This window comes from Thalassovita mangrovi (assembly GCF_009857745.1).
Classification (GTDB): Bacteria; Pseudomonadota; Alphaproteobacteria; order Rhodobacterales; family Rhodobacteraceae; genus Thalassobius; species Thalassobius mangrovi.
Window position 1 is genome coordinate 287,407 of record NZ_WWEN01000004.1, and the last position, 115,343, is coordinate 402,749.

At 64.9% G+C, this 115,343-nt stretch carries 105 protein-coding genes (2 of these 105 only partly in view); 55 read left to right on the plus strand and 50 right to left on the minus strand.

All coding sequences use genetic code 11. The annotated features are described in order from the left end of the window. Both GR167_RS11555 and GR167_RS11560 read left to right on the plus strand, forming a co-directional pair. A protein-coding gene (locus GR167_RS11555) for a glycoside hydrolase family 26 protein (protein ID WP_235915929.1) crosses the window boundary here: on the plus strand, positions 1-679 show its 3' portion. The gene continues 158 nt to the left of window position 1, outside the view; 679 of the gene's 837 nt are visible here — the last part of the coding sequence; the start codon falls outside the window, past its left edge; its stop codon occupies positions 677-679. A gap of 260 nt (positions 680-939) precedes the next feature. After that, positions 940-1,212, plus strand: a complete 273-nt coding sequence (locus GR167_RS11560; RefSeq protein WP_160973654.1) for a hypothetical protein — start codon at positions 940-942, stop codon at positions 1,210-1,212. A 55-nt stretch (positions 1,213-1,267) separates the two neighbouring features. Here the strand turns inward: GR167_RS11560 and GR167_RS11565 are convergent, their stop codons facing one another. From GR167_RS11565 to GR167_RS11580, 4 genes are all read right to left on the minus strand, one after another. Beyond that, a complete protein-coding gene (locus GR167_RS11565) occupies positions 1,268-2,134 on the minus strand; it encodes an isocitrate lyase/PEP mutase family protein (RefSeq protein ID WP_160973655.1) in 867 nt (288 codons plus the stop codon). Positions 2,135-2,143: 9 nt separating this feature from the next. After that, positions 2,144-3,418, minus strand: coding sequence for a TRAP transporter large permease (locus GR167_RS11570; RefSeq protein ID WP_160973656.1), 1,275 nt, complete (start codon positions 3,416-3,418; stop codon positions 2,144-2,146). Further along, the gene (locus tag GR167_RS11575; RefSeq protein ID WP_160973657.1) at positions 3,415-3,912 is read right to left on the minus strand and encodes a TRAP transporter small permease; all 498 of its coding nucleotides are present in this window, start codon (positions 3,910-3,912) and stop codon (positions 3,415-3,417) included. The genes GR167_RS11570 and GR167_RS11575 overlap by 4 nt, the downstream gene beginning before the upstream one ends. 66 nt (positions 3,913-3,978) lie before the next feature. Beyond that, positions 3,979-4,971, minus strand: coding sequence for a TRAP transporter substrate-binding protein (locus tag GR167_RS11580; protein ID WP_212769936.1), 993 nt, complete (start codon positions 4,969-4,971; stop codon positions 3,979-3,981). 429 nt (positions 4,972-5,400) lie between these two features. Here GR167_RS11580 and GR167_RS11585 point away from each other — a divergent pair, with 429 nt between their 5' ends. From GR167_RS11585 to GR167_RS11605, 5 genes are all read left to right on the plus strand, one after another. Then, on the plus strand, positions 5,401-7,440 hold the full coding sequence (locus GR167_RS11585; RefSeq protein WP_160973658.1) for a methyl-accepting chemotaxis protein: 2,040 nt from the start codon (positions 5,401-5,403) through the stop codon (positions 7,438-7,440). A gap of 288 nt (positions 7,441-7,728) precedes the next feature. Next, positions 7,729-9,768, plus strand: coding sequence for a methyl-accepting chemotaxis protein (locus GR167_RS11590; RefSeq protein ID WP_160973660.1), 2,040 nt, complete (start codon positions 7,729-7,731; stop codon positions 9,766-9,768). 150 nt (positions 9,769-9,918) lie between these two features. Then, a complete protein-coding gene (gspD, locus tag GR167_RS11595; RefSeq protein WP_235915930.1) occupies positions 9,919-11,892 on the plus strand; it encodes a type II secretion system secretin GspD in 1,974 nt (657 codons plus the stop codon). Then, positions 11,816-13,339 (plus strand): GspE/PulE family protein, encoded by a 1,524-nt coding sequence (locus tag GR167_RS11600; RefSeq protein WP_235915931.1) that lies wholly within the window; start codon positions 11,816-11,818, stop codon positions 13,337-13,339. Before gspD ends, GR167_RS11600 begins: the two co-directional genes overlap by 77 nt. Next, positions 13,336-14,547: a type II secretion system F family protein gene (locus GR167_RS11605; protein ID WP_370741299.1), complete on the plus strand. Its 1,212-nt coding sequence runs from the start codon at positions 13,336-13,338 to the stop codon at positions 14,545-14,547. The genes GR167_RS11600 and GR167_RS11605 overlap by 4 nt, the downstream gene beginning before the upstream one ends. A gap of 1 nt (position 14,548) precedes the next feature. On the opposite strand, the gene GR167_RS11610 is transcribed toward GR167_RS11605, so the two are convergent. Further along, positions 14,549-15,022, minus strand: a complete 474-nt coding sequence (locus GR167_RS11610; RefSeq protein ID WP_160973661.1) for a type II secretion system protein N — start codon at positions 15,020-15,022, stop codon at positions 14,549-14,551. Positions 15,023-15,119: 97 nt separating this feature from the next. Here GR167_RS11610 and GR167_RS11615 point away from each other — a divergent pair, with 97 nt between their 5' ends. Further along, positions 15,120-15,632, plus strand: coding sequence for an outer membrane protein assembly factor BamD (locus tag GR167_RS11615; protein WP_160973662.1), 513 nt, complete (start codon positions 15,120-15,122; stop codon positions 15,630-15,632). A gap of 48 nt (positions 15,633-15,680) precedes the next feature. On the opposite strand, the gene GR167_RS11620 is transcribed toward GR167_RS11615, so the two are convergent. The 7 genes from GR167_RS11620 to gspG form a co-directional block, all read right to left on the minus strand. After that, positions 15,681-16,175 (minus strand): type II secretion system protein M, encoded by a 495-nt coding sequence (locus tag GR167_RS11620; RefSeq protein ID WP_160973664.1) that lies wholly within the window; start codon positions 16,173-16,175, stop codon positions 15,681-15,683. Then, positions 16,172-17,344 (minus strand): type II secretion system protein GspL, encoded by a 1,173-nt coding sequence (gene gspL, locus GR167_RS11625; RefSeq protein WP_160973665.1) that lies wholly within the window; start codon positions 17,342-17,344, stop codon positions 16,172-16,174. Before gspL ends, GR167_RS11620 begins: the two co-directional genes overlap by 4 nt. Positions 17,345-17,408: 64 nt before the next feature. Next, the gene (gene gspK / locus GR167_RS11630) at positions 17,409-18,347 is read right to left on the minus strand and encodes a type II secretion system minor pseudopilin GspK (RefSeq protein WP_160973666.1); all 939 of its coding nucleotides are present in this window, start codon (positions 18,345-18,347) and stop codon (positions 17,409-17,411) included. Beyond that, positions 18,344-19,024, minus strand: a complete 681-nt coding sequence (locus tag GR167_RS11635) for a type II secretion system protein GspJ (RefSeq protein ID WP_160973853.1) — start codon at positions 19,022-19,024, stop codon at positions 18,344-18,346. The genes gspK and GR167_RS11635 overlap by 4 nt, the downstream gene beginning before the upstream one ends. Continuing rightward, positions 19,021-19,392 (minus strand): prepilin-type N-terminal cleavage/methylation domain-containing protein, encoded by a 372-nt coding sequence (locus GR167_RS11640; RefSeq protein WP_160973667.1) that lies wholly within the window; start codon positions 19,390-19,392, stop codon positions 19,021-19,023. The genes GR167_RS11635 and GR167_RS11640 overlap by 4 nt, the downstream gene beginning before the upstream one ends. Next, positions 19,377-19,835 carry a prepilin-type N-terminal cleavage/methylation domain-containing protein gene (locus GR167_RS11645; protein WP_160973668.1) on the minus strand — a complete coding sequence of 153 codons (459 nt, stop codon included), beginning with the start codon at positions 19,833-19,835 and terminating at the stop codon, positions 19,377-19,379. Before GR167_RS11645 ends, GR167_RS11640 begins: the two co-directional genes overlap by 16 nt. Then, positions 19,820-20,281 carry a type II secretion system major pseudopilin GspG gene (gspG, locus tag GR167_RS11650; protein WP_160973669.1) on the minus strand — a complete coding sequence of 154 codons (462 nt, stop codon included), beginning with the start codon at positions 20,279-20,281 and terminating at the stop codon, positions 19,820-19,822. Before gspG ends, GR167_RS11645 begins: the two co-directional genes overlap by 16 nt. A gap of 150 nt (positions 20,282-20,431) precedes the next feature. Here gspG and GR167_RS11655 point away from each other — a divergent pair, with 150 nt between their 5' ends. The 6 genes from GR167_RS11655 (at position 20,432) to GR167_RS11680 (ending at position 27,306) form a co-directional block, all read left to right on the plus strand. After that, on the plus strand, positions 20,432-21,193 hold the full coding sequence (locus GR167_RS11655) for a prepilin peptidase (protein WP_160973670.1): 762 nt from the start codon (positions 20,432-20,434) through the stop codon (positions 21,191-21,193). Positions 21,194-21,282: 89 nt separating this feature from the next. Further along, positions 21,283-22,866, plus strand: a complete 1,584-nt coding sequence (locus tag GR167_RS11660; protein ID WP_160973671.1) for an SEL1-like repeat protein — start codon at positions 21,283-21,285, stop codon at positions 22,864-22,866. Next, a complete protein-coding gene (locus tag GR167_RS11665) occupies positions 22,863-24,077 on the plus strand; it encodes a tetratricopeptide repeat protein (protein WP_160973672.1) in 1,215 nt (404 codons plus the stop codon). Before GR167_RS11660 ends, GR167_RS11665 begins: the two co-directional genes overlap by 4 nt. A 213-nt stretch (positions 24,078-24,290) precedes the next feature. Next, positions 24,291-24,701: a hypothetical protein gene (locus GR167_RS11670; protein WP_160973673.1), complete on the plus strand. Its 411-nt coding sequence runs from the start codon at positions 24,291-24,293 to the stop codon at positions 24,699-24,701. A gap of 49 nt (positions 24,702-24,750) precedes the next feature. Beyond that, positions 24,751-25,926, plus strand: a complete 1,176-nt coding sequence (locus tag GR167_RS11675) for a hypothetical protein (protein ID WP_160973674.1) — start codon at positions 24,751-24,753, stop codon at positions 25,924-25,926. Positions 25,927-26,052: 126 nt separating this feature from the next. Further along, on the plus strand, positions 26,053-27,306 hold the full coding sequence (locus GR167_RS11680) for a hypothetical protein (protein WP_160973676.1): 1,254 nt from the start codon (positions 26,053-26,055) through the stop codon (positions 27,304-27,306). Here GR167_RS11680 and GR167_RS11685 read toward each other — a convergent pair. Next, the gene (locus GR167_RS11685) at positions 27,303-28,799 is read right to left on the minus strand and encodes a hypothetical protein (RefSeq protein WP_160973678.1); all 1,497 of its coding nucleotides are present in this window, start codon (positions 28,797-28,799) and stop codon (positions 27,303-27,305) included. The genes GR167_RS11680 and GR167_RS11685 overlap by 4 nt on opposite strands. 168 nt (positions 28,800-28,967) lie before the next feature. Here GR167_RS11685 and GR167_RS11690 point away from each other — a divergent pair, with 168 nt between their 5' ends. The 3 genes from GR167_RS11690 (at position 28,968) to GR167_RS11700 (ending at position 39,230) form a co-directional block, all read left to right on the plus strand. Continuing rightward, complete coding sequence (locus GR167_RS11690; RefSeq protein WP_235915932.1) at positions 28,968-30,929, plus strand: CRTAC1 family protein; 1,962 nt, start codon at positions 28,968-28,970, stop codon at positions 30,927-30,929. 454 nt (positions 30,930-31,383) lie between these two features. After that, positions 31,384-38,685: an autotransporter outer membrane beta-barrel domain-containing protein gene (locus tag GR167_RS11695; protein ID WP_160973681.1), complete on the plus strand. Its 7,302-nt coding sequence runs from the start codon at positions 31,384-31,386 to the stop codon at positions 38,683-38,685. A 116-nt stretch (positions 38,686-38,801) separates the two neighbouring features. Beyond that, positions 38,802-39,230 carry a GtrA family protein gene (locus GR167_RS11700; protein WP_235915933.1) on the plus strand — a complete coding sequence of 143 codons (429 nt, stop codon included), beginning with the start codon at positions 38,802-38,804 and terminating at the stop codon, positions 39,228-39,230. A 4-nt stretch (positions 39,231-39,234) separates the two neighbouring features. Here the strand turns inward: GR167_RS11700 and GR167_RS11705 are convergent, their stop codons facing one another. Continuing rightward, the gene (locus tag GR167_RS11705; RefSeq protein ID WP_160973683.1) at positions 39,235-40,494 is read right to left on the minus strand and encodes a UbiA family prenyltransferase; all 1,260 of its coding nucleotides are present in this window, start codon (positions 40,492-40,494) and stop codon (positions 39,235-39,237) included. 133 nt (positions 40,495-40,627) lie between these two features. Here GR167_RS11705 and GR167_RS11710 point away from each other — a divergent pair, with 133 nt between their 5' ends. From GR167_RS11710 to GR167_RS11720, 3 genes are read left to right on the plus strand one after another with little or no spacing between them, the layout of a single operon-like run. Beyond that, the gene (locus GR167_RS11710) at positions 40,628-41,662 is read left to right on the plus strand and encodes an NAD-dependent epimerase/dehydratase family protein (protein ID WP_160973685.1); all 1,035 of its coding nucleotides are present in this window, start codon (positions 40,628-40,630) and stop codon (positions 41,660-41,662) included. Next, entirely contained in the window at positions 41,643-43,403 is a 1,761-nt protein-coding gene (locus tag GR167_RS11715) for a hypothetical protein (protein ID WP_160973686.1), read from the plus strand. The genes GR167_RS11710 and GR167_RS11715 overlap by 20 nt, the downstream gene beginning before the upstream one ends. Then, positions 43,400-44,383 (plus strand): SUMF1/EgtB/PvdO family nonheme iron enzyme, encoded by a 984-nt coding sequence (locus GR167_RS11720; RefSeq protein WP_160973688.1) that lies wholly within the window; start codon positions 43,400-43,402, stop codon positions 44,381-44,383. The genes GR167_RS11715 and GR167_RS11720 overlap by 4 nt, the downstream gene beginning before the upstream one ends. 286 nt (positions 44,384-44,669) lie before the next feature. Here the strand turns inward: GR167_RS11720 and GR167_RS11725 are convergent, their stop codons facing one another. Beyond that, complete coding sequence (locus GR167_RS11725; protein ID WP_160973690.1) at positions 44,670-45,560, minus strand: hypothetical protein; 891 nt, start codon at positions 45,558-45,560, stop codon at positions 44,670-44,672. A 230-nt stretch (positions 45,561-45,790) separates the two neighbouring features. Here GR167_RS11725 and GR167_RS11730 point away from each other — a divergent pair, with 230 nt between their 5' ends. Genes GR167_RS11730 through GR167_RS11740 form a run of 3 tightly spaced genes read left to right on the plus strand, consistent with a single transcriptional unit; the run spans position 45,791 to position 50,125 of the window. Then, positions 45,791-48,223, plus strand: coding sequence for a Lon protease family protein (locus GR167_RS11730; RefSeq protein WP_160973692.1), 2,433 nt, complete (start codon positions 45,791-45,793; stop codon positions 48,221-48,223). Continuing rightward, positions 48,220-48,903 (plus strand): hypothetical protein, encoded by a 684-nt coding sequence (locus GR167_RS11735; RefSeq protein ID WP_160973694.1) that lies wholly within the window; start codon positions 48,220-48,222, stop codon positions 48,901-48,903. The genes GR167_RS11730 and GR167_RS11735 overlap by 4 nt, the downstream gene beginning before the upstream one ends. Before the next feature lie 31 nt (positions 48,904-48,934). Next, a complete protein-coding gene (locus tag GR167_RS11740; protein WP_160973696.1) occupies positions 48,935-50,125 on the plus strand; it encodes a pyridoxal phosphate-dependent aminotransferase in 1,191 nt (396 codons plus the stop codon). A gap of 33 nt (positions 50,126-50,158) precedes the next feature. Here GR167_RS11740 and GR167_RS11745 read toward each other — a convergent pair whose 3' ends face one another. The 4 genes from GR167_RS11745 to GR167_RS11760 form a co-directional block, all read right to left on the minus strand. Beyond that, positions 50,159-51,001: a fumarylacetoacetate hydrolase family protein gene (locus GR167_RS11745; protein WP_160973698.1), complete on the minus strand. Its 843-nt coding sequence runs from the start codon at positions 50,999-51,001 to the stop codon at positions 50,159-50,161. 20 nt (positions 51,002-51,021) lie between these two features. Next, on the minus strand, positions 51,022-52,194 hold the full coding sequence (locus GR167_RS11750; protein WP_160973699.1) for a pyridoxal phosphate-dependent aminotransferase: 1,173 nt from the start codon (positions 52,192-52,194) through the stop codon (positions 51,022-51,024). Next, positions 52,191-52,982 (minus strand): hydroxypyruvate isomerase family protein, encoded by a 792-nt coding sequence (locus GR167_RS11755; protein WP_160973700.1) that lies wholly within the window; start codon positions 52,980-52,982, stop codon positions 52,191-52,193. Before GR167_RS11755 ends, GR167_RS11750 begins: the two co-directional genes overlap by 4 nt. Positions 52,983-53,055: 73 nt before the next feature. Continuing rightward, entirely contained in the window at positions 53,056-53,952 is an 897-nt protein-coding gene (locus GR167_RS11760; RefSeq protein WP_160973702.1) for a LysR family transcriptional regulator, read from the minus strand. Between the two features lie 119 nt (positions 53,953-54,071). Here GR167_RS11760 and GR167_RS11765 point away from each other — a divergent pair, with 119 nt between their 5' ends. From GR167_RS11765 to GR167_RS11790, 6 genes are all read left to right on the plus strand, one after another. Next, the gene (locus GR167_RS11765) at positions 54,072-56,213 is read left to right on the plus strand and encodes a thiamine pyrophosphate-dependent enzyme (RefSeq protein ID WP_160973703.1); all 2,142 of its coding nucleotides are present in this window, start codon (positions 54,072-54,074) and stop codon (positions 56,211-56,213) included. After that, positions 56,210-57,712 (plus strand): indolepyruvate oxidoreductase subunit beta family protein, encoded by a 1,503-nt coding sequence (locus GR167_RS11770; RefSeq protein WP_160973705.1) that lies wholly within the window; start codon positions 56,210-56,212, stop codon positions 57,710-57,712. Before GR167_RS11765 ends, GR167_RS11770 begins: the two co-directional genes overlap by 4 nt. Position 57,713: 1 nt before the next feature. Further along, the gene (locus GR167_RS11775; protein WP_160973707.1) at positions 57,714-58,139 is read left to right on the plus strand and encodes an acyl-CoA thioesterase; all 426 of its coding nucleotides are present in this window, start codon (positions 57,714-57,716) and stop codon (positions 58,137-58,139) included. 67 nt (positions 58,140-58,206) lie between these two features. Further along, positions 58,207-59,253, plus strand: a complete 1,047-nt coding sequence (locus GR167_RS11780) for a TRAP transporter substrate-binding protein (RefSeq protein ID WP_160973709.1) — start codon at positions 58,207-58,209, stop codon at positions 59,251-59,253. A 3-nt stretch (positions 59,254-59,256) separates the two neighbouring features. Continuing rightward, the gene (locus tag GR167_RS11785; RefSeq protein ID WP_160973710.1) at positions 59,257-59,763 is read left to right on the plus strand and encodes a TRAP transporter small permease; all 507 of its coding nucleotides are present in this window, start codon (positions 59,257-59,259) and stop codon (positions 59,761-59,763) included. Between the two features lie 16 nt (positions 59,764-59,779). Continuing rightward, entirely contained in the window at positions 59,780-61,135 is a 1,356-nt protein-coding gene (locus tag GR167_RS11790) for a TRAP transporter large permease (RefSeq protein ID WP_160973711.1), read from the plus strand. A 37-nt stretch (positions 61,136-61,172) separates the two neighbouring features. Here GR167_RS11790 and GR167_RS11795 read toward each other — a convergent pair whose 3' ends face one another. After that, positions 61,173-61,685, minus strand: a complete 513-nt coding sequence (locus GR167_RS11795; protein WP_160973712.1) for a DUF2478 domain-containing protein — start codon at positions 61,683-61,685, stop codon at positions 61,173-61,175. 86 nt (positions 61,686-61,771) lie between these two features. On the opposite strand from GR167_RS11795, the gene GR167_RS11800 reads away from it, so the two are divergent. Both GR167_RS11800 and mobA read left to right on the plus strand, forming a co-directional pair. Next, entirely contained in the window at positions 61,772-62,239 is a 468-nt protein-coding gene (locus GR167_RS11800) for a GNAT family acetyltransferase (RefSeq protein ID WP_160973713.1), read from the plus strand. After that, entirely contained in the window at positions 62,229-62,855 is a 627-nt protein-coding gene (gene mobA, locus GR167_RS11805) for a molybdenum cofactor guanylyltransferase MobA (protein ID WP_160973714.1), read from the plus strand. Before GR167_RS11800 ends, mobA begins: the two co-directional genes overlap by 11 nt. 56 nt (positions 62,856-62,911) lie before the next feature. Here mobA and GR167_RS11810 read toward each other — a convergent pair whose 3' ends face one another. Continuing rightward, entirely contained in the window at positions 62,912-63,139 is a 228-nt protein-coding gene (locus GR167_RS11810; protein ID WP_160973716.1) for a sulfurtransferase TusA family protein, read from the minus strand. A gap of 156 nt (positions 63,140-63,295) precedes the next feature. On the opposite strand from GR167_RS11810, the gene GR167_RS11815 reads away from it, so the two are divergent. The 11 genes from GR167_RS11815 to GR167_RS11865 all read left to right on the plus strand — a co-directional run bounded on the left by GR167_RS11815 (position 63,296) and on the right by GR167_RS11865 (position 75,227). Beyond that, on the plus strand, positions 63,296-64,423 hold the full coding sequence (locus tag GR167_RS11815) for an MHYT domain-containing protein (protein WP_160973718.1): 1,128 nt from the start codon (positions 63,296-63,298) through the stop codon (positions 64,421-64,423). A 134-nt stretch (positions 64,424-64,557) separates the two neighbouring features. After that, positions 64,558-65,412, plus strand: a complete 855-nt coding sequence (locus tag GR167_RS11820) for an FAD binding domain-containing protein (RefSeq protein ID WP_160973719.1) — start codon at positions 64,558-64,560, stop codon at positions 65,410-65,412. 14 nt (positions 65,413-65,426) lie between these two features. Next, positions 65,427-65,921 carry a (2Fe-2S)-binding protein gene (locus GR167_RS11825; RefSeq protein WP_160973720.1) on the plus strand — a complete coding sequence of 165 codons (495 nt, stop codon included), beginning with the start codon at positions 65,427-65,429 and terminating at the stop codon, positions 65,919-65,921. Continuing rightward, complete coding sequence (locus tag GR167_RS11830; RefSeq protein ID WP_160973721.1) at positions 65,918-68,335, plus strand: aerobic carbon-monoxide dehydrogenase large subunit; 2,418 nt, start codon at positions 65,918-65,920, stop codon at positions 68,333-68,335. Before GR167_RS11825 ends, GR167_RS11830 begins: the two co-directional genes overlap by 4 nt. 51 nt (positions 68,336-68,386) lie before the next feature. After that, the gene (locus tag GR167_RS11835; RefSeq protein WP_160973722.1) at positions 68,387-69,262 is read left to right on the plus strand and encodes an AAA family ATPase; all 876 of its coding nucleotides are present in this window, start codon (positions 68,387-68,389) and stop codon (positions 69,260-69,262) included. Further along, entirely contained in the window at positions 69,259-70,440 is a 1,182-nt protein-coding gene (locus GR167_RS11840; RefSeq protein ID WP_160973723.1) for a vWA domain-containing protein, read from the plus strand. The genes GR167_RS11835 and GR167_RS11840 overlap by 4 nt, the downstream gene beginning before the upstream one ends. After that, positions 70,437-71,240, plus strand: a complete 804-nt coding sequence (locus GR167_RS11845) for an XdhC family protein (RefSeq protein WP_160973724.1) — start codon at positions 70,437-70,439, stop codon at positions 71,238-71,240. The genes GR167_RS11840 and GR167_RS11845 overlap by 4 nt, the downstream gene beginning before the upstream one ends. Positions 71,241-71,386: 146 nt before the next feature. Continuing rightward, on the plus strand, positions 71,387-71,836 hold the full coding sequence (locus tag GR167_RS11850) for an SRPBCC family protein (RefSeq protein ID WP_160973725.1): 450 nt from the start codon (positions 71,387-71,389) through the stop codon (positions 71,834-71,836). Between the two features lie 181 nt (positions 71,837-72,017). After that, positions 72,018-72,767 carry a biotin--[acetyl-CoA-carboxylase] ligase gene (locus tag GR167_RS11855; protein ID WP_160973727.1) on the plus strand — a complete coding sequence of 250 codons (750 nt, stop codon included), beginning with the start codon at positions 72,018-72,020 and terminating at the stop codon, positions 72,765-72,767. Positions 72,768-72,780: 13 nt separating this feature from the next. Continuing rightward, positions 72,781-73,560, plus strand: coding sequence for a type III pantothenate kinase (locus GR167_RS11860; protein WP_160973729.1), 780 nt, complete (start codon positions 72,781-72,783; stop codon positions 73,558-73,560). Beyond that, complete coding sequence (locus GR167_RS11865) at positions 73,557-75,227, plus strand: ribonuclease J (RefSeq protein WP_160973730.1); 1,671 nt, start codon at positions 73,557-73,559, stop codon at positions 75,225-75,227. The genes GR167_RS11860 and GR167_RS11865 overlap by 4 nt, the downstream gene beginning before the upstream one ends. Positions 75,228-75,330: 103 nt before the next feature. Here GR167_RS11865 and GR167_RS11870 read toward each other — a convergent pair whose 3' ends face one another. The 7 genes from GR167_RS11870 to GR167_RS11900 all read right to left on the minus strand — a co-directional run bounded on the left by GR167_RS11870 (position 75,331) and on the right by GR167_RS11900 (position 81,324). Further along, the gene (locus tag GR167_RS11870) at positions 75,331-76,155 is read right to left on the minus strand and encodes an ATP-binding protein (RefSeq protein WP_160973731.1); all 825 of its coding nucleotides are present in this window, start codon (positions 76,153-76,155) and stop codon (positions 75,331-75,333) included. A gap of 8 nt (positions 76,156-76,163) precedes the next feature. Beyond that, the gene (tatC, locus tag GR167_RS11875; protein WP_160973733.1) at positions 76,164-77,072 is read right to left on the minus strand and encodes a twin-arginine translocase subunit TatC; all 909 of its coding nucleotides are present in this window, start codon (positions 77,070-77,072) and stop codon (positions 76,164-76,166) included. Next, positions 77,069-77,542 carry a Sec-independent protein translocase protein TatB gene (tatB, locus tag GR167_RS11880; RefSeq protein WP_160973734.1) on the minus strand — a complete coding sequence of 158 codons (474 nt, stop codon included), beginning with the start codon at positions 77,540-77,542 and terminating at the stop codon, positions 77,069-77,071. Before tatB ends, tatC begins: the two co-directional genes overlap by 4 nt. 4 nt (positions 77,543-77,546) lie before the next feature. Further along, a complete protein-coding gene (locus GR167_RS11885) occupies positions 77,547-77,765 on the minus strand; it encodes a twin-arginine translocase TatA/TatE family subunit (protein WP_160973735.1) in 219 nt (72 codons plus the stop codon). Between the two features lie 191 nt (positions 77,766-77,956). Then, positions 77,957-79,039: an ABC transporter ATP-binding protein gene (locus GR167_RS11890; protein WP_160973736.1), complete on the minus strand. Its 1,083-nt coding sequence runs from the start codon at positions 79,037-79,039 to the stop codon at positions 77,957-77,959. A gap of 304 nt (positions 79,040-79,343) precedes the next feature. After that, positions 79,344-80,384, minus strand: a complete 1,041-nt coding sequence (locus GR167_RS11895; RefSeq protein WP_160973737.1) for a methyltransferase domain-containing protein — start codon at positions 80,382-80,384, stop codon at positions 79,344-79,346. Between the two features lie 160 nt (positions 80,385-80,544). After that, positions 80,545-81,324: an SDR family oxidoreductase gene (locus GR167_RS11900; RefSeq protein ID WP_160973738.1), complete on the minus strand. Its 780-nt coding sequence runs from the start codon at positions 81,322-81,324 to the stop codon at positions 80,545-80,547. 182 nt (positions 81,325-81,506) lie between these two features. Here GR167_RS11900 and GR167_RS11905 point away from each other — a divergent pair, with 182 nt between their 5' ends. The 8 genes from GR167_RS11905 (at position 81,507) to GR167_RS11940 (ending at position 90,409) form a co-directional block, all read left to right on the plus strand. Beyond that, positions 81,507-82,520, plus strand: coding sequence for a Hint domain-containing protein (locus GR167_RS11905; RefSeq protein ID WP_160973739.1), 1,014 nt, complete (start codon positions 81,507-81,509; stop codon positions 82,518-82,520). A gap of 115 nt (positions 82,521-82,635) precedes the next feature. Continuing rightward, a complete protein-coding gene (locus tag GR167_RS11910; protein ID WP_160973740.1) occupies positions 82,636-83,163 on the plus strand; it encodes a hypothetical protein in 528 nt (175 codons plus the stop codon). Between the two features lie 69 nt (positions 83,164-83,232). Further along, positions 83,233-84,840 carry a peptide chain release factor 3 gene (locus tag GR167_RS11915; RefSeq protein WP_160973741.1) on the plus strand — a complete coding sequence of 536 codons (1,608 nt, stop codon included), beginning with the start codon at positions 83,233-83,235 and terminating at the stop codon, positions 84,838-84,840. Further along, positions 84,837-85,331, plus strand: a complete 495-nt coding sequence (locus GR167_RS11920) for a DUF6869 domain-containing protein (protein ID WP_160973742.1) — start codon at positions 84,837-84,839, stop codon at positions 85,329-85,331. Before GR167_RS11915 ends, GR167_RS11920 begins: the two co-directional genes overlap by 4 nt. Next, the gene (locus tag GR167_RS11925; RefSeq protein ID WP_370741301.1) at positions 85,318-86,001 is read left to right on the plus strand and encodes a hypothetical protein; all 684 of its coding nucleotides are present in this window, start codon (positions 85,318-85,320) and stop codon (positions 85,999-86,001) included. The genes GR167_RS11920 and GR167_RS11925 overlap by 14 nt, the downstream gene beginning before the upstream one ends. A 76-nt stretch (positions 86,002-86,077) precedes the next feature. After that, positions 86,078-87,826: a glycosyltransferase family 2 protein gene (locus GR167_RS11930; RefSeq protein ID WP_160973743.1), complete on the plus strand. Its 1,749-nt coding sequence runs from the start codon at positions 86,078-86,080 to the stop codon at positions 87,824-87,826. Between the two features lies 1 nt (position 87,827). Then, a complete protein-coding gene (locus GR167_RS11935; protein ID WP_160973744.1) occupies positions 87,828-88,775 on the plus strand; it encodes a glycosyltransferase family 2 protein in 948 nt (315 codons plus the stop codon). A 188-nt stretch (positions 88,776-88,963) separates the two neighbouring features. Beyond that, positions 88,964-90,409: a DEAD/DEAH box helicase gene (locus tag GR167_RS11940; RefSeq protein ID WP_160973745.1), complete on the plus strand. Its 1,446-nt coding sequence runs from the start codon at positions 88,964-88,966 to the stop codon at positions 90,407-90,409. A 73-nt stretch (positions 90,410-90,482) separates the two neighbouring features. On the opposite strand, the gene GR167_RS11945 is transcribed toward GR167_RS11940, so the two are convergent. The 5 genes from GR167_RS11945 to GR167_RS11965 all read right to left on the minus strand — a co-directional run bounded on the left by GR167_RS11945 (position 90,483) and on the right by GR167_RS11965 (position 95,030). Then, on the minus strand, positions 90,483-91,709 hold the full coding sequence (locus tag GR167_RS11945; protein WP_160973746.1) for a LysM peptidoglycan-binding domain-containing M23 family metallopeptidase: 1,227 nt from the start codon (positions 91,707-91,709) through the stop codon (positions 90,483-90,485). 82 nt (positions 91,710-91,791) lie between these two features. Beyond that, positions 91,792-92,439 (minus strand): protein-L-isoaspartate(D-aspartate) O-methyltransferase, encoded by a 648-nt coding sequence (locus GR167_RS11950; RefSeq protein ID WP_160973747.1) that lies wholly within the window; start codon positions 92,437-92,439, stop codon positions 91,792-91,794. After that, a complete protein-coding gene (gene surE, locus GR167_RS11955; protein ID WP_160973749.1) occupies positions 92,436-93,218 on the minus strand; it encodes a 5'/3'-nucleotidase SurE in 783 nt (260 codons plus the stop codon). Before surE ends, GR167_RS11950 begins: the two co-directional genes overlap by 4 nt. Before the next feature lie 131 nt (positions 93,219-93,349). After that, complete coding sequence (locus tag GR167_RS11960; RefSeq protein ID WP_160973751.1) at positions 93,350-93,988, minus strand: SDR family NAD(P)-dependent oxidoreductase; 639 nt, start codon at positions 93,986-93,988, stop codon at positions 93,350-93,352. A 148-nt stretch (positions 93,989-94,136) separates the two neighbouring features. Then, complete coding sequence (locus GR167_RS11965) at positions 94,137-95,030, minus strand: LysR family transcriptional regulator (protein ID WP_160973753.1); 894 nt, start codon at positions 95,028-95,030, stop codon at positions 94,137-94,139. A 104-nt stretch (positions 95,031-95,134) separates the two neighbouring features. On the opposite strand from GR167_RS11965, the gene GR167_RS11970 reads away from it, so the two are divergent. The 3 genes from GR167_RS11970 to GR167_RS11980 all read left to right on the plus strand — a co-directional run bounded on the left by GR167_RS11970 (position 95,135) and on the right by GR167_RS11980 (position 96,855). After that, the gene (locus GR167_RS11970) at positions 95,135-95,530 is read left to right on the plus strand and encodes a (R)-mandelonitrile lyase (RefSeq protein WP_160973755.1); all 396 of its coding nucleotides are present in this window, start codon (positions 95,135-95,137) and stop codon (positions 95,528-95,530) included. Further along, entirely contained in the window at positions 95,523-95,987 is a 465-nt protein-coding gene (locus tag GR167_RS11975) for a cyclophilin-like fold protein (protein WP_235915934.1), read from the plus strand. The genes GR167_RS11970 and GR167_RS11975 overlap by 8 nt, the downstream gene beginning before the upstream one ends. A 127-nt stretch (positions 95,988-96,114) precedes the next feature. Continuing rightward, the gene (locus GR167_RS11980) at positions 96,115-96,855 is read left to right on the plus strand and encodes an SDR family oxidoreductase (RefSeq protein WP_160973757.1); all 741 of its coding nucleotides are present in this window, start codon (positions 96,115-96,117) and stop codon (positions 96,853-96,855) included. A 52-nt stretch (positions 96,856-96,907) separates the two neighbouring features. Here GR167_RS11980 and GR167_RS11985 read toward each other — a convergent pair whose 3' ends face one another. From GR167_RS11985 to GR167_RS12000, 4 genes are all read right to left on the minus strand, one after another. Beyond that, a complete protein-coding gene (locus GR167_RS11985; RefSeq protein ID WP_160973759.1) occupies positions 96,908-97,480 on the minus strand; it encodes a DUF2199 domain-containing protein in 573 nt (190 codons plus the stop codon). A gap of 76 nt (positions 97,481-97,556) precedes the next feature. Then, positions 97,557-97,850, minus strand: coding sequence for a hypothetical protein (locus GR167_RS11990; RefSeq protein WP_160973761.1), 294 nt, complete (start codon positions 97,848-97,850; stop codon positions 97,557-97,559). Between the two features lie 88 nt (positions 97,851-97,938). Beyond that, entirely contained in the window at positions 97,939-99,393 is a 1,455-nt protein-coding gene (gene purF / locus GR167_RS11995; protein ID WP_160973763.1) for an amidophosphoribosyltransferase, read from the minus strand. A 153-nt stretch (positions 99,394-99,546) separates the two neighbouring features. Further along, on the minus strand, positions 99,547-100,659 hold the full coding sequence (locus GR167_RS12000) for an alpha/beta hydrolase (protein ID WP_160973765.1): 1,113 nt from the start codon (positions 100,657-100,659) through the stop codon (positions 99,547-99,549). A 12-nt stretch (positions 100,660-100,671) separates the two neighbouring features. On the opposite strand from GR167_RS12000, the gene GR167_RS12005 reads away from it, so the two are divergent. Beyond that, entirely contained in the window at positions 100,672-101,079 is a 408-nt protein-coding gene (locus GR167_RS12005) for a hypothetical protein (RefSeq protein ID WP_160973766.1), read from the plus strand. A 185-nt stretch (positions 101,080-101,264) separates the two neighbouring features. Next, positions 101,265-102,875, plus strand: coding sequence for a Na/Pi cotransporter family protein (locus GR167_RS12010; protein WP_160973768.1), 1,611 nt, complete (start codon positions 101,265-101,267; stop codon positions 102,873-102,875). Positions 102,876-102,975: 100 nt separating this feature from the next. Here the strand turns inward: GR167_RS12010 and GR167_RS12015 are convergent, their stop codons facing one another. From GR167_RS12015 to GR167_RS12075, 13 genes are all read right to left on the minus strand, one after another. Beyond that, positions 102,976-103,530: a CvpA family protein gene (locus GR167_RS12015; RefSeq protein ID WP_160973770.1), complete on the minus strand. Its 555-nt coding sequence runs from the start codon at positions 103,528-103,530 to the stop codon at positions 102,976-102,978. Positions 103,531-103,560: 30 nt separating this feature from the next. Then, positions 103,561-104,928: a DNA repair protein RadA gene (radA, locus tag GR167_RS12020; protein WP_160973772.1), complete on the minus strand. Its 1,368-nt coding sequence runs from the start codon at positions 104,926-104,928 to the stop codon at positions 103,561-103,563. Positions 104,929-105,030: 102 nt separating this feature from the next. Then, a complete protein-coding gene (locus GR167_RS12025; RefSeq protein WP_160973773.1) occupies positions 105,031-105,483 on the minus strand; it encodes a paraquat-inducible protein A in 453 nt (150 codons plus the stop codon). 59 nt (positions 105,484-105,542) lie between these two features. Then, a complete protein-coding gene (locus tag GR167_RS12030) occupies positions 105,543-105,929 on the minus strand; it encodes a hypothetical protein (protein ID WP_160973775.1) in 387 nt (128 codons plus the stop codon). A gap of 83 nt (positions 105,930-106,012) precedes the next feature. Then, positions 106,013-106,759: an ABC transporter ATP-binding protein gene (locus GR167_RS12035; RefSeq protein WP_160973777.1), complete on the minus strand. Its 747-nt coding sequence runs from the start codon at positions 106,757-106,759 to the stop codon at positions 106,013-106,015. Further along, positions 106,756-107,538, minus strand: coding sequence for an MlaE family ABC transporter permease (locus GR167_RS12040; RefSeq protein WP_160973779.1), 783 nt, complete (start codon positions 107,536-107,538; stop codon positions 106,756-106,758). Before GR167_RS12040 ends, GR167_RS12035 begins: the two co-directional genes overlap by 4 nt. Further along, positions 107,535-108,578 (minus strand): alanine racemase, encoded by a 1,044-nt coding sequence (alr, locus tag GR167_RS12045; RefSeq protein ID WP_160973781.1) that lies wholly within the window; start codon positions 108,576-108,578, stop codon positions 107,535-107,537. Before alr ends, GR167_RS12040 begins: the two co-directional genes overlap by 4 nt. Before the next feature lie 173 nt (positions 108,579-108,751). Beyond that, the gene (locus GR167_RS12050; RefSeq protein ID WP_160973782.1) at positions 108,752-110,242 is read right to left on the minus strand and encodes a replicative DNA helicase; all 1,491 of its coding nucleotides are present in this window, start codon (positions 110,240-110,242) and stop codon (positions 108,752-108,754) included. 211 nt (positions 110,243-110,453) lie between these two features. After that, on the minus strand, positions 110,454-111,134 hold the full coding sequence (locus GR167_RS12055; RefSeq protein ID WP_160973783.1) for an orotate phosphoribosyltransferase: 681 nt from the start codon (positions 111,132-111,134) through the stop codon (positions 110,454-110,456). Between the two features lie 40 nt (positions 111,135-111,174). Next, a complete protein-coding gene (gene pyrC / locus GR167_RS12060; protein ID WP_160973784.1) occupies positions 111,175-112,215 on the minus strand; it encodes a dihydroorotase in 1,041 nt (346 codons plus the stop codon). Positions 112,216-112,267: 52 nt separating this feature from the next. Further along, complete coding sequence (locus tag GR167_RS12065) at positions 112,268-113,227, minus strand: phosphoadenosine phosphosulfate reductase (protein ID WP_160973786.1); 960 nt, start codon at positions 113,225-113,227, stop codon at positions 112,268-112,270. A 251-nt stretch (positions 113,228-113,478) separates the two neighbouring features. Next, the gene (locus tag GR167_RS12070; protein WP_370741302.1) at positions 113,479-114,528 is read right to left on the minus strand and encodes a glycosyltransferase family 2 protein; all 1,050 of its coding nucleotides are present in this window, start codon (positions 114,526-114,528) and stop codon (positions 113,479-113,481) included. Positions 114,529-114,530: 2 nt separating this feature from the next. Beyond that, positions 114,531-115,343, minus strand: partial view of a glycosyltransferase family 2 protein gene (locus GR167_RS12075; RefSeq protein WP_160973787.1) — the 3' end only. 1,578 nt of this gene lie beyond the right edge of the window; 813 of the gene's 2,391 nt are visible here — the last part of the coding sequence; the start codon falls outside the window, past its right edge — the gene reads right to left on this strand; the stop codon is at positions 114,531-114,533.

The following is a 115,343-nucleotide window of genomic DNA, read 5'->3' on the forward strand; positions in this document are numbered from 1 at the left end:
ATATGCGCAGGAACGCAACCGGTCGCTGCTGGTGACGGTGGAACCCTGGACCTGGTCGCGCAGCGAACGCAACACCGCGCGCTATCTGCAGCAGGGCATCGAAAACGGCACCTACGATCCCAACATGAAGGCGATCTGCGATATCCTGGGCACGCTGAAAAGCCCGGTCACCCTTCGCTGGGCGCATGAGATGGAAGACAAGAGCGGTCAGTTCATCTGGGCCGACTGGAATCCGGAAACCTATATCTCGGCCTATCGCCACATGATCGACCTGTGCCGCGCCTCGGCGCCGAACATCAACGTCATGTGGTCGCCGCTGGGCTATGAAAACATGGACGACTATTACCCGGGCGACGATTACGCCGACCTGATCGGGTTGTCGGTGTTCGGGCTGCAGGCCTGGGACCAGTACAAGTTCGGCCATGACCAGACCTTCGACGAAATCTTCGCACCGCGCTATGAGCGCGCCGCCAAGTACGGCAAACCCGTCGTGGTCGCCGAACTGGGCTATGTCGGCAAGGAGCCCTACGTGAAGAACTGGGAAAACTCGGTCCGTCAGGTCAAGGAACAATATCCCAGCCTCGTCGGCGTCGTCTATTTCAACTACCCCGAGGTCTATCCGTGGCCCGAAGGGTTCGGTCTGCCGGACTGGCGGGTCAAGAACCAGATCCTGAAATAAGCTCTGGTTGCCCAGCTCGGCGGAAATATGCCGCCGGTTGAGTGCAGGGCTAGAGAATTGATAACGCTCGAGAGTTTTCCCGGGCGTTATTTTTTGCAGCGGCCAAATCGGGGGCAGGGTGCCGTTACGGCAAGACCCAGGTTGACCGTTAACCTGTTTAACAGCGATAAAACTAATCGTTCGTGCACCGATTTATATAACTATCGGGCATGTCGTTATGAGTGAATGAGTTCTTGAGGTCAGATCAAATGGGCAAGAAAATGACTATTCGTACTGTATCTTTCGCGGCGCTGGCCGCAGCTATCATCGGCCTGGCGCCGGCCGCGCAGGCCGAAATGGCCGTGTCTCCGAAACAACCCGCGTCGAAGATCGTCAAGACCCACGCGGGAAAAGGGGCGGCACGTTTCGACTGGATGGCAAAGCAGGGCCTGAACAAGCAGACGCGCATCCAGCGGGTCGTGCTGCACGGGCGCGGCAGCTGGATCTGTTCGCCCGCGGGCTTCGGCAAGAAGTCGAGCTGCTACAGCCGCTGAACGACCCTGACATGCGCCGGATGCCCCGGCGCATGAGGTTGGCTTGCGACGGCGCCTATTGGCGCCGGTCCGCGTAGCGCTTTTCTTCTTCGAAATAAGCGTCGAAGCCGATCCGGGTCTTCATGTCGTCAAACGACATCAGCATGTCCGGCGCGGGCGTGCCGGTCTTGAACGCCTCCAGCGCCTGGGTCATCGCCTGCATCGCGGCGGCCATCAGGGTCAGCGGATAGGCGGCGATCTTGAACCCGATCGCCTCCAGCTCCTGCGGCGGCAGGGCGGGGGTCAGCCCGCCTTCGACGATATTGGCCATCTTGGGCCCTTCCAGTTCATCGCAGACCCGGCGCATCTCGGCTTCATCCCGCGGCGCTTCCACGAACAGGATATCGGCGCCCAGCCGGCGGAATTCGCGGGCGCGTTCGATCGCTTCGTCCAGCCCGTGTTCATGGCGCGCATCGGTGCGGGCGAGGATCAGGATGTCATGGCCTTCGGCGCGCGCATCTGCCGCCGCCCTGATGCGTTCAAACGCCTCATCCCGGCTGACCACCGATTTGCCCGCCGTATGGCCGCAGCGTTTTGGCGCGACCTGATCCTCGATCATCACCGCTGCGAACCCGGCCTGGGCAAATCCCTTGACCGTGCGCTTGACGTTCAGCGCGTTGCCATAGCCGGTATCGCCGTCGCCGATCACGGGGATCGACACCGCGTTGCAGATGTTGCGGCCCTGATCCAGCACCTCGGCATAGGACATCAGCCCGGTGTCGGGCATCCCCAGCCGCGCGGCGGCGGTGGCGAACCCCGACATGAAGGTGAGCGGGAACCCCGCCTGTTCGATCAGTTTCGCCGAAAGCGGATCGAAACAGCAGGGCATGGTGATCAGGCCGGGTTCGGCCAGCAGGGTGCGGAGCTTGTCAGCTTGGGTCATGGTCATCGGTCACAGTTTGAAGGGAATGTAGAGGGCCAGGTCGGGCCAGAGATACAGCAGCGCCACCATCAGCAGCATCAGCGCCAGGAAGGGCAGGGTGCCGCGCGACACCTCGCCCAGCTTGGATTTGGTCACCGACTGGATGACGTAAAGGTTCAGCCCCACCGGCGGGGTGATCAGGGCGCATTCGACCAGGATCACCATGTAGATGCCGAACCAGATCGGATCGAAATGCATCGCCATCGCGGCGGGCAGCAGCACCGGCGTCATGATCAGCACCATCGACAGCGCCTCGAACACCAGCCCCATCGCCAGCAGCACCACCGACACGACCAGGATCAGCCCCAGCGGCGTCGATACCCAGTCGGACAGGAACATCGAGATTTCCTGCGGGATGCGATAAAGCGTGATCGCCTTGCCGAAAATCTTGGCCCCCGCGATGATCAGCAGGATCGCCACGGTCGTGGACATCGATTCCACCATCGCTTCCCACAGCTTGGCCCAGGTCAGGCTGCGCAGGATCACGCCGGTGATCACCAGCGCCACGGCAAAGCCGATGGCGGCGGCCTCGGTCGGGGTGAAGGCGCCGGAATAGATGCCGCCCAGGATCACCCCCGCCAGCAGGATCGAGGGCGCCGCGCGCAGGGTGGCGCGCCAGCGTTCGGTCCAACTGACCGCCGGGATGGGCGTGTAGCTTTGCAGGAAGCGGGCGGAAATCACCGAATAGACGATGAAAAGCGCGATCAGCCCCAGACCCGGCCCGATGCCCGCCATGAATAGCGCGATCACCGATTCCTCGGTCACGAACCCGTAGATGATCAGCGGGATCGAGGGCGGGATCAGGATGCCCAGCGTGCCACCCGCCGCCAGCAGCCCATAGACGAAGCGCTTGTCATAGCCGCGCGAAATCATTTCGGGGGCGGCGACGGTGCCGATGGTGGCCGCCGTGGCGACCGAGCTGCCGGAGATTGCCGCGAAGATGCCGCAGGACAGGATCGTCGCCACCGCCAGCCCGCCGGGCCAGTGCCCGACCCAGGCCTGCACGGCGGCGAACAGGTCGCGCCCGACGCCGCCCTTCAGCAGGATGTTGGACATCAGCAGGAACAGCGGCACCGCCAGCAGGATGAACCCGTCCAGCGTCGACAGCACCGCCTGCGGCGCCATCAGCGGGGAAAAACCCCCCAGGTAGAGCATCGCCAGCCCCAGCATCCCCAGCGAATAGGCCACGGGAACGCCGATCAGCAGCAGCGCGAACAGCGCGATCAGGATCAGGATTACGGTCATTCCATCATGCCTTCTTCTTCGGGGATATTGCCCTGCACCGCGCGCCACAGCCCGGTCAGGCAGGACAGGGTCAGCAGCGCGAACCCGGCCGGAACGGCGGCCTCGGGCATCCAGGCGGGCAGGTCCAGCATGGTGCCGGTAGTGCGGCCGCGCGCGAAACTGTCGTGGAAAATGTCATAGCCATAGATCGTCACCACGACCGAAAAGACCAGGATGACCAGCAGCGACAGGATCTCGGTCGCCTGCTTGCCGCGCGGCGGCAGCAGGTCGGTCACGGCGGTCACCCGGATATGGCGCCGATGGGTCAGCGCCCAGCCCATGGCGACCGGGCAGGCCCAGATCAGGCACATCTGGCTCAGTTCCGCCGCCCAGATCGTGGGGGCATTGAAGAAATAACGCGCGACCACCTCATAGGTCAGCATGACCCCGCTGGATGTCAGCAGGATCGCCGCCAGCCATGCGGTGGCGGTTTCGATTGCGGCAACCAAACGCATGCCGTCCCCCTGTCAGGAAAAGAAGCGCCCCCCGCGATGGCGGGGGGGCGGCAAGGTTCGGTCGGATCAGAAGCCCTTGGCGGCTTCGAGCATGGCGGCACCCGCATCGCCGGTCTTGGCAAGGAAGGCGTCATAGACCGGCTGCGACACGGCTTTCCACTTGGCCAGTTCCTCGGCGGTGGGGTTGTAGATGGCCATGCCGTTCTGCTTGGCGGCGTCATAGGCGCGCGCCTCGATCGCCGACATTTCATCGCGCACGGCGTTTTCGGCGTTCACCGCCGCTGCGGAAATGATCGCCTTATGTGCATCCGGCAGGCCGTTCCACCAATCGGTGTTGGTCACCACGATGAATTCGATATCGGCGTGGTTGCTGACGGTGATCGTATCCATCACTTCCCACAGCGAACGCGACTGCACGCCCGATACGCCGGTCATGCCGATATCGACGGTGCCGCGCTGATAGGCGAGGTACTGTTCCGACCCCGAAATGATGGTCGGCGCGCCGCCTGCGGCGGTGGTGAAATCGCCCAGCGTCTTGCTGAACACGCGGACCTTCTTGCCCGCCATGTCCGCAGGCGTTGCGACCGGGCCGCCGTTGGACAGCATGACGGCGCCGCCATAGGCCTGCCACCACAGAACGGTCGATCCGGTATCCTTGATCGCTTCGTCGATCGGGCCGCGCACCGGGCTGCCCGGGGCAACCGCCTTGCGCACCTTCGCTTCGGAATCGAACAGGAACGGCTGATAGAAGATATCGACCATCGGGATGTCGCCGACATAACGGGTCAGCGACGCCACGCCCGCCTCGATCGCGCCGGAACCGACGGCCTGCGGCACTTCCTTGTCCTTGTAAAGCTGGGCGCTGTCGTAGATCTCGACGGCGATATCGCCGTTCGACTTGGCCTCGACCTCTTCCTTGAACATCTTCAGGTTCTGGCCGAGGTGGCTTTTCAGCGGCAGCTGCAGCGAAATCCGCATCGTGGTTTCGGCGGCCTGCGCCCCCATGCAACCGGCCGCAACGAACGCGGCCGAGACGAGCCCGGTTACAAACTTATTCATGATTTCCTCCCTTTTATGCGGGAAGGATTGAGGAAAACATTTTCGGAAACAAGACCTTTGACCGCTGCGGGCAAAAATTTTGCACCGCGGAAAGTGGATATTCAATGCAAGGTTGCCACAACCTGACGGTACTCGTGATTTGAGAGTGTTCGGGCGGTTTCCCATAGCCACCGCCGGGTCCGTGGCGCCCAGGTCGATGCGGTCATATTGGGCGATATGCATATTATATGGACTTTTTTGAAACACTATAAAATCCGCTAAAGGTTTGAATTCGAAATACTTAAATTTGTTACGTTTGGCGACGTTGCGTCACTGTCCCCTAAAGCAGCTTTATTCAGGTCGTAGAGGGGGTTGCGAGGCGGGAGCGGCGATTGGCAAGGGGTCATTTGCGTTTTCGCCCGCCAGAAAAAAAGCAGTAAGGAAGACAATATGAAATTCCGATACAAGGTCATGGCAGCGCTGTTTGTCGTGGGATTGTTGCCGGCGGCGGTCATTACGGTTCTCAATGTGAACCGGGTCAACGGATTGACCGATCACGCTGCGCGCTCGGCGCTCGGATCGGCCTACGGGCTGAAGAAAACCGCAATCGAAGATTACCTGAAGAACCTTGAAAACGTGGCGCGGACCATGGCGGCGGATGCGACCGTGATCCGCGCGGTGAAGCAACTCGACAAGGCCAGCAAGGAATTGATGTCCTATGGCGGCGTCACGGTGGACGAGGCGGCCTTCGGCGAACGCTACGCATACCAGGTCGCGAACACGCCGGGCGCGGGCGATCGGGAAATGGCGCGCTGGCAGGACCTGGCCCCGGTCGCCAGGATGCTGCAGCACCTGTTCGTTTCGGGCAGCCCCGAAAAGATCGGCGAGAAACAGAAACTGATGAAGGCGGGCGATGGCGGCAGCTATTCGATGCTGCATTCGATGGTGCACCCGTTTTTCCTGACCGCGCAGCAGGAATTCGGGTTCTACGACATCTTCCTGCTCGATCCCGAGGAAGGGCGCGTGGTCTATTCGGTGTTCAAGGAGGTCGATTTCGGCACCTCGATGCTGACCGGTCCCTACAAGGATTCCAATTTCGGCCACGGCGTGCTGCAGATCATCGAGGGCGGCGCGCGCGATCTCGTCATCGTCGATTTCGAACCCTATGAGCCGTCCTATAATGCCCAGGCCTCCTTCATCTTGGTGCCGTTGCTCGAAGGGGAGGATCTGCGCGGCATCATCGCCTTCCAGATGCCGGTCGACCGGCTGAACGCCATCGTGAACGCGGAAATCAAGGGCTATGACACCGCCGATTCCTTCCTGCTGGGCACCGACAAGCGGCTGCGCTCGGCCCCGGTGCGGTTCGACGACCTGTCGATCGGGGCGCAGGTTTCGGGCAAACTGGTCGAAGAGGTGATCGCGAATGACAATGGTATCACCCAGGCGGCGAACCATCAGGGGGTCGATGTGATCGCCGCCTATGGTCATGTCGATGTTGCCGGTCTGGACTGGGTCATGCTGTCGAGCGTCGAAGCCTCCGAGGCGCTGGCCGAGGGCAAGGCAATCGCCCGCAACGCGATGATGACGCTGGGCGTCACCGGCGTGCTGTGTCTTCTGCTGGGGCTGGTGCTGAGCGCCTGGCTGCTGCGTCCGGTGCGCGCGCTGAGCCGCGAATTCCAGGACAGCGTGGTGAAATCGATGGTCACCCTGCGCGAGGCCGCGAACCGGTCCAAGGATGCGGCGGAATCGATGGCGGCGGTTGCCGAACAGACCAGCGTTCAGGGCGGCGTGGTGAAGGAAAACTCGGCCGCGGCGGCGACCAACGTGTCGGGAGCGGCTTCGACCGTCGAAGAACTGTCCGCCTCGATCCAGGAAATCGCCACGGGGGTGAAACGGACCTCCAGCCTGTCCAGCGATGCCGCGCAAAAGGCGCAACGGGCGACCGAGTCGCTGCTGGAACTGCAAAAGGCCACCGGCCGCATCAGCGACGTGGTAACCTTCATCAACGCCATTTCGAACCAGACCGACCTGCTGGCGCTGAACGCCGCCGTCGAAGCGGCCCGCGCCGGCGAGGCCGGGCGCGGTTTCGCCGTGGTGGCCGAAGAGGTGCGCAAGCTGGCCGAACAGACCTCGTCCTCGACCGCGGAAATCCGCCGCGAAATCGAAACGGTGATCGGCGGCGTGGATGACAACGTGAAGGCGATCCTCGACATTTCGGGATCGGTGGAAACGCTGCAGGATCAGGCGTCGAAAATCTCGGCCGCGGCGCAACAGCAGGGCGAAGCCACCGTCGAGATGAGCAACACGATGGCCGACATTTCCGCCCGCGTCGACACGGTCAGCGTCAACATCGCCGGGGTGGAGGAAGCGTCGTCCGAAGCGGCCCGCGCGGCGGCCGACGTGATGACCCAGATGCATGCGGTGGACAGCGCGTCGAATCTGACCGACGATTCCATCAAGGACTTCATGAACCGGATGGAAAAGATCTGACCTTTCGGATCGCTGCATGAACTGCGCCAGCGCCTTCCCCGGGGGCGCTGGCGTTTTCTTTTCTGGCCTTGCCTGCCGCGCTCGCATCACCCCGTTCCCCGGCGGTTGGCTTGACGTTGCGGAAGATTAAATTTGCTTACTTATAAGTCGTTTAGCTTCGAATCCTACAACCTATGGCTAAAAAACAATCGGTCGCGCGACGTTCTGCTGTGTACGGAGGTATGCCGAGAAGCGTCCCAAGGGCTGCGTTTCGGTTTGCGACAAGCACGACCGAGGAGGTGGGTTGCGATGAAATTCCGATACAAGGTCATGGCCGCGCTGTTCGTCGTTGGACTGCTGCCGGCGGCGGTTGTCACCATCCTCGACCTGGGGCGGGTCAATGCCCTGACCGAAGACGCGGCGCGGTCCGAACTTGGATCGGTGCACGGGCTGAAGAAGGCCGCGATCGAAGAATATGTCCTCAACCTCAGCAAGGTGGCGCGGACCCTTGCGGCGGACCCGACGGTGATCCGCGCGGCGCGGTTTTTCGACAAGGAAGCGCAGAAGCTGCTCGTCGATGCCGAGATCGTGGTGGACGATGCCGCCTTCGACGATTTTTATGCCCAGCAGGCCGAAAACACCCCCGGCGCCGGGGCCGAGGACCGGGCGCGCTGGCAGGACCTGCCGCCGGTCGCCCGGACGCTGCAGCATCTCTATCTCTCGGGCAATCCCGAAAAGATCGGCGAAAAGCACAAGCTGGCGGATGCGGGCGACGGTAGCGGTTATTCCCGCATGCACGCGCAGATGCATCCGTTCTTCCTGCAGGTTCAGCAGGAATTCGGATTTCGCGACATCTTCCTGCTCGACCCCAAGGAGGGCCGCGTCGTCTATTCGGTGGCCAAGGATGCCGATTTCGGCACCTCGATGCTTTCCGGTCCCTACAAGGCGTCCAATCTCGCCCGGGGCGCGCGCCGGATCATCGAGGACGAGGCGCGCGATCTGGTGATCGTCGATTTCGACCCCTACGAACCCTCGTTCAACGCCCAGACCTCCTTCATCCTGATGCCGCTGCAGGATCGCGGGCGGCTGTGGGGCATCCTGGCCTTTCAACTGCCCGCCGACCGGCTGAACGCCATCGTGAACGCCGACATCAAGGGCTATCAGACCGGGGATTCCTTCCTGCTGGGCCGCGACGGACGGCTGCGGTCTTCGCCCGTGCGCTTCGGCGACCTGTCGATCGGGGCGGAAATTTCGGGCGATGTGTTCGAACAGGCGCTGGCGGGCGAAAGCGGCATCATCTACGGACTGAACCACCAGGGGGGCGAGGTGATCGCCGCCTATGGCCATGTCGATATTCCCAAGCTCGACTGGGTGGTCCTGTCCAGCGTCGAAACCGACGAGGCGCTGGCCGAAGGCAGGGCGATTGCCCGCAGCGCGATGACGACGCTGGGGGTGACCGGGCTGTCCTGCCTGTTGTTTGGCCTGTTGCTGAGCGCCTGGCTGCTGCGCCCGGTGCGCGCGCTGAGCCGGGCGTTTCAGGACAGCGTGGTCAAGGCGATGCGCAGCCTGCGCGAAGCCGCAGACCGGTCCAAGGATGCGGCGGAATCGATGGCGGCGGTCGCCGAACAGACCAGCGCCCAGGGCGGCGTGGTAAAGGAAAACGCCATCGCGGCGGCCTCCAACGTATCCGGGGCCGCGACCACGGTGGAGGAAATCTCGGCTTCGATCCAGGAAATCGCCTCGGGGGTGCAGCGCACCTCGGGCCTGTCCAGCGATGCGGCGGACAAGGCGCAGACGGCGACCGCGTCGCTGCTGGAGCTGCAAAAGGCCACGGCCCGGATCAGCGACGTGGTGACCTTCATCAACGGCATTTCGGCGCAGACCGACCTTTTGGCGCTGAACGCCGCGGTTGAGGCGGCCCGCGCGGGCGAGGCCGGGCGCGGCTTCGCGGTGGTCGCCGAGGAGGTGCGCAAGCTGGCCGAGCAGACTTCGTCCTCGACCGAGGAAATCCGCCGCGAAATCGAGGCGGTGATCGGCGGGGTGGACGAGAACGTGAAGGCGATCCTCGACATTTCGGGCGCGGTGGAAACGCTGCAGGACCAGTCGTCGAAAATCTCCGCCGCCGCGCAACAGCAGGGCAAGGCCGCCGTCGCGCTGAGCAACAGCATGTCCGACATGTCCGAACGCGTCGAAACCGTCAGCACCAATATCACCGGGGTCGAAGCCGCGTCGTCCGAAGCGGCCCGCGCGGCGGCCGACGTGATGGCGCAGATGCAATCGGTCGACGACGCGTCGAGCCACACCGACACGGCGATTCAGGATTTCATGGGCCGGATGGATCGGCTCTGATCCGGCGGGTGTAGCCCGGGTGTCACAGCCCGGGGGCTGCCGCTCAGAAGCTGCTGCTTTTTCCCGGGCACTCGGCTAAGCTGCGCCAAACAGGGGACGGCAGGCAAATCCGCGACAAGGGAAATCTGCCCGGCATTAAGTGAGCAGATCATGAATTTATCGATGTCGATCCGGCCTTATCTGGTCGCGTTCGGGCTGGCCCTCGGGACCGGGGCGGCGCCCTTTGCGGTGGCCATGCTGGATGCGGGCCCGGCGTGGGCGCAGGAACAGGTGTCGCTGAACCTGCGCGATGCCGATATCCGCAGCTTCATCGAAATCGTGTCCGAAGCGACCGGACGGCGCTTCGTGCTGGACCCCGAAGTGCGCGGCACCGTCACCGTTCTGGCGCCCGATGAAATGAGCCCGGGTGATCTGTACGAGGTGTTCCTCAGCGTGCTGGAACTGAACGGGCTGACGCTTGTCGAAGGGGCGGGCGCCGACCGGATCGTGGCGATGCGCAACGCGCGCGGGCTGGCCTCGGGCGCGGATGTCGCGGGCAGCCAGGGCACCTTCGAAACCCGGGTGATCGAGGTCGAGAATGTGCCGCTGCAGGAAGTGGTCGAAGTGGTCCGGCCGCTGTTGCCCGCCGACGCGATCCTGACCGCCGTGCCGGGATCCCGGATGCTGATCCTGTCCGACCGGGGGCAGAATTTCCGCCGGATCGAGGCGCTGATCCGCCGGCTGGACCAGCCGCGCGACGAACCGATCCAGATGATCCGGCTGCGCAACGCCAACGCCGCCGAAGTGGCACAGGTGATCCAGGCGATGGAAATCCTGCCGCAGGGCGCGGCGCTGTCGGTCGACCGCCGTTCCAACGCGCTGGTGGTGTCGGGCCCGGCCGATCTGCGCGAGAAGATCAAGGTTCTGGCGGCGCGGCTGGACACCCAGCAGAACAACGTCACCAGCCATGCGGTGGGGCTGAACTACGCCGATGCCACAGCGCTGGCCGACGTGGTGCTGCGCGCCATCGCCAACGAACAGCAGGGCCCGAACGAAGCGCCGGTGCGCATCGTGCCGGAACCGCAGACCAACACGCTGCTGATCACCGCGCCGCAGGACCGGATCGACGATATCGTCGGCATGATCCATTACCTCGACCGCCGTCCGCGTCAGGTCCTGGTCGAGGCGGTGATCTTCGAGATGTCGGTCGACGGTTTCGCCGATCTGGCGGCGCAATGGGCCGGTATCCTGAACAACGCCGTGGTGGGCGGGGTGCAGTTCAGCCTCGAAGGGCGGCCCAGCCTGACCAACCTGGTGGCCTCGGTCCTCAACGGCACGACGATCGATGCCGGGACGGGGGGCATGATCGCCGGGGTGCCGAGCCAGGGCGACCGCGGCGTCGCCGGGTTCTTGTCCGCGGTTGCCTCGAAAACCTCGACCCGGCTGCTGTCGACGCCCTCGATCATGACGCTGAACAACAAGGAAGCCGAAATCGTCGTGGCGCAGAACGTGCCCTTCGTCACCGGGTCCTATTCCACCGTCAGCGACAGCGCAGTGGAAAATCCGTTCCAGACCATCGAGAGGCAGGATGTCGGCCTGACCCTGAACGTCACGCCGCAGATCAATGCCGACCGCACCGTGCGGATGGATATCAAGCAGGAAGTGTCGAACCTGACCTCGGCCCAGGCGTCCTCGGGCGGCGAGATTACCTCGAAACGGTCGCTGTCGACTTCCGTTTTGGTGCAGGACGGCAATGTGATCCTGCTCGGCGGTTTGTTGGAAAACGGATCGGGATCGGTGACCCAGCGGGTGCCGGGGATTTCCAAGCTGCCGCTGATCGGCGGGCTGTTTCGCGGCAAGAACGCCAGCAAGAACCAGCGGGTCCTGCTGGTGCTGCTGCGTCCGCAGGTGGTCAATTCCGAGGCCGAGGCGAAACAGCTGACCCGCAAGATCACCCGCGAGGCGCGCAAGGCAAGCCTTGCCATCGCCCCGCTGGATGACGGAAGCTATCCGCAATCGCCCTCGGCGGCGCTGCCGTTTGACGGCGTCGATCTGAACCAACCGTTTGATGCCGGATTTGTTGATGATGTCGCGCAACGCCGAAACTTCCCGCCGCTTCCCAGCCGGATCGAATTCGCCAACTAGGCTGCCCTTCGCCTTTGCCCGCGACCAGCAGGTTCTGCTGGACGGGGCGCGGGTGATCGCCGGGCCTGCAGTGACCCAGATGGGCCTGCGCGAGGCGCAGCGGCGGCTGGGGCTGCGGGCGGGTGTCGATCTGACCGAAACCGATCAGGCCGGGTTCGAAGCCGCCTTGGCGCGGGTCTATAACGACGGCGCGGACAGCGGGCAGGGGGCCGATCCCGAACTCCTGTTCGATCTCGAAGACATGAGCGCGAATGCCCGCCAGCGCGACCTGCTGGACGATCCCAGCGACGCGCCGGTGATCCAGCTGGTCAACCGGTTGCTGAAACGCGCGGTGCTGAGCGGTGCCTCGGACCTGCATGTGGAACCGCATGAAAACGGGCTCAGGGTGCGGATGCGGGTCGATGGGCTGTTGCAGGAAGTGATGGATCGCGCCGACGTGCCGGTGAAGCGGATCGTGTCGCGGCTGAAGGTGATGGCCGGGCTGGACATTGCCGAAACCCGGCTGCCGCAGGACGGGCGCATCGCGCTGTCGCTGGGCGGGCGGATGATCGACACGCGGGTGTCGTCGCTTCCGGGCCATTACGGCGAACGGATCGTTTTGAGGATCCTCGACCGCGCCGCCGGGCTGATGCCGCTGGCCGATCTGGGGCTGAGCAGCGATCAGCAGGCGCTGCTGCGCCGGTTGTCGTCGCTGCCCAACGGCATCATCCTGGCCACCGGGCCGACCGGCGCGGGCAAGACCACCACGCTTTATTCGCTGCTGCAGCTGGCCGACCGGGCCGAGCGCAACATCGTCACCGTCGAGGATCCGATCGAATACGATCTGCCCGGCATTTCGCAAAGCCAGATCAACGCCGATATCGGCATGACCTTCGCCGCCGGGCTGCGCGCCACGCTGCGGCAGGACCCCGACGTGATCCTGGTGGGTGAAATCCGCGATCCCGAAACGGCGAGCACCGCCGCGCAGGCCGCCCTGACCGGGCACCTGGTGTTTTCCTCGCTCCACGCTAACAGTTCCATCGGCGCCATCGTGCGGCTGCGCGATCTCGGCCTCGACGATTTCCTGATCGCCGCCACCCTGCGCGGGGTGATCGCGCAGCGGCTCCTGCGCAAGCTTTGCCCCGATTGCCGCCGGTCGCATACCCCCACGGATGACGAAGCCCAACTGTTCCGCCGTCACGGCCTCAACGTGCCCGAGGTCCTGTATGAACCCACCGGCTGCGACGCCTGCGGCGGGTCGGGCCATGCCGGGCGGATGGGGATTTTCGAAATGGTCGAACTGGGCGAAACCCTGCGCGGCGCCATCGACCGCGGCGCCAGCGAGACCGAGATGAAGGCGCTGGCGCTTGGCACAGGCGAAACGCTGGTCGGGCAGGGATTGGCGGCGGCGGCGGCCGGGCAGGTCAGCCTGACCGAAACCCTGCGCGTGGTGGGGGACGTGGCGTGAAGGCCTATGCCTACACCGCCTATACCAGCGCCGGGCGGCGCAAGACCGGCACCGTGGTGGCCGAAACCGAGGCCGACGCGGCGGCGCAGCTGGCCCGGCAGGAACTGTTCGTGGCCGAGGTCACGACGGCGCGCGACCGCGCGGCGGGGGCGTTTCGGGGCGGGTTCCGGGCGCGGCTGAATACCGATCTGCAGGCGGTGTTCACCCGCCAGATGGCGGTGATGCTGGCCGCCGAACTGCCCGCCGAGGCGGCGCTGGAGGCGGTCCGTTCCGGCGGTCACCCGGCGCTCGACGCGGTGGCGGCGCAGGCGCGGGCATCGCTGATGGACGGCGCGGCCCTGTCCGAGGCGCTGGCGGCGACCGGCGCGGGCTTCCCGCCCTATTACCTGGCCGCCCTTCGCGCGGCCGAGGGCGCGGGCGATCTGGCGGGGGTGTTCAATGAACTGGCCGATCACCTGGAACAGCTCGGTACCGACAAGGCGCAGATTTCCACCGCGCTGATCTATCCCGCCTTCGTGGCGGCGGTGTCGCTGCTGGTCTGCGGCATCCTGATGACCACCGTGGCGCCGGAAATCGTGGCGATGTTCGATCTGTCGGACCGCCCGCTGCCGCCGCTGACCGTCGCCGTTCTGGCGGTGTCCGACTGGGTGCAGGCGAATTGGGAGTTGCTGGCGGTGGCCTTTGTGGCGCTGATCGGGCTGGGGCTGGCGACGCCCCGGGTGCGGAGCTTGCGCAACCTGCGCGACCGTATCGTTTTGCGCCTGCCGGTGCTGGGGCGGCTGAAGCGGCTGGCCGAGGCGGTGCAGTACATGCGCACGCTGGCGCTGGTGCTGGGCGGGCGCCACGCGGTGCTGAGCGCCGCCGACAGCGCCCGCGAGGTGCTGACGGTGGAACGGTTCCGCGATGAGGCCGAACAGGTCGCCACCGGCGTGCGCCAGGGCGAAACCCTGTCGGCGGCGCTGGCGCGGCTGAGCTTCCTGCCGCCCGTCGCGCGGCAGCTGATCCATGCCGGCGAAACCTCGGTCCGGCTAGCGCGGATGACCGAACGGGCGGCGACGCTGGTCGAACACCGGCTGGTCACCGAACGCAAACGCATCGCCGCGCTGCTGGAACCGCTGTTGATGATGGTGGTGGGGGCGATGGTGCTGGTGATCGTGCTGGCGGTACTGCAGCCGATCTTCGACCTGCAGGCGGTGGTCGCGGGTTAGGTTATTCCGGGAACGCCAGAAGTTCCGCCGCGTCGCCGTCGCGCGACAGCCAGATCCCGGTCTCGTCGATCTTCGCCACCACGATGCCGCCATCCAGCGCCTCGCCCTTCCGCAGCAGGCGTTCGCCGGTGGGATGGGACAGCACCGCCCAGGTCTCAGCGCCCGCCCGCACCACACCCTTGAGCGTGTAGCCGAGGCTGCTCAGCGGCGGCTTTGGCTGTTTCGGCGGTTGCGGTTCTGCTGCGGCCTGTTTCGGCTGTTGCACCGGGGCGGGCGGCTGCGGTTCGCCGAAGACCGGCGGCCAGTGCCGCAGGGCGCGCGGCGGCGCGGGCGGCGCGGCGGAATCTGTCCCGGCCCGCATCGCGGCGGGCTGCGCATCGGCCGCAGGCGCATTGACCTCCTGCCACAGCGTCTGACCGGCGAAACCGGCGGCGGCGAGGGTCAAAAGCGTGCACAAGGCAGCGATCAGGCGCATGGGATCGTCCGGCGTCAAAGGGTCCGCGTCGCTGATGGACGCATTGGTTGAAACATGCTAGGCTTTTTAAAAGCAATAACACAATAACGAGCAGGCGATGCAGGTAAATTCCATTCTCAAGGCTGGTCTTGCCGGGACTGTGTTTCTGGTGCTGGGTAGCTGTTCGGACGATTTCGCCGGGCAGGGCGGTTTCTCCGCCCGCTACGCGGTGGCGCGCGACGCGCTGGAAAACGGCGATTACAAGCGCGCCAAGCGCAGCTATGCGCAGCTGATGCCCGATGCCGGGCCGCTGCGTCCGCGCCTGCAACTGGAATTCGCCCATAGCGAATTGCGCGACGGCAACTATTCCGAGGCCGCGAAACTGGCGGGCAGCCTGGCCGCGGTGCAGAAGGGCAGCGCGCGCAGCGCCGCCTTGGCGGTTCAGGGCACCGCGCAGCACGAATTGGGGCTGCAATTGCTGGCCGATGGCGAAACCGAGTCGGGCAAGCAGATGCTGATCGCGGCGCAAGCGGCGCTGGCCGAGGTGCTGCAGAACGATCCGCAACTCGATCCGCTGGGATCGATGGCGGGCCGCAAGGCCGGGATCGAAGCGCGGCTGTCGCGGCTGTAAGGATTTCTTGACAGAACGGCGGCCTGCGGCCTTGTTCCGGGCCGGGGCTCACCCCCGTCGCGGTTTCAGCACCAGACGGGCCGACACCTTGCCCGGCGCCTCGACCGCTTCGAAGCGGAAGCTTTCGATGTCATAGCCCCAGCCGGGATGCGCCGCCGACATCCAGTTGGCCAGCCGGATGAAATCCACCTCGTCGAAGCGCAGCTCCACCACGCCGCCCGCCTGCGCGCCCAGCTCGGTCACCGCGCGGCGCAGCTTGGCCGCGATCAGCCCCTGTTCGATGCCGCTCGACCCGATCGGCGTGGCCGGGGCAACGGCGGGGGCGGCGGCATATTGGGCCTGTTCGGCCACCCGGTCCTGCACCCAGACCTGCAGCGCCTGCGCCTCGGCCAGCTCGCGCTGCGCCGCTGCGCGGCTTTCACCAAGCGGCAACAGCAGCCCCAGCACCACCGCCAGGGGCAGCACGACCAGCACCGCCACGGCCAGCAGCCCACGTTCGCGCGGGCTGAGCCGCAGCAGCAGATCGATCAGGCGGGCGTTCATCGCGGCACCTCCGAAGCAATGCGGATTTCGGTGCGCACGCCGGTCTCGGCCTCGCCCACCCGCGATTCAACCAGGGTGGCGGCCAGCCCTTCGGCGACCAACGCGGCAGTGACGGTTTCGGCGGCGGCGAAATCGGGCAGGCGCAGGATCAGGGTCAGCCCGTCGCCTTCGGTGAAACGGATGCTGTCGGTCCGCGCGCCTTCACGGTCCAGCACGGCGGCGGCGCGAATGGTCAGGTCGAGCGGATCGGTGCGCCCGCCGCCCGCATTGGCCGCTGCGCGGGCCTGCGACAGGGCGCGGCTGACCTGCAGCCGGATGTCGAGGATCGGGCCGGTTTCGACGAAATTCTGCCGGACCAGCGCTTCGGTCTGGGCCGCGACATCTCGAGTCTGGCTGTCCAGCCTCTCGATCGCCACCCATTGCGCCGTAGCCCAAAGCGCTGCGGCCACCGCCCCGGCCAGCAGAGGCCAGCGCCACGGCAGCACCTGCCGCGCCAACTGCGCCCGCGCCGCCATCGGATCGTTGCGCAGGTCGCAGGACAATTCGTCATGGGCCAGCAGCCGGGGCAGGGGCAGGCCCTTTTGCGTCAGCTCCTCAACCGATCCCAGCAGCGGCACGTCCTGCGCCTCGGCCAGCGCCACCAACTCCGGCAGGGGATCGCCCATGTTCAGGATGGCGCGGGGTTTGCCCGCCGCCAGCGCCCGTTGCAGCAGCATCAGGGCGATTTCGGGCGCGGCGCTGAACCCGTCTTCGGGGCCGAGCCGGGCCAGGATCACCGGCGCGCCGCCGATTTCGTCGCGCTGCACGGTCCAGATGCCCTCCGCGGCGGGCAGCGACAGGTAATCGGGCAGCACCGCCCGGCAGGACAGCTCGCGCCACTGCGCCAGCTGATCGGGATCGAAGACCAGAACCCGGCACCAGCTATCGCGATCCGTGCCGGGCACGAAGGGGCGCATGCCGATACTGCCGTCGCCCAGCCCGATCCGGTCGGCCAGTTGCCGCCGCGCCACCTGTTCGCGCGCCTGTCCGCGCAGCCCCTTGGGCAGGTCGAGCCCGTAAAGCGGCGTTTCCACCCCCGGCACCAGCGCGATCTGCCGCGCCGTCGGCACGCCCGCGCCAAGCCGGACAAAATCGGCCTTGGGGTCGGATTTTTGCACTGTGGCTGTCACTTGCGGGTCCATTCGCGTCTGTGTTCGGGGCAGGATGGCGGCAGATGCGGGCACTTGCAATAGATCATGGTCGGCGGCTGATCCGCCAGGCGATTTCCGGGCGGCGCGGCGGGGCGGGGCGATGGATCACCGTGACCCGTTCGGCGCTGCGTCCGGCCAGCCGGGCGGTGATCTCGGCGCGGAACCAGTCGGAACCGACCGCGACGTGATCGGCGCCGATGATGGCGGGATCGTCTGCGGCCTCCGGTGCTTCTTCGGCGTCCTCCCCGGGCCGGGCCAGCCCGACCTCGGTCAGGAAGGCCTCGGCCGAGCGGAAAGGGGTGCGGTCGCGCCCGGACACGATCCGGTCCAGCGCCGCGCCGGGCAACTCGGGCAGCAGCGCGGCGAGGATGTCCTTCGGCGCGGTGTTCACGTTCAACCGGCTGTCGCCCGGCAGCGCGGCGAGGAACGGGCGCAGCCGCGCGTAAGCGCGCGGCGAAAGGCCGGGCAGCGATTGCAGCTGATCGACCATCACGATGCTGCCGCCCACCGGCGCCAGCGGCGGGTCTAGCCGCAGGAAGGCGTCGCGGTTGTCCGGCCCGCCGGGGCTTACGAAATCGCGGATCGCGGCCCCGGCATCCGACGGCACCGCCAGCCGGGTCAGCAGGCGGTCGAACGCCGGCCCGGCCCAGGCGTTTTCCGGGTCGGCCAGCCAGTTCACGTTGAACAGCCCCTGCAGGTCACTGATCTGCCCCGCCACGCTGCCGCGCGCCAGCGTCACCTCGCGGCCGGTCCTGGCCCAGTCTTCGCCCGCATGATCCACCGCCGGGTTGGCGTCGCGCATCAGCAGGGTCACCGCCAGCGCTTCGAACGCGTCGAGGCCCAGGGTGAGCTGTTCCGCCTCCATCCCCGCCTGCAACCGGACACGGCCGGTTTCGGCGCGGATCAGCAGCAGCACCGCCACCGCCGCCAGCGCCGCCACGATTACCAGCGCGTTGATCAGGACGAAGCCGCGATCCTTCATTGCAGCGCCTCCAGCAGCGGGATGGCGCCGTGGCTTTCGGTGTCCAGCGTGAGCTCAATTGCCAGCGGCAGGGCGCTGGAATAGACCTCGGGCGCGGCGCCGCTCTGGTCGTTGTCGCTGGCCTGCTGGCTGTCGCGCAGCACCGCGCGGGGCGGGGCGACGCCGTCGACCCATCCGATTTGATCCCAGTAGCTGCGCAGGCGCAGGGCGGTGACGCCGGTCATGACCGGCATCTCGGGGCTCAGCGCCTCGGTGCGTGCCGGGGTCAGCGCGGCCCAGGACCGGCGCAGCAGGGTGCGCGTGTCGCGGTCGAGCCGGTATTCCACCCGCTGGCGGGCGGTGGCGGGCAGGTCGCCGCCCGGGCCGGGGCGCATCACCGGCTGGCCGCCCACAGTCAGGGCGAAGACATCGCCGCGCTGGCGCATCGCCGATTGCGGCGCACCGTTGTCCGGGGGGTAGAACAGCATCGGCAGCGCGGCGGACAGATCGGCGCGGATCAGGCTGGCGGCCTGCGCCAATTCGGCGTTGCCGTCGGATCGGTCCGACAGGTCGTCGCGCATCCGGATCATGCCGGTCAGCGCCTGCGCCCCCATCACCGCGACCAGCGCGAAGATCGCCATCGCCACCACCAGTTCGATCAGGGTGATGCCGCGTATGTGTCTGCCGCGCGGGATCATCGCATCGCCCCCGGCGGCAGGTAGAGGATCAGCTGCGCGCCTTCGCCACTTTCCGCGCGGGCGGTCACGGTGGCCCTGATCAGCCCGCCCGCGGTCGCTTCGCGTTCGGTGCTCAGGCGGAAATCCTGCCCGGCCATGTGCACCGTGTCGGGCAGTTGCGCCGTGGCGCCCAGTAATTGCAGTTCCTCGGCCCGGTTGCGCGCGGCGATGCGGGCCAGAAGGCGCGGGGCCTCGCCGCCGATGGCGACGCGCGACTGGTCGGAGGCGCGGATCGCGGCGATGCCGCCGATCGCCAGCACCGCCACCGCGATGACCAGTTCCAGCAGGGTCAGCCCCTTGTCGCCGCCGCGCTTTAATCGCCGTCGCATGTCAGCCCCGTCCAGCCGTCCGAGCGGCAGCTCACCACCCGGCCCCCGTCGGAAAATCCCAGACGGAACGGCGTGGTCTGCCCATTGGCGAGGAACACCAGGTCGGGCGTGCCGGTGCCGCCCATCCGGGCGGTTTGCGGCACGCTCAGCGCCACCCGGCCGCGCCAGCGCAGCTCGCGCCCCGCCGGGGACCAGCCCTCGGCGCCGTGTTCGGCCGGCTGCATCCCGCGCGAGCTGATCGTCAGCCCCCGGCTTTGCTGCCCGGTGATCGCCAGCATCCGGGCGGTGTCGAACTGGGCGCGGAAGCGGGCAAGATCGCTGTCTTCGCGCGCCCCGCCAAGCGCCGTCAGGCTGGCGCCCACGGCCAGCACCGCCATCACCGCGACGGCGATCAGCAGCTCGATCAGGGTAAAGCCCGCGTCAGGCCCTATTGCGCGGCCCATGATCCGATATCCGCATTGGCGCCGTCGCCCCCGGCGGTGCCGTCGGCGCCATAGGTGAAGATGTCGAAATCGCCATGCACGCCCGGTTGCAGATATTGATAGGGCTTGCCCCAGGGATCGACCGGCAGCCGGTCCATATACCCGTTGGTGGCCCAGTTTTCCGGCACCGGGTCGGTGCTGGGCCGGGTGACCAGCGCGGCCAGCCCCTGTTCGGTGCTGGGATAGCGGAAATTGTCCAGCCGGTAGAGGTTCACCGCGCTGGTGATGGCGGCGATATCGGCCTGGGCGCGGGCGGCGCGGGCCTGATCGGGGCGGTCGATGACGCGCGGCACGATGACCAGGGCCAGCACCGACAGGATCACCACCACGACCATCAGTTCGAGCAGCGAAAAGCCTTCGTCTTTGTCTTGGCGGGCCTTGCAGGTGGAAATCGGTTGGGGCGTCATGGACGAAAAATCCTCTTGTTCGCGCGCATGATAGGAAAGGCGGTTAACTAATGTCCATGCTTGGATAATCGATCCCGCACCATTCCGGCAATGGACAAGGGCCGGGCGGCCCCCTTAAAATCGCCGCATCCCTCAGATTGGACCCGATCCGTGCCGGCCGCAGACTTCACCGCGATTTTCCTGATCCTGATCGGCCCGTTCATCGGGTCGTTCCTGGCGCTGCTGGCGGACCGGCTGCCGCGCGGCGAAAACGTGGTGACAAGCCCGTCCACCTGCCGCAGCTGCGGTACCCGGTTGGGCCTGCGCGACCTGCTGCCGGTGCTGTCCTTCGCGCTGAACCGGGGGCGCTGCCGCCATTGCGGCGCGGCGATCCCGGCGGTCACGCTTTATACCGAAATCGCTGCGACGGGGGCGGCGGTGCTGGCGGTGCTGGCGGGGGGCGACGCGGTGCAGATGTGGCTGACGGCGCTGTTTTTGTGGCTGCTGCTGACGCTGGCGGTGACCGATCTGATCTGGTTCCGGCTGCCGGACCTGCTGACCGGGGGGCTGTTCCTGGTGGCGCTGGCGCTGGCCTGGCGCGAAGGGCGGCTGGACATGGCGCTGATCGGCGCGGGCGTGGGGGCAGGCAGCTTCCTGGCGCTGCGGATCGGCTACCGGGCGCTGCGGGGGCGCGAAGGGCTGGGGTTGGGCGATGTGAAGCTGATGGCGGGGATCGGGGCCTTTACCGGTCCGGCCGACCTGCCGTCGCTGCTGCTGATCGCGGCCCTGGGTGCGCTGTCGGTGGCGCTGTTTCAGCAGGTGGTTTCCGATGAACGGGAAAGCCGCGAGCTTTGGTCGCGCAGGCTGCCCTTCGGCGCGGCGCTGTGCGCAGCCACGGCGCTGCTTTGGCTGCTGGACGCCTTGGCGGGATGAGCCGTTGATATCGCCCGGCAGAGCCCATAAGGTCCGGGCAAATCTTGTAACTTCAACGCTCTTTTATTGCTGAATGGATCTGGTGCCGCATGGGGCAATTTACACGTATCGTCCTTCTTCCCGCCCTTCTGGCCTTGCCCGCCGCGCTTGCCGCTCAGCAACAGCAACCGGTCGCTGACGGCGCCGTTGCCGCCGAAAGCGCGACCGCGCCGATGCCTGATATGGCCGCGATCGAACAGGCCTGGAAACGCGCCGATTACGTGTTCGTCCGCCAGGGGCTGAAACGCCATGCCGAGCAAACCGGCACGGCGCTGGCGCAATACCGCTATGGCCGGGTTCTGCTGGAGGGCAAGGGCGGGCCGCGCGATGTCGAGGCGGCGCGCGTTTGGCTGGAACGGGCGGTGGAACAGAACAGCGCCGACGCGGCGGTGCTGCTGGGGCGGATCTATCTGTCCGGCGAAAAGGGCAGCCCCTACGACCGGCCCGAACGCGCCGCCGAACTGTTCGCCAATGCCGCCGCGCGCGGAATGCCCGAGGCGCAGTATTACCTGGCCCTGCTCAAGCGCGAGGGCCACGGCACCGAAAAGGACCTGAAAGGCGCCTTCAACTGGTTCCTGGCCGCCGCCGAGGGCGGACATGTGCCGGCGCAATACGAGCTTAGCAAGGCGCTGTCGCGCGGCGAGGGCACCAAGCTGAACACCGAACAGGCCGCGCACTGGCTGCGCACCGCCGCCGAGGCGGGGCACACCGAAGCGCAGTTCTTCATGGCCGTGGCGCTGGATACCGGCAACGGGATGGAACGGAACCGGGACGAGGCGCTGGATTGGCTGCGACGCTCGGCCGAGGGCGGCCTGGTCATGGCGCAGCGCAGCCTGGGCAGGAAATACCTGATCGGCGATTCCGTTCAGTCCGATGCCGACGAGGCGCTGCGCTGGCTGACCGAGGCGGCCAAGCGCAACGACACGCTGGCGATGGTCGACCTGGGGCGGGCCTATCTGTCCGGCACGACGTTCGTGTCCGATCCGGCGCGCGCCTGGGCCTGGTTCCAGCGCGCCTCGGACGACGGTTACGCCCCGGCCACCACGGCGCTCGCCCGGATGGCCGAGGATGGCACCGGCGACGCGCCCGACCTGGCCAAGGCGGTGCGGCTTTACCGCAAGGCGCTGGCGCAGGGCGACCAATCCGTCGCGCCGCATCTGGGACAACTGGCCGGGGCGGGCAAGCTCGACGGGCTGGCGCCGCCGCATTACGCGGTGCCCTGGGCGATGGCGGCGGCACAGCAGGGCGACAAGGCCGCGCTGAGCTGGGTCGAGGCGCAGGCGCAGGACGGGCTGCGCCCGGCGCAGACCGCGCTGGCGCAGTGGTACCTGGACGCGGGCGACCGGCTGGAGGAGGCCGCGCAACTGTTCGAAACCGCCGCCGTCGCGGGCGATGTGGCGGCGCAGTACCAACTGGGCGTGATGCTGACCAAGGGGCAGGGCGTGGCGCAGGATTACGTGCAGGCGCATAAATGGCTGAACATCGCCGCCGCCAGCGGTCACGCCGAGGCGGCCAAGTTCCGCGGCGTGATTTCCGACCTGATGACCGCCGAACAGATCACCCAGGCGCAGCGCGCGGCGCGGGCCTATTTCGATGAAATCCGCGCCATGCCGGCCGCCGAGGTGGTGAAATGACCGTTGCCCGGCTGCTGCGGGGCGGTGCGGCGGCTGCGCTAATCGCGCTGGCCCTGACCGGCACGGCCGGGGCGCAGGATGGGGCCCGGTGGGACCAGCTGCCGGTCGCGGCGCTGCAGCAGGCGGCGCAGTCGGGATCGGCCGAGGCGCAATACGCCCTGGCGATGCGCTATCACAACGGGCGCGAGGTGCTGCAGAATTTCGCCCAGGCCGCCGAGCTGTTGCAGGCGGCTGCGGATCAGGGGCAGGCGGCGGCGCAGAACCGGCTGGGGCAGTATTACTTCGCCGGGATCGGCACGCCGCGCGACGCGGCGCTGGCGCTGAAATGGCTGGCGGCGGCGGCGGCTTCGGGCGATGCGCAATTCATCTACGATTATGCCGCCGCTTTGGAAAACGGCGCCGACGGCACGGCGGACTCGACCCGGGCGGCGGAGTTCTATGCCAAGGCCGCCGAACTGGGCCTCGACGATGCCATCGTCAGCCTTGGCGTGCTGTACCAGCACGGCCATGGGGTCGAACAGGATCTGGGCCGGGCGCGGGAACTGTACCAGGGGCCGGCATCGCGCGGCCATGCGCGGGCGCTGAACAACCTGGGCCTGCTTTACGTGCGCGGCGACGGCGTGGCGCAGGATTACGAACGCGCCGTGGGCCTGTTCACCAAGGCCGCCGAGCAGGGGCTGGCGGTGGCGATGACCAATCTGGCGGTGATGTATGAAAACGGCTTCGGCGTCGAGATGAACGAACCGCTGGCGGTCGAGCTCTATCGCAAGGGGGGCAGGGGCGGCGATACCGGCGCCGGGCCGCAGCCGGTCTATGATCCGCGACTGGCCGAACCCGATACCAGCGAAGAGGGGCTGCGCCAGATGACCCAGGCGGCCCGCGCCGGCGATCCGGTGGCGCAGTTCCAGATGGCCTGGCTGCTGCTGAACCGGCAACCGGCGCAGTTCCAGGATCTCCAGGCCGCCGCCGGGCTGCTGCGGCAGGCCGCCGAGGCCGGCCTGGCCCCGGCGATGGCGAATCTGGGGCTGCTTTACTTCGACGGCCGCGGCGTGCCGCAGGATTACGCGCTTGGTCACATGTGGCTTATTCTGGCGGGCACGGCGGGCATGTCGGATGCGATTTCGATCAGCTCCGAATTGGCGGCGCGGATGACCCCGGAACAGATCAGCGAAGCGCAGCAGATGGCGGCGCAGAAAACGGCACTGAAATGAGGTGCGGGGGCGTTGCCGCCGGGCCGGGTGCGGAAGGGTTCTGGTTGATTGCCTTGTATATTTTACACCCTGCCATTGTAAGTCTTGGATTAATTTAAAAAATGTTCCAAGCCACAACTGGATTTGTTATAGTTTGGAAAAACAATCGTTGGTTTACGACGTTTAATTAAACAACAAGTGGTTAACAGGGGAAATTCCAGAGTGTTTCGGCGGGTGTCTCATCTCTTCGTAGCTGCGGTTGTGGCCTGTTCCGGCGCGGCTTTCGCGGCTGAACCCGAACCCGTCCAGCAGCACAATTCCAACGCCGTATGGTTCGAGAACTGGACCGGGTTGAGCAACGCCACCATGACCATTTCGGCCCCGAACGGCAAAATCATCTCGATCCAGGCGGAAACCGGGACCCCGGTGTTTCAGCTTTCCGGCAGCGTGGTGATCGACGGTATCTACCGCTACGAACTGAAGGCGGCGACCGATGAAGTGATCGAAATCGTCAATCCGATCGATAACGGACGCGGTGAGAACGCCAGCAACACCATGCGCAAGCCGTTCCAGCTGAACGGGCATTTCACCGTGGCACGGGGCGTGATCATCACGCCCGAAGAAATCAGGGAAGAAGAGGGCTGAGCCGTTTGGACGCCCTTTACAGGTATTTGGATAAGAAAGAGCCGACTCGATGAAAGATTTGAAACGCAATGCATTGAAGTTTTTGGCGTCCAGCGCCCTCGTCGCCGTGACGGGCGCCGCCTCGGCCGATGAGGTCTTCATTCAGGACGTGATCGTCCAGGGATCGCTCTGCGTCGGGGTCGATTGCGTGAATGGCGAAGCCTTCGGGTTCGACACCATCCGCCTGAAGGAAAACAACGTGCGGATCAAGTTCGACGACACGTCGGCGTCCAGCGCCTTCCCGAACACCGACTGGGAACTGCAGGCCAACGAAAGTTCGAACGGCGGCCACAACTGGTTCGCGCTACTCGACGGCACCAATAGTAAGAGGCCGTTCACCGTCGAAGCCAATGCGCGTAACAACGCGATGTATATCTCCAGTGCGGGCCGGCTGGGCCTTGGCACGTCGGCTCCGGGGGTTGATATCGATGTTCTGAACGGCAACACCCCGGCCCTGCGCCTGCAACAGGACTCGTCGTCGGGCTTCACCGCCCAGACCTGGGACGTGGCCGGCAACGAAACCAACTTCTTCGTCCGCGATGTGACCAACGCGTCGCGTATTCCGTTCAAGATCCGTCCGACCGCCCCGACGAATTCGCTTTATATCGATACGGATGGCGATATCGGGCTGGGGACGGCGAGTCCGGATGCACCTCTGGATGTTGAGGAAAACAGCGACCTTACGGCAGGCACGCCGCACCTCCTGGTGAACAACACCAACGCCACGGCTCGTGTCCGCCGGATGATCGGGATTTCCAACTTTGGCGGTGCTTTCATTCATTTGGAAAACCGGCAGTCCGGTGTCGCTTGGACGATGACGAACGCCAATACCGGGACCAGTTTCCTGATCAATGATCCGTCAACAACCGATCCCGAACTGGAATTGGCGCAGAACGGCGATCTGACGATCCGCGGCAATCTGGTGACCGGCGGCGGCGGCACCTGTGACCCGGGGCCGTGTGACGCGGTGTTCGACCCCGACGTTTACGAAGTGCCGTCTATCAAGGAACATGCTGAATTCATGTGGGCGAACAAGCGGCTTCCGGCCCTTGATCCGACCCTACCGGGACAGCCGATCAACGTGACGCTGAAGCTTACCCGCATGCTGAATGAACTGGAACATGCTCATATCTATATCGAGCAACTGAATGATCGGATCGCGGAGCTTGAAACCCGGATCCAGTAAAGCACAATCGCAGCTGAGATACCGAAAGGCGGGCCGAGTGCCCGCTTTTCTTTTTGTTTCAAAGCCTCTGATGGTGTTGCTAAACAGGAAGCTGCTAGAACCGGAAATTCCGAAAGGGGCGCGAAAGTGATCGCATCGCCGAGCAATGGTCTTGGACCGCTGGGGCCTGAAGATATTGACGCCGGTGACTGTGCGCGCTGTGGCACTGGGTTGAAAATGGGCAAGCTTCGGGTGCCTGGGCACCGGGTGCTTGCCGATGCGACCTGTCCGCAGTGTTCCGACGAATATTTCATCGATGTGCCCAGCAGTTTCGCGCTGCTTAGCCCGGTCCGCTATTGTCATACGCAACAGCGTCACTTGGGGGCTGCGATATTGCCTTTCTGGCAAAACTGGTTCGACAAGATGATGGAAGCGCAGGCCGAAGTCGAGGTGGAAATCAATCTGGGAAAGGCCGTGGAACGGCCGTTGCTGCTGCATTGCCTGGACCCGATTTTCGGACATGCTCTCAAGCGGTTGTTCCATGCGGATGCTTATATGAAACGGTATCCCGAGCGGCCGCTTATCCCACTGATTGCGCCTTGGCTGCAGTCCTTCTTGCCAGAAGGCATCGCGGGAGCGATCACGGTGAAATGGAAAGGCGGCAGCGGACTCGGCTGGAGCCGGGAACTGGACAACCGGATGGCAGCGTTCATACAGCAATATCCGGGAACCGAATTCTGTCAGACCGTGCCCAGTCTGGCGTCCGAGGATATCGACATCAGCAGGTTTTCCGGGGTTCAGCCTATGGAGCGCAGCAGCGGCAGGAACCGGGCACGGCCGACCGTCTGCTATGTCTGGCGCGATACGCGTTGCTGGGGCGGCAGCATCGAAGCCCAGCTCGAAAATGTTCAGCAACTGAGGCGGCAATTGCTGAGCGAGACGCCGGATATGCGGTTTGTCGTCGCCGGGATTTCATCCTCCGACCGATGGGATGATGAGACCGAGTTCCTACTGTTCGAAAAACCGGGGCCGGAACAGGACCGCCAATTGAATCTGCTGTACAGTCAAAGCGATGTGGTGATCGGCGGACATGGATCAAACATGATCCTGCCCTCTGCTCATGCGGGCGGTACGGTTGAACTGGTCCCGCCCAAGCGATGGCACAATGCATGGACGGCTAGCTTTTTCCGGTCAGACTGCAGCCCGGCTGAAGCCGTGTTCTATCACCGCTATCTGCCCGATACGACGGATATCGGAACGATATGCGACGTGGTGCATGTGATCTCCGGCTTCGCGCCGCGTTTCGATTTGCTGGGCGGGGGTGACAACACCCGGTTCGAGCGGGTGGATGCCGGGCGGTTGACAGCCGAAGCGGCGTCGCTGCCTGGGTTCCGGCCTTAGAGCGGCGAAGCGTAGCCGAAAGTATCGCAATACCAGCTGACCTCGGCCTTCAGACTGTCTGGCAGTGCGGCCCAATCGCTAGGATCAATGTCGGGTTTCGGATAGGTGACGCCCTTGTAAAGCTTGTTGGCGTTGACCGGGTTGGTGTCGAGCGTGACACCAGCGGCTTCGGGGCGGAGCCGCGCGGCATAGTCCTGCAGCTTTTCGGGCTGATCCTCGATCCGGAACACGAGATCGGGTTTCATCTCATAGGCCATCCGCATCCAGTAAACGATCGACGCCACGGCCCGTTCGAAATCATTGCTCAGATCGTCCAAGTCGAGCCCGAACTTCTTCCGAATCTCATCTCGACGGAATTGATAGGACGGCGGGGCATAGCAGTTTTCGCGCATCACCGAAGGCGCCGCCGCCGCGATATCGCGGGTCGGCAGGATCAGGTTGTCCCATTGCAGATTGCGTCGGTTTTCGGCGATGGGATGCATCGCATATGGGGCGTTTTGCGTATCGACGGTCAGCATCCAGCTGGCAAACCCGTCGGCCCCATTGCGTTCATGCCCGATATCGAACCCCATCTGGCCAAGCATTTTGGCAGTGAACATCGTGCCGCCGCGCGGGTGACCGATGATTAGTATGGACCGGTGATAGAGAGGTTTGTCGTAGTGGTCCCAGGCTTCTTCCAGCGTGATCATGTTGAGCGGTGGGTTGCGTAACCGTTGGGAGTCTTGGGTAAAATGGCCGATCCCTTCGATGATCCCGGTATTCACGACGGCCTTCGGTTCTGTGCGCCGATGCAGAAGCCTGCGTCGAGCGGTGACAAATGAGGTTGCCGAATCCCAAGAATAAAACATCTTGAGCACATTCAGAACGTCGCGGCCCGGGGTTCGGTGCAGGCGGCGGCGGATGTCGTCGGTCATGTTGGTTGCGATATAGTCGAGGTATTCCGCTTCCGTCAGCATGAACAGGCGTTTGAGTTCTGGCAGCAGGTTCTGAATCTGATCGCTATGAGCGGCCCAGCCCCACCCCTGGAAACGCGTGAAATCCCGTTCGTTTTCGGGTTCGGTTCCGAAAGGGTGCCCATAGACCGAATAGACGTCCGGTCTATCCGCCACTTCCGCAAGCGCCTTGCGGAACCTGTCGACGCCATTTTGCAAGGGAAAACAGTCATCCTCGAGCACCAAGACGCTGCGGTAGCGCTGGCTCATTTGATCCAGCGCGTCCAGCATCAGTTTTTCGATGCCCAGATGGCCGCGCGTTTCGACGACCTCGCGCACCGGGAATTGCCGCGCGACCTGGACCGATTTCGCAGCAACATCAGCATATTCGGAACGTTTCTGCGTCCCGTCGATCCAAACATGGGTTTTGTCGGTATGGCCTTGTTTCTGGAGGCTGCTCAGAACGGATTCCAGATGCCCTGGGCGATTATATCCGGTGACCAGAATGCCAAATTCTTCCGGCTCGGATATACAATCTGCGCGAGTTTCAATATCGTTCATTGCTTTGATGAGACTGTCCAACTAACCTGATTGGGAGTTCGTATTTTTTTAATTTTAGTTTTCCGGTTTGAGACTTATCCTCGATTAATAGGTGGTGCAATGAGCAATCCGGGTGGGGCTTCCCTTCACAATGGCATCTTTTCCGACCCTCGGTTGAACGGTGCCGGAATGGTTGTTCCATTCAGCGCGGCGCTGGTTTTTTGCGCCGCGCTGACCGCCACCGGGGCGCAGGCCGCTGACCCGTCCTGGACCGTGACCAGTGTGGATGCGGATCGGATCGAGATCGCGGCGACCGCCTTCGCGCCGTCTTCGCCCGCCGGCGACGGCGGTTTCACCCGGGTCGAAGCCTGGGAGGCCGGCATCGACAAGCCGCTGGAATTCAGCCTGCGCGACATGTGGCCGCCGTTCTGGGAAGGTCGCAGCGTGTCGAGCGGCGATATCGACCGCGATGGCGACCTGGATATCGCGATCGCCTCGACCGAGGCGGGGATCTACCTGTTCGAAAACGACGGGCAGGGGCGGTTCAGCCGGGTCGACACCGATTTCGGCGCCCTGGCCGACCTGCCGATGTTCAACGCCGTGCTGGCCGATATCGACAATGACGGCTGGCCCGACCTGTTCCTGACCTCCTACCGGCAGGGAAATTACCTGTTGCGCAATGTCGAAGGTTCTTTCGGGGCGGAACCGCCGGTGCCGGTGGCCAATCGCGAAAACGCGGTGCTGACCATGACGATGGCCTTCGGCGATCCCGATGCCGACGGCGATCTGGACATCGCATTGGGCAACTGGACGGCGGGCTGGTATCGCCGCATCCCCGGCGAGGAATCGCGCAACCGCATCGTCTGGAACGACGATGGCGTGCTGACCGGCGATCATTTCACCGATCTGCCCGGCATTCCCGGCGAAACCCTTTCGGTGCTGTTTTCCGACATGAACGGCGACGGCATGGCGGACCTGCTGATCGGCAACGATTTCGACGTGCCGGATTATTTCTATCTCGGCGACGGCAAGGGCGGCTTCGACCCGATCACCTATGATGACGAAATCATCCCGCATACCACCACCACCACGATGGCGATCAAGGTGGGTGACCTGACCGGCGACGGGGTGAGCGAGATCTACCTGGCGCAGATCGCGGGCCGGTCGCGGCAGGCGTCCAAGATCCTGAAGATGCAGGATCAGCGCAAATATTGCGACGGCATCAAGCGCGACGCCGACCGGGCGCTGTGCGAAAAGAACATGGAGATCAAGGCGTGGTACCGCTCGGGCAACCAGTTCGATCCGACCTATGCCGAGGAATGCGCCGACCTGAGCGGCCGCTATCAGGCCGAATGCAAGGCGATGCTGATCAAGGACTTGGCGATCCAGAAGGACGACGCGTCGATCTGCGGCTTGATCCCGGCCAGCCAGCCGGTGCCGCGCAGCTTCTGCGACCTGCATTTCCTGACCCCGCGCCGCCCCAGCACTGAAGAAATCGACGCCAGCCTGCAGCAGATCCTGCACCAGAACGTGCTGCTGCGCTGGAACGGCACGGCCTTCGAGGACGAGGCCGAGGCGCGCGGCCTGGATATCGGCGGCTGGAGCTGGGACACCAAGTTCGAGGATTTCGACAATGACGGCGACCAGGACGTGTTCATCGCCAACGGCACCTGGGTGCCGAACGAAAATTCGCCCTCGAACCTCTATTTCGAAAATGACGGCACCGGGCATTTCACCGAAACCTCGGGCCCGGCGGGGCTGGAAGATTTCCTGATGACGGCGGGCGCCACCTCCTTCGACATGGACAATGACGGCGATCAGGACCTGCTGACCCATACGGTGAACGGGCCGCTGCAGCTGTTCCGCAACAATTCGCAGCGCCAGGCGGTGGGATTCGAACTGCGCGATTTCGTGGGCAACCGCGACGGGATCGGCGCCAAGATCACCGTGACCGACGATAGCGGTCGCACCCAGACGCGGGAAATCCAGCTCGGCGGCGGCTTCATGTCCTTCGACGCGCCGCGCGCCTATTTCGGTCTGGGCGAGGCGACCGCGCTGCGCGAGGCGCGCATCCGCTGGATCGACGGGGGCGAAACCGTGATCGAAGGGGGGCTGCGCCCCGGATCGCTTTACACCGTCGCGCGGCAGTGACCGGCTGGTCCTGACACCGCCCCGACAGGGCCCCGGACCGGGGTCTTGCGGGGGCCTTGCCCGTGTCGGCATGCGGGCGGCAGGCGCGTCGGCCTCCCGGTTTCGGGGACCGGCAACGCGCCAATGGTGCCGGATTGGCCGTTGCGAATCTCTTTGATTTTTCAAGCACTCAGAAAATGAAGCTGTGGGGAATCCGGGGCCAATTCAGCCGCCGGCGCGGGATTTCGGTCATTTCCCTGTTAGCTTTCTTAAGGAGATGTTTCCAAAATCGCGGAATCCGGGGAGCAGGGGCGACAAAACTGCGGAGAGGGGTGCGGCAGATGTTGTTTGAAGCTGCAAACTATGCTCTCAATACACGCGATTATCACCGATATTTTACCGCCGGTTGTTGGGTGTGTGTCTTGGTATTTCAGAGGGAAATAGAATGAACAGATTGTCGATGCTTGCTGCCCGCATGACCCGTGTCTTCCTGCTGTTGAGCTTCGCGATCACCGCATTCGTGTTTCAGGCCGCCGCCGCGGCCGCGCAGCCGACGTTCACTCTGACCTTTTCCCCTTCGGCCATCGGGGTCGGCGGGACTTCGGTGGCCACATACACGATCACCAACGGGTCCCCCACGACTGCGGTGACCGATCTTGCATTTACGCATACTCTAAGCACCGGGCTGCAAATTTCGAGCGCCCCGGACGCGCAGACCACCTGTTATGGCCAGGACGGCGCAGCATACGCGACCCTGAGCGCCCCGGCTGGGGGCACGACGATCGCCTTTTCCAGCGGTAGCCTGCCGGCCAGCAGCAGCTGCACCACGACGGTTAACGTCACCGGCGCAACCCCGGGCAGCTATCTCAACACCACCTCGTCTCTGACATCTTCCGCGGGAAGTGCCAGCGCGGCCAGCGCGACGCTGACCGTAGACAGCAACAAGCTCAGCTTTTCCAAGACCATCGTGCCCGACACCGTCAGCCTGAACGGCACCAGCACGATGACCTATACCATCGACAACCCGATATCGGCGATTGTTTCTGGCCTCACGTTTAGCGAAACGCTCCCGAGCGGTGTGCAGATCGCATCGCCTTCCAACGTACAAACCGACTGTACGGGAGGGACGCTGACCGCCCCGGCGGGCGGCAGTTCGATCAGCCTCACCGGCGCGTTTTTCATGGCTGCGGGGTCCTGTACCGTTACCGTGGATATCCAGGGGACCGCCGGGGGAAGCTTTACGCTGACCTCGTCGGAACTGAGCTACTTTAACGGCTCATCGCAAACCGCCGGGGTTGCCTCGGCCGAGTTTACGGTAAACCCGCCGCCGGCAGCGAGCGTGTCGCTGACCAAGGTGTTTTCGGGCGATCCGGTGGCCCCCGGCGGCACCGTCACGCTGGGCTTCACCCTTTACAACACCAATGATGCAGACGCCGCGACCAATATCGGCTTCACCGACGATCTCGAAGCGATGCTCAGCGGAGCGACGATGATCAGCGCGCCTTCCGAACCCTGCGGGGCGGGGTCGAGCATCAGCGGTTCCGGCTTGATCAGCTTCAGCAACGGATCGCTGGCCGCGCGTGCCTGGTGTAGTTTCGACGTCACCGTGCAAATCCCCTCCGGCGCCGGCGCAGGGACTTATACCAACACGACCTCGACCGTTTCGGCGACGGTGGACGGGGCGTCGGTAACGTCGGCCAGCGGCGCCAGCGATACGCTGGATGTCGGCGCGGCACCTCTGGACCTGCAGCTGTCCTTTACCTCGGTCAATGCGGGCGACACGACGACGGGCAGCTTCACGCTGACCAACCCGAACGTGGGCACGGCGGCGACGAACGGCGCGTTCTCGTTGCCGGTACCGCTGGATGGATTGGCGACAGTCACGTCGGGGGTCGGTACAAATATCTGCGGTTCCGGCAGTTTTATTTCCGTGCAGTCAATCTCGGGCACCCCGACCCTGGTGTTTACCGGCGGCAATCTCGTTGCGGGGGGCAGCTGTAGCTTTGACATCGGTTTCGCGGTGCCGGCAAGCACCGATGCGGGCACCTATCCGCAGACCACGAGCACGATCAGCGCGACGATCGACGGCGCGACCCTGATCGGGAATGCGGCAACGGGGAACCTGACGATTGTGTCCGGGGCCTCGCCGTTGCTGATGTCGAAAACCTTCGCCAAAGGCACCGCGTCGATCAGCGAAACGGTCGGAATGACGTTTTCCCTGACCAACTCCAGCGAAACCGTCGACGCGACCAACATTTCCTTCACCGACGATCTGGAAAGCTTCCACACGGGCGCGGTACTGGCATCGGTGGCTTCCAATAGCTGCGGCGGGTCGGTCAGCGGTACGGGGACCGGGGCGCTCAGCTTTTCCGGCGGGACGCTGAACGCCAGCGGCAGCTGCGAAATCTCGGTCACCGTCACGCTGGGGATCAATGCCGGCACCCCGACCAACACCACGTCGGACCTGACCGCGTCGCTCGATGGCGGCAGCGCGGCCCTGCAGGCCAATACCGCGGCCAGCGACACGATCACCATCCTGTCCACCTTGCCGCTGACTGCGTCGTTTGAAATCCTGGAGTCTTCGGTCCCCGCCGGCGGCACTGCGACCGCGCGTTATACGATCACCAATCCGAACGGGGCGCCCTACGACGCGACCGGCATCGCCTTCTCGCATCCGCTGTACGCATCGCTGTCCGGTCTGCTGGCGACGTCGCTGCCCGCGACCCCCTGTGGCGCGGGATCGGCGTTGTCCGGCTCGGCAACCATGGTGCTCTCCGGCGGTAACATCGCTGCGGGGGGCAGCTGTACCTTCGACGTGACGCTAGACGTGCCCGGCGGGGCGGCGGACGGGGATTATCCGTTGCCGACCAACAATGTGAGCTACACCATCGACGGCGCTGGCGTCACGATCGACGGGATGACCGACATCCTGACGGTTGGGCTGAGCGGCGAAGGCGGCTACACCTTCGAACTGACCAAGGCCTTCGGCTCCGAATATGTCCTGGCCGGGTCGAGCGCCAGCATGACCCTGACGCTGGAAAACCTGGGATCGCAAGACGCGACGAGCATCACGCTGTCCGACAACCTGGCCAGCTTCCTCAGTGGCACGAGTTTCGGCACCGCGACCTCGAACAGCTGCGGTGGTACGCTGACCGGCGAGGGCGGCACAACTCTGACGCTGTCCAACGTTTCGCTGACCGCTGGCGCCAACTGCAGCCTGCAGATTCCGGTGGATTTCAGCGCGGGCGTGACACTGGGTACCTATACCAACACCACCTCGGAAGTGACCGGTTCCACCGCGTCAGGGGCGGTGGCCGGGCCAGAGGCCAGCGCCAGTATCGAAGTGCGTTCGGCCAGCTTGCCGACCTTCAGCAAATCGATTTCGCCCTCGACCACCAACACCAATAGCAACGTGGTGATCAGCTATTCGATTTCCAACCCGGTTGGCGGCATCGACCGCAACAGCCTGGCCTTCACCGACAACGTGGCGACGGATATTCCCGGCGCCGCGGCCAGCGTGCTGCCGGGCAGCAATCCCTGCGGTGTCGGATCGTCGGTGACCGGAACCGGCGTGATCGCCCTGACGGCGGGGGTGCTGGAAGCCGGCAAGAGCTGTCAGTTCGATGTCACGGTGTCGGTTCCGACCCCGGCTGCGACGACCTATACCAGCACCACCAGCGACCTGACCGATGGCGGGCTGTTCGTCACCAACGGGGCTTCCGACACGCTGACGGTCAACCCGCTGCCGCCCAGCTTTAGCAAGGTCTTCGCGCCCGACAGCATGGCGCAGGGCGATACCTCGACGCTGACCTTCACCGTGGATGCGAGCCTCAGCACCGGCGCGGTGCCGGGATTGGACTTCACCGACAACCTTCCGACCGGCGTCGTGCTTGCCTCGCCTGCCAATGGCAGCACCACCTGTACCGGCGGCACGCTGACGGCGGTCGCAGGCGGATCGACGGTCAGCTATAGTGGCGGCCTGGTGAATGCGGCATCGACCTGTACGGTTTCGGTCGATGTGACCTCGGTCGCTGTGGGTGCCCATGTCAACACTTCCGGCACGCTGACCAGCGATTACGGCACCGGTGGCACTGCCAGCGACACGCTGACCATCACCGCCGCCCCGGCGCCCGGTTTCACCAAGGTCTTCGGGCCCGACAGCATGGTGCAGGGCGATGTGACGACGCTGACCTTCACCATCGACAACGGCAGCGCGCTGATCGGCGCCACCTCGCTGGCCTTCTTCGACAATTTCCCGGCGGGCATGACCGTTGCTGCGACTCCGAACGGGGCCAGCACCTGTACCGGCGGCACGCTGGCGGCGGTCGCGGGGGCGTCTTCGGTGGCCTATAGCGGCGGCACGATCGCCGCCGGCGGCAGCTGCACGGTGTCGGTCGACGTGACCTCCACCACGGTGGGGGCGGCTGCGAATACCAGCGGCGACCTGACCTCGTCGCTGGGCAACAGCGGCACCGCCAGCGACACGCTGACCGTCACCGCCGCCCCGGCGCCGGGTTTCGCCAAGGTGTTCGGCCCCGATCGCATCGTCCAGGGCGGCGAAACGGTGCTGAGCTTCACCATCGATAACACCGGCGCACTGGTCGCGGCCGAGAACCTGGCCTTCACCGATATCTTCCCGGCCGGCATGACGATTGCCGCGACCCCGGGCCTGTCGACGACCTGCACCGGCACGACGATCACCGCCGACGCCGCCACTGATCGGATCGTGATGACCGCGGGCAGCGTCGCGGCGGAAACCTCCTGCACCGTGGAGGTCAGCGTGACCACCGCCACCGCCGGGACAGCCAATAACGTCAGCGGCGATCTGACGTCGTCGCTGGGCAACAGCGGCCCTGCCTCGGCGTCGCTGGGCGTGCGGGAACCGGGTGCACCCGATTTCACCAAGGTCTTCGCGCCCGACAGCATCGCGCAGGGCGGGGTGTCGACCCTGACCTTCACCATCGACAACAGCGCTTCGCCGCTGGATGCCACGGACCTGGATTTCTCCGACAGCTTCCCGGCCGGATTGACGGTGGCGGCGGAACCGAACGCCGAAACCACCTGTAGCGGCGGCACGCTGACCGCAGCGGCGGGGGCCGACACGGTCAGCTATAGCGGCGGCACGGCGGCCGGGCTTGGCAGCTGTACCGTCACGGTCGACGTGACCTCGACCACGGTGGGCGATGCCGACAACACCACCGGCGACCTGACCTCGTCGCTGGGCAACAGCGGCAGCGCCTCGGCCACGCTGAGCGTGACGGCGGCGGATGTGCCGGGCTTTGCCAAGGCGTTCACGCCCGACAGCATCGTGCAAGGCGGGGTGTCGACGCTGACCTTCACCATCGACAACAGCACCGCACTGATCGCTGCCGCGGATCTGGATTTCACCGACAGCTTCCCGGCAGGGATGACGGTGGCGGCAGAACCGAACGCCGAAACCACCTGTAGCGACGGCACGCTGACCGCAGCGGCCGGGGCGGAGCTGATCAGCTATGCCGGCGGCACGGTGGCGGCGGGCGAAAGCTGCGACATCACCGTCGACGTGACCTCCGCCACGGTGGGCGATGCCGACAACACCTCGGGCGAGCTGAGCTCGTCGCTGGGCAATAGCGGTACCGCAAGTGCGACGCTCAGCGTTTTGGCGGCGGATGTGCCGGGCTTTGCCAAGGCGTTCACGCCCGACAGCATTTCCCAGGGCGATGTGTCGACGCTGACTTTCACCATCGACAACAGCGTCGCGCTGGTGGCGGCGACGGATTTGGCCTTCACCGACAGCTTCCCGGCAGGGATGACGGTGGCGGCGGACCCCAATGCCGAAACCACCTGTAGCGGCGGCACGCTGACCGCAGCGGCCGGGGCGGAGCTGATCAGCTATGCCGGCGGCACGGTGGCGGCGGGCGAAAGCTGCGACATCACCGTCGACGTGACCTCGGCCACGGTGGGGGATGCCGAAAACACCAGCGGCGAGCTGAGCTCGTCGCTGGGCAACAGCGGCACCGCAAGCGCGACGCTGAGCGTAACGGCGGCGGAAGCCCCGATCATGACCCAGCGGTTCGATCCCGAAACCATTGCCCAGGGCGGCAAGTCGACCCTGATCGTCACCATCGACAACAGCGCCAACTTCATCGAGGCTGGCGGCCTTGCCTTCACCGGCAGCTTTCCGGAAAACCTGACCATCGCCAACCCGACCGGCGCGATCACCGCCTGCGGCGGCACCCTGACGGCGACGGCGGGGGAAAGCGGCTTCAGCTTCTCCGGCGGCACGGCGGGCGCGCAGGACAGCTGCGAGGTGCGGGTCGATGTGACCGCGATCGCGGTCGGCAGCCTGTCCAGCGTGTTGTCGCCGCTGTCCTCGACCCTGGGAACCAGCGAGGCGCCCGCGTCGATCGAGGTGACGGTGATCGTGAACACCAACGCCTATGTCACCTTCGTGCAGCAAACCACCGAGGACGGGACCTTCGGCTTCGCCTCGGACGCGGCGGCGCTGAACTTCTCGATCGCGACGGCGGGGGGCAGCGGCACCATCGGCCCGATCGAGGTTCCGGCAGGCAGCTACACGGTGACGCAAAGCCGCCCCACCGGGGTCGGCAATGAAACCATCAGCTGCAGCGACGACGACAGCAGCGCCGACGTCACCGCCGGGCAGATCAACCTGGAACTGGCGAATTTCGAATCCGTCACCTGTACGATCAGCAGTATCGCTTCGCTGCAGAAGACCGTGGATACGATCCACAACTTCCTGCACCGGCGCAACAACCTGCTGCTGTCGAACCAGCCCAACCAGGCGCGCCGGATCGCGCGGCTGAATTCCGGCGGCGCCGGCGGCCAGCAGATGAGCTTCGCCACCGGCGACATCATGTCGATGTCCCCGCTGGAATTCGACCTGATGTCGATCGGTTCCGGCAACTACCGCATCGCGACCTCGTCGCAGCGGATGCGCTCGGCGCGGACGATGGCGCTGTTGGCGCATAATCCCGATATCGACAGCATGTTCGTGGAAAACACGCCCTGGGATATCTGGTTCGAGGGCATGTACAACGAATTCGAAGGCAGTGCGGGGGCGAGCGGTCATTTCGCGCTTGGTTACATGGGCGCCGATTACGTGCTGTCCAAGGACCTGCTGATCGGGGCGCTGGTGCAGTTCGATTCGATGCGCGATACCTCGGCCACCACCGACAGTACGGTCGACGGGCACGGCTGGATGGTCGGGCCCTACGTGACCGCGCGGCTGGCGCCGAACCTGATCTTCGACGGGCGCTTCGCCCTGGGTCGGTCGACCAACGATATCAGCCCGTTCAACACCTATACCGACACGTTCGAAACCAAGCGTTTCCTGGTCGATGCCAGCCTGAGCGGTCAGTACGAGCTGAAGAACAACTGGATCATGTCGCCCAATTTCGCGGTGTCCTATATCCGCGAAAATCAGCTGGCCTATGTCGATACGCTGGGCGTGCCGATCCCGTCGCAGAAGGTCTGGCTGGGGCAGCTGCGCGTTGGGCCCAACTTCTCGCGCCGGATCGTGATGCCGGGCGGCGATGTGTGGGAACCGCGTTTCACCGTCGATGCGATCTATAACTTCAGCGATGCGTCGGGCGCGACCCTGTCCAGCGATGCCACCACCGAATCCGACGGGTTGCGGGCGCGGATCGAGGGCGGGTTCAACTATACCGACCGCCGTGGCGCGCAGCTCAGCATGAGCGCCAATTACGACGGTATCGGTCAGTCCGATTACGAAAGCTACGGCCTCAGCGTGAAAGTGACGGTGCCGCTGCAGTAACCGCCGTCAGCGACGATCCTCAACGGCCCCCGCCCAACCCGGCGGGGGCCGTTTTCCTTTCGCGGCCCGGCCGATATCCGGTTCCAGCGCCGCGCAAAGCGCAGTAACCTGCCGCCATGCAAATGCCGCAGCCGCACCTGAGCCCGACCGAACTTGTTCTCCGCTACGCGGCATTTGCCGGTCTGGCGACGCTGGCCAACCTGGCGGCGCAGCGGCTGGTGCTGGCGGGGATCGAGGGGCGGGCGGGGTTCGTGCTGGCGGTGATCGCCGGCACCGGCGCGGGGCTGGTGCTGAAATACATCCTCGACAAGCGCTGGATCTTCTTCGACCGCTCGGGCGGGGTGCAGACCCATGCGCGCAAATTCGCGCTTTATACCGCCATGGGGATCGTGACGACGCTGATCTTCTGGGGCGCGGAAACCGCCGCCTGGCTGATCTGGCAGACCCACGCGATGCGCGAGGCGGGGGCGGTTCTGGGGCTGACCGTGGGCTACGTGGTCAAGTACAGGCTCGACCGGCGCTTCGTCTTCGCCCGCGCGGGGTGAGGTTTCAGCCCGGGATCGCCAGCACGGTCAGCGCCACCCCGGCGCCGATGATCGCCAGCCCGGCCCGGTCGCGGGTGACGAAGCGCAGGGTGTCGAAGTCCTCCCGCCCGCGCAGGCTGAGCCATACCATCCGCCCCAGCCACAGCCCGATCGGCAGCGCCACGGCGGCGAACAGGGCAGGGCGGCCGTAGAGCGCCAGCGCGTGAGGGCTGGAGGCATAGGTCAGGAAGGCCGCGAGGGCCAGCGCGATGGACAGCGCCGCCGCCGCCGCGATGGTCATCCGGTCCTTCTGGCCATAGCCGCGACCCGGCAGATGCGCCCGGTTGGGCTGGCGCGACAGCCCGGTCAGGCGCTTGACGCTGGCGAGGGTGAAAAACACCGCCGCCACGAAGACAAGCAAGGTCGGCAGCACGCCGGTTTCCGCCGCCGCCCCGCCGGTCAGCACCCGCAGCAGGAACATCACCGCAAGCGCGATCAGGTCCAGCCATTTCACGTGTTTCAGCCACAGTGAATAGCTCAGCGACAGCGACAGGTAGACGGCAAGGAAGCCCGCGACCTCGGCGCTGACCGATCCGGCCAGCGCCAGCGACGACAGCAACAACCCGATCCCCACCCACATCGCGGTGCCAATCGGCAAGGTGCCCGCGGCCAGCGGCCGGTTGCGTTTTTCCGGGTGGCTGCGATCGGCGGCCAGGTCCAGCAGGTCGTTGAGGATGTAAAGCGATGACGCCCCGGCGCCGAAGGCGACGATGGCGATCATCACCGGCAGCACGGTTTCGAAAGATATCGCATGGGCGGCCAGCAGCGGGAAGAACAGCAGCGCGTTCTTGGCCCATTGCAGCGGCCGCAATTCGGCCAGCAAGGTGGCGAAGCGGCAGGGGCGCGGATCGCGCGGCGCGGCGATCCGGTCGGCCCCGTCGGACCCGTTGCCCGGACCCGTCACCGCGTCTTCGCCCAGGCCCAGCCGCCGCGCCAGCGCCAGCCCCATGTCGCGGTCTGCGGTTTCAAGGAACACCGGACGGCCCTCGGCCTTCGCGGCCTCGATCCGGGCCACTGCGTCGGGGCGCAGTGGCAACAGGTCGGGGTCGGGCCCGGCGATCCGGCGCAGCGCCTGCATCCGCCCCGGTGCCGCCAGCGCACGCAGCGCCGCCAGCGGCGCGCGGCCCAGGGCCGCCCACAGGGTTTCCAGCCGCAGGTCGCTTTGCAACAACACGGATTCCACGTCCACTGCCAGCGCGGGCGCTTTACCGTGATGTGCCGTCATTCTATCGTCCTTCTGAGCGCGTTGCGGGCGGATCACCGACAAGTATCCCGTCTTCTTGACAGGGATCAATAACCCTGTCGGTGAATCCCTTTAGCGTGGTTCCAACTTTTACCTGCAAAAGGATTTCAACAAGATGCGGTTTCTCGTCACCGGCGGCGCTGGTTTCCTGGGCATCAACCTGGTGCGGCACCTTCTGGCACAGGGCCACCAGGTCCGCAGCTACGATATCGCGCCCTTCGATTACCCCGAAGCGGGGCAGATCGACGTTCTCACCGGCGATATTCGCAACCGCGATCTGCATGACGCGGCCTTCGACGGCGTCGATATCGTGGTGCATTGCGCCGCCGCCCTGCCGCTGTGCACGCCCGAGGAAATCATGTCCACCGATGTGGGCGGCACCACCTTGTTGCTGGAAACCGCGCTGGAAAAGGGGATCGAGAGGTTCATCCATATCTCGTCGACCGCCGTGTACGGCGTGCCAGATCACCATCCGCTTTATGAACACGACCGGCTGATCGGCGTCGGCCCCTATGGCGAGGCCAAGGTCGAGGCCGAAAAGGTCTGCGCGGGGTTCCGCGACAAGGGGTTGTGCGTGCCGGTGCTGCGGCCGAAATCCTTCGTCGGGCCGGAGCGGCTTGGCGTGTTCGAACTGCTGTATGATTTCGCCTATACCGGCCACGGGTTCCCGATCCTGGGCAAGGGCGACAACCTGTATCAGTTGCTCGATGTCGAAGACCTGTGCGACGCGATCAGCCTGTGCGCCGAAGGAGAGCGCGAGGCGGTTAACGATGTCTTCAACGTTGGCGCGGCAGAATTCGGCAGCTTCCGCGATTCCTTCCAGGCGGTGCTGGACCGGGCCGGGCATGGCAAGCGGATCAAGGGCATCCCCGCCGGTCCCGCGATCATGATCCTGCAGGCGCTGGAAAAGCTCCACCTGTCGCCGCTTTACGCCTGGATTTACGAAACCGCCGCCAAGGACAGTTTCGTCAGCATCGACAAGATCCGCGACCGGTTGGGCTTTGTGCCGAAATATTCCAACCGCGACGCGCTGATCCGCAATTACGATTGGTACGTCGCCAACCGCGATCACATCGCGCAGCGCGCCGGCGTCACCCACCGCGTCCCTTGGAAGAAAGGAGCCTTGGAGCTTGTCCGGCTTTTCATGTAACCCCGCCCGTGCTCTTCTGATCGCCTGCATCACGGCCCTCGCGGGGGGCGCATCCGCCCAAAGCGCTGAGGTTCTGGAGGCGCAGCGCGCCGCATATGACGCGGTGCAGCCGAAATCGGTGATCGATCTGCAGATGTTCCGCGCCACCACCGACGCGGCGCTGCCCGGCGACGGGGCGGGCCAGGTGCGTCTGATTTCGCTGAACCCGGCGGTGAACGCGTGGTTCGTGTTGCAGACCGGCACGGCGGATCAGCCGGCGCAGCAAAGCTATCACCTGGAAAATCCCGATCCGCACGGCCAACGGGTCGTTCTGGTGCCCGGCGACGACCCCAGGATCGAGTTGTGGCGCGGCGAAAGGAAACTGACCTGCCGCCCGTGGCAGGGCGATCCTTCGGCGCTGGAAGACGCGCGCAAGAAGGGCATTCCCTACGCACCGATCTGCGACAAGCGGCTGTATCTGCGCAACAAGGCCTCGGGCGCGCGCACCACGCTGGAAGCCACCACCGAATTCCTGCGCGATCACGTCTGGGGCGGCGAAAAAATCCTGAACCTCGCCAAGGGGACGCTGTTCAAGGACAGCGAAATGGAAACCGCCAATGTGCTGGGCATGGAACAGGCCGGGCGCGAAGCGGTCGGGCCGGGGGCCGCGCAAATGCTGGAAACGCTGGAGGCGCGCCCGGTGATCGGCCACCAGATGGACATCACCGTCTATGGCGCCGATCCGGGCCGGATGGCGGGCGGGCTGTGGTACCCGGTGCAGGGCGTGCCGGGCGTCTTCGCCAGCGCATACCAGCCCCGCTGGGTGCCCAAGGCGATCCTCGACGGGCCGGGCAAGGCGAACTGGCTCGACGGCACCGAAAGCCAGGCCAATGGCTATTTCGTGGCCTTTGATCTGTCGGCTTTCGATGTGGGCTTTGCGGTGGGCACCGATCACCCCGGCGTCGGCTGGTCCGACCGCCCGCCGGTGTCGGTGCGCCCGCGCGGCATGCCGGGGCCGGACGGGTTCAGCAATGTGGCGCCCCTGATGCGGTTGGGCATGGTCAACCCGGATGTGGCCGACAGGGTGGTCGCCACCTTCACCGCCGGGTTCAAGCGCAGTCACGGCGCTTTCAGATACGGCGATTACCGCGAGGTGGATTACGGCAAGCATTACGGCTTCATCGAAAACGGCGCGATCCTGTCCAAGCTCTGGCCCGGGCTGTCGACGCTCTACGTGTTGAACGACGGCACCATCGGCATGAAGACCTGGGAGGAGGCCGATAACGCGCTTCTGCCACGCATCCGCTTTGCCCGTCAGAATGGCGTGCCGATTGTGGTCACCGATCCCGAAACCGGGCTGCCGGTGCCCGGCGACCGGGTTACCCAATGGGGCCCCGGCAACTGGTCGGGATCGGCCGAGGCCAAGCTGCGAACCCTGCGCGCGGGGGCCTGCATGAAGCACAACGAAGGCCGGCAATACCTGATCTACGGCTATTTCTCGACCGCGACGCCTTCGGCCATGGCGCGAACTTTTCAGGCTTATGGCTGCGAATATGCTATGCTGCTGGATATGAACGCGCTCGAACACACCTATCTGGCGCTCTACGCCCGCAATGCGGACGGGATGCATGTGCAGCACCTGGTGCCGGGCATGAAGCTGATCGAGAAGAAGGCGCGCGACGGCAACCTGATCCTGCGTTTCCTGGGGTTCGTGGATAATCGCGATTTCTTCTATCTGACACCGAAGGAGGACCTGAAATGATCTTACGGACGGTAATGACGGCGCTGCTGGCCCTGACCCTGGTCTGGGGCAAGGGGGCGGCGGCGGGCACGCTGGCGGAAAACAACGAGGTTTTGTTCCAGCAATTGCAGAAGGTGCACCGGCTCAGCGCCAGCGAAATGCAGGCGATCCGCAACATCTTCGCCAAGTCGGGTTTCATGGGGCAGGGCAATCCCAAGATCACCCGCCACCCGATGACGCCGGAACAATGCGCCGCGCGCATCCCCGGCGGCATCAGCCATTATGACAATGCCCGCAACACGCGCATCTGCGGCGATCGCTACATGGCGCCGCTCTATGATCCGAAAACCGAACGGCCCGAGGATGCCAAGGCCTGCATCGACATGTTCGAATTCCCCAACATCCCCTGCACCTACCCGGTGGTCTGGACCAAGGCGATGGAAGCGGCCGAGGTCTGTTCGGCGATGGGCAAGCGGCTGTGCGACGCGCATGAATGGGAAGGTGCCTGCGACGGCGCGCTGGAAGCGCCCGATTATCCGTTCGGCGCCGGGTCGGTGGCGGCGATGCGCAGCATCCACAACAATAAATACGCATCGAGCGCGCATTGGGCCTATGGCCCCAGCTTCAAACGCGGGGTCTGCGCCCAGAACAGCGAAAAAAGCGCGTCCTGCGGCGGTGGCGGCTATAACAGCTGCGGATCGAACACCTATCCCACCGGGTCATTCCCCGACTGCGTCAGCAAGCTGGGCGTCTATGACCAGCACGGCAACGCGGCCGAACACATGAACCTGCCGATGGCGCCCGACCAGATGTCGAGCCGCGGATCGACCAAGCTCGGCGTGACCGAGATGAAGGGCAGCTGGTTCATCTGGGACAAGTACCGCGCCCATCCCGATTGGTGCCGCTGGCGTGCGCCGTACTGGCACGGGTCGCGGGTGATGAGCCCGGCCAGCCACGAGAATTATCACCTCGGCTTCCGCTGCTGCAAGACGGTGAACTGAGCGGGACGCGCCGGTCAAACCCGGCCCGGAACAAGGCCGAAGGCCGCCGGGCCAGCGCCAGTCCGCCCGCACGGGCTGGCGCTTTCGGGGGGCTTGTTCCGCTCCTGACAGGGCGCACGGGTTCGGCGCGATAAACTGCCATGTTGAACCGTCGCGGCACCACCCCGCGGACTGGCGCGGGCCCGGCTTGCACCGCAGCAAGACGGTGAGCCGCGCGGTGCGCGCCAAAGAAAAACGCCAGCCCCGGGGGCTGGCGTTTCACGCTTCTGATCGAAGGATTTGCGGCTCAGCGATAGAGCGACGCCTGCAGCCGGTCGGGATTGTCGATCGGGCCTTCGCTGGAAATGATCCCGGCCAGATCGCGGTCGGCCAGAACCTCGGCCAGCGGGCGCGGTTCGCCGTTGACCAGCGCGGTCGGCGCGACCAGGCGCACGCCGTGGCTGTAATCGGCATATTGCGCGCCATGCACGGTCGACAGCGGCTGGATCGGGCGGCCGTTGGTGCGGTGCCAGCCATAGATCGCCACCCGGCCATGGGCGTTCAGCAGCCGCCGGGTCAGCACGATGTCCTTTTTCTGACCGGCGGTCAGGCTGCCCGGGGTGCGGGCGGCGCGGGTGCGGGCCTTTTCAACGGTCACGTTGTGGCGGACCAGGTAATCGGTGGAGCTCATCTGCCGGGTCGGTTCCATCGGGCTGGGCGCCAGGTGCACCTCGGCCTGCTGATAGATCGCGTCGACCATCCGCGGTGTGGGCAGGAAGAAGCCAAGGTTGTCGGCGATCCGCGCGGCGGCGGGCAGTCCCAGCGGCACCCGCACGTAGTCGGCATCCGACCCGACCGACAGGTATTCCGGCGTCACGCAGATGGTGATGTCGGTGACCTTGCCGTCGGCGCCCTTGCCCGACAGGGTCACAGGGGTCAGGCGGCGCTGAAACGCGGGCATGTTGCCCGACAGGATCTGCCGTTCGATCACCGCGTCGCGTTCCGGCCCCGAGATGTTCAGCACCTGCTGCATCACTTCGCTGCCCCCGGCGGCGCCGAGTTTGCGGTTCGGTACGGAATGGGAAATCGCGTTGTTGCAGCCGGCTGTGGCGGCTTGGCTTGCGGTGGCGGAGATGGAGGCACTCAAAACGATAGTGGCGAAGGACGCGACGCGTCCAATCGAACTCAACTTCATCATGTCTTGGCATTCCTGCTCTGGTTTCTGCTCCGCCCAATATGGGTATCGTAGGGTAAAGGTCGAGCGGGAGCATCGAAAAGGCCCTGAAATAAGCGATTTCCTGCCATTCCCGATCCGTTTGATCGGCGCAGGCCCGCCCGCGCGGCGGGGTGCGGCAATACGACTACCCATTGATGACCGCGGCGATTTCCGGTCTAGTCGGATCAGCCCAGGGAAAGTGAGAGAGCAGAATGAAAGACCTCCCGTCCGCGAAATTGCGTAACCGCTGCGATCCCGAAACACTGCCGTTCCGCACCACCGCCGAGATCGAGGACTTCCGCGATCTGATCGGGCAGGACCGGGCGCTGGACGCGATCCGGCTGTCGTCGGAATTGCCGCATCGCGATTTCAACCTGTTCGTCCTGGGGCCCAGCGGAACCGGGCGGCATGACGCCGTCGACAAGCTGCTGCGCGAACAGGCGCTGAAACGGCCGGTGCCGTCGGACTGGGTCTATGTCAACAATTTCGCCGCCGCGCATAAACCGGTCGCGATGCGGCTGCCGGCGGGGACGGCGACGACGCTCAGGAAAGCGATGCAGGATCTGGTCGACGATCTGGCCAGCGACATCCCGGCGCTTTTCGAATCCGACGATTACCAGACCCAGCGGCGCGCCATAGAAGAGGAACTGGGCGAGGCGCATGAAGCGGCGATGACCGAATTCGCCGACCGCGCCAAGTCCGAAAACGTGGCGCTGCTGCGCACGCCGATGGGGTTCATGCTGGCGGCGCTGCATGACGGGCAGATCGTCAAGCCCGACGATTTCCAGAAACTCAGCCCCAAGGAACAGGAAGAGATCGAGGAAAAGATCGAACGCCTGCAGGAGGAACTGGCGGTGGTGCTGCGCGAGGCACCGAAGCTGGAAAAGGAACACCGCCAGCGGGTCGAGGATCTGAACGCCGAGATGGCCGAACGCGCGGTATCGGCCCGGGTGGCCGAAATCAGCGCCGACCTGATGGCGATCGAACCGGTGGCCGACTACCTGGAAAAGGTGCGCCAGGACATGATCGCCCATGCCGAACTGTTCCTGATCGTGGCGTCGCAGAAGAAGGAAGGCAACTTTCCCGACGCGATCAGCCGGTCGCATAACCGGCCCGAATTTTCCCGCTATGTCGTCAATGTGATGGTGACGCAGAACTGCGCCGAAGATGCCGGCGCCCCGGTGGAATCGGAAAAATTGCCGACGCTCGACCGGCTGATCGGGCGGATCGATCACGTGTCCGAAATGGGATCGCTGGTGACCAATTTCACCCTGATCAAGCCCGGCGCGCTGCACCGGGCCAATGGCGGTTACCTGGTGCTGGACGCGCGTCACGTGCTGTCCGAACCCTATGCCTGGGATTCGCTGAAACGCTGCCTGCGCAACCAGTCGGTCAGCATCACGTCCTTGGCCGAACGGCTGAGCCTGGTGTCGACCACTTCGCTGGAACCCGATCCGATCCCGCTTGATTTGCGGGTGGTGCTGATCGGCGACCGGATGCTGCATGCGCTGCTGGTCATGCTGGACCCGGATTTCAACGAATTGTTCAAGATCCAGGCCGATTTCGAGGAAGTGGTGGAGCGCAGCCCGGAAAACATGGTGCTGTTCGCCCGGCTGATCGGCAGCTATGCCAAGCGCGAAGGGCTGCGCCCGGTCACCGCCGATGGCGTCGCGCGGCTGCTGGACGAAGCCACAAGGGTGGCCGAGGACAGCGAGAAACTGTCGCTGCGGCTGCGCGCGGTGGGCGACCTGCTGCGCGAGGCGGAACATTACGCCGGCGGGCGGGGCTGCGACAATGTCGAGGCCGCCGATATCGAACGCGCCATCGCGGAAAAGGAACGCCGCGCGTCGCGGATCAAGGACCGGATGCAGGAAGCGATCACCCGCGAAACCATCCTGATCGACACCACGGGCGAAAAGCTAGGCCAGATCAACGGATTGGCGGTGATCGGGTTGGGCGATTACCGGTTCGGCCGGCCGTCGCGCATTTCCGCGCGGGTGCGGATGGGCGCGGGCAAGCTGATCGATATAGAACGCGAGGTCGAACTGGGCGGGCCGCTGCATTCCAAGGGCGTGATGATCCTGTCGGGCTACCTGGCGTCGCATTATGCGCTCGACGTGCCCTATTCGCTGCACGCCAGCCTGGTGTTTGAACAAAGCTATGGCGGGGTGGATGGCGACAGCGCGTCGTCGGCAGAGCTTTACGCGCTGCTTTCCGCGCTGTCGGGCCTGCCGATCAAGCAGGGCATCGCGGTCACCGGATCGGTCAACCAGAACGGCGAGGTGCAGGCGATCGGCGGCGTGAACGAAAAGATCGAGGGCTTCTTTGAAACCTGCGCGGCGCGCGGTCTGACCGGCGATCAGGGGGTGATGATCCCGAAATCCAACGTCGAACACCTGATGCTGCGCGACGATGTGGTGCAGGCGGTCGAGGACGGCAAGTTCCGCGTCATCCCGGTGGCGAGTATCGACGAGGGGATCGAGGTTCTGACCGGCACCCCGGCAGGCAGCCGGGCGGCCGACGGGGCTTTCCCCGAAGGGTCCGTCAACGCCCGGGTCGAAGCGACCCTGCGCGACTATGCCGAAACCCGCCGCGCCTTCGCCAAGTCGGGGAAAAACGGCAACAACAACGGGGACGACAAATGACCGGCGGTCGTACAGGCCCCCGGCGCGTCCTGGTCGGGGCGGGCTGTTTCGCCGATGCCCTCGCGGCGCTGCGCCTGCTGGAGCGACTGGACGGGCCCTACCTGGACGAAATCCGCGGCGTGCTGGTCGAAGATACCGGGTTTTCCGGCGCCGCGATGCCGGGGCAGCGGGTGGTGAGCGCCGCGGGCGTGTTGAGCGTGGCGCCCTCGGCGCAGCAATTGCGCCGCCAGTTCGAACGCGATGCCCGCGCCTTCGAGCGGATGCTGTCGCAAATCGCAGGCAGCGGCAAATGGAGCTTCGAGCACCAGGAGGGCGAATTGTTCGGCCATCTGCGCGACGCGGCGCGGGGCTGGGACATGCTGCTGGTCGGGCACCGAAAGACGCAGGCGTTGCCGGGCCGGGTGATCCTGATCGCACCCACCGCCGGGGCTTCGGCCCGCGCCGCCGATTTCGCCGCCGAACTGGCTGGGGTGCTGGGCGTGCCGGTGCAGCGGTTGGCGGTCCGGCCCGGGGGCGAGGCGGCGCTGCTGGACCGGCTGGGGCGCATCCCGGCGGCGGCGCTGGTCATCGACCTGTCGGCGGGCGGGCTGACCGGCGAGGAACCTTTGCAGGCGCTGATCGACGCGGCGCGTTGCCCCGCCTTCGTGCTGGAACCGAAAGAGGAACCGGCGCAGGGCTGACGGCACATTCTTGGCAGACCGGGGAGGGGTCATGACCGATACGGACAAAACACTCGAAACGATGGTGGCGGGGCGGTCGCGCGGGCTGGCCCTGTCGGCGATCAAGGAAATGTCGATCCTCAGCTCGAAAGTGCCCGGCGCGGCCTCGCTGGCCTGGGGATTGCCGTCTTTCCCCACCCCCGAACCGATCCGCGCCGCCGTTGCCCGGGCGCTGGAAAGCGATCCGAAAATCGGCATGTACGCGCTACCCGGCGGCTTGCCGGAATTAACCGAGGCCGCCGCGCGCGAACACGAACGCCGCACCGGGCTGCGGGTCGATCCGGATCGCAACGTGATGATCTCGGCGGGCAACATGGAAGGGATGCAGGTGCTGTTCCAGGCGATCCTCGATCCCGGCGACGAGGTGATCGTGACCGATCCCGGCTTCGTGTCGCATATCAGCCAGATCCGCTTCAGCGGCGGCGTGCCGGTGTACTGGAAGATGGACGAGGCCAAGGGCTGGGAACTGGATATCGACAGCCTGCCGGGCCTGATCGGCCCGCGCACCAAGGCCATCGTTCTGGTCAACCCGTCGAACCCCACCGGCGCGATCCTGTCCGAGGAAACCCTGCGCGCGGCGGCGACGATTGCCCGCGACCGTGGGCTGCTGATCGTGCTGGACGATCCCTACAGCCCCTTCGTCTATGACGGCGGCGCCGGGTTCTTCAACCTGGCCTCGGTACCAGAATTCGCCGATCACCTCGCCTATCTCTTCACCTTCTCCAAGGCCTACGCGATGAGCGGCTGGCGCGCCGCCTATATGGTCGTGCCCGAGGCGCTGCGCGACCAGATCGTCAAGGTGCACGACCTGTCGATGATCTGCACGCCGCGGATCAGCCAGGTGGCGGCCTTGGCGGCGCTGGAAAACGGGCCGGGGCACATGGACGGGTTCCGCGCCACGCTGGATCGGCGGCGCAAGCTGATCTGCGAAAGGCTCGACAGGGTGGGGCATGTGTTCGATTACGTGCGCCCGAAAGGGGCCTATTACGTCTTCCCCCGGCTGCTGCAGGCGCGCGACGACGTGGCCTTCGCCCATGACCTGCTGCGCGAGGCGCGGGTGACGGTGACGCCGGGCAGCGCCTTCGGTCCCTCGGGGGCGGGGCATGTGCGGATGGCCTATTGCGTCGAGGACGATGTGATCAACCGGGCCTTCGACCGGATCGAGGCGCAGTTCGGTGCCTGAGCCGGGGGCGGTTTTCCCGCCCCCGAAAATGGCTTATTCGGCGGCGACGGTTTCCTGCCGCTGGGCGCCCAGCCCTTCGACTTCCAGTTCCATCACGTCGCCGGGGCGCAGGTAGCGCGGCGGTTTCATCCCCATGCCGACGCCTTCGGGCGTGCCGGTGGCGATGATGTCGCCCGGGCGCAGTTCCATGAATTGCGACATGTTGGAAATGATCTGCCGCACGGTGAACACCATGTCGGAGGTACTGGAATCCTGCACGGTTTCGCCGTTCAGCTTCAGGCTCAGCCGCAGCGCTTGCGGATCGGGAACTTCGTCGGCGGTGACCAGATACGGGCCGGTGGGGCCGAAGCTGGGGGCCGATTTACCCTTGATCCACTGGCCGCCGCGATCCATCTGGTAGCTGCGTTCGGACATGTCGTTGATGGTGCAGTAGCCCGCGACGTAATCCAGCGCGTCTTCTTCGGACACGTAGCTGGCCGCCTTGCCGATCACCACGCCCAGCTCGACCTCCCAGTCGCTTTTTTCCGATCCGCGCGGGATGATGACCGGGTCGTTGGGGCCGGACAGGGCCGAGGTCGCCTTGTTGAACAGGATCGGTTCGACCGGCAGGGCCAGCCCGGCCTCGGCCGCGTGCTTGGCGTAGTTCAGACCGATGCAGTAGAAATTCGGCACATCGGCCAGGCAGGCGCCGATGCGGTCGGGCGTCACCACGGGCAGGCTGTCGATATCGATGGCGCGGATCGCGTCAATGGCGGCCAGCGACACGGCTTCGCCCGCGAAATCGTCCACCTTGCCGCTGAGGTCGCGGACGTTGCCGTCGGCGTCGATGATGCCCGGTTTTTCCTGGCCCTTGGGGCCGAAGCGCAGAAGTTTCATGTAGATTTTCCCTTGGTTGGTCAGAGGATCGCGCGGATGCGGCGGATCGCTTCGAGGATGTTGTCGGTGCTGTTGGCGTAGGAAAAGCGCAGGTAGCCTTCGCCCCAGGCCCCGAAGGAGGTGCCCGCGACGGTGGCGACGCCCGCTTCTTCGAGGAACCGGTCCTGCGCCTGTTTCGAGGTCATGCCGGTGCCCTCGATATTGGGGAAGGCATAGAAGGCGCCCGCCGCATCGGCGCAGCGCACGCCGGGCAGGCTGTTGAGTTCGCGCACGATCACCTGTCGGCGTTCGTTGAACTGGGCGACCATGTCATGCACCGCGTCCTGCGGGCCGGTGAGCGCGGCGATGCCGGCATATTGGGTGGCGGCGTTGACGCAGGAATGATCGTTGATGCACAGCCGCGTCACCGCGTCCACCATGCTGTCGGGCCAGACCGCGTAACCCAGCCGCCAGCCGGTCATCGCATAGGTCTTCGACCAGCCGTCCAGCATGATCAGCCGGTCGCGGATGCCGGGGTAATTGAGCAGCGACACGTGTTCGCGGCCGCCATAGAGCATCTGCGAATAAATCTCATCCGACATCAGTGCGACATGAGGGTGATCTAGCAACCCTTTGACCAGCTTGTCGATTTCCACCTTCGGTGTGACTCCGCCGGTGGGGTTGGCGGGGCTGTTGATGATGATCAGCCGGGTCTTGTCGGTGATCTGGCTCAGCACCGCGTCGGCGGAAAAGGCAAAGCCGTGCTTTTCCTCCAGCGCGATCGGAACCGGGGTGGCGCCGGAATACTTGATGACGCTTTCATAGATCGGGAAGCCGGGATTGGGATACATGATTTCCACCCCCGGCTGGCCGAACATCAGCACGGCGAAGAACATGGTGGGCTTGCCGCCCGGCACCACGACGACATTGTCGGGATTGACCTCCGCCCCGTGGCGGCGGTGCAGGTCGGCGGCCACCGCTTCGCGCAGCGCCGGGATGCCGTTGGCGGGCGTGTACCCGTGATGGCCGTCGCGCAGCGCCTTGATGCCCGCCTCGACGATATGATCGGGGGTGCGGAAATCGGGCTGTCCGATGCCAAGGTTGATGATGTCGCGCCCTTGGGCTGCCAGCGCCTGGGCACGGGCCAGCACGACAAAGGCGGATTCGGTGCCCAGCCGGGCGATGCTGTCGGCGAATTTCAGGTCGGCTTTCATTGGCTCTTGTCCCTGTTGAAGGCGCTCAGCCAGCCCAATCCTTCCTCGGTACTGGCCCCGCGCGGTTTGTATTCGGCCCCGATCGGGCCGGTGAATCCCATGTCATGGATCGCCGCGATCAGGTTGGGGTAATGCAGCTCGCCGCCACCCGGTTCGCCGCGGTCGGGCACGGCGGCGATCTGGATATGCCCGATGATGGGCATGTGGCGGCGCAACCGTTCGGTCAGGTCGCCCTGCATGATCTGGGTATGGTAGCAGTCGAACATCAGTTTCAGGTTGTCGCGCGCCAGGTTGTCGATCAGCGCCGCGGCCGGTTCAACCAGCGACAGGTGGTACCCGGGCACGTCGCGCTGGTTGATCGGTTCGATCAGCACGTTCATGCCCTGCGCCGCTGCAACGTCGCAGGCGAAGGACAGGTTTTCGCGATAAGTGGCCTCGGCCTCAGCGCCGCCATTGGTCTTGCCCGCCATGACATGGACGTTCAAAGCGCCGATCTCCGCCCCATAGGCGACGGCCTGATCGATCGCCGCGCGTGCTTGCGTTTCGCGGCCGGGCAGGGCGGCCAGGCCGAAATCGCCCGCCGACAGGTCGCCGGGCACCGTGTTCAGCCCCAGCATCGTCAGCCCGGTCTCGGCCAGCGCCGCCTTCACCTCGTGGCTCGGCGTGTCATAGGGGTAATGGCATTCGACCGCCCCGAATCCGGCTTCGGCCGCGGCATGGATGCGCGCGACAAGCGGGCGGTCGGGGAACAGGAATCCCAGATTCGCGGAAAAGATCGTCCTCCTCATGCGCGAGGCATAGCAAGGGAAGGCGGGGACGCGCCAGCCCCATCGCTGGACACGGCGTCGCGGGGGTGGGGGATCATTCCGCCTGACCCAGCGTGTCGATGGCGATCTGCTGCAGCCACGCAAAGGCCGGGTCGCTTTCCGCCCGCTGGTGCCAGACCAGTTTGATCGAGGCGTTCTGCGCCGCGATGTCCACCGGCAACAGCCGCGCCTGTCCGGTTTCCTGCAACAGATCGCCATATTGGCTGGGCACGATGGCAACCAGCGGCTGGGCATCCAACAGCAGCGGCAGGGCACCGAAATTGCCCAGTTGCAGCGCCACGTTTTCCGCCAGCCCGGTACGGGACAGCACATCGCCCAGATCGGTGGCATAGGTCGCCGCGGGGGCGGTGATGATCAACCGTTCCCTGCGCAGATCCGCCAGCGTCTGCGGCTGGCCTTGATATCCCGGCCCGGCGATGGCGACGTAGCTGTCCTGGAACAGCGGCAGTGCGCGGATACGCCGGTCGGTCGTGTCGATCATGCCGATGGCAAGCTCCACCCGGCCGCGCTCCAAGGCTTCGGGCAGATCGGCTGCTGGCACAGGGGCGTTGTGCAGCCGTACATCGGGGGCCTCTGCAAAGACCCGTTCGACCAGCCGGGGCAGGAACACCACTTCGCCCAGCCCCGACAGCGACAGCCGGAAGGTTCGCTTGCTATGGGCGGGATCGAACCGGGTCTGGTGGCCCAAAGTGCCGAAGATGCCGTCCAGATGCCGGGTGATGTCGGGAAGCACGGTTTCCGCGAAGGGGGTGGGCACCATGCCGTTTCCGGTACGGATGAACAGCGGGTCACCGATGGCCTGCCGCAGCCGCGCCAATGCGTTCGACGCGGCGGGCTGGCTCAGCCCCAGCTGCGCGCCGGCCTGCGATACCGATCCGGTCTGCGACAGGGCCACGAACATCTTCAGCAGGTTCAGGTCCAGCTGGGACATGTTTATTCGATTCATGAATGACCACTATTCCCACAATCAGTTTGACTTGAATTTACCCCACGCGCAATTTGCCCGCAACGTATTGGGGCCCGTATTGCATTGGGGGGATGTGTCCGGGGATGGAAGTATCGTTTGCCAAGGAAATCGAGAAGCTGAAGCTGGGAGAGGGCGAGGTTTTCCACGGCGAGGGCATTCTGGCGGTCACCAAGGCTTTGCTGCAATCGGGGGTGTCCTATATCGGCGGCTACCAGGGCGCGCCGGTGTCGCATCTGCTTGACGTGATGGTGCAGGCCGCGCCGCAGCTCGACGATCTGGGCATCCATGTGGAATCCTGCACGAATGAGGCTTCGGCCGCTGCGATGCTGGGGGCCTCGATCATGTACCCGGTGCGCGGTGCGGTGACGTGGAAATCCATCGTAGGGACGAATGTGGCGGCCGATGCCCTGTCGAACCTCGCCTCTCCGGGGGTGATGGGCGGTGCGCTGATCGTGCTGGGGGAGGATTACGGCGAAGGCGCCTCGGTCATCCAGGAACGCAGCCACGCCTATGCGATGAAATCCACCCTGTGGCTGATGGACCCGCGCCCGAACCTGCCCAGTATCGTCAATTGCGTGGAAAGGGCGTTCGAACTGTCCGAGGCGTCCAATACCCCGGTGATGATGGAATTGCGCATCCGCGCCTGTCACGTACAGGGGAGCTTCGAAGCGAAGGACAACGTCAAGCCCGCCATCTCGATGAAGCAACTGACTGGCGCTGCGCCGCACAATTACGAACAACTGGCCCATCCGCCGGTCACCTTCGGGCATGAGCGCAAGAAGAGCGGCGAAAGGATGGATGCCGCCCGTGCCTATATCACCGAACACGGGCTGAACGAGGTTTTCGAAGGATCGCAGGGCGAGGTCGGGCTGATCGTGCAGGGGGGGCTGTACAATGCGCTGATCCGGGCGCTGGGGGAACTGGGGCTGGCCGATGCGTCGGGGAATTGCGATCTGCCGATCATGGCGCTGAATGTCGTCTACCCGCTGGTGCCGGATGAAATCCTGTCCTTCACCAAGGGAAAGCGCGCGGTGCTGGTGCTGGAGGAAGGCCAGCCCGAATATATAGAGAACGAGATAGGCACCATCCTGCGCCGCGCTGGGTCCAAGGTCACGCTGGCGGGCAAGGACGTGTTGCCGATGGCGGGGGAATATACCTCCGAGGTGATCGGGACGGGGGTAGGGACCTTCCTGCGCCAGCACCTGCCCAAGATCGGTAACCAGCTGGGCGACGAAAGCTACGCGTCGGAGATCGAGGCGTTGCGCGAAGAAGCCAAGGCGCTACTGGTGGAACCCGTACCGCCGCGCCCGCCCGGCTTCTGCACCGGATGCCCCGAACGGCCCTTCTTCGCCGCGCTGAAGCTGACCCAGCAGGAAATCGGCCCGGTGCACTATTCCGCCGATATCGGCTGTCACGCATTTGCCACCTTCGCGCCGTTCAATTTCGGCAACTCGATCCTCGGCTACGGGATGAGCCTTGCCTCGAACGCCTCGGTCGCCAGTTTCCAGCAGCAACGTCCGATCGCCGTCATGGGGGATGGCGGCTTCTGGCATAACGGGCTGCTGTCGGGGGTGACGTCACGGTTGCTCAACGGGGGTGACGGTATCCTGGTGATCATGAAGAACGGCTATACCTCGGCCACCGGCACGCAGGAGGTGATATCCTCACCCGATACCGCGCTGAAGCTGGAAGCGGCGGAGAAAAGCGCGACCCATGGCGAAACCACCATCGAGGACGCGCTGACAGGCGTCGGTGTCAAATGGTTGCGCACGGTGCACACCTACAAGGTGGCCGAGATGCGCGATACTTTGCGCGAGGCGTTCAAGACCCCGTTCAACGGGCTGAAGGTCATCGTCGCCGAGGGGGAATGCCAGCTGGAACGGCAACGCCGCATCAAACCGATCCGGGCAAAGGCGCTGAAGGCGGGGGAAAGGGTGCAGCGGACACGTTTCGGCGTCGATGAGGACACCTGTACCGGGGATCATTCCTGCATCCGCCTGTCGGGCTGCCCGACCCTGACCATCAAGACCGCCACCGATCCGCTGAAGACCGACCCGGTGGCGCATGTGAACAACGGCTGTGTCGGCTGCGGGCTGTGCGGAGAGGTATCTCATGCCGCCACGCTGTGCCCGTCCTTCTGGCGCGCCGACATCGTGACCAATCCGGGCCTGTGGGATCGTGCCCGCGCGGCGCTGCGCGGGATGCTGACGGGGGTAAGGGCATGACCGATCAGACCCCATTTCGATTGCTGCTGGCCGCGCTGGGGGGCGAGGGCGGCGGCGTGTTGATGAACTGGATCGTCGAGGCCGCGCGCGGGGCGGGGTATCAGGTGCAGGCCACTTCCGTTCCCGGGGTGGCGCAGCGCACCGGATCTACCAGCTATTACATCGAAATCGCGCCCAAGGACGCGCCGCAGGCGGTGCTGAGCCTTGTCCCGATGCCCGGACGGGTCGACGCCGTGGTCTGTTCCGAACTGGTCGAGGCGGCACGGGTGATGGCGGCGGGGTTCGTGTCGCCCAAGCTCACCACGCTGATTTCATCGACCGCGCGGTTTTATTCGACCGCCGAAAAGATCGCCATGGGCGACGGCCGCTACAACGAAGATAACGTGCGCAAGGCGGCACAGGCGATGGCGCGCGACAGCTACCTTTTCGACCTCGGGGCGCTGGCCACGGAAAACGGCACCTTCGTCAGCGCCACCATGTATGGCGCGCTCTGCGGCAGCGGGGTGTTGCCCTGGGACCTGTCGCATGCGCGGTCGGTGCTGGGCGATGCCCGGTCCGAGGCCGGGTTCGACGCGGCGGTGGCGGAGATCGTGGCGCTGAAGGACGGGGCAGGGGATGCGGAACCCGAACCCGCCCCGGTCACCGCGCCGCAGCCCGATCTGGCCGAACTGCCCGAGGGCCTGCGCACGGTGATCGGCCACGGCATCGACCGTCTGCGCGATTATCAGGATGCGGCCTATGCCGACACCTTCCTTGAGCGCGCGAAGAGGCTGATCCAAGCCGCGGACCTGTCCGATCACCGCGCGGTTCATGCGCTGACCGAGGCCTGCCGCCGTCTGGCGCTGTGGATGGCTTACGAGGATGTGGCGCGGGTGGCTGATCTGAAAACCCGTCCCGAGCGGTTCGAGCGCATCCGCGACGAGGTTCAGTTGCAGCCCGGGCAGGTCCTGACCGTCACCGAATATCTCAAACCCCGGGCCGAGGAGATCGCCGACATCCTGCCCGCGCCCCTGGGCCGCCGCATCATGGCCCGTGTCGCGCGCGGCAAGGGCCTGCCGCTGCTGGGGCGGGGGATCTACGTGCGCTCGAACGGCGTCGCCGGATACTGGATGCTGCGGGCGATGGCGGGGCTGAAACGCCTGCGCCGCCGGTCCTACCGCTTCGCGCTGGAACAGCAGGCGATCGAGGACTGGCTGGGCGTGATGCAGGCCGCGCTGGCGCGTTCGCCCGACTTCGCCATGGGGCTGGCCGAACTGCCGCGCGTGCTGAAGGGCTATTCCGATACGCTTCAGCGCGGTAAGTTCGCCTATGGGAGGATCATGGACAATATCGTGCGCCCGGCCATCGCCGCGGGGCGCGAGGCCGAAGAGGCACGCCGGTTGCGTGACGCCATCGGCGCAGCGCTGGCCGATGACAGCCACGAAAAACTCGATGCCGTGCTGGCGGGCGACAGCCCCGCGCCCGGCATCCCCAATCTGAAACGGGTGGAAAATGCCTGAGATGTTCACCAGCCGACGGACGGTCACCATTGAATGGGGCGATTGCGACCCCGCCGATATCGTTTTCTACCCCAATTACTTCCGCTGGTTTGACGCCTCCACCGCGCATCATTTCAAGGCCGCCGGCCTGCCCAAGCCGGAACTGATCCGGCGCTATGGCGTGGTCGGCTTCCCGATGGTCGACACCAGCGCGAAATTCCACCGGCCGTCGCGCCATGGCGACGAGGTGGTGATCGAAACCACGATCACCCGGTTCGGGTCGTCCAGTTTCGACGTCGAACACCGGCTGCTGCGCGACGGCAAGCTGTGCGTGGAAGGATTTGAGAAAAGAGTCCTGGTCAAAAGGACCGAAGACGGGGAGGGCATAACGTCCTGCCCCGTGCCCGACGAGGTGAAAGAGCGGTTTTACACGACCGGCACCGGGTGAGGACAGAACACAAATCGGCCACCCGGGTCGTCAAGCACGACATCAGACTGTCAAAGGGAGGAGACAGATGACTATCGCAAGCAAGACCAAGGCCTTTGCCCTGGGCATCGCCATCGCCGCGGCGGGCGCCACCAGCGCCTTTGCCGCCGAATTCGACTTCAAGCTGCACCATTTCCTGAGCCCCAAGGCCCCGGCGCATACCAAGATGCTGGAACCCTGGGCGCAGCGGATCATGGATGCCTCGGACGGGCGCATCAAGATCGAGATCTTCCCGGCCATGACCCTGGGCGGCAAGCCGCCGCAACTGCCGCGGCAGGTCCGCGACGGGGTGGTCGACATGGCCTGGATCGTCAACGCCTATGCCGCCGGGGCCTTCCCGCGCACCGAGGTGTTCGAACTGCCCGGCGTCTACCAGGGCGATATCGGCGCGGTGAACAAGGCGATGCTGGACATGTATGACGATGAAATCAGCAAGGATTTCAAGGGTCTGGTCGCGCTGTTCCAGCATGTTCATGCCGGTCAGGCGATGCATATGGCCACCGACGAGGTGCATTCGCCCGCCGATCTGGCCGGCAAGAAAATCCGCATCCCGTCGCGCACCGGCGCCTGGGTGATCGAAGCGCTTGGCGCCAGCCCGGTGCAGACCTCGGTTGGCGAAATCCCGGTGGCCCTGTCGAAGAAGGTGATCGACGGCGCGCTGATCCCGTGGGAAATCATCCCGCCGCTGAAGATCCACGAACAGACCAAGTACCAGATCGAAGGCCCGGGCGGCAAACGGTTGGGCACCACGTCGTTTTCGGTGATCATGAACGAAGACCGCTGGAATAGCCTTCCCGCGGATATCCAGCAGATCTTCATCGACAATTCCGGCCCCGACTGGCACGCGGAAATCGGCAAGGTCTGGCGCGCGGCCGACGAATTCGGCATCGGCGTCGCGGTCAAGTCGGGCAACACCCATATCCAGCTGACCGAGGAAGAATGGGCCAAGTTCGAAGAGGCCGTCGCCCCGGTGGTGGATCGCTGGATCGCCGAGATGGACGAAAAGGGCATCGACGGCCGGGCGCTGTATGACCGGGCGGTGAAGCTGGTCAACGAAAACATGGCCGCCAACTGAGCGATGGCGACCGACATCCAAACAGGGGCGGGGCCGCAAGGCCTCGCCACCCGTGTGATAACCGGCTGGGCGCTCGTGGGCGGGCTGATCCTGGTTGCGGTGGTGCTGGTCAACGCCTGGTCGATCCTGTCCGGGGCGCTGTTCAACAAACCCTTTCCGGGCGATTTCGAACTGACCGAAATGGGGGCGGGGATCGCGGTGTTCTGTTTCCTGCCCTATTGCCAGCTGAACGGCGCCAACGTGTCGGCCGATATCTTCACCATGCGGGCAAGCCCGCGTTCGGTGGCGCTGATGTCGCTGTTCGCCGCTGTGATCGCGGTGCTGTTCGCGGCGCTGCTGCTATGGCGGATGAGCGCCGGTCTGGCCGATTACCGCGAATACGAGGAATTCACCGGCATCCTGCAAATCCCGATCTGGTGGGCGTTCCCGCCGATCCTGGTGTCGCTGGCGCTGTTGCTTTGGGCGGCGGTGATCGGCTTCCTGCAGGCCAGCAAGCGCGTGGCGCGGTGAGGGGAGAGCGTAAACAATGGACAGTCTGACAACCGGTTTCGCCGGGCTTGGCGTTCTGATCTTGCTGATCGCCATCCGCCTGCCCATCGCCTATGCGATGATCGTGGTGGGCGGGGTCGGCATCACCCTGCTGAACGGGCCCGCGATCATGCTGTCGCAGCTCAAGGACCTCGCCTATGCGCAGTTTTCCACCTACGACCTGTCGGTGGTGCCGCTGTTCGTGCTGATGGGCGCGATTGCCTCGCGTTCAGGGCTGAGCGCCGATCTGTTCCGTGCCGCCAATGCCTGGCTCGGCTGGATGCGAGGCGGGGTGGCGATGTCGGCCATCGCCGCCTGCGCGGGGTTCGGCGCGGTTTGCGGCTCGTCTCTGGCGACCGCCTCGACCATGGGGCGCGTGGCCTTGCCCGAGCTGAAACGCTACAACTATTCCAACCGGCTGGGCACCGGCACCATCGCGGCGGGCGGCGTGTTGGGCATCCTGATCCCGCCCTCGGTGGTGCTGATCGTCTATTCCATCATCGTCGAGGCCAATGTCGTCACCATGTTCATGGCCGCGCTGATCCCGGGGCTGATCGCGGTTGCGTTCTTCATCCTGACCATCTTCGTCTATGTGCTGATCGCGCCGGGGGCGGGGCCCAAGGGGCAGGCCGCCACGCGTGAGGAATTCGTCGCCGCGACGCTCAGCATCCTGCCGGTGGGCGTGGTCTTCGTGGTGGTGATCGGCGGGCTCTATTTCGGTTTCTTCAACCCGACGCCCGCGGCGGCGGTCGGCGTCGTCATGGTCACCCTGATCGGGCTGCTACGCCGCAAGCTGAACTGGACGGACGGGCGCGAAGCGCTTCTGGAAACCGCCCGCACCGCCGGGATGATCTACCTGATCCTTCTGGGCGCGGAGATGCTGAAGATCTTCATGGCGCGGGGCGGTGTGCCGCAGGCGATGGCCGATTGGATGGGCAATTCCGGGCTGGCGCCGATGGTGACGCTGCTGATCCTGCTGCTGGCGCTGATCCTGCTGGGCTGCCTGATGGACAGCCTGTCGATGATCCTGCTGGCGATCCCGTTCTTCTGGCCGGTGCTGGTGGAAATCAACGGCGGCGACTGGGCCGGGGCGGACACGTCGCCCTTCGGGATGGATACCGAGGACCTGAAGATATGGTTCGGGATATTGGCATTGATCGTGGTCGAACTGGGGCTGATCACGCCGCCGGTGGGGATGAATGTCTTCATCATCTCGGCGCAGGCGCGCGACGTCCCGATGAGCGACACGTTCCTTGGCGTGATGCCGTTCTTCCTGGCCGAATTGCTGCGGGTGGCGGTGCTGATCGCCTTCCCGGCGCTGACGCTGTGGCTGCCCTCGGCCCTGTCGGGGTAAGGCGGATACCGGGTGCCGGGGCGATCCCGGCGCCCGCTCAGGCGTCGAGCTCGGCGCGCTGCGCCAGCACCCAATCCTTCAGCGCCTGCACATCGGCGGGCAGCCGTTCGCAGATATCGCCCGCGAAGTCCTGGAACCGCTCCAGATTGCGCTCGTTGACCGCCGTAAGCACCGGGATACCGGCCATCAGGGCCTCGCCCACCACCGGGCGAAATCCGCGCCCCTCCAGTTCCTGCTTGCCGAACTTGTTGAGGATCAGCACCTGCGGTTCCTGTTCCAGGCTGGCCGCGACCAGACCGACCGCGCGTTCCAGCCCGTCCGGGTCCAGCCGGCACCCCTGCGACAGCGCGCCAAGGTCCTGGCTGATCTTGATCACCGGCCCGCCGTTCAGGATATGCAGGTCCATTTGGCATTTCTGATCCGCACCGGTCTCAACATTGCTCTGCACCGCGCCGGCGACCTTCAGCCCGGCGTCGCGCAGAACCGCCACGACCTCGCGCAGGCAGCGATCCGCCTCGCCCCGTCCTTCAGCGACCACATAGCCCAGCATGCCTCATCCCTCTTGCCATTCGCGCGTTGGACATAAATGCTGCATCCCGCGCCGTAAAGGCAAGCCATCATCGACAGGACCACACGATGCCGTCAGACCTGCCCGCCTTCCAGTCCCTGCCGCAAGGCGCCGAACCCGCCGTGATCGCGCTGTGGGACCGCTGCGGATCGACCCGGCCGTGGAACCCGCCGGAACAGGACATCGCAGAATTGCGCGCGCATGAAACCGCCGATCTGCTGGTGGCGATGCAGGGCGACAAGGTGCTGGCCTCGATCGCGGTGGGTTATGACGGGCATCGCGGCTGGGTCTATTACGTCGCCGCCGATCCGGATTGTCGCGGTCAGGGATTGGGCCGCGCCGCGATGGCGGCGGCGGAGGATTGGCTGCGGGCGCGCGGCGTGCACAAGCTGCAGCTGATGGTGCGCGACAACAATTTGCAGGTGATGGGGTTTTACGAGTCGCTGGGCTACGAGGACGCCAAGTGCCGGGTGATGCAGAAATGGATCGACCCGGAACGCGAGCAGATTTTCCTCGAGACCTCAAATGACTTCTGATCCGACGACCGATCCCTTGGGCGTCATCCTTGCCGGTGGGCGGGCCAGCCGCATGGGCGGCGGCGACAAGGCGCTGTTGCCGCTGGCGGGGGTGCCGATGCTCGACCGGGTGATCGAACGCCTGGGCCCGCAATGCGCCGCGCTGGCGCTCAGCGCCAATGGCGACCCGGCGCGGTTCGCCGGCTATGGCCTGCCGGTGCTGGCCGACAGCATGCCCGATCACCCCGGCCCGCTGGCGGGGGTGCTGGCGGGGTTGGACTGGGCCGCCGAACGGGGGGCGGCGTCGATCGTCACGGCGGCCGCCGATACGCCGTTTTTCCCCACCGACCTGGTCGCGCGGCTGCAAGCGGCGGCGGGGCCGGGCGGGCTGGCGCTGGCCGCCTCAAGGGATGCGGATGGCCGGATCAGGCGGCAGCCGACCTTCGGCATCTGGCCGGTGGCGCTGCGCGACGACCTGCGCGCGGCGCTGCGGCAGGGGCTGCGCAAGATCGTGATCTGGACCGATGGGCATCAGGCGGGACAGGCGGTGTTCGAGGCGGAAGGCTTCGATCCGTTCTTCAATGTGAATACGCCGGCGGATATTGAAGCGGCGGAAGCTCTGCTCAAGAATAGGTAGAGCTTCGCATTTCAAGTCACTGTAAATGCTGTAATATGATTTGTGGTGGTGGGGCGTTATCCCCGCCGGATCAGATAACAGGACACGTCGCCCTGTTGCTCCATCCCGATGAATTCATGCCCCGCTTCGGCGCAGAAATGCGGCACGTCCACCACCGCCGCCGGATCGGTCGCCAGCAACCGCAACACGGCCCCCGGCGCCATCTGGTTCAGCCGCTTGCGCGCCCTGAGCACCGGCAACGGGCACAACAGCCCCGCAGCGTCGATTTCGTCATCCCATGTCATGGCGCCAGAAATAGGACCGGACGAAACCGCTGTCCATCGCATTCCCGCCCTGCCGCCGCCCATGTTTTCGGCGGCTTTGAGCCGACGCGCCTAAACCCTTGGCACATTGCGATTCCGTTACTAGGGTATCGACACTCAAACCAAGCGCGACGAAACATGCAAATTCTAGACTACCCACACAGTCCCTGGCTGGTCATCGCCTCGCTATGCGTCGCGCTGATCGCGGGCTTTACCGGGCTGTCGCTGACCCAGGGGATTTCGCAACGCTCCTATAATCAGCGCAAGATCGCGGTGGCGCTGGCGGCGGTGTCGCTGGGCGGCGGCATCTGGTCGATGCATTTCGTCGCCATGCTGGGGCTGCAGCTGCCCTTCCTGTTCTATTACGATGCGGCGATCACGCTGGCCTCGGCGCTGGTGGCGATCCTGGTGGTGGGGATCGCGCTGCTGATCCTGCATTTCTTCAAACGTACCGCGCTGACGCTGACCGGGGCGGGGGTGATCGTCGGGCTGGGGGTTCTGCTGATGCATTACATCGGCATGGCGGGGCTGCAGATGTGCCGTGCGCTCTACACGCCTACCGGCATCGCCTTCGCCATCGTCGCGTCCTGCGCGCTGAACATCGCGGCCTTCTGGATCGCCTATGGCGCCCGGTCGCACCGCAATATCCTGCTCGGCACGGTCTGTTTCGGGCTGGCCGTCTTCGCGGTGCATTTCATCGCCGTCGCCAATACCGATTTCATCGCCATCGAGACGCTGAACGAGGTCGGGCCGCTGATCAGCAATGAAATCCTTGCCGTGGGGGTGGTGATCAGCAGCTTCATGCTGTGCGGCGCCTTCCTGCTGAGCGGGGTGACCTTCCTGGCGCCGAGCCAATCGGCAGCGGCAGCGGCAGGGGCCATTCCGCCTGAGGCAGAGGAAACCCCGGCGCAGGTCCGGGAAGACACCGACGCCCGCGCGCCGCAAATCCCCTTTGAAAAGGGCGGCCGCACCCTGTTCATCGATCCGGCCAGGGTCTTCGCGATCCGGGCCGAGGGGCATTACACCCACCTGTACACCGAAGACGGTCAATTCTTCTGCGCCTGGTCGATCACCGAAGCCGAAAAGCGGCTGACCCCGGACCCGTTCATCAAGACCCACCGCAGCTACCTGATCAACCCGGCCCATGTCGGTGGCTTCGAGCGGATGAAGGATAACGGCATCTGCCTGTTCGATCTGCCCGGCCTGCAGAAGGTGCCGGTCAGCCGGTCACGCCTCAAGGTGGTGCGCGCCGCGCTTGGCGTCTGATCCCGCGTTTCGTGAAATCCAATCGCATTTCGTGCATGAAACCCCGTTTTTCAGGGGATTTGTGAAGCGATTGTATGCCGCCGTGTGCACCTTTCCTCCCAGCCAGTTGAACCTATGGGGAGGGAGGACCAGGGATGATACCAGCGGCGTTCGATTATTATCGGCCCAGCGATATCGCAGGCGCGATCGCGCTTTTGCAGGAACATGGCGACGATGCCCGCGTGATCGCGGGCGGGCACAGCCTGATCCCGATGATGAAACTCAGGATGGCGGAAGTCCCGCACCTGATCGACCTTCAGGACATCGCGTCCCTGAAGGGGATCACCATAAGCGGTGAGCGCATCACGCTCGGCGCGATGGTGACCCAGCACGAACTGATCGACAGCGCGGAATTGGCGGCGAAGGCGCCGATCCTGCGCGAAGCGGCCTTGCAGATCGCCGATCCGCAGGTGCGCTACATGGGCACGGTGGGCGGCAATGTCGCCAATGGCGATCCGGGCAACGACATGCCGGGGCTGATGCAGTGCCTTGATGCCGACATCACCCTGACCGGTCCTGACGGCAGCCGCACCGTCGCCGCGCGCGATTATTACGAAGCGGCCTATATGACCGACCGCGAGGATGATGAAATCCTCGTCACGGTCAGCTTCGACGCGCCGAAGGGCGGTTACGCCTATGAAAAGCAGAAGCGCAAGATCGGCGATTACGCCACCGCTGCCGCTGCCGTGCAGCTGGTCAAGGAGGGCGGCAGCGTCGCCAGCGCCTCGATCGCGATGACGAACCTGAGCGACACGCCGGTCTGGTCCGAAGCGGCCGGCGCGGCGCTGGTCGGCACCGCCTGCGACGCAGACGCGGTCAAATCCGCCGTCGCCGCGATGCTCAACGATATCGACCCGACCGAGGACAACCGCGGCCCGGTGGCGTTCAAGCGCCACGCCGCCGGTATCGTCCTGGCCCGCGCGATTACCCGCGCCTGGGACCGCGCCTGAGGGAGGAACAGGAAATGGCAGACAAGATGCATATCAAACTGAAGGTCAACGGCGCGGATCACGAATTCCTGGCCGAACCGCGCGAATTGCTGATCTACGCGTTGCGCGAACGTCTGGGGATCACCGGCCCGCATGTGGGCTGCGATACCTCGCATTGCGGCGCCTGCACGGTGACCATAGACGGCAAGTCGGTGAAATCCTGCACCATGTTCGTGGCGCAGGCCAATGGCGCCGACATCACCACCATCGAGGGGCTGGGAAGCCCCGATGCGCTGCACGTGCTGCAGGAAAAGTTCCGCGAACATCACGGGCTGCAATGCGGCTTTTGCACCCCGGGCATGATCACCCGCGCGGTCAAGCTGCTGGAAGAAAACCCCAACCCGAGTGAGGAAGAGGTGCGCTTCGGCATGGCCGGCAACCTGTGCCGCTGCACCGGTTATCAGAACATCGTCAAATCCATCCTGGCCGCCGCCGCCGAGATGAACACCGTGAAGGAGGCCGCAGAATGAACGACATGGCACCAGACCGCGAAAACCGCGCCGCCGGCCTCAAGGGCATGGGGTGTTCACGCAAACGGGTCGAAGACGTCCGCTTCACGCAAGGAAAGGGCAATTACGTCGATGACGTGAAACTTCCCGGGATGCTGCATGGCGATTTCGTGCGCTCGCCCTACGCCCATGCGCGGGTCAAGAACATCGACATTTCCAAGGCGATGGAACTCGACGGCGTCGTCGCCGTTCTGACCGCCAAGGATCTCGAACCGCTGGGGCTGCACTGGATGCCGACCCTTGCCGGCGACAAGCAGATGGTGCTGGCCGACGGCAAGGTGCTGTTCCAGGGCCAGGAAGTCGCCTTCGTCGTCGCCCGCGACCGCTACGTCGCCGCCGACGCGGTGGAACTGGTCGAGGTTGAATACGAGGAACTTCCCGTCATCACCAACCCGTTCGAGGCGTTGCAATCCGACGTCGTGCTGCGCGAAGACCTCGAAGGTCAGACCGAAGGCGCGCACGGGCCGCGCAAGCATCACAACCACATCTTCACCTGGGAACAGGGCGATGAGGCCGCCACCAACGAGGTGATGGACAATGCCGAGGTCGTCGCCGAGGAGGAGATGTATTACCACCGCACCCATCCGTGCCCGCTGGAAACCTGCGGCGCGGTGGCGTCGATGGACAAGGTCAACGGCAAGCTGACCGTCTGGGGCACCTTCCAGGCGCCGCATGTGGTGCGCACCGTCGCGTCGCTGCTGTCGGGGATCGAGGAACACAATATCCGCGTCATCAGCCCCGATATCGGCGGCGGTTTCGGCAACAAGGTCGGGGTCTACCCGGGCTATGTCTGTTCCATCGTCGCCTCGATCGTGACCGGCGTGCCGGTCAAGTGGATCGAGGATCGGATGGAAAACCTGATGTCCACCGCCTTCGCCCGCGATTACTGGATGAAGGGGCGGATTTCGGCCACCAAGGACGGCAAGATCACCGGGCTGCATTGCCACGTGACGGCAGATCACGGCGGCTTCGACGCCTGCGCCGACCCGACCAAGTTCCCGGCCGGGTTCATGAATATCTGCACCGGGTCCTATGACATCCCGGTCGCCTACCTGGCGGTCGACGGGGTTTACACCAACAAGGCCCCCGGCGGCGTGTCCTATCGCTGTTCCTTCCGGGTGACCGAGGCGGTGTATTTCATCGAACGGATGATCGAGGTGCTGGCGATCGAGCTGGGCATGGATGCGGCCGAACTGCGCCGGATCAACTTCATACGCAAGGATCAGTTCCCCTATAAGGCCGCGCTTGGCTGGGAATATGACAGCGGCGATTACCACACCGCCTGGGACAAGGCGATGAAGGCGGTCGATTACGACGGTCTGCGTAAAGAACAGGCGGAACGGGTCGAGGCCTTCAAGCGCGGGGAAACCCGGTCGCTGATGGGCATCGGTCTGACCTTCTTTACCGAAATCGTCGGCGCCGGTCCGGTGAAAAACTGCGACATCCTGGGGATGGGGATGTTCGACAGCTGCGAGATTCGCATTCACCCCACCGGGTCGGCGATTGCCCGTCTGGGCACCATCAGCCAGGGTCAGGGCCACGCCACCACGTTCGCCCAGATCCTGGCCACGGAAACCGGCATCCCGGCAGACAGCATCACCATCGAGGAAGGCGATACCGATACCGCGCCCTATGGGCTTGGCACCTACGGATCGCGCTCGACCCCGGTGGCGGGGGCGGCGACGGCGCTGGCGGGGCGGAAAATCCGCGCCAAGGCGCAGATGATCGCGGCCTATCTGCTCGAGGTGCATGACGACGACGTGGAATTCGACGTCGACCGGTTCGTGGTCAAGGGCGCGCCGGAGCGGTTCAAGACGATGAAGGAAATCGCCTATGCCGCCTATAATCAGGCGATCCCGGGGATTGAGCCGGGGCTGGAAGCGGTCAGCTACTACGATCCGCCCAACATGACCTATCCGTTCGGCGCTTATGTCTGCGTGATGGATATCGACGTCGATACCGGCGTGCCGACGATCCGCCGCTTCTATGCGCTGGACGATTGCGGCACCCGGATCAACCCGATGATCATCGAGGGCCAGGTGCATGGCGGTCTGACCGAGGCGCTGGCCGTCGCCCTGGGGCAGGAGATCGCCTATGACGACCTGGGCAACGTCAAGACCGGCACGTTGATGGATTTCTTCCTGCCGACCATGGTGGAAGTCCCCAATTACGAAACTGACCACACCGTGACCCCCAGCCCGCATCACCCGATCGGCGCCAAGGGCGTGGGCGAAAGCCCCCATGTCGGTGGCGTGCCGTGTTTTTCCAACGCGATCCAGGATGCGTTCCGCCCCTTCGGGCTGCGCCATACCAACATGCCGCACGATCACTGGCGCATCTGGAAGACCGCCAACGATCTGGGCCTGCACGGCTGAGGATCAAGGCTGCTCCGGGGAACCGGGGCAGCCGTTTTCCGGGATATGAAAATGAACTGGACCGACTTGCAAACCGCGATGGCCGACACCGGCTATGTCGCCTCGGACGATCTGGCGATGGCGGCGCATCTGGCGCTGGCCCTCGGTCGGCCTTTGCTGCTGGAAGGCGCGGCGGGCGTCGGCAAGACCGAGGTCGCGCGGGTGCTGTCGCGGGTTCTGGATACCCGTCTGATCCGGCTGCAATGCTACGAAGGGCTCGACGCGGCGCAGGCGATCTATGAATGGAATTACCAGCGTCAGCTCTTGGCGATCCGCGCTGCCGCCGAGGACGGCCAGACCGGGCGCGAGGTCGAAGACCGCATCTTTTCCGAAGACTACCTGCTGCAGCGCCCGCTGCTGCAGGCGATCCGGCAGGATACCCCGCCGGTTCTGCTGATCGACGAAATCGACCGCGCCGACGAGGAATTCGAAGCCTACCTGCTGGAAGTCCTGTCCGATTTCCAGATCACCATTCCCGAACTCGGCACCATCACTGCCACATCGCGCCCGGTGGTGATCCTGACCGCCAACGGCACCCGCGATCTGTCCGACGCATTGCGCCGCCGCTGCCTTTACGCCCATGTGTCCTATCCGGACCGGCAGACCGAACTGGCGATCCTGAACGCCCGCTGCCCGGATATCGAATCCGCGCTGGCGCGCCAGATCGTGGGCTTCGTGCAATCGCTGCGCAAGGAAGACCTGGAAAAGAAACCGGGCGTCGCCGAGATGCTCGATTTCGCCGCCGCCCTGTCAGGGCTTGGCATCGCCGATTTGACCGCCGACCCGGTGGTGTTGCAGGCGACGCTGGCCACGCTGCTAAAGACGCAGACCGACCGCGACAACATCACCACCGAGGTCGCGCAGCGGCTGGCGGGGAAAGCGGCATGAGCCGGGTCACCAAATTTGCCGCCCGCGATGCCGGGCCCGCCGCGCGGATGGCCGGGTTCATGGCGCATCTGCGGCAAAACGGGCTGCGGCTGGGGGTGGCCGAAACCGAAACCGCGCTGGCGGCGCTGACGCAGGTGAACGCCGCCGACCCTGATCAGGCCCGCCATGCGCTGAAGGCGGTTTGTGCCGGCAATGCCGAGGAAGCGGAGCAGTTCGACGACCTGTTCAACGCCTTCTGGCTGGATGCCGGCCGGGTGCGGACACGGGCGGTGCCGAAAACCGATGCCGCGGCCAAGGATCACGTCCATTCCTCGCGCGACGGGGCAGGGGAAGCGGCTTCGGGCGCGGGCACCGCCACCGCGCCCGACGGCGGTGAAGGTGCTGCAGAAAGCGATGGCGAGGGCAGGCTGATCGCCGCCCGCACCGCCAACCTGATGAAGAAGGACCTGCGCGATCTGGTCCGGCCCGAGGATATCGCCGAGGCCGAACTGGTCGCCCGGCGCTTGGGGCTGGCGCTGAACCACCGCCGGTCGCGCCGTCGCAAGGCGGCCCTGAAAGGCGACCGGCTGCATTTCCGCAAACTGATCCGCCACAGCCTGTCGACGGGCGGCGAACCGCTGCGCCTGCCAATGAAGCAGCGCCCCGACCGGCCGCTGAAAGTGGTGGCGCTGTGCGACGTGTCGGGATCGATGGGGCTTTATGCGCAGGTCTTCCTGTCCTTCATGGCGGGGCTGATGCGCGCCGATCCGGCGACCGACGCCTATCTCTTTCACACCCGGCTGGTGCGCATCGCCGACGCGCTGCGTGACCCCGACCCGCTGCGCGCGGTGGGGCGGATGTCGCTGCTGGCCGAGGGCTTTGGCGGCGGATCGAAAATCGGCGCTTCGCTGACCCAGTTCGCCCGCAGCTACGCGCGCCGCTTCGTCGATGGCCGCACCGTCGTTCTGATCCTGTCGGACGGCTACGACACCGACCCGCCCGAAGACATCGCCGAGGCGCTGGCGGCGCTGAAGAAACGCGGCTGCAAGATCATCTGGCTGAACCCGCTGAAAGGCTGGGACGGCTATGAGGCGGTGGCGCGCGGCATGTCCGCGGCGCTGCCTTACATCGACCTGTTTCGCCCGGCCAACCGGCTGGTCGATCTGGCCGCCCTTGAACCGGAGCTGACCCGACTATGACCCTTGCAGAGCTGGACAATACCGACCTTGCCGGGCTGGCGCAGGACCTGCGCGCGCGCGGCGAACCCTTCGCCATCGCCACCGTGATCCGCACACTGGGCGCGACGGCGGCGAAACCCGGGGCCAAGGCGCTGCTGGGCGCGGACGGCGATATCCGGCAGGGCTGGATCGGCGGCGGCTGCGTGCGCGCGGCTTTGCGCCGGGCCACCGAACGGGCGATCCGGGACCGGAAACCGCAGCTGATTTCGCTGCAACCGCAGGACCTGCTGGCGGAAAAGGGCATTGATGCGGGGGCAGACCTGGACGGTATCCGCTATGCCCGCAACGGCTGCCCGTCGAAGGGATCGATGGATATCTTCGTCGAACCGATCCTGCCGCAGCCCGAACTGGTGGTGATCGGCGCCTCGCCGGTGGCCCACGCGCTGGCCCGGCTGGCGCCGCAATTTCAATGGGCGGTGACGGCCACCGACACCGCGCCCGATCTGATCCCGACACCGAAGGGCGCGCGGCGCATGGTGGTGGTCGCCACGCAAGGGGCGGGCGATCTGGACGGGCTGCAATGCGCGCTGTCTTCGGGGGCCGAATTCGTGGCCTTCGTCGGCAGCCGCCGCAAATTCGCTGCCCTTGCGGACAAGCTGATCGCCGCCGGGGTGGACCAGACCGAAATCGACAAGGTCGAAGCGCCCGCAGGATTGGCCATCGACGCGGTCACGCCCGAGGAAATCGCCCTGTCGATCCTTGCCCAGCTGATCCAGCAGCGCCGCCGCCACCAGCGCGGGCAGGGCGGCGATCATGACTGACACCAAGCTTTCAACCGCACCGAAGGAGGCCCCATGAAACGCATCGTCACCCTGCTGCGCAGATTGCGCAGCCGCACCGAACTGACGCCCGAGCAGGCCGAAACCCTGGCCCGGGTCAAATTCCCCTGTTGCTAAGAAGGACCGACATGGAACTGAATGAAGAAATCACCATCGATGCCCCCAAGGCCCGTGTTTACGCCGCGCTGAACGACCCTGACATCCTGCGTCAGTGCATTCCCGGCTGCGAGGAGCTGATCCAGCATTCCGACACCGAACTGGAAGCTAAGGTCGTGCTCAAGGTCGGCCCCGTGAAGGCACGGTTCAGCGGCAATGTTGTGCTGGACAAATCGGGCGCGCCGGATGCGTTTTCGCTGTCCGGGCAGGGCAATGGCGGCGCGGCGGGCCATGCCAAGGGCAGCGCCGACGTCACGCTGGAAGAAAGCGGCGAACAGACCATCCTGCGCTACGCCGCCAAGGCGGAAATCGGCGGCAAGCTGGCGCAGCTGGGCAGCCGGTTGATCCAGAGCACCGCCAAGAAACTGGCGGCGAAATTCTTCAAGAGCTTCGCCGAGGCGGTGAGCGCGGTCGAGGCCTGAGCAAAGACCCCCCGGGGATCAGGCACCCCGGTCAGGCCGATGAGACGGCGGGCCCGCGTGATGCGGTGTCCGCCGTTCCCTTGTCTGGCCGGACCCGGGGGGTGACAAAGCCCTGTCAAACCGTTGCTGCCTGTTCTATAGGGTCCGCTGATACGCGAACCGCAAAGGAAGACGCCGCGCGATGACCACATGGCCGGAAGGATACGGGCGACGGGTGCTCGACACTGTCGACAGCACCAATGCCGAAGCGGCGCGGATCGCGCCGGAGCTGTCCGGGCCGGAATGGATCCTCGGGCTGCGCCAGACCGCCGGGCGCGGCCGTCGCGGCCGGGCCTGGACCGATCCGCCGGGCAATTTCGCCGCCACCCTGGTGATGCGCCCCGATGAGGCGCCCGACAAGGTGGCGTTGCGTTCCTTCGTGGCCTCGCTGGCGCTGTACGATGCCTTTGTCGCCGCCACCGGGCGGGTGCAGGGATTGGCGCTGAAATGGCCCAACGACGTGCTGATGAACGGCGGCAAGATCGCGGGCATCCTACTGGAAAGCGCCGGTCACGGCGGCGGGCTCAGTCATTTCGCCATCGGAATCGGGGTGAACCTGAAAACCGCGCCGGGCAGCGGCGAGGTGGAGCAGGGCGCGTTTCCCCCGGTATCGCTCTTGGCCGAAACCGGCATCGCGGTCACTCCGGAAGATTTCCTAGACCTGCTGGCCGCCGCCTATGCCCGCTACGAGACGCAGTTTGTCACCTACGGTTTCGCGCCGATCCGCGAATTGTGGCTGTCGCGCGCGGCCCGGCTGGGCGAGGTGATCACTGCCCGCACCATGCGCGATGAAACGACCGGCACGTTCGAGACGGTGGACGAGGCGGGCAATCTTGTCCTATCCACGGCGCAAACCCGCGTGGCGATCCCCGCGGCAGAGATTTTTTTCTGAGAAGGAGCGGCAGATGCTTCTGGCAATCGATTGCGGCAATACCAACACGGTCTTTTCGATCTGGGACGGGGAAAACATCCTGTGCACCCTGCGCGCCTCGACCGAACACCAGCGCACGGCGGACCAGTATTTCGTCTGGCTCAGCACGCTTTTGAACCATCACAAGCTGCCGCTCGACATCAACGCGGTGATCATCAGCTCCACCGTGCCGCGCGTCGTGTTCAACCTGCGTGTGCTGGCCGACCGCTATTTCAATTGCCGCCCGCTGGTGGTGGGCAAACCCGAATGCCTGCTGCCGAAACCGCCGCGCGTGGACGAAGGCACCCAGGTCGGTCCCGACCGTCTGGTCAATGCGGCAGGCGCCTATGACCGTTACGGCGGCGACCTGATCGTGGTCGATTTCGGCACCGCCACCACCTTCGACGTGGTCGGCGCCGACGGCGCCTATGAGGGCGGTGTGATCGCGCCGGGGGTGAATCTGAGCCTGCAGGCCTTGCATGAAGCGGCGGCGGCCTTACCTCATGTAGACGTGACCAAGCCGCAAAAGGTGATTGGCACCAACACGGTCAGCTGTATGCAAAGCGGCGTGTTCTGGGGCTATGTCGGGCTGGTGCGTGAAATCTGTTCCCGGATCAAGGGTGAATACGAGCGGCCGATGAAGGTGATTTCCACCGGCGGCCTGGCGCCGCTTTTCGGACAGGGCGACGCGGTTTACGACATGTTCGACGAATTTCTGACCATTCATGGCCTGACGGTCATACACAAATACAACGAGGATCAAGGCAACATATGAGCAGCGACAGGCTGATTTACCTCCCTCTCGGCGGCGCCGGCGAGATCGGAATGAATTGTTACGTTTACGGCTACGGGCCGGCGGATCAGGAACGCCTGATCCTGGTCGATCTCGGCGTGACCTTCCCGGACATGGACGGCTCGCCCGGGGTCAACCTGATCCTGCCCGACATCGCCTGGCTGGAAGAACGCAAGGACCGGCTGGAGGCGATCTTCATCACCCACGCACACGAAGACCACGTGGGTGCTGTGGGGCATCTGTACGAACGTCTGGGCGCGCCGGTCTATGCCCGCGCCTTCACCGCCAATATCGCGCGCGGCAAGCTGGAAGAATACGGGCTGTCCGAAAAGGTCGTGCGCACCGTGTCGGCCTGGCCCGAAACCGTGCAGGCGGGGCCGTTCAGCGTGGGCTTCCTGCCGATTTCGCACTCGATCCCGGAAAGCGCGGGCCTGGTCATCGACAGCCCGGCGGGGCGCGTCGTGCATACCGGCGACTTCAAGCTCGACAAGACGCCGCTGGTGGGCGAACCGTGGGACCCCGATCTCTGGGGCTCGGTCGCCAAGGACGGGGTGAAGGCGCTGATCTGCGATTCCACCAACGTGTTCAGCCCCGAGGCCGGCCGCTCCGAGGCCTCCATCGGTGACCAGCTCGAAAGCCTGGTGGACGAAGCGCCGGGCATGGTGGTGGCGACGACATTCGCCTCCAACGTGGCGCGGGTGAAAACGCTGGCCGAGGCCGGGCATCGCGCCGGGCGCTCGATCTGCCTGATGGGCCGGGCGATGCGGCGGATGATCGAGGCCGCCATCGAAACCGGCGTGCTGTCGGATTTCCCCACCGTGGTCCCGGTCGAAGACGCCCGCAACATCCCGCGCGAAAACCTGATGCTGCTGGTCACCGGCAGCCAGGGCGAACGCCGCGCGGCATCGGCACAGCTGGCCAATGGCAAGTATAACGGCATCAGCCTGAAAGAGGGCGATCTGTTCCTGTTCTCGTCGAAAACCATCCCGGGGAATGAGCGCGGCGTGATCCGCATCATGAACCAGTTTTCGGAAATGGGCGTCGACGTGGTCGACGACCGGGGCGGGCGCTATCACGTGTCGGGCCACGCCAACCGGCCCGATCTGGTCGAGATGCACAAGGTGATGCACCCGGAAATGGTGATCCCGATGCATGGCGAACACCGCCACCTGCGCGAACATGCCAAGCTGGCCGAAAGCAACGGCTACACCTCGGCGATCGCGGTCAACGGCACCATGCTGGACCTGGGCGGGCATGCCCCCAAGGTCTGCGGCTTCGTCGAAACCGGGCGCACCTATCTCGACGGCACGGTGCAGATCGGCGCGCTGGACGGGATCGTGCGCGACCGTATCCGCATGGCGCTGAACGGTCACGTGCTGGTCACGGTGATCGTGGACGAAGACGACGAGGTGCTGGGCGATCCGTGGTGTGAATTGCGCGGGCTGGCTGAAACCGGTCGGTCCAACGCACCGCTGGTCGATTGCCTGGAAGAAGACCTGAGCCAGTTCATCGGCCGCGCCGGTGCCAAGACCCTGCGCGACGATGACAAGCTGGAGGGCGAGTTGAAGAAGATCGTGCGCCAGACCACGCAGAACGAGATCGGCAAGAAGCCCGAGGTCACGGTGGTGATCAGCCGCCTGGTCGGCTAAGCCGCCCGGACAACCGGTAAAACAAAGCCCCCTTCCTTTCGGAAGGGGGCTTTTTCGTTCTTTGGGATGAAGCGCTGGCGCAGACGTTGTCCCGCGCCTCGGATCAGATCCGCACGCCCTTGCGCCCGGCCAGGTCGGTGAAATACTGCCACGCCACCCGGCCCGACCGGGCCCCGCGCGTGGCCTGCCATTCGATGGCTTCGGCGCGCAGCGTGTCTTCGTCGACCTTGACCCCGTAGGCGGTGCAATAGCCGCGGATCATTTCCAGGTATTCGTCTTGGCTGCAGGGGTGGAAGCCCAGCCACAGGCCGAACCGGTCGCTCAGCGATACCTTTTCCTCGACCGCTTCCGACGGATTGATCGCGCTCGACCGCTCGTTCTCGATCATGTCGCGCGGCATCAGGTGGCGCCGGTTCGAGGTGGCGTAGAACACCACGTTGTCCGGCCGTCCCTCGATGCCGCCGTCCAGAACGGCCTTCAGCGATTTGTAATGCTCGTCATCGTGAGAAAAGCTCAGGTCGTCGCAGAACAGCAAGAACCGGTGTTGCGACCCGCGCAAAAGGTTCATCAGCCGCGACACCGACGGCAGGTCTTCGCGCTGCAGTTCCACGATCTTCAGCCCGTGGCCCTGCTTGACGACCTCGGCATGGATCGCCTTGACGATGGACGACTTGCCCATCCCGCGCGACCCCCACAGCAGGGCGTTGTTGGCGGGCAGCCCTTGGGCGAATTGCAGCGTGTTGGCGAAAAGCGTGTCGCGGGTGCGTTCGACGCCGACCAGCAGCGACAGGTCGATCCGATTGACCTGCGGCACCGGGGCCAGGCGGTCGGGATCCACGTGCCACACGAAGGCATCGGCGCTGTCGAAATCGGGGGCGGCGAGGGGCGCCGGAGCCATCCGCTCCAGCGCCTCGGCGATCCGTTTCATTACCGGTTTCACTTCTCGTCCTCGTCGAATTCGGCCATCAGGGGATCGTCGAATTCCTCTTCGGCGTCCTCGTCGTCGTAATAGCCTTCTTCGCGCAGGCGTGCCTCGCGCTTGGTTTCGACCCGGGCGACCAGGAAGATCGAAATCTCGTACAGCCCGTAAACCACGGTGAACAGGATGATCTGGGTGGTGACATCCGGCGGCGTGACCAGCGCGGCCACGGTCAGGATGCCGACGACGGCGTATTTACGGGTGTTGCGCAGCCCCTGGGCCGAGGCCAGGCCGGCCTTGCCCATCAGGGTCAGCAGCACCGGCAGCTGGAAACACAGCCCGAAGGCCACGATCATCTTCAGCGTGATGTCGAGCGTTTCGTTGACCTTGCCGTTGAAGACGATGTCGATGCCCTTGTCGGGGCTCTGCTGCACCTCTTCGCCGGTCAGCAGCGCCGACACGAAGGACGGGAAGTCGGCAAAGCCCAGGAAGAACGACATCGCCATCGGGATCACCACGAAATGGGCGAAGGCCGCGCCCAGCAGGAACAGCGCGGGCGAGGCGACCAGGAAGGGCAGGAAGGCGTTCTTTTCGTTCTTGTAGAGCCCCGGCGCCACGAAGCGCCACAGCTGATAGCCGATCACCGGGAAGGACAGGGCCAGACCACCGACCATCGAGATGCGGATCAGGGTAAAGAAATATTCCTGCGGCGCGGTGTATTGCATCACCGGGTTCGGGTTGCCCAGATCGCGCATGGTGGTTTCGATCGGGATCAGCAGGAAATCGAGGATCGCACCGCCGAAGGAAAAACAGATCACCATGCCGATGATGAAGGCGATCAGCGCCCTGATCAGCCGCGTGCGCAGCTCGGCCAGATGTTCGATCAGGGGCGCGCTGCTGTCTTCCAGCTCGTCGGTATTGCTCATGCCTTATCCTCGGGGGCCTTGTCCCCGGCAGGGGGATCTTGCGGCGCCGCGTCCTTGGCCACGCCTGCCGCCTGTTCGCCGCCGAAGTCCGCGGCGGCCTCGGCGTCGAGCCGCGCCTGCGCCTTCTTGGCGGCTGCGTCCTGGATCTTCTTGGCCGCGTCGGCGCGGTCTTCGTCCAGGCCGTTATCCGCCTCGGGGTCCCATTTGGTGAACTCCCCGGCGGCGTCCTTGACCTTGTCCATCCCGAACTTCGCCGGATTGGCGGCGGCGCGCAGGCTTTCGCTGACGTCCTTGACGCCGGCCTCGTCCGCGGCCTGGTTCATTGCGCGGGTGAATTCGCGCGACATCGCCTTGGCCTTGCCCACGAAATTGCCGACCGACCGGAACAGGCCGGGCAGGTCCTTGGGGCCCACCACGATCAGCGCCACGATGCCGATCACCATAAGCTCGGTCCAGCCAAGATCGAACATGTGCTCAGACCTTGTCTTTTTCTTCGCTTTCCGGGGTCACGTCCTTGGCGGCTTCGGCAGCCTGGTCTTCGATTTCCTTGGTGCCGTCATTCACGCCCTTCTTGAAGGCGGTGATGCCCTTGCCCACTTCGCCCATCAGCGAACTGATCTTGCCGCGACCGAAAAGGACCAGCACCACGACGGCGATCAGCAGAAGGCCGGGAAGGCCGATATTGTTCAGCATGTTGTCTCTCCCATGAACGGGCCGCATCCCCGGGCCCGGGTAAAATCAACCCTGTATCTAATGACGAAAAGGGCGGGTTGGAAGAACCAAAGCGCCGCAACGGGCTGTTTTTTGCCAAACCGGGCCGTCTGTGCGGGCTTTATACCCACAAATACGGATCAAGGCGGGGCGGCTTTCCGGGGCGTGCCGGATCAGGCGGCAGGGAAGACGAAGCAGCGGTCGCGCCGGATCATCAGCCACAGCACCCGGCCCGGATTGGGCAGGAACACGTTGGGCACCGTCGCCTTGAGCACCGAGCCGTCGTGATCCATCCGGATTTCGACCAGGCTTTCCGATCCCATGAAGCGCGCCCGCACCACTTCGCCGCGCGCCGCCGTGCCGTGTTCCGGCGTCGGCAAGGGGCCCTTGCCGCCGCGGTCGAATTCGATCTTCAGGTGCTGCGGCCGGATGACGATTTCCACTTCCTTGCCGTCCGGAACCCCGGGGGCGAGGAACTGACCGAACGGCGTGTCGGTCAGGGCGCCCTGAACCTTGCCGCGTATCACGTTGATATCGCTGAAAAACGCGACTGCCTGCTTGTCGCGGGGCGCGTAGTAGATATTGTAGGGCGCGCCCTGCTGCACGATCCGCCCGTCGCGCATCAGCGCGATCTCGTCGGCCATGCGCATCGCTTCCTCGGGTTCGTGGGTGACCAGCAGGACGGCGGCGTCTTCCTGTTTCAGCACTTCCAGCGTCTGGTCGCGGATATCGTCGCGCAGCCGGTTGTCGAGGCCGGAAAACGGCTCGTCCATCAGCATGATCCTGGGCCGCGGCGCCAAGGCGCGGGCCAGCGCCACGCGCTGCTGTTCGCCGCCCGACAGCAGGTAGGGGAAGCCGTCGATGAAACGTTTCAATCCGACCTTGTCGAGCAATTCCTCGACCCGGGCGCGTTTCTGATCCTTGGAACCGGACAGGCCGAAGGCCACGTTGTCACCCACGGTCAGATGCGGGAACAGCGCGAAATCCTGGAACATCAGCCCGATATGGCGCCGTTCGGGCGGGATGCGGAACACCGTGTCGCAGATCAGCCGGCCGTCGACATAGATCTCGCCCTCGTCCTGCATCTCGACGCCCGCGATCATCCGCAGGGTGGTGGACTTGCCGCAGCCCGAGGGGCCCAGCAGGCAGGTCACTTGCCCCGGCATCACCTTCAGCGACACGTTGTCGACCACCGGCCGGCCGTCGAAGCGGCGGACCAGGTTGCGGATCTCAAGGCGGGGGGGCGTGACGGACAAGGGGGATTCCTGGGGCGTTTCCTGGCTTTCCGATAAAAACCATCGGGCTTTGCGCTGACTTAGCAACCCTTGGCGCGGTAGACAAGGCTTCTGATGGGGCGGGCAGGGCGTTCGCGCGCACCACTTGGCCCGAACAGCGGCGCTTTGCGCCGCCGGGCCGCGCCCTCCCTCCCCCTTGGGAGGGCGCATTGGCGAGGCTGTGGCGGGCCCAGGCGTCGTCCGGATGTCTCAGGATAAACTGCCAATCCTCGACGGCCCGATGCGCCCACCCGAGGGAGGGCGCGGCCCTGCGTTTCGCCCTGTCTCAGCAGCCGCAATCGACAGCGCCAGCAGCCTCATCCTTGAACGGATGATCGCCACCGCAGCCCGCGAAGATTCCGTAATGGGTGGAAAAATCGCCGATGAAAGTGAAGTGATCGGCAAAGCGCGTATCGGCCAGCATCTTCCAGGTGTTGCCGCAGACCGGGAACACCTTGCCGGTCTCGATCCAATGATGCGCGTCCAGATCGAACCGGTGCGGCGCGTGGGGCAGGGTTCCCTTGTAGATCACCGCCTGGCCGTAATCCTCGCATTCGGTTTCCAGCCCGTCGAGCTTGAACAGCCGGTAGGTGGCCGAGGTGAAGGTCAGCGGCGCCACCCGCGCTTCCAATTTGGGGTTCTCGATGGTCAGCGGCCGGTGGTTCACCAGCCGGGGATCGTCGAACCCGGCGCGCTTGGCGAAGGTCAGGAAATCGTTCCAGTACAGCGCCCCGGACAGGCATTCGCCATACAGCACCTCGTCCTCGGCCATCGCTTTCGGCACCCGGCGGTCGGCATAGACGTCGGAAAAATACATCTCGCCGCCCTGTTTCAGCAGCTCATGGGCACCGCGCAGCACCGCCTGCTTGTCGGTGGCGAGGTTCACCACGCAATTGGACACGATCACGTCGAAACTGCCCGGGTCCAGCGGCAACTCGCCCAGCTTTTCGATGAAGCCGCGATGAAATTCCACATTGGCGAAACCGAACTTTTCGGCGTGCCAGTCCTTGTGCGCCTCGGCCACGGCCAGCTGTTCGGGCGTCATGTCGACGCCCACCACCGACCCTTCGGGGCCCACCAGCTGCGCCAGCGCATAGACATCGCGCCCCGCGCCGCAGCCCAGGTCCAGCACCCGCGCGCCGCGCAATCCCTGCGGCATCACCAATCCGCAGCCGTAATAGCGGGTCAGAACCTCGTCATGGACATTGCGCAGCACGTCCTTGACATAGTCGGGCATGTCTTCGGGGGAACAGCAGGCATTGGTCTGCAGGTCGTCGCTGCCCTGCAGCACCTTGCCGTAATAATCCTGAACCGATTCATGCTTCATGGCCGTTCCCTTTGTCGTTGCTTCACAACGGGATAGGGCGCAAACCCGGTCCCGGCAATGCGGCGCGGCGGCGCGTCACGCAAGCGTGACCTTCTGGGACAGATTTCCCGAACGAAAAAGGGGCGAAACCTGACCCAGATTTCGCCCCCTCGCATTTCGCTTACAGCGTCGCGTTGATGCCGCCGCCATCCAGAAGCACGTTCTGCCCGATCATGTAGCCCACATGTTTCGAGCACAGGAAGGCGCACATCGCGCCGAATTCCTCGGGCGTGCCGTCGCGGCCGGTCGGGTTGGCGGCCTGGCGTGCGGCGCGGGCCTCGTCGATGCTGATGCCCTGGGTTTCGGCGGTGCGCGCATCCAGCGACGCGATCCGGTCGGTGGCGTGCGACCCGGGCAGCAGGTTGTTCATCACCACGCCCGACCCTGCGATCTGGCGCGCGGTGCCGGCGACGTAACCGGTCAGACCGGCGCGGGCGGAATTCGACAGGCCCAGCACGGCGATCGGCGCCTTCACCGATTGCGAGGTGATGTTGACCACGCGGCCCCAGCCGCGTTCCATCATCCCCGGCACCAGCGCCTTGATCAGCGCGATCGGGGTCAGCATGTTGGAATCCAGCGCCTTGATGAAATCCTCGCGTTCCCAGTCGGTCCACATGCCCGGCGGCGGGCCGCCCGCGTTGTTGACCAGGATATCGACCTGGCCCGCGACCTCCAGCAGCTGCGCCCGGCCTTCTTCGGTGGTGACGTCGGCGGCGACAGTGTCGACGTTGACGCCGTATTTCTGCCGGATTTCCTCGGCCGCGGCTTCCAGCGCCTCGGCGCCGCGCGCGTTCATCACCAGATCGACACCGGCCTCGGCCAGAGCCTCGGCGCAGCCGCGCCCCAAACCCTTGCTCGATGCGCATACGATCGCTTTTTTGCCTGCGATTCCCAGATCCATTCCGATCGATTCCCCTGTATTGTTTCTAAAACGCCTCGGTGGCGTACCGTTAAGTATAGTGACCCCTCCAAAAGGGAAATGCCAGCAAAAGGCCGCCGCGTTGATCGTTTTGCGTCATAATCGTAAACTATTGTATGTAGTGATGAAGTGTGCCGATGTTACCGGCGGGAAGGTAAGTGTTCATGAATGATTTCAGCCCCAGTTCGATCTTCAGGCTGCCGGTTTACCGCAGCAGCGCCATGGTGGTGTCGCACGGGGCCAATCTGGGCGATTGCCTGTCCTTCGCGGATGAGCTGGTGCTGGACGATACCTATTTCGTGCGCCCCGCCGCGCGCGCGACCCGGTTGGCGCTGGCGCCGGGCGACAATGGCACCTTCGCCATCACCGGCAATACCGAAATCGGCCATCCCGGCGCGACGATCCATCTTGACAGCTGCCTGACCTTCATGTCGATCCACGGCATCACCACCGAGGTGCTGGTACTGGTCGAAGTGGACGAAGACGGCGACGTCGTCGAGATTTACGCGCTGCCGCTGGCGCCGCTGCAGCCCAAGCAGGAACTGGTTCTGGTCGGCGTCGATACCGACAACGCCCGCGCCAAGCTGGGCGAATTCGCCTGCGTCAGCTTCACCCGCGGCACCCGTATCACCATGGCGACCGGCGAACAGCGCCGGGTCGAGGACCTGCGGGTCGGCGACCGGGTGTTGACCCGCGACGACGGCGCGCAGGAACTGCGCTGGATCGGCCAGACCACCGCGCGGGCGGTGGGGGAATTCGCCCCGGTCCATATCGCCGCTGGCGCGCTGCACAACGCCGACGACCTGGTGGTCAGCCCGGAACATCGTCTGTTCGTCTACCAGCGCTCGGACGAGCTAGGCGCGGGGCGGGCCGAATTGCTGATCAAGGCGCGCGATCTGGTCAACGGCACCACCGTGACCCGCACCGATGGCGGCTTCGTCGAATATTACCAGCTGCTGTTTGACGATCATCAGATCGTCTATGCCGAAGGCATCGCCGCCGAAACCCTGCTGGCCGACCTGCGCAGCTCGGCGATCCTGCCCGAGGACGTGGTGGCGCAGATGCGGGCCGGCACCTTGCGCCATTCCGACCGGTCCTATCTGGATTTCGACCTGCTGCCGGTGGCGAAGGGTGACGAAGATCTGACCGTCGCGCTGCGCCGCGCCTCGACCGGCTGAGGACTTTCGCGTCAAACTCTTGACGGAATGCGGATTTTCACCCAACGGTTAAGCCGTGGGTGCATTGATCAGAAATATATGGCAGCCTCGGACACGGCCCGATGGCGTTCACCTGGTGCTAGGATTTTCCTGCGCCGGGAAATCCACCTATATCCGCCACCTGGTGACGGAAAACCGCCGCTTCGCCACGGCGACCCCGATCTATGAACACATGTTCCGCACCGGCCTGTGCACCGAACTCAGGCCCGGGGACTTGTTCCACATGGACATTTCGACGGTGCGCAAAGCCCCGGGGGCAGATTGCGACGCGCAGGTGCAGGACCATCCGCTGTTCGGCAAGGTTTTCGAAGCCGGTCACAGGCTGAGCGTCGACGTCCTGCTGGCGCCCAGGTCCGAAATCAGGACCCGCATCCAAGACCGAACGCATCTGGGGCTGGGCTGGGGCAACGACAATGTCACTGGCACCTATCCCTGTGCCAGCAAGCTCAGGGTGCTGGACGCCCTGTGCCTGATGCAAAGATACCAGGTCTGGCAGGGCCACCTGCACCGTAACCGGATACGGCACCGGTTCATCTGGTCCTCCGATGAACGTTTCGTCACGCTGAGCGGCTGGGACGAGGCGCGGCGCATTCTGCTGCGCTGACCCGTTGCGTGCCTTCTGCGATCATCACCGATATTGCCACCGCGCGGCCCGGTATATATATGCGCGATCATGTTAGACACCGCCTCGAACCGCCCCGCTTTGCCGCCCGAAATCGCCCGCCGCCGGACCTTCGCGATCATTTCGCACCCCGACGCCGGTAAAACCACGCTGACTGAAAAGTTCCTGCTGTACGGGGGCGCCATTCAGATGGCCGGTCAGGTGCGCGCCAAGGGCGAGGCGCGGCGCACGCGGTCGGACTTCATGCAGATGGAAAAGGACCGGGGGATTTCGGTGTCTGCCTCGGCAATGTCGTTCGATTACAACGGCTTCCGGTTCAATCTTGTCGATACGCCCGGCCACTCGGACTTTTCCGAGGACACCTATCGCACGCTGACGGCGGTGGATGCGGCGGTGATGGTGATCGACGGCGCCAAGGGTGTGGAAAGCCAGACCCAGAAACTGTTCGAGGTCTGCCGTCTGCGCGACCTGCCGATCCTGACCTTCTGTAACAAGATGGACCGCGAAAGCCGCGAAACCTTCGACATCATCGACGAGATCCAGGAAAACCTGGCGATCGACGTGACGCCCGCAAGCTGGCCGATCGGGGTGGGCCGCGATTTCATCGGCTGTTACGACATGCTGAACGACCGGCTGGAACTGATGGACCGCGCCGACCGCAACAAGGTGGCGGAAACCATCGAAATCAAAGGGCTGGACGATCCGAAACTGGCCGAACACGTGCCGGCGGAACTGGTCGATCAGCTGCGCGAAGAGGTCGAGATGGCGCGCGAACTGCTGCCCGCACTGGACCCGCAGGCGGTGCTGGAAGGGCATATGACCCCGATCTGGTTCGGATCGGCGATCAATTCCTTCGGGGTCAAGGAGCTGATGGACGGGATCGGTAAATACGGCCCCGAACCGCAGATTCAGTCGGCCGAGCCGCGCAAGATTTCTCCTGAAGAAACAAAGGTTTCCGGCTTCGTCTTCAAGGTGCAGGCCAATATGGACCCGAAACACCGCGACCGGGTGGCCTTCATCCGTCTGGCCTCGGGCCATTTCAAGCGCGGCATGAAACTGACCCATGTGCGGACCAAGAAACCGATGGCGGTGACCAACCCGGTGCTGTTCCTGGCGTCCGACCGCGAACTGGCCGAGGAAGCCTGGGCCGGCGACATCATCGGCATCCCCAACCACGGCCAGCTGCGCATCGGCGACACCCTGACCGAGGGCGAGGCGCTGCGCGTCACCGGCATCCCCAGCTTCGCGCCGGAACTGCTGCAGACCTGCCGCGCGGGCGACCCGATGAAGGCCAAGCACTTGGAAAAGGCGCTGATGCAATTCGCCGAGGAAGGCGCGGCCAAGGTGTTCAAGCCGAACATGGGCTCGGGCTTCATCGTCGGGGTCGTGGGTGCGCTGCAATTCGAGGTGCTGGCAAGCCGGATCGAGATGGAATACGGGCTGCCGGTGCGGTTCGAACAATCGCAATTCACCTCTGCCCGTTGGGTGCATGGCGACAAGCAGGCGGTCGACAAATTCGTCGACACCAACAAGCAGCACATCGCCCGCGACCATGACGGCGACGTCGTTTATCTGACGCGTTTGCAATGGGATATCGACCGAGTCGAACGCGACTACCCGGATATCACCCTGTCGGCGACCAAGGAAATGATGGTGTGACGCAGGAGCCTCCACCGTGCATCTTTTGCTATGGAAAGGAAGCGCGCCCATGCGCGCCAGAGGGTCTGTTCGATGTCAGCTGGGTTGCTCACAGCTATCTAGAGCATATTGCGCGATCAGAAAATCATGAGGCAAAAGCAGAGGCGCTATTTTGGTCGTATAATTGTATTTCTGATCTCGTCGAAGATACGCCAGAAATTGCATTCCAGATTGTCCTAATTTTAGCCGACGGCCTGACAAGTCCTCGTCAAGCCTCAATCGTAGCTGCAGGTTTCTTGGAAGACATAATTGTCAAACATGGCCCGACATTTATTGATCGGATAGAAGAAATAGCATACCGCTCGCCTCGTTTTCGCTATGTGCTTTCAGGTGTTTGGCCGCAGGGCGAGCAGGATAGCGCGGTATGGAAACGGATCGCGGCCATTCGCGAAAATGGCCCGCATATAGACAAAGATTCCGTACTCCCTCCCCCTGACGGTGTTCATCAATGAAACAGATTTCCAGTCTGAACTGTTGTATGATTTGGAATATCTGAAACGAAGGCCGGGAATCGCCATGCCCTTGCAGAACCGCGTCTTGCCGACGGGGGACATCGTTGCCGATCCAGGCCGCGGTCTCTTCACCGGCAATCGCGGTATTCTGCACCGGCCCGACGGCTCCCTGGGGCCGTCGCGCTGGAAGCATCCGCATTGGGTCTGTTGCCTGCTGCGTTTCAAGGATCGCTATCACGGGCCGATGCCCGACCGCGGCTGGACGGCGCTGTTTTTCCTCGATGAGGCGGTGGCGCTGGCCGCCGGGCACCGGCCCTGTCACGAATGCCGCCGCGCTGATGCGCGGCGTTTTCGTGCCGCCTGGGAAGATGCGAACGGGTCGGTTGCGGGGTTGGGCGATATCGACAAGGCGTTGCATAGGGCGCGGGTGCGCCGGGACCGGCAACAGGTTCGGCATGAGGCCCGGGCGGAGAACTTGCCGGACGGCACCTTCATCCTCGCGTCGGACCCCGCTCTGGTGTTGGGGGATGTAATTTACCAATTTACACCAGCAGGTTACGCGGCAAAGCAAACGCGCCCATCCGGCATGGTGACGGTCCTGACACCGGCCCCGACGGTGCGGGCGCTGGCGGCGGGATACCGGCCCGTGCTGCATCCCTCCGCCGCCTGAGGGATCGTTCCGCAGCAGCGTCAAAGCCGCCGCCAATTCTCTTGCAGTACGCCGCGCGCCGGGTCATTCTTTACCCATGAGCGAGCAGAACAAGACAACCTATCCCGGCGGCTTCGACGCGATCGTCGGGCAGATGGAAACCCGGATGGCGCCGTTTTCCTATGGCCCCGGCGAAGCCCTGCCGCCGCTCGACGCCGATCTGCAACCGCTGAAGCACCGGATGATGGACCCGGCGGCGCCGGATCTGGGCGAATCAAGATCAAGTTACGCCCGCAAGTATCTGGATTTGGCCAAGGAATTCGAAGGAGAGGCGGCGCTGTTGCATCTGCACGGGCTGCTTGTCGCCAATCTGCGCCGCCACGCTCAGCCGCCGCACACGGCGCAATTGTTCGCCCGGCTCTGGGCCGAAGAAGCCGATTTCCTGATGGCGCATCTCGACGCGCGCTGGCTGGTCTCGGCGGTCACCACCTTCGGCGATCACGGGCTGACCGAGGCGCAGCGCAGCCTGGGCCAATCGCTGTCGGTGCTGTTCGGGATGATGAAGCTCTACGAGACCGAGCGGTTGTTTTCCGGCTCCGCGCCGGATCAGCCCTTCGCCTGGAAGCGCAAATCGGCCAAGCATCTGGCGATGCAGATGGATGCCTATGCGATCACCGGCGGCGGACTCGACATCAACATGCTGGGCCGGCTGTGGCAGGAGGCCGAGAAAGACGCGGTGATCCGCCCATTGGCGCAACGACTGCTGAGCCTGCTGATCGAGGATGACAAGACGGTGTTCCGCCGGTTGCGCACCATGCGGGCGCGTCGGGAAAAACAGCGCGCCGCCGAGGCACCGCCCGAGTCGAAGAAGAAACGCAACCCGGCGCCGGTGCCCGCATCGCGCCAGATCACCGATCCGGCACAGATCAAATGGGGCACGGTTTCGCTGATCAAGGCGCCGCTGGACAGGATCCTGCGCTTCGCCGCACATCACCTGGACCTGGGCGCGCACCGGGTGCACATCTATCTCGACGATCCCGACCCGGTGACGGTGGAGGTGCTGTCGCTGCACCCGCGGATCGCGGTCACCGCTTGCGGCGCCACCTATTGGGCGGCGCAGAAACGGGGCCGGATGGACAATCACCGGATGCGGCAGGTCTGGGTCGCGACCGAGGCTTATAACAGCACCGATTGTCATTGGCTGGCCCATATCGATGTCGACGAATTCCTGCTGCCGCAGGATAGGATGGCCGATCACCTGGCCCGGGTCGATGCGGACAAGATCGCGCTGCACCTGCCGCCCGCCGAACAACTGGCCGGGCAGGGCGACGAGGCGTTCAAGCTGGCCCCGCGCGCGGCGGGGCGGCCGGCCTCGGTCTTGCAGGATATCTATCCCACCTTCGGGATGCACCTGCGCGGCGGCTTCATCAGCCATATCGAGGGCAAGCTTTTCGTGCGCACCGGGATCGAGGGGCTGCGGTTCGGCATCCACGCGATCCACTGGCAGGGCGCGCCGGTCACCAATATCCAGTCGATGCCGGGCGTGTACCTGGGCCATGCCCATGCGCCGACTTTCGACGGGTTCATCGCCGATCTGGATTTCCGCATGAGCGACGGGTCCTATCGCAAGACTGAGGACGAGGATAAGTTCCGTTTCAGCGACGTGGTGGATTTCCTGATCGAAAACGAGGGCGAGGAGGGGCTCAAGATGTTTTATCAGGAGGTCTGCACCCTGACGCCGGAGCTGGCGCGCAAGCTGGGCGAAAACGGCATGCTGGTGGAATACCCGCTGCGGCTTGAGGAAAAGACATCCCGGGTCTTCGGCCCCTATCTGGAAGGGCAGTGAGATGAACGCGCCGAAATGGGGGGGGGTGGCGACGATCAAGGCGCCGGTCGGCGACATCCTGGATTTCTGCGCCCATCACCTGGACCAGGGCGCGCATCGGCTGTTCATCTATCTCGACGACGACAACCAAGACGCTTTGCGCATCCTGTCGGAGCATCCGAAAATCCGCCCCGTCCTGACCGACGAGAGCTATTGGCAACGGCTGGGGATGAAGCGGCGGGTCAAGCACCAGTCGCGGCAGTTCGAAAACGCCCGCCATGCCTATGGCCGGGCAGGGGATGTCGATTGGCTGACCCATATCGACGTCGATGAATTCCTCTGGCCGCTGGACCGGTCCCTGGCCGATCAACTGGCCGATCTGCCGCTTGAGTGCCTGTGCGCCCGCATCCGGCCGGTGGAGGCGCTGGCGGGCGGCGGCGACACGACCCATTTCAAGGGCTACAGCCTGCGCCAGCCGAAGCGCCGGAACGAGACCGCCCGGATTTATCCGACTTTCGGGCCGCATCTGAATGGCGGCTTCCTCAGCCATGTGGCGGGCAAGATGATCTATCGCACCGGGGTCGAGGGGCTGAAGGTGCAGATCCACAACGTCTTCGTCGGCGACGAGATGAACCCCGGACAGCGGGAACTGGACGGCATCCAGTTACTGCATCTGCACGCCAAGAGCTGGGAGGATTTCATCGCCGCCTTCCGCTACCGGCTGGAAAAGGGATCCTACCGCAGCGAGCTGAAACCCAACATGCCGCGCGAGGAGGGCGGGTTGTCCCTGCACGAACTGTTTTCGATGATCCACGACGAAGATGGCGAAGACGGGCTGCGCGCGTTCTATGACGAGGTCTGCACCGCCACCCCGGCGCTGCTGGAGCGGCTGCGCGGCCACGGGCACCTGCACAGTCATGCGTTGAACCTGCCGCAAACAAGGTCGCGTCATTTCCCCGGTCAGGGGTGATTTTTTCAGCGTCGGATCGGCGTAAACCGTCCTATCCCTTCGGGAAATCGGCGCCGCATTGACCCGAAGCGGGGTTTGCGGTAAACCCCGCGCTCATAGGGATTGCGCCAGGGTGCGCCTCTCGGGCCAGACGGGCCGATCCCAACTAGACGCTACGGGCCGGAAGTGTCCGTAAGGCACGGATACACATGACAAAATTCTCCGATCTCAAACTCGACCCCAAGGTTCTCAAGGCGATTGAAGAAGCCGGGTACGAAAGCCCAACCCCCATTCAGGCGGGCGCCATTCCGCCGGCGTTGGACGGCCGCGACGTGCTGGGCATCGCCCAGACCGGCACCGGCAAGACCGCCAGCTTCACCCTGCCGATGATCACCCTGCTGTCGAAGGGCCGTGCCCGGGCGCGGATGCCGCGGTCTCTGGTGCTGTGCCCGACTCGGGAACTGGCGGCGCAGGTGGCGGAAAACTTCGACACCTATACCAAGCACCTGAAACTGACCAAGGCGCTGCTGATCGGCGGCGTGTCGTTCAAGGAACAGGACGCGCTGATCGACCGCGGCGTCGACGTTCTGATCGCCACGCCCGGCCGTCTGCTGGACCATTTTGAACGCGGCAAGCTGCTGCTGACCGGCGTGCAGATCATGGTGGTGGACGAAGCCGACCGGATGCTCGACATGGGGTTCATCCCCGATATTGAACGCATCTTCAGCCTGACGCCCTTCACCCGCCAGACGCTGTTCTTCTCGGCCACCATGGCGCCCGAGATCGAGCGGATCACCAACACCTTCCTGTCGAACCCCGAACGGATCGAAATCGCCCGCCAGGCGACCACCTCGGAAACCATCACCCAGGGCGTGGTCAAGTTCAAAGCCTCGCGCAAGGATCGCGAAGGCAGCGAGAAGCGCAATCTGCTTCGGGCGCTGATCGACGGCGAGGGCGACAAGCTGAAAAACGCGATCATCTTCTGCAACCGCAAATCGGATGTGGATATCGTCGCGAAATCGCTGAAGAAATACGGCTATGACGCATCGCCGATCCACGGCGACCTGGATCAGAGCCAGCGGATGAAGACGCTGGACCAGTTCCGCGACGGATCGCTGCGTTTCCTGATCGCCTCGGACGTCGCCGCGCGCGGGTTGGATATTCCGGCCGTCAGCCACGTGTTCAACTTCGACGTTCCCGGCCATGCCGAGGATTACGTGCACCGGATCGGCCGCACCGGCCGGGCAGGGCGGGAAGGCACCGCGATCACCATCTGCGCGCCGCGCGACGAAAAGGCGTTCGACGCGGTTGAAGCGCTGGTGCAGAAGGAAATCCCGCAGCTGGAAAACCCGCTGAAGGATGCCAAACCGGCGCCGCGCAAGGCGAAGGACGAGGCCGAGGCGGAAGAGACCGGCAAGCCCCGCAGCACGCGGAAAGACAGCCGTCAGAAAGAGACCGCCAAGACATCCAGGACCGACGAAGGCGCAACCGAACGGGCGCCGCGTCAGGACAGCCGGAAAGAACCGCGCCGGGACGAGGACAGCAGCCGCTCGCGCCGCGGTGGTGGCCGCAAGCGCGACGACAACGTGGTTGGCATGGGCGATCACATGCCGTCCTTCATCGCGCTGAGCTTCGACGAACGCCGCGCCAGCTGATCCTTTCCAATCGGAATGTAAAAAAAGGCCGCCCTCGGGGCGGCCTTTTTCGTTTCCGGGACAGGGGCCGGGATCAGTTCAGATAGGGCATCGGGTCGATGCTGTCGAAGCCCTTGCGGACCTCGAAATGCACGTAGTTCGATTGGCCGTCGCGGATCTTGGCGATGGCCTGGCCGCGTTTCACGCTGTCGCCCCTTTCCACCCGGATACCGTCGACATTGGCGTAGACCGTCAGCAGCTCGTCGGCATGTTTCAGCACCACGATCGGCACCTTGTCGCCATCCGAGGTGATCGCCGCCACGGTGCCGTCGGTCGCCGCCAGAACCGGGGTGCCCGACGCGGCGGAAATGTCGATCCCGTCGGTTTTGCCCTTCTTGTATTCGCGGATGATGCTGCCGTTGACCGGCATGTCCATGCGCGACGAGGTGGTCTTCTTGGTCTGGGTCTTGCCCAGGTCCGGGGTCTTGGGCTTTTCCGCCGGCTGGGCGGCGGGAATGGTCTTTTCCGCCGGCAGCGGCTTGGAGGCGCTCGGCGGCGTGGGGGTGGGGCTGCCTTCGCCGGGGACGGTGGTTTTTTCCGCCGTTACCGGCGCTTTCTTGGCCGTCTTCTGCAGGTTCTCGGCATCGGGCACCGGGATCAGCAGGTACTGGCCTTCGCGGATGGTGAATTCCGGGCCCAGCCCGTTCCATTCCGCCAGCGACCGCACGCTGACATTGTAGAGCCGCGAAATCGTATAGGCGGTTTCGCCGCGCACCACCTTGTGCCGGACCGGTTCGATGCCGACCTGCGCGTTGGGCTTGGTCTCGGCGGCGGGTGCCGCTGCGGGGGCCGTCGTCGCGACCGGCGCCAGCGCGGTGGTTTCCACCCGCGCGGGTTCGGCCTTGTCGATGGCGCTGCCGGCGAGGGCAGCGATATCGACATCGCTGGGCGGCTGGATCGGACCGCCGGTGCTTTCCGACACGCGGCCAGGCAGGGCAAGCACTTCGTCCTTGCGCAGCGGATCGTTGGGCGACAGCCCGTTATAGCTTGCCAGTTCCGACGCGTTCATCCCGATCCGGCCCGCGACATCGGCGACGGTATCGCCGCGCTTGGCGACGGCGACCTGGTAATTGGGATAGGACAGCACGCCGCGGTCGTCCGGCCTGGGCCGGTGGCCGGTGGCCTGGCGGGCGGCATCGGCGGTGTGGAAGGCATCGCCGAAATGGCCGCGCATGTCAAAATCGAACGGCCGATCGCAGCCGGCCAGCAGCGCAAGCGCCGGGACGGCCCAAATCAGGCGCGATTTGCGGGGATAAGACATCTCGATTTCCTCAACTTTCTGCCCGCCCCTGTTTGCCGGGGCTTGGGATCAGCACTCTATTCTTTATGCTACCATAGCATGTCTAACCCTCGGGTCCCAACCCCTCGATCAAGGGGACGAAACGCACCGGGCGCAATTCATCGTATTCGAAACCGTCTTCGGTACGGGTGACGCGGATCAGGCTTTGCACATGGTCCGACTGCCCCACCGGCAACACCATGATACCGCCGATCTTGAGCTGCGCCAAGAGAGGCGGCGGCGGGTCCTCGGCGGCGGCGGTGACGATGATGCGGTCGAACGGGGCCTGGTCGGGCAGGCCGAAACTGCCATCGGCGGCGATCGCGGTGATGTTGGACAGGTCCAGCGCGGCGAAAATCTCGCGCGCTTCCAGCACCAGCCGCTTGTGCCTGTCTACGGTGTAGACCCGGCGCGCCAGTTGGCTGAGGATCGCGGCCTGGTAGCCCGACCCGGTGCCGACCTCCAGCACCTTGTCGCGCGGCTGCACGTTCAGCGCCTGGGTCATCAGCCCGACCACCGAGGGCTGGCTGATGGTCTGGCCGCAGGCGATGGGCAGCGGCATGTCCTCATAGGCGCGCTCGGCGAACAGCCCCTTGATGAAGGCGCCCCGGTCGATCTTTTCCATCGCCTCCAGCACACGCTGATCGGTCACGCCCTTGGAGCGGAGCGCGAACAGGAACTGCATCTTGCGGGTGGCGATGTCGTCGCTCATTCGATGGCCTTCAGCTGGTCCAGCATGTGGTGATCGGTCAGGTCGGCGCGCATCGGCGTGACCGAGATATAGCCATCCAGATTGACCGCCGCGTCGGTGCCCGGCGCGGTCGGGATATGCTGATCGCCGCCCTTGATCCACAGGAACCGCCGCCCCGAGGGCGACCGGTGCGGTTCGACCCCGAAATGGGTGTGGCGGCGGAACCCCTGCGGCGCGATGCGCACGCCCTTGACGTCCTTCGCGGCCAGCGGCGGGAAGTTGACGTTGAAGAACAGCCGGTAATCCTCGTCCTCCTCGGGCAGGGCGGTCAAAAGATTGCGGATCAGGGCCGCGCCGTGTTCCTCGGCCGCCTCGAACGGATTGTCGGCCTGGAAATTATACGGGCCCAGATATTGCGACAGCGCGATCGAGCGGATGCCCTGCAAGGCGCCTTCCATCGCGCCGCCCAGGGTGCCGGAATAGAGCGCGTTCTCGGCGGAATTGTTGCCGCGGTTGACGCCCGACAGGATCAGGTCGGGGCGCTGTTCCTCCATCACGTGATGGATGCCCGCCAGCACGCAATCGGCCGGGCTGCCCTCGGCGGCAAAGCGGCGCTCATCCATCTTGGCGACCATCATCGGGTGGGTGTAGCTGATGCAATGGCCGACGCCCGATTGTTCGAAGGCGGGAGCGACGACCCAGACCTCGCCCTCGGGACCGGCGAGGTCGTGGGCGATCTTTTCCAGCACCTTCAGCCCCGGTGCGTTGATGCCGTCGTCATTGGTGATCAGAATACGCAACTGCCTGCCCCTTATTTGCCTGAGAACTTAGTAGAGAATGGGCGCGGGCGGGGCAAGCGCTGTGCGCTTATGTCCCGGGGCTTTGGGGCTGGTCGGGGCGGGCCTCCGCGCGCGCGGAGGCCCCCTCAAGCTCAGAGCAGTCCCAGAAGCCGCTCGGCCTCGTCCTTGGGGTGGATCAGCGCGCTGCGATCCTCGCCGGGGAAGAACCGGGCGCGGTTGGCGGTGGCCAGCGGGCGCGGTTCCAGTACCCGCACCTTCGGGCCGGTCTTTTCGCTTTCCGCCGCCCAGCTGCGCGCCAGCGCGATCTGCGCCGCCTTGGTCGCCCCGTAGGCGCCGAAGAACTTTTCGCCGCCGCGCGGATCGTCGAAGAACAGCGCCGTGCCGGTCTCGCCCAGCAGCGGCGCGACATAGGTGATCAGGCGCCCGGTGGCGGTCACGTTGCAATCGACCGATTTTTCCCAGTCCTTGGCGTCGATGAACTGCGCCGGAGACAGCGGCGCCGCGTGGATCGCGGTATGCGCCCAGATATCCACCGTTCCCCAGCGGTCGTAGACCGAACGGCACAGCTGCGCCATCGCGTCCGCATTGGTGATGTCCATCGGCGCCAGCGTCGCCTGGCCGCCAGCCGCCTGGATGCGGTCGTCGACCTCCTCCAGCGCGCCGGTGGTGCGGGCCACGGCGACGATATGGTGGGTCTGGCAAAGCGCTTCTGCCAGGGCCGCGCCAAGGCCGCGCGAGGCGCCGGTGATGAGTGCGATTTTCTGTGTCATGACGGGGATGTGCGGCGAAAGCGGGGCTGCGTCAAGGGGGAAGGGGCGGGAAATACCCAACATCGACCCTCGGGGCAAACCTGCCCCGCCGGTCTGGCCGATTGCCGTTCCTGGCAGGTCGCGATCCTGCGTTTTCGAAAGATCGGCACTAGGGCCGGTATCTGAGCGCATCCACCAGCCGGACAAAGGCGGGTGAGGCCAGGCGCCGGTTCGGATAGTACAGGTGATACCCCTGCACGGGCGGGCACCAGTCGCTCAGCGCGGCCTGCAATTGGCCCGCTTCGATATAGGGCTGAGCCAGGTCCTCGGGGACGAAGGCAAGCCCAAGACCGTCGACGGCCGCGTGCAGGACCTGGACGATACTGTCATAGATCATCTGGCCGCTGACCCTGACGTCGAGTTCTCGCCCGTCCTTTTCGAATTCCCAGGCGTAAAGACCGCCCGCCGACGCCAGCCGCAGATTGACGCATTGGTGGTTGGTCAGTTCCCCCGGATGTTCCGGCGGTGAGCGGCGGGCAAAGTAATCCGGGGCTCCGACCACGAGAAAACGCCAGTCCGGGCCGATGCGGACGGCAATCATGTCCTTGCTGATTGATTCACCAAGCCGGACACCGGCGTCGAAATGTTCCCCGACGATATCGACGAAACCGTTGTCGATCGAAACCTCGACGGTGACGTCCGGGTATTGCGGCAGGAACGCCGCCAGTTTCGGCCGCAGGATCGCCTCCGCGGCATGGACGCCCGAACTGATCCGAAGCGTGCCCGACGGTTTGTCGCGCAATTCGCTCAGGGCATCGAGTTCGGCGCGGATCTGATCGAAATGCGGCGCGATGGTATGAAACAGGCGTTCGCCCGCTTCGGTGGTCGATACGCTGCGCGTGGTCCGCGTCAGCAGCCGCAGGCCGAGCCGTTCTTCCAACGCCCGGATTGTGTGGCTCAGCGCCGAGGCGGAAACCCCGATCCGGGCGGCGGCCTTGGTGAAGCTGCGTTCCTTGGCGACGGCGATGAAGGCCCTCAATTCACTCAGCTCGTCACGCGCCATTGATGAATCCAATTCAGCAGTTCATGCAAATTATAACGTCTAATCGGATAGCGCATTCTGGACTACCTTACCAGCACATCCGGTGACACAGGAAAGGAAAGACCATGGAAATCACCCGCGCAGACGATCTGCCCACCATGCCCGGACCGACCGACTGGTTCACCGGCTCGGTTCAGCTCGAAATGCTGTTCAACAGTTTCGACAAGGAACGGGTTCAGGGCGCGAACGTGACGTTCGAACCGCGCGCGCGCACCGCGTGGCACACCCATCCGCTGGGACAGACGCTGATCGTTCTGTCCGGCCTGGGGCGCGTGCAGCGTTGGGGCGGCCCGATCGAGGAAATCCGCCCCGGCGATGTCGTCTGGTTCGCACCCGGCGAAAAGCACTGGCACGGCGCCGCGCCCGACACGGCCATGACCCATACCGCGATCCAGGAAGTCCAGGACGGCAAGGCCGTCGACTGGATGGAGAAGGTTTCGGACGAGGATTACCATGGCTGACCCCCACCGGCCGGCCCGGCGCGGCTTCCTGAAGGCTTCACTGGCCGCCGCGCTGGCGCCGGGACTGGTGCCGGGTCCGCTCCGCGCCCTAACTCAGGAGGCCCCGATGCGCATCGCTTGCCGCTTCGCCGACCAGAGTTTCACCATCACGCTTGAGGACAATCCGACGGCACGCGATCTGTTTTCCCTGCTGCCGGTGGATCTCACGATCGAGGACTATTCGACAAACGAGAAGATCGCCTATCTGCCGCGCAAGCTTTCCGGCGAGGGCGCGCAGCCTTTCGGCGACGAGGCCGCCGGCGATTTCTGCTACTATGCGCCCTGGGGCAATATCGTCTTCTTCTACGAAACCTACCGCTATTCGCGCGGGCTGATCCGGCTCGGGCGGCTTGATGGCGGGATCGCGCCACTGCTGCTGCGCGGGGAATTCCCGCTGCGGATCGACCCCGCCGCCTGACGTCGGAGCGGACACCACCATTCAAACCTGAATTCGCATTCTCCGGTCGCATATCGCGGCCGGGGCTCACTCCCGGTTCGTCCCGGACCGGCACATTCATCTACAACGACATCGAAGGATCGACACAATGAAAGACAAGGTTGTCATCATCACTGGCGCATCGTCGGGCATCGGCGAAGCCACCGCGAAAGAACTCGCCGGTAAGGGGGCCAAGATCGTTCTCGGTGCGCGCCGCACCGACAAGCTCAGGCAGATCGCCGAAGACATCAAGGCGGCGGGCGGCGAAGCCGTCTATCAGGCCATGGACGTGACCAAGCCGGAAGACAACGACGCCATCGTGAAGCTCGCCAAGGACAGCTTCGGCCGGGTCGACGCGATCTTCCTGAACGCGGGCATCATGCCCGTCAGCAATGTGTCCGCCCTCAAGACCGAGGAATGGAAGCAGATGGTCGACGTGAACATCAACGGCGTGCTAAACGGCGTCGCCGCCGTCATGCCGAGCTTCACCGAGCAGAAATCCGGCCACATCCTGGCGGTTTCCTCGGTCGCGGGGCTCAAGGCCTATCCGGGCACGGCGATCTATGGCGGCACCAAGTGGTTCGTGCGCGACTTCATGGAATGCCTGCGGATGGAATCGGCGATGGAAGGCACCAACATCCGCACCGCAACGCTGTATCCGGCGGCGATCAATACCGAGCTTCTCGACACGATCACCGATCCGGGCGCGGCCGAAGGTATGGGCGGGCTCTACGAAGCGTTCGGCATTTCGCCCGACCGCATCGCCAAGGTCGTGGCCTTCGCGCTGGACATGCCCGAAGACACCACCGTCAGCGAATTCACGGTCGGCCCGGCAAAACAGCCCTGGTAAGGGCGAACAGCGCGCTGCAAGGCTGCAAGGGGTTTGCGCTCTGCGCCGCCTCTCAGTCTTGCAGCAGGTGCGGCCGGATATCCTGTCCGAAGGCGGCGTAGATATCGAGAAGCTGATCGAAGCTGATCCCGTCCTGCTGCGCCTTGGCCAGCGCGCCGGAGGACGCTATCGCGACGGGCCGGGCCTCGGCGCCCGGGAAGATCAGCATCACCGGCAGCGGTTCTTCAGTGTCGGCCTCGAACCCGGGCAGGATATTGGCCAGCTCCGCCGGGCATTCGTCGATCGCCGGGGCGTCGCGCCCGTCGAACGTGTCGAGATAGGCATAGAAGGCATCCGGTTCCAGCCGCGCCCAGGGGGTCATGTGGAACACATCGTCGGCGCCCTGGATCGGGAAGGACAGCACGACGCGCACGAACCGGTCCTCGCCCTGGCGGCACAGGTCGGGAGACAGCTGATCTTCGCCCACCTTGACGAAGGCTTCCTCGCCGCGGGCCTCGTGCGGCCAAGTCGAGGGATGATCGAAGCCGAGGTCGAACACGCCGGAAAAGTTCTTCCCGCTGCCGGGCCATTCGCGTTCGGGGTCGTTGAAACGCCGCCAGCGCGCGTCGAGATCAAGCAGGGCCATGAGGGGTTCCTTACCGCTTCCTTTGCCGAGCAACCTAGGCGGCGCCGGGCAGGGGGGCAAGGGCCGCAACGGGGGCTCAGTTGCCGGGAATATGCAGCGCCCGGGTTTCCGCCCCGCGGGTCAGCATCAGAACGCCCTCGCCGATGGCGGTGATCCGGGCGCCGTCGACCATGTCGCCGGTTTCCACCCGGCGCAGCGCGCCGCGCGGCAGTTTCAGATAGGCGGCAGGGCCGTTCGGGGTCAGCAACGTGCCGATCAGGCTGGTACGGTCCAGCGGCATCTGATCGGCCTGGGTGGCTGCACGGCGGGTCTTGGCATTGGGGCGCGCCGCATTGCGCGCGGTCGCCTCGGCGACGGGGGTGACAGGCATTACTCGTTAACTCCGGCAGAAAACACACTGCTGACCGGCAAATTTCGTGCCGATCCCGCGCGGGCGGGATCGGCCGGGTTTTACGGGATTATTCCGCCGCTTTCAGCTGGAAGCCCTTTTCGATCATGTCGCTGGGCGTGACCGGGTATTCGCCGCTGAAACAGGCGTCGCAATATTGCGGGCAGGATTTGTCGCGTCCCGACGCTTCGCCCACCGCGCGGTACAGACCGTCGAGCGAGATGAATTTCAGGCTGTCCACGGCAAGATGTTCGCGCATTTCGTCCTCGGTCATCGTCGCCGCCAGCAGCTTTTCGCGCTGCGGGGTGTCGACGCCGTAGAAACAGGGCCAGGCGGTCGGCGGCGACGCGATGCGGAAATGCACCTCGGCCGCGCCGGCGTCGAGGATCATTTCCTTGATCTTGCGCGAGGTGGTGCCGCGCACCACCGAGTCGTCGACCAGCACCACCCGCTTGCCGCGGATCAGGGCGCGGTTGACGTTCAGCTTCAGCCGCACGCCCATGTTGCGGATCTGTTCGGTCGGTTCGATGAAGGTCCGGCCCATGTATTGGTTGCGGATGATCCCCATGCCGAAGGGAATGCCGCTTTCATGGGCAAACCCGATCGCCGCCGGGGTGCCGGAATCGGGCACCGGGCAGACCAGGTCGGCCTCGACCGGAGTTTCGCGGGCCAGTTCCACGCCGATCTGGCGGCGGGTTTCATAGACCGAGCGACCGCCGATGATCGAATCGGGGCGCGAGAAATAGACATGTTCGAAGATGCAGAATTTCGACGGCTGGCGGCGGAAGGGGAAATGGCTTTGCACCCCTTCGTTATCGGTGATCACCACCATTTCGCCGGGTTCGATTTCGCGCACCAGTTCCGCGCCGATGATGTCGAGCGCGCAGGTTTCCGAACTCAGCACCCAGCCGTCGCCGACCTTGCCCAGAACCAGCGGCCGCACGCCCAGCGGGTCGCGCACGCCGATCAGCTTGGTGCGGGTCATCGCGACCACCGAAAAGGCGCCCTCGACCCGTTTCAGCGCGTCTTCCATCCGTTCGGGGATATTGCGCTGCAGCGAGCGGGCCATCAGGTGGATGATGCATTCGCTGTCGCTCGAGCTCTGGAAGATCGAGCCGCGCTCGATCAGTTCGCGGCGCAGCGCGTTGGCATTGGTGATGTTGCCGTTATGGGCAATCGCCGCGCCGCCCATGGCGAATTCGCCGAAGAAGGGCTGCACGTCGCGGATCGCGGCGCCTTTCGACCCGGCGGTGGAATAGCGCACATGGCCGATGGCCAGCGGCCCCGGCAGGGTTTGCATCAGCGATTGCGAGGTGAAGTTGTCGCGCACGTAGCCGAAACGGCGGGCGCTGTTGAAGCCCTGGACGGGGTCATGGCTGACGATGCCGCCGGCTTCCTGACCGCGGTGTTGCAGCGCGTGCAGGCCAAGGGCGACGAAGTTGGCAGCATCGGCGACGCCGACAACGCCGAAAACACCGCACTCCTCCTTCAGCTTGTCATCGTCGAAGGGGTGGGCGAGGGGCATGTGTTTGGACAAGGGTGAGCTCCGAATCCTCGTGGCAGCTTGTGGCCCCTCTTAAGGGGTTGCGACCAGTATGTCACGAAAGGATCACAAATCGAAGTGTCGCAGGGGAAGAAGCGCCGCACCCGCGGGATTTGGCGCGCCCTTAGGCAGACCTCAGGCAGACAGGAACCGATCGACCGCATCCATCATGCGGGCAAAGGCGGGTTCGTCCGGCAGCAGGATGTGATTGGGCGAGTCGAGCGGCAGCATTTCGCAATCGGGCAGGTGCTGGGCCAGCAGGCGGGCCTGCGAAAACGGGTGCAGCGAGTCGCGCAGCGAATGGACGATCAGCACCGGGCAGGGCACCTGTTGCAGCAGATCGGTCACGTCGTAATTGGCAATCACCTCGCGGATCTGCACGGAGCGTTCGGCATCGGTCGAATTCTGCTGCAGACGGATCAGTTCGAGCAGTTCCGCCTCATTGGCGCCGGGGGCGAACATCGAGGTGAGCGCATGCATGAAACCGCTGTCGGCCTGGCCCCAGCCGTTGCGGATCATTTGTGTCATGGCCTGCGCCATGGCCGCGTCCTTGCCGCCATCGCGCACCGAGGCGCCCTGGGCATAGCCGCCGCAGCTGACGATGCGCGACACCCGGTCGGGGTGGCGCACCGCCAGCGCCAGCGACACGGCCAGGCTGTGCGAGGCGGCGAAGATCGCGAATGTGTCGAGCCCGGCCGCATCGGCCACGGCGAGCATGTCTTCGGCGAAAGCATCGAGGTGGAACGGCCCGCAATCGGGGTCCGACATGCCGGTGCCGCGCAGGTCATAGCGCACCAGCCGCCGCTGCGCCCCGAGGCGTTGCAGCCACGGCCCCCAGATCCGGCTCGTCCGGTCGAAATCGAGATGGGTCAGCCAATGGCCTGCACGCATCAGCGGCGGGCCGTCGCCCTCGGCGGTCCAGGCCAGGGTCGATCCGTCGCGGGAAGTCGCGTAGCGCAGCTTGAGCGGCGCAAGCGGCGTCTCGATGGGCGTTTCGCTGGCTGGGGTCGGGGGCTGGTCCGCATCCTCGATGGTGACGGGGGCGACCAGTTGCAGCCCGACACGCGGCACGGTGCGGATCACCGATTGCGCCTTGCCGCTGTCGCCCACGGCGGTGCGCGCGGCGCTGATCCGGGCGCTGATCGTGGCGTCGGACACGATGCGGCCGCGCCAGACCGCGTCGATCAACTGGTCGCGGGTGACAACCTCGCCCGGGGCGCGCAGCAGGCACAGCAGCAGCTCGAACACCTGCGGTTCGACATGAATCTCCTGTCCGTTCCGGGTGAGGCTGTGTTTGGCAATATCAAGACAGCAATCGTGAAAAAAATACCGCATGGATCGATGATACAGCAAAAAGCCGATTGCGGATATTGCCGCGGTGGCAGGGTAAAAACAGGGGAATGGCAAGGGTTTCTAAAGGTGCTCTTCAAGCGCGGCGGCGCGAAGCGTGGTTCCATCGGAACAGACACAAGGAGACATCCCATGACCCAGCAAGACGATCCCATCCGCCTCCGCCCCGACGGTTCCATCGACATCGCCTATTACACGCAGCGCGGCCGGGTGATGCGCAGCGAACAGGCGCACCGGATGCTGCGGGGGACCGCCCAGTCGGCGCCGCGCTGGTATCGCCGCGGGCTGTGGGGCTTTTTCCCCCGTGTCGCGTCCTGACCCACGGTTCGGGCCGGGCGCGATCTGACCGGGTGCCGAAACGCCCGCGGCCGGGGGCGTCTGCGGTGCCCGGTCGCTTTGCACCTTGGCGGGCAGGCGGGCGCTAGCCCTCTGTTCAGGCGGGATATTCCCAGCACCGCCGTCATTCGCTAAGCTGTCCGGAACAGGCGAACGGAAGACGGCGCATGAATGTAGAAGCGGTACAGGCCCTTGGCGGGCTCGGTTTGTTCCTGGTGGGCATGCATATGCTGACCGAGGGGCTGCGCGGGCTGGCGGGGGACCGGTTGCGCCGCATTCTGCGCCGCTCCACCGAAACGCCGTTCAAGGGCGCCACCGCCGGGGCGCTGACCACCGCGATGGTGCAATCCTCCAGCGCCACAACGGTGGCGACAGTGGGCTTCGTGGCGGCCGGGCTGATGACGTTTCAGCAGGCGCTCGGCATCATCTTCGGCGCAAATATCGGCACCACCATCACCGGCTGGCTGGTGGCCATCGTCGGGTTCAAGCTGGATCTCGGCCTGGCGCTGATGCCCTTCGTGCTGATCGGCGCCCTGCTGCATCTTCTGGCGCCGAACCCGTGGAAATACCTCGGTTGGGCGCTGGCGGGGTTCGGGGTGCTGTTCATCGGCATCGACGCGCTGAAGGACGGCATGGGGGCGTTTGGCAGCCTCATCACGCCGGAGGTGTTTCCCGCCGATACCTTTCTCGGGCGGCTGAAGCTGGTGGCCCTGGGGATGGTGCTGACCATCGTCACCCAATCGTCCAGCGCCGGCGTCGCCAGCGCGCTGGCGGCGCTGTCGGTGGGGGCGATCACCCTGCCGCAGGCCGCAGCCCTGGTGATCGGGATGGATGTCGGCACCACCTTCACCGCGCTGGTCGCCACCATCGGCGGCGGCACCGCGACGCGGCGCACCGGGCTGAGCCACGTGATCTACAACCTGCTGACCGGCTGCATGGCCTTTGCCTTGCTCTACCCGGTCGGCTGGCTGGCTCAGAGCGGTTGGGGGCTGGCAATCGATCCGCAGATGGCGCTGGTCGGCTTCCACAGTTTCTTCAATTTCATCGGCGTGGTGGCGGTGTTGGGGGTGACGCCGCAATTCGCGCGGCTGATCATCTGGCTGGTGCCGGACCGGGGCACGTCGATGACCCGCGATCTGGGTCGGCAGCCGCTGACCGATCCGGCGGCGGCGCTCGATGCGGTGAATGCCGCCGCGCAGCGGATCGTCGCGGCGCTGCTGCACGAATTGGGGCGCGGGCTGAACCGGCCGGCGGCGGACATCCGCGACGAGACGCTGGAGGAAATCGGCAGCGCCACGCGGCACGCGCGCGACTATGTCGAAGCGATTTCCACCGAACAGGGATCGGCCGAGCTGCAAAACCAGATGGCGCTGCTGCACCTGTTCGATCACCTCGATCGGCTGCGCCACCGGGCGATGCAGGGCGACCGCATCGCGGCGGCGGTCGAGGATGCTTCGCTGCTCGACCGGGGCCTGAAGCTAGGCGCGCTGATGCGCGGCTACGATGCGACTGCCGATATCGCCCATTTCGCCGCGCAGGCCGACATGCTGCGCCGCGATTTCCGCGACTTCCGCAGGCGGCACCGGGGCGAACAGATCATGCTGGTGGCGAGCCACGGCAAGGAACCGCAGAACCTGTCGCTGCTGCTGGATTCGGCGCGCTGGCTGCAGCGCTCGGCCTATCACCTGTGGCGCATCGCCGACCTGCTGCGCGAAATCGAGGGCAAGGAACCGGGGCTGGCCACGCAGGAACAGCTGCTGGATGAGGAAACCGATTAGGGGCGGGGTAACTGCCTTGTGAGCCGCGGCCGGGAATTCTTCGGTGGCGGCGGGGACAAGCCGTTTCGAAACGGCTTGCCGTTGTCATTCCCGATCGGGGTTATTCTTCGCAGACGCCGACCAGTTCTTCGTATTGCCGGGTGATCCAGCCAAGCGCCTGTTCGGGGTCGCGGTCTTCGATCTTGCCGGTCATGGCGCCGAACACCTTGGCCGAACGGCTGTCTTCGACCATCGCGACGCTCTGATCGGTGATCACGGTCTGATAGACGAAGAAGGCGATGGCGACCAGCAGCACCCCGCGCAGCACGCCGAACAGGAAGCCAAGCCCCTGATCCAGCCCGCCCAGGATCGAGCGCTGCACCAGTGAGGAAAACAGCGGCGTGAACAGCGACGCCAGCACCAGCGCCAGCGCGAAGACGGCGGCGAAGGAAGCGATGATGCTCAACTCGCAACTGTCGGCGATGAATTCGCCCAGCACCGGGACTTCCTTGACCAGCGGCTGCACTTGCGGCGCGAAGATGAAGGCCAGCACGGCGGCGGCGATCCATCCGGTAATCGCCAGCGCCTCGCGCACCAGTCCGCGCGAATAGGCCAGCAGCGCCGACACGATGATGACCAGCGCCACGACGCCGTCGATGATGGTAAAGCCGTCCATTATGTCTTCGTTCCCCGTTCCTTACGCGCTTCAACCGGCGCCGAATACGTCGCCTACGAATGTGGCCAGATCCCCGTATTGCCGAAGGGTCAGGCCGTTTTCCCCCTTGGCCTTTCCGCCGGCGGGGGCAATGGCTGTCGAAAAACCAAGTTTTTGCGCTTCTTTCAACCTGTTTTCGGTCTGGCCCACCGGTCTAAGTGCCCCGGAGAGCGAGATTTCACCGAAAACCACCGTATCGGCGGGCAGGGCGGCGTCTTCGCGCGCCGATAGCAGCGCCGCGGCCACCGCCAGGTCGGCCGCCGGTTCCTGCACCTTCATGCCGCCCGCCACGTTCAGATAAACGTCAAGCCCGGCAAAGGGGATGCCGCAGCGCGCCTCGAGCACCGCCAGGATCATCGCCAGGCGGCCGCCGTCCCAGCCCACCACGCTGCGCCTTGCCTGCGAATGCGGCGAGGGGGCGATCAGCGCCTGGAATTCCACCAGAACAGGGCGGGTGCCCTCGATGCCCGAAAACACCACCGATCCGGGGCTGGGTTCGCCGCGTTCGGACAGGAACAGGGCGGAGGGGTTGCCCACCTCGGCCAGCCCGCCGCCGGTCATTTCGAAGACGCCGATTTCATCGGCCGGGCCGAAGCGGTTCTTCACCGCGCGCAGGATGCGGAACTGGTGGCCGCGTTCGCCCTCGAAATAAAGCACCGTATCGACCATGTGTTCGACCACCCGCGGGCCTGCGATCTGGCCTTCCTTGGTGACGTGGCCGACCAGGATCACGGAAATCCCCTTGCGCTTGGCGAAGCTGGTCAGCTCATGCGCGGCGGCGCGGACCTGGGACACGCTGCCCGGCGCGCTTTCGACATTGTCGGCCCACATGGTCTGAATCGAATCGATGATCGCCAGCTGCGGCCTTTCCGCCTCCAGCGTTGTCAGGATATCGCGCAGGTTGGTTTCGGCGGCCAATTGCACCGGCGCGTCGGAAAGCCCCAGCCGCTGCGCCCGCATGCGGACCTGCGCGCTGGCTTCCTCGCCGCTGACATAGATGGTTTTCAGCCCGGCCTGCGCAAACCGCGCGGCGGCCTGCAGCAGCAGGGTGGATTTGCCGATGCCCGGATCGCCGCCGACAAGGATGGCGCTCGAAGGCACCAGCCCGCCGCCCAGCACCCGGTCCAGCTCGCCCAGCCCGCTATGGGTGCGCGGCGGCGGGGCTTCCTCGGTCGACAGGTCGGTCAGCTGGATCGACGATCCGCGCTTGCCGCCCAGCGTTTTGCTGGCCGGACCGGCCGATAGCGGCGTGTCCTCGACGATGGTGTTCCATTCGCCGCAGCCGTCGCAGCGGCCGGACCATTTGTTGAATGTCGCGCCGCAGGCGGTGCAGGAGAATGTTTTGGGTGCTTTGGCCATGGCGTGTTGATGCAACACGGGGACGGGCGGGTCAAACACGAATAAGGGCGGGGCCTGATCACGTGTGGGCGGTCGGGCGCTGCCCGGCGGCGCGAAGCACCGCTATTCGGGCTGGTCTGACGACTTTGCCGGTTTTTCCTTCGACAGGATGCCGATCCCCAGCGAGGCGAGGATACACGCGGTGAACAGGTACAGCCCCCAGGCGACCTCGATCTTGCCGACCCCGATCCCCTTGGCCACGGTGATGTAGAGGGCAATCAGGAAAATATCCGCCATCGCCAGTTTGCCCAGCACCGTCAGCGCCGGCAACGCCCGCCGGTCAAGCCAGCCGAATTGCACCAGCGCCAACCCCAGCGTTTTCAGGAACGGTGCGAAGAGGGCAAAGAAGGTGACCAGCAGGGCCAGGAACACATCGGTGTCCCACAGGCTTTGCAGCCCGGAAATCACGCTGATCTCGCTCATCCCGAACAGCGGCAGCAGCCCCGCACGCAACAGCGGCGCGAACCAGGCCACCGGGAACAGGATCAGCAGCGCGAGATTGGCGTATTTGAGCATCGGGTTTCCTTCCGCCGGACCCTTTTCAGCTAGGCCACCGGCCGCGCCGGCACAAGTGGTCAGGCGAAATAGGCCGCCACCGCCAGCCCCAGCATCACGCAGACCGTGCCGATCACCGGCAGGTCGATCCAGTGGAACCCGTCATCGCGCACCGACGTGTACCAGTCGTAAAGGATCCAGGCGTAAAGCCCGAGGATCAGGAAGACGCGCAGCTGCTGCGCCTCGGGCACGGACCACCAGGATGGCGGCGTCAGCCAGATCAGGAACAGCACCACCGCCGCCCCGGTGCACAGCCACGACGCCAGCGGCGGTTTCGGTTCGCGCAGCCGGATCAGCTCGGCCACCGCGATCATCACCGGCAGCGCCAGAACCGTCAGGTCCAGCAGCAGCACCAGAAGCGGCGGCGCATCGTTCAGGAAGGTCACAAATCCGTCGGCTTCACTCATCGCGGGGTCCCGTTCGTTCCCCCGCAGAGTGGACTTGGCCGCGACCCGAAACAACCCCTGTTGCGACGGGAAAGGGCAGGGGGTTAGCGCACCGCCTCGATCGGGCCCTCGGCGCGGCCGTGGATGAACTGATCGAGATAGGGATCGCCCGAATTGTCCATCTCGGACACCGGGCCGGTCCACTTGATCACCCCGTCATGCAGCATCGCCACATTGTCGGCGATCGCCCGGACCGAGCTCATGTCATGGGTGATGGTCATCGCGGTCGCGCCCATTTCCACCACGATTTCGCGGATCAGGTCGTTGATCACGCCCGACATGATCGGGTCCAGCCCCGTGGTGGGTTCGTCGAAGAAGATGATCTCGGGTTCGGCGGCGATGGCGCGGGCAAGGCCGACGCGCTTTTGCATCCCGCCCGACAGTTCCGCCGGGTAGAGATCGGCGGTTTCCGGTTTCAGCCCGACCCGGCGCAGCTTCTCGATGGCGATCTCGCGCGCCTCGGCCTTGGGCCGCTTCAGCGATCCGCGCAGCAGCCGGAAGGCGACGTTCTGCCAGACCGACAGCGAATCGAACAGGGCGCCGCCCTGGAACAGCATCCCGAACCGGGCCAGGAATGCGTCGCGGTCGCCTTCGCGGGTGTCCTTGCCATCCAGCAGAATCTGCCCGCGATCCGGTTCGATCAGTCCCAGCACGCATTTCAGCGCCACCGATTTGCCGGTGCCGGACCCCCCGATGATCACCATCGAAGACCCGGTCGGGATCGACAGGTTGACCCCCTGCAGGACCTTCTTGGGGCCGAACCCCTTATGGACGTCGATAAGGTCGATCATGCCGAGAAAAACAGCTCCGTCAGGATATAGTTGGCCGCGAAGATCAGCACCGAGGCCGCCACCACCGCCGATTTCGTGGCCCGGCCCACGCCCATCGCGCCGCGCGCCGAATGCATGCCGTAGAAACAGCCGATCAGCGCGACGATGAAGCCGAACACGGCGCCCTTGATCAGCCCCGACACCACATCGAAGGTTTCCAGGTAATCCATCGTGTTCTTGAGGTACGCGGCGGCGTTGAAATCCAGCCGGTTGATCCCCACCGCATAGCCGCCCATGATGCCGATCACGTCGCCCACGCCGACCAGCACCGGCACCGCCAGCGTCGCGGCCAGCACCCGGGGCAGGGTGAGGTATTTCATCGGGTTGGTCGACAGGGTCACCAAAGCGTCGATCTGTTCGGTCACCTTCATGGTGCCGATCTCGGCGGCGATGGAACTTGCCACCCGCGCCGCCACCATAAGCCCGCCCAGAACGGGGCCCAGTTCGCGCACCATGCCGATGGCCACGATGGAGGGCACCACCGCCTCGGCGTTGAAACGCGCACCGCCGGCATAGATCTGCAGCGCCAAGGCGCCGCCGGTGAACAGCGTCGTCATCCCCACCACCGGCAGCGACAGCCAGCCGATATGAAGCAAAGCATGCATGAATTCGCGGCCGTAAAACGGCGGCCGGAACAGGTGGCTGACGGTCTCGATGGCGTAAAGGGTGATCCGCCCGACCATCGCCAGGGCGGCCAGCACATTCGCGCCAAGCGCGGCAATGGGGGCGGTCAGGCTCATGAGCTCACATAGCGGCGGCGATAGCGCGCCCCCAAAGAGGTGAGGATTTCATAGCCGATGGTGCCCGCATTGTCGGCCAGAACATCGACGCCCTGCTGCGCATTCAGCAGCTCCAGCTGCTGCGGGTCTTCTTCCAGCCCGGTCACGTCGACGGTGATCAGGTCCATCGAAATCCGCCCCACCACGGGGCAGGCGATGTCGCCCGCGTACACATAGGTCTTCGGCGCCAGCGCGCGGTGCAGCCCGTCGGCGTACCCCGCCGCAACGGTGGCGATGCGGCTGGGGCGCTGCGCGGTCCAGGCATTGCCGTAGCCCACGGTTTCCCCGGGTTCCACATCGCGTATCTGGATCACCGGCAGGCTGAGATAGGCCACCGGGCGCGCCTGTTCGAACGGCAGCCCGCCATACATCCCGATCCCGGGCCGGGTGACGTCGAAATGATAATCCGGACCCAGCAGGATGCCGCCCGTCGCCGACAGCGATCGCGGCACGTCGCAGCCTGCGGTCATCTCGCGGAATGCGCGCAGCTGCTGGGCGTTCATCGGATGATCCGGCTCGTCGGCGCAGGCCAGGTGCGACATGATCAGCTTGATGTTCTGCCCCAAGGCGATTTCGCGCAGCGCCGCCCATTCGGCGGCCTCCATCCCCAGCCGGTTCATCCCGGTATCGAGCTGTACGCCGAAATCATGCCCCGGCAGCGCCTCGACATGGCGCAGCATCTGGTCGATGGAATTGAGCATCGGCGTCAGCTGCAGGTCGTGGATCATGTCGGTGTCGCCGCCCATATGGCCGGAAAACACGCAAATCTCGGGCCCCGGGCCAAGCGCCTGGCGCACCGCAGCGCCTTCCTCGGCGGCGGCCACGAAGAACTTGCGCGCCCCCGCATGGGCCAGGGTCTGGGCCACCCGGCCCGCATCCAGCCCGTAACCGTCGGCCTTCACCACCGCGGCGGTTTCCACCCCGGGGCCAGATGCCGCATCCAGCGCCCGCCAGTTGTCGGCCAGCGCGTCGAGATCAATCGTGAGTGTCGAAGTCGTCATGGTCACGTGTTTTGACAGACCGGTAAAAATGGTCAAGCGCAAACGCTCCCTGTTTCATCTTGGTGAAAATACCTCGGGGGTGAATGCCTTGAAAATCCGCCAGGTTTTCAAGGCAGAGGGGGCAGCGCCCCCTTCCGCCCGCCGCGCGGCGGGTGTCCCCCTGCCTGGGCTGATCAGTAACCGTCGTCCGCCGCGCCCTGCTGCCAGGTCTTGGCCAGGTTGCCGAAGCGGGTGAACTGCGCCTCGAAGGACAGCTCGACCGTGCCGATCGGGCCGTGACGCTGCTTGCCGACGATCACCTCGGCCTTGGCGTGCAGCCGTTCCATCGCGGCCTTCCATTCTTCCATCTTTTCCAGCTCGTGATCGCCGGGCTTTTCGCGTTCCTTGTAATATTCTTCGCGGAACACGAACATCACCACGTCGGCATCCTGTTCGATCGAGCCCGATTCCCGAAGGTCCGACAGCTGCGGCCGCTTGTCGTCGCGGCTTTCCACCTGACGGCTGAGCTGCGACAGCGCGATCACGGGGATGTTCAATTCCTTGGCGATCGCCTTCATCCCCATGGAAATCTCGGCGATCTCGTTCACGCGGTTGTCCGACATGCCGCGGCAAAGCTGCAGGTAGTCGATCACCAGCAGGTCCAGCCCGTGGGTCCGCTTCAGCCGCCGCGCCCGCGCGGCGAGCTGCGAGATCGGCAGGGCGGGGGTGTCGTCGATGAACAGCGGGCAGGCTTCCAGGTCCTTCGCCGCCTGCACGAAGCGGCGGAATTCTTCCTCGGTCATGTCGCCCTGGCGGATCTTGTGCGACGAGATTTCCGAGGCTTCCGCCAGAACCCGGCCGGCTAGCTGTTCGGCGCTCATTTCCAAGCTGAAGAAACCCACCACGCCGCCATCCACCGCGCCCTCGGTGCCGTCATGTTTCAGACCGCGCTTATAGGCCTTGGCGACGTTGAAGGCGATGTTGGTGGCAAGCGAGGTCTTGCCCATCGAGGGACGCCCCGCGAGGATCAAAAGGTCCGACGGGTGCAGGCCCCCCAGCTGTTTGTCGAGATCGGTCAGACCGGTCGAAATCCCCGCCATACCTCCGCCACGCTGATAGGCTTCGTTGGTGACGTTTACCGCTTCTGTGACGGCCTTGAGGAAGGATTTGAACCCCGACTCGGTCTGACCCTGCTCGGACAGCTGGTAGAGTTTCTGCTCGGCCTCTACGATCTGTTCTTTCGGTTCGCTCGACACGTCGACCTGGCGGGCCTTGTCGGCGATGTCCCGGCCTAGCCGCATCAATTCGCGCCGGATGGCGAAATCGTAAATCATCTGGGCGTAGTCGCGCACCGCGAAGGCCGAAATCGACGCCCCCGCCAGACGGGCCAGATAGGCCGGCCCGCCCAGTTCCTTCAGCCCCTCGTCGTCTTCCAGGAACGCCTTCAGCGTCACCGGCGTGGCGAGGTTGTTCTTGGCGATCCGGGCCGCGGCCACTTCGTAGATCCGCTTGTGCACCGGTTCATAGAAATGTTCCGAGGTGATGATCGAGGCGACCCGGTCATAGACGTCGTTATTGGTCAGGATCGCGCCCAGCAACTGCTGTTCGGCCTCGATCGAATGCGGCATCGGATCGCTGGTTTCCTGCTCGCCTTCGCCCGTCTGAATCTTTGCGATTTCGTTCATTTTGTCACTGTCCCCCGGTGGGATCGGGTTCTAACCCAGGCGGCTTTCATCACGCAAATTGTATAAGCTGTGGAACGCCTGTGGATATGTTGGGGCGGCCTTTTCCCCACCTGATATTGCCTGTCGCTTATGCGATCCGTCAATATCTGGTGGGCATCCATGCCGTAACCGGCATGGAGTCGCTGCCTAAATTTCGATCTGTCTTCTGCGATCAGCCCTGCTTGCGGGCTTCCTGCCAGGCGCGCGGGTCGTTCAGGAACGACTCGACCTCCGTCAGGGTTTCGTCGTCGAACGCCCCTTGCGCCTTGGCCTCGGCCAGCACATCCCACCAGGTGCACAGGTAATGCAGCTGCACGCCGTGATCGCCCAGCGTCTTGGTGGTTTCGGGGAAGATGTCGTAGTAGAAGATCACCGCCGTATGCGCGCAGCTCGCGCCGGTGTCGCGGATCGCGTCGACGAAGCTCAGCTTCGAGCCGCCATCGGTGGTCAGGTCCTCGACCAGCAGCACCCGCTCGCCTTCGCTCATCGCACCTTCGATCCGGGCGTTGCGGCCATAGCCTTTGGGCTTCTTGCGCACATAGGTCATCGGCAGCGCCATCCGATCGGCCACCAGCGCGGCAAACGGGATGCCCGCGGTTTCACCGCCGGCGATATTGTCGAACACCTCGAAGCCCGCGTCGCGCATCACCGTGATCACCAGGAAATCCATCAGCGCCGAACGGATGCGCGGGAAGGAAATCAGCTTGCGGCAATCGATATAGCTGGGCGAGGGCAGGCCCGAGGCCAGCGTATAGGGTTCGCGGGTGTTGAAGTTCACCGCGCCGATTTCCAGCAGCATGCGGGCGGTCAGGCGGGAGATTTCTTCTTTCGGCGGGAAGGCGGTGGGGAGCATCGGCGGTATCCTCGGGCGGAACGATTAGGGGGGCGAAAGGTCAGGCGACCTTCCAGAAGACCGGGAAGCCCGGGTCGAAAACGGTGACGGGTCCTTCGCCGGTCTCGATCTTGTCGGGGAAGGCGACCGGTTCGTCCTGCTTGATCAGGGTGATGGTGTCGGCGTTTTCCGGCAGTCGGTAGAAGGCGGGGCCGTTTTTCGACGCGAACGCCTCCAGCTTGTCCAGCGCGCCTTCTTCCTCGAACACATGCGCCAAGAGCGGCATCGTGTTGGTGGCGGTGAAGCAGCCGGCGCAGCCGCAGGCGGTTTCCTTGTTGGCGTCCGTATGCGGCGCGCTGTCGGTGCCCAGGAAGAAGCGGGCATCGCCGCTGGTCGCCGCCGCGCGCAGTGCCAGGCGGTGTTCTTCGCGCTTGGCCACCGGCAGGCAGTAGTAGTGCGGCTTGATCCCGCCGACCAGGATATGGTTGCGGTTGATGATCAGGTGATGCGTGGTGATGGTGCCGCCCAGACCTTCGTCATTGGAGCGCACGTAATCGACGCCGTTCCTGGTGGTGATATGTTCCATCACCACCCGCAGCCCCGGGGTGGCGCGGCGCACCGGATCGAGCACCCGGTCGATGAACACAGCCTCGCGGTCGAAGATATCGATGTCGCTATCGGTCACCTCGCCATGCACGCACAGCGTCAGGCCGATCTCGGCCATCTTTTCCAGTACGCCGCGCACACGATCGAAATCGCGCACGCCGCTGGCCGAATTGGTGGTGGCCCCGGCCGGGTACAGTTTCACAGCCTTGACCAAGCCGCTGGCATGGGCGGCGGCGACGTCTTCGGGATCGGTGTCCTCGGTCAGGTAGAGCGTCATCAGCGGTTCGAACGCCATGCCCTCGGGCAGCGCCGCCAGGATGCGGTCGCGATAGGCCGCGGCGTCTGCCCCGGTGACCACCGGCGGCACCAGGTTGGGCATGATGATCGCACGGGCGAAATCGCGGGCGGTTTCGGGCAGCACGGCCTTCAGCATCGCGCCATCGCGCAGATGCAGGTGCCAGTCGTCGGGGCGGGTCAGGGGGATCGAGGTGCTCATGGGCTTGCGATTACACAATCACGTCGCGTCACGCCAGTGCCCAAAGCGAAAATCAGCCGCGTTTCGGCGGGATCCTGATCAGCCCCTCCTCGGCGGCCTTTTCCAGCGCGTCGAGCCGGCGGCGAATCCGCGGCGCGTTCATCCGGGCCACCACGTTGCGGCAGACCATGGTCGACAGCCAGGGCCGTTCGGCCACATCCATCTTGGCGATCAGCCCGCGCAGATAGGTCGGGTGGTCGCGCCGGGCGCGATAAAGCGCGGCGAAAAGCGCCTCGTCCAGCCGGTCTTCGCCAGCCGCCTGCAGGATCGGGAACAGGATTTCCATCGCGATCAGTTCCGATTGCAGCGCATCACCCATGTTCGGCATTCGCAGCTTGGTCACGTTGGGCCGGGTGAACAGCGCCGCATGCATCGCGTCCAGGTCCTCGCGCGGGTCGTAGACCACGAACCCCTTGGCGGCGGCATCCAGCATGTCGGGGGCATAGCCGTAGCGGTCGGTGAACGAGGTGCGGCGCATCTCGATGAAACGGTCGTCCCATTCGGTGACCCGCGGGTCCAGCGTCGCCTGCGGCTGCACCGCGACCACGCTGGCGCCGGGGGCCGCCACCGAATAGGCCGAGGCCGCGTACCCGCAGGGACCGGCGCCGTAGAACACGATGCGGTCGAAATCGTCGAAGAACCCGTCGTCGATCAGCCGGTCGAAGAAGCCATAGATGTTCATGTCGCGAAACCAGGTGTCGCTGTCCGACACCACCGCCAGATGCGACCAGCCAAGCGCGCGGGCGAAATCCCAGCCCAGCGGCTGCGCGGTGTCCGACAGCGCCTGGATGCCCTGGATCGATTCGAAACTGACCAGCAGGACCGGGCCTTCATCGACGAAACCGGCGATATGGCGATCGCCCAGGGGCTGGAAAAACCCGGTTTCCTCGGTGATTTCGATGAATTTCTTCAGCCACTCCGCCTTCTTCAGCCCATTCAGCGGCGTGTCCAACGGATTGGGGGCGTCCAGCATATCACTCGTTCCTCAAGGTCTTGCGCGCCCGGGGGCACGTTTTCTTTTGCGGTGAAGCTAGACCCGCTTTGGGGCGAAAATGCGGAAAATCCGGGGGGAGTTCTGGACAGAAGCGCCGGGGCCGTCCCGATCCCGGCCTGCTTTTTCTTGGCCTAAATACCTCCGCCGGAGGAGGCACTCGAGGCGCAGGCCGCAGGCCGGAGCCGAGACAAACAAGCGCGCCAAAGGCGCACAATCTGCGAACGGGTGGATCAGTCCCGCCGCGCCTGCCGGCCGAGATTGGCGAATTGGGTCAGGAACCGCGCGGCATCCTGCGACACCGGCCGCGACGGCGGCGTGGTCAGCAGCCGACCGAACAGCGCGCGGTAGGGTTCTTCCAGCATCAGTTCCATGAACCGGGTCTTGCGCCAGGCCACGGCTTCGTCATGCAGCCGGGACAGGTCGGGATCGGATTTCAGCCACTCCAGTTCGGCCTGCATCGGCTGCGACAGGGCCTGGATCGAGCGGTCCATATCGGTGTTGAAATTCCGCTCCACCCAGTAATCCAGGTCCAGCATGTGATCGGAATGCACCGCGCGGCCGCGCGCGGCCTTGAGCACATAGCTTTCCATCGCGCCAAGCGCATAGTGGTTCAGCTGCGCCAGCGCGTAATTCGACTGGCCGTAATTGGAAAACACCCGCCCGGTGGCGAATTTGCGGTCCAGCTCACGCCCCTCGCCATCGAACCAGCGCGCTTGCCCAACCCGTGCGGGGTCGGGCTGGCGCGGGCGGTGCACGCCCAGTTTCGTGTAGGTGCCGTCGTTGCGATAGAGCGTCTTGAACATCGCCGCGCGCCAGGGCCAGTGCATCACCACAGGCGCCGCGCGCAGGAAGGTGTCGGTCACCGGGGTGTCGGCGTATCGCACGATCCCGGCATTGCCGAACAGCCGCCAAGTCAGGGTGATGGCGGTCGCCTCAGGCAGGGCACTGATCAGATCGGTGATCCTGTGGGTGCCGCAATGGATATTGACGAATTCGTCCACGTCCAGCGTCATCACCCAATCGGCCGCTTCCATCAGCGGGTGCTTTTCGGCCAGCTTATAGGCGGTGAACTGGATGCCGCCCTTGCCATAGGGGCCGTCGTTGCGCACGTGCGTGACCAGCCCCATCTCGTCCAGCCGGTTCAGCATCGCATCGGTGCCGTCCTGGCAGTCGTTCGAAAACACCAAGAAATCGGTGATCCCCGCCGCCCGGTGATGGGCCAGCCATTCCAACAGGAAGGCCGCTTCGTTGCGCAGGGTGAGGATGGCGAGGATCTTCACGATCAGCTTTCCATGTCGAGCGCCAGCGCATAGGCGACTCGTTCGGTTTCATCGAGCTTGATGGTCAGCGCCTGCTGATAGAGGTCCTCGAATTCCGGGATCTGGTGAAGTTCGGCGGCCTTGGCCTTGTGCCATTCGAAGCCCTTGTCGTGCCAGTGCCGCAGCACCTCGTCTCCCTTCAGCCGCTCGAATTCGGCCTGCATCCGGGGCAGGTTGCGCTTGATCGTGAGGTCGCGGAAATCCGACCAGTCCATGCGGATCCAGTAATTCAGCCCGATCGAGCGATCCACGTGCAAGGCCCGCCCGCGCTGGCGTTTCACCAGGTAGCTTTCGGCGCTGCGCAAAGCGTAGTGATTGAGCTGGATCAGGTCGTAACCGATTGATTTCTTGGAATTGCGCCAGCCCTTCTCGGCGGCTTCGCTGGTCATGTCCTGGCCCGACCCGTTCACCCATTTTACGCTAGATTTGAAATCGTCGCGCAGCTTGTTGGGCCGGTGGCAGCTGATCTTCTCATAGGCGCCGATGTTTTTGAACATCGTCTTGAAACCCCAGACCGTATGGGGCTTGGGGCAGAATTTCGGCGCGCAGGTGTCGAACTGGTCGATCACGAAGCGGTCTTCCAGCGCCGTCACGCCGTTATGGCCGAACAACCGCCAGGTCATCGCAACGTTGGTCGCATCGCCGATCCGGTCGAAGAAATCGGGCAGCGTGCCGTTGCCGCAACGGATGTTCATGAATTCGTCGACGTCGACATGGGCGATCCAGTCGGCGTTCTGCAGCACCGGTTCCTTCAGCGCCTGGTTCAGCGCGTGCTG

Bases quoted from the DNA above. Each gene is read 5' to 3' on its own strand.
- GR167_RS11990 (WP_160973761.1), bottom strand. From the start codon at position 97,850: ATGCCTGTCACCCCCGTCGCCGAGGCGACCGCGCGCAATGCGGCGCGC.
- GR167_RS11600 (WP_235915931.1), top strand. From the start codon at position 11,816: ATGCCGGATTTGTTGATGATGTCGCGCAACGCCGAAACTTCCCGCCGC.
- radA (WP_160973772.1), bottom strand. From the start codon at position 104,928: ATGGCCAAAGCACCCAAAACATTCTCCTGCACCGCCTGCGGCGCGACA.
- GR167_RS11585 (WP_160973658.1), top strand. From the start codon at position 5,401: ATGAAATTCCGATACAAGGTCATGGCAGCGCTGTTTGTCGTGGGATTG.
- GR167_RS11975 (WP_235915934.1), top strand. From the start codon at position 95,523: ATGGCTGACCCCCACCGGCCGGCCCGGCGCGGCTTCCTGAAGGCTTCA.
- purF (WP_160973763.1), bottom strand. From the start codon at position 99,393: ATGCCCCTCGCCCACCCCTTCGACGATGACAAGCTGAAGGAGGAGTGC.
- GR167_RS12035 (WP_160973777.1), bottom strand. From the start codon at position 106,759: ATGATCGACCTTATCGACGTCCATAAGGGGTTCGGCCCCAAGAAGGTC.
- GR167_RS11615 (WP_160973662.1), top strand. From the start codon at position 15,120: ATGCAGGTAAATTCCATTCTCAAGGCTGGTCTTGCCGGGACTGTGTTT.
- GR167_RS12005 (WP_160973766.1), top strand. From the start codon at position 100,672: ATGAATCTCCTGTCCGTTCCGGGTGAGGCTGTGTTTGGCAATATCAAG.
- GR167_RS11645 (WP_160973668.1), bottom strand. From the start codon at position 19,835: ATGGGCCGCGCAATAGGGCCTGACGCGGGCTTTACCCTGATCGAGCTG.
- GR167_RS11865 (WP_160973730.1), top strand. From the start codon at position 73,557: ATGAGCAGCGACAGGCTGATTTACCTCCCTCTCGGCGGCGCCGGCGAG.
- GR167_RS11565 (WP_160973655.1), bottom strand. From the start codon at position 2,134: ATGACCCAAGCTGACAAGCTCCGCACCCTGCTGGCCGAACCCGGCCTG.
- GR167_RS11900 (WP_160973738.1), bottom strand. From the start codon at position 81,324: ATGGATCTGGGAATCGCAGGCAAAAAAGCGATCGTATGCGCATCGAGC.
- GR167_RS11940 (WP_160973745.1), top strand. From the start codon at position 88,964: ATGACAAAATTCTCCGATCTCAAACTCGACCCCAAGGTTCTCAAGGCG.
- GR167_RS12065 (WP_160973786.1), bottom strand. From the start codon at position 113,227: ATGCTGGACGCCCCCAATCCGTTGGACACGCCGCTGAATGGGCTGAAG.
- GR167_RS11810 (WP_160973716.1), bottom strand. From the start codon at position 63,139: ATGACATGGGATGACGAAATCGACGCTGCGGGGCTGTTGTGCCCGTTG.
- GR167_RS11590 (WP_160973660.1), top strand. From the start codon at position 7,729: ATGAAATTCCGATACAAGGTCATGGCCGCGCTGTTCGTCGTTGGACTG.
- GR167_RS11675 (WP_160973674.1), top strand. From the start codon at position 24,751: ATGAAAGATTTGAAACGCAATGCATTGAAGTTTTTGGCGTCCAGCGCC.
- GR167_RS11855 (WP_160973727.1), top strand. From the start codon at position 72,018: ATGACCACATGGCCGGAAGGATACGGGCGACGGGTGCTCGACACTGTC.
- GR167_RS11820 (WP_160973719.1), top strand. From the start codon at position 64,558: ATGATACCAGCGGCGTTCGATTATTATCGGCCCAGCGATATCGCAGGC.
- GR167_RS11765 (WP_160973703.1), top strand. From the start codon at position 54,072: ATGGAAGTATCGTTTGCCAAGGAAATCGAGAAGCTGAAGCTGGGAGAG.
- GR167_RS11685 (WP_160973678.1), bottom strand. From the start codon at position 28,799: ATGAACGATATTGAAACTCGCGCAGATTGTATATCCGAGCCGGAAGAA.
- GR167_RS11740 (WP_160973696.1), top strand. From the start codon at position 48,935: ATGACCGATACGGACAAAACACTCGAAACGATGGTGGCGGGGCGGTCG.
- GR167_RS11970 (WP_160973755.1), top strand. From the start codon at position 95,135: ATGGAAATCACCCGCGCAGACGATCTGCCCACCATGCCCGGACCGACC.
- GR167_RS11580 (WP_212769936.1), bottom strand. From the start codon at position 4,971: ATGAATAAGTTTGTAACCGGGCTCGTCTCGGCCGCGTTCGTTGCGGCC.
- GR167_RS12050 (WP_160973782.1), bottom strand. From the start codon at position 110,242: ATGAACGAAATCGCAAAGATTCAGACGGGCGAAGGCGAGCAGGAAACC.
- tatC (WP_160973733.1), bottom strand. From the start codon at position 77,072: ATGAGCAATACCGACGAGCTGGAAGACAGCAGCGCGCCCCTGATCGAA.
- GR167_RS11840 (WP_160973723.1), top strand. From the start codon at position 69,259: ATGAGCCGGGTCACCAAATTTGCCGCCCGCGATGCCGGGCCCGCCGCG.
- GR167_RS12015 (WP_160973770.1), bottom strand. From the start codon at position 103,530: ATGGACGGCTTTACCATCATCGACGGCGTCGTGGCGCTGGTCATCATC.
- GR167_RS11870 (WP_160973731.1), bottom strand. From the start codon at position 76,155: ATGAAACGGATCGCCGAGGCGCTGGAGCGGATGGCTCCGGCGCCCCTC.
- GR167_RS11610 (WP_160973661.1), bottom strand. From the start codon at position 15,022: ATGCGCCTGATCGCTGCCTTGTGCACGCTTTTGACCCTCGCCGCCGCC.
- GR167_RS11815 (WP_160973718.1), top strand. From the start codon at position 63,296: ATGCAAATTCTAGACTACCCACACAGTCCCTGGCTGGTCATCGCCTCG.
- GR167_RS11845 (WP_160973724.1), top strand. From the start codon at position 70,437: ATGACCCTTGCAGAGCTGGACAATACCGACCTTGCCGGGCTGGCGCAG.
- GR167_RS11895 (WP_160973737.1), bottom strand. From the start codon at position 80,384: ATGAAGCATGAATCGGTTCAGGATTATTACGGCAAGGTGCTGCAGGGC.
- GR167_RS11635 (WP_160973853.1), bottom strand. From the start codon at position 19,024: ATGATCCCGCGCGGCAGACACATACGCGGCATCACCCTGATCGAACTG.
- tatB (WP_160973734.1), bottom strand. From the start codon at position 77,542: ATGTTCGATCTTGGCTGGACCGAGCTTATGGTGATCGGCATCGTGGCG.
- GR167_RS11860 (WP_160973729.1), top strand. From the start codon at position 72,781: ATGCTTCTGGCAATCGATTGCGGCAATACCAACACGGTCTTTTCGATC.
- GR167_RS11695 (WP_160973681.1), top strand. From the start codon at position 31,384: ATGACCCGTGTCTTCCTGCTGTTGAGCTTCGCGATCACCGCATTCGTG.
- GR167_RS11835 (WP_160973722.1), top strand. From the start codon at position 68,387: ATGAACTGGACCGACTTGCAAACCGCGATGGCCGACACCGGCTATGTC.
- GR167_RS11945 (WP_160973746.1), bottom strand. From the start codon at position 91,709: ATGTCTTATCCCCGCAAATCGCGCCTGATTTGGGCCGTCCCGGCGCTT.
- GR167_RS11825 (WP_160973720.1), top strand. From the start codon at position 65,427: ATGGCAGACAAGATGCATATCAAACTGAAGGTCAACGGCGCGGATCAC.
- GR167_RS11735 (WP_160973694.1), top strand. From the start codon at position 48,220: ATGACCGGCGGTCGTACAGGCCCCCGGCGCGTCCTGGTCGGGGCGGGC.
- GR167_RS11930 (WP_160973743.1), top strand. From the start codon at position 86,078: ATGAGCGAGCAGAACAAGACAACCTATCCCGGCGGCTTCGACGCGATC.
- GR167_RS11725 (WP_160973690.1), bottom strand. From the start codon at position 45,560: ATGATGAAGTTGAGTTCGATTGGACGCGTCGCGTCCTTCGCCACTATC.
- GR167_RS11690 (WP_235915932.1), top strand. From the start codon at position 28,968: ATGGTTGTTCCATTCAGCGCGGCGCTGGTTTTTTGCGCCGCGCTGACC.
- GR167_RS11915 (WP_160973741.1), top strand. From the start codon at position 83,233: ATGTTAGACACCGCCTCGAACCGCCCCGCTTTGCCGCCCGAAATCGCC.
- GR167_RS11800 (WP_160973713.1), top strand. From the start codon at position 61,772: ATGCCGTCAGACCTGCCCGCCTTCCAGTCCCTGCCGCAAGGCGCCGAA.
- GR167_RS11785 (WP_160973710.1), top strand. From the start codon at position 59,257: ATGGCGACCGACATCCAAACAGGGGCGGGGCCGCAAGGCCTCGCCACC.
- GR167_RS11570 (WP_160973656.1), bottom strand. From the start codon at position 3,418: ATGACCGTAATCCTGATCCTGATCGCGCTGTTCGCGCTGCTGCTGATC.
- GR167_RS11850 (WP_160973725.1), top strand. From the start codon at position 71,387: ATGGAACTGAATGAAGAAATCACCATCGATGCCCCCAAGGCCCGTGTT.
- GR167_RS11790 (WP_160973711.1), top strand. From the start codon at position 59,780: ATGGACAGTCTGACAACCGGTTTCGCCGGGCTTGGCGTTCTGATCTTG.
- GR167_RS11755 (WP_160973700.1), bottom strand. From the start codon at position 52,982: ATGAGGAGGACGATCTTTTCCGCGAATCTGGGATTCCTGTTCCCCGAC.
- GR167_RS12010 (WP_160973768.1), top strand. From the start codon at position 101,265: ATGAATGTAGAAGCGGTACAGGCCCTTGGCGGGCTCGGTTTGTTCCTG.
- GR167_RS11830 (WP_160973721.1), top strand. From the start codon at position 65,918: ATGAACGACATGGCACCAGACCGCGAAAACCGCGCCGCCGGCCTCAAG.
- GR167_RS11745 (WP_160973698.1), bottom strand. From the start codon at position 51,001: ATGAAACTTCTGCGCTTCGGCCCCAAGGGCCAGGAAAAACCGGGCATC.
- GR167_RS11985 (WP_160973759.1), bottom strand. From the start codon at position 97,480: ATGGCCCTGCTTGATCTCGACGCGCGCTGGCGGCGTTTCAACGACCCC.
- pyrC (WP_160973784.1), bottom strand. From the start codon at position 112,215: ATGAGCACCTCGATCCCCCTGACCCGCCCCGACGACTGGCACCTGCAT.
- GR167_RS11980 (WP_160973757.1), top strand. From the start codon at position 96,115: ATGAAAGACAAGGTTGTCATCATCACTGGCGCATCGTCGGGCATCGGC.
- GR167_RS12025 (WP_160973773.1), bottom strand. From the start codon at position 105,483: ATGCTCAAATACGCCAATCTCGCGCTGCTGATCCTGTTCCCGGTGGCC.
- GR167_RS12030 (WP_160973775.1), bottom strand. From the start codon at position 105,929: ATGAGTGAAGCCGACGGATTTGTGACCTTCCTGAACGATGCGCCGCCG.
- GR167_RS11710 (WP_160973685.1), top strand. From the start codon at position 40,628: ATGCGGTTTCTCGTCACCGGCGGCGCTGGTTTCCTGGGCATCAACCTG.
- GR167_RS11640 (WP_160973667.1), bottom strand. From the start codon at position 19,392: ATGCGACGGCGATTAAAGCGCGGCGGCGACAAGGGGCTGACCCTGCTG.
- mobA (WP_160973714.1), top strand. From the start codon at position 62,229: ATGACTTCTGATCCGACGACCGATCCCTTGGGCGTCATCCTTGCCGGT.
- GR167_RS12040 (WP_160973779.1), bottom strand. From the start codon at position 107,538: ATGAGCCTGACCGCCCCCATTGCCGCGCTTGGCGCGAATGTGCTGGCC.
- GR167_RS11780 (WP_160973709.1), top strand. From the start codon at position 58,207: ATGACTATCGCAAGCAAGACCAAGGCCTTTGCCCTGGGCATCGCCATC.
- GR167_RS11660 (WP_160973671.1), top strand. From the start codon at position 21,283: ATGGGGCAATTTACACGTATCGTCCTTCTTCCCGCCCTTCTGGCCTTG.
- GR167_RS11965 (WP_160973753.1), bottom strand. From the start codon at position 95,030: ATGGCGCGTGACGAGCTGAGTGAATTGAGGGCCTTCATCGCCGTCGCC.
- GR167_RS11950 (WP_160973747.1), bottom strand. From the start codon at position 92,439: ATGAGCGACGACATCGCCACCCGCAAGATGCAGTTCCTGTTCGCGCTC.
- gspG (WP_160973669.1), bottom strand. From the start codon at position 20,281: ATGACGCCCCAACCGATTTCCACCTGCAAGGCCCGCCAAGACAAAGAC.
- GR167_RS11760 (WP_160973702.1), bottom strand. From the start codon at position 53,952: ATGTCCCAGCTGGACCTGAACCTGCTGAAGATGTTCGTGGCCCTGTCG.
- GR167_RS11795 (WP_160973712.1), bottom strand. From the start codon at position 61,685: ATGCTGGGCTATGTGGTCGCTGAAGGACGGGGCGAGGCGGATCGCTGC.
- GR167_RS11960 (WP_160973751.1), bottom strand. From the start codon at position 93,988: ATGACACAGAAAATCGCACTCATCACCGGCGCCTCGCGCGGCCTTGGC.
- alr (WP_160973781.1), bottom strand. From the start codon at position 108,578: ATGACGACTTCGACACTCACGATTGATCTCGACGCGCTGGCCGACAAC.
- GR167_RS11770 (WP_160973705.1), top strand. From the start codon at position 56,210: ATGACCGATCAGACCCCATTTCGATTGCTGCTGGCCGCGCTGGGGGGC.
- GR167_RS11775 (WP_160973707.1), top strand. From the start codon at position 57,714: ATGTTCACCAGCCGACGGACGGTCACCATTGAATGGGGCGATTGCGAC.
- GR167_RS11935 (WP_160973744.1), top strand. From the start codon at position 87,828: ATGAACGCGCCGAAATGGGGGGGGGTGGCGACGATCAAGGCGCCGGTC.
- GR167_RS11575 (WP_160973657.1), bottom strand. From the start codon at position 3,912: ATGCGTTTGGTTGCCGCAATCGAAACCGCCACCGCATGGCTGGCGGCG.
- gspK (WP_160973666.1), bottom strand. From the start codon at position 18,347: ATGAAGGATCGCGGCTTCGTCCTGATCAACGCGCTGGTAATCGTGGCG.
- GR167_RS11560 (WP_160973654.1), top strand. From the start codon at position 940: ATGACTATTCGTACTGTATCTTTCGCGGCGCTGGCCGCAGCTATCATC.
- GR167_RS11665 (WP_160973672.1), top strand. From the start codon at position 22,863: ATGACCGTTGCCCGGCTGCTGCGGGGCGGTGCGGCGGCTGCGCTAATC.
- gspD (WP_235915930.1), top strand. From the start codon at position 9,919: ATGAATTTATCGATGTCGATCCGGCCTTATCTGGTCGCGTTCGGGCTG.
- GR167_RS11730 (WP_160973692.1), top strand. From the start codon at position 45,791: ATGAAAGACCTCCCGTCCGCGAAATTGCGTAACCGCTGCGATCCCGAA.
- GR167_RS11885 (WP_160973735.1), bottom strand. From the start codon at position 77,765: ATGCTGAACAATATCGGCCTTCCCGGCCTTCTGCTGATCGCCGTCGTG.
- GR167_RS11905 (WP_160973739.1), top strand. From the start codon at position 81,507: ATGAATGATTTCAGCCCCAGTTCGATCTTCAGGCTGCCGGTTTACCGC.
- GR167_RS11705 (WP_160973683.1), bottom strand. From the start codon at position 40,494: ATGACGGCACATCACGGTAAAGCGCCCGCGCTGGCAGTGGACGTGGAA.
- GR167_RS12055 (WP_160973783.1), bottom strand. From the start codon at position 111,134: ATGCTCCCCACCGCCTTCCCGCCGAAAGAAGAAATCTCCCGCCTGACC.
- GR167_RS11620 (WP_160973664.1), bottom strand. From the start codon at position 16,175: ATGAACGCCCGCCTGATCGATCTGCTGCTGCGGCTCAGCCCGCGCGAA.
- GR167_RS11700 (WP_235915933.1), top strand. From the start codon at position 38,802: ATGCAAATGCCGCAGCCGCACCTGAGCCCGACCGAACTTGTTCTCCGC.
- GR167_RS11750 (WP_160973699.1), bottom strand. From the start codon at position 52,194: ATGAAAGCCGACCTGAAATTCGCCGACAGCATCGCCCGGCTGGGCACC.
- GR167_RS11720 (WP_160973688.1), top strand. From the start codon at position 43,400: ATGATCTTACGGACGGTAATGACGGCGCTGCTGGCCCTGACCCTGGTC.